The sequence below is a fragment of the Kitasatospora sp. NPDC085879 genome (assembly GCF_040686255.1).
Lineage (GTDB): Bacteria > Actinomycetota > Actinomycetes > Streptomycetales > Streptomycetaceae > Kitasatospora.
The window spans coordinates 1-115,343 of record NZ_JBFBJZ010000012.1; the positions used below are offsets into that span (position 1 = coordinate 1).

The following is a 115,343-nucleotide window of genomic DNA, read 5'->3' on the forward strand; positions in this document are numbered from 1 at the left end:
GCTCATCATGCACACGACACTGGAGTCAGCCTGAACGACTCCGTACCCACGAACGGGCGACACCAGATCATCCAGAAACGGACTTAACGTCCTCTGAAAGGTGGCAGTCCGGTGGCCTGTCGTGACCGTGATCAAGAAGTGCAGTGTGTCGCATCCGACCGGGGGCGGCGGCGCCGTGGTGGGAATCGACGCTCAGGAGGACGCGGTGTCGTGTTCCGCCGGGACGACAACGACCGGGATGCGGGCGTGGTGGACGACCTCGGTACTGGTTGACCCGAGGGTGAGGCGTCCCCAGGCACCCGATCCTCGAGAACCGACCACGAGCAGGCAGGCGTCCGTGCTCGCTTCGAGGAGGACCTGCGCCGGACGACCGCGTTCGCAGACGATCTCCACGTCCACGGATGGTCCGCCGAGCTGTTGCTGCAGCTCCTTGACGGAGTCGGCCACGGCCTGCGTGACGAGATCGCGCTGCTGCGGGATGGGGCCGGTGCCGGGGCCGGAGTCAGCCGTCCATTCGAATCCGGAGTGCTGGGTGGGGGTGTACTCGTACGCGCAGACGGCCCGCAGGCCGGTACCGCGAAGCTGGGCCTCGCGGAGCGCGAAGGTCACGGCCTGTCGGGCGGGGGCTGACCCGTCCGTGCCGACCACGATCGGGTGGGCCGGGCGAGAGGCAGGAGTATCGGTCATCGGAGACCTCCGGCGATTCGGCGGGGGCGCGATCTCTGCGGAGCGAGCGTTGAGGACGTCGCGGGCGTTCCGCTCGGTCGCCGCGTGCGCGGAGCACCGTGAACCGCTGCGGATCCCTGCCCGGCCGGCGCCGAGGGCGGTAGTTCCAGCCGGCCTGACCAGGGGTTGGTAGCCCGTGTGCTTCTCAGCCTGCGCCTGTCCGTGCACGGGCACCAGCGCACGCCCGCCCGGCGTCCGTGCGCCGGGCCGGCCGAGGCCCGGTCGCGGGCGGAGCCGTCCACGGGGCCGCTGGACAGGCGGTACCAGGACGAACATGGTGGCGTCACGTACGAGTACGACCTGCACCCGAACGGAGTGCTGCGGATCCTGCGCGCCTTCGAGGACGCTCCGCAGGTGGTCGAGGTGTGCTTCAGCCCCGCGGCGTGGCTCCAGGTCGCGGGCACCTGTGCGCGAAGCGGTTCCGGGTACTTCCGCTGACCATCGGTGCGTCCGCCGCGCACTCGCATGGCGGGTGCGCCGACGGACGGCTCAACGATTGGGGGGAGCGGCCGCCGTGCCGGAACCGGACGGCGGAGACGACCATGGCGATGATCAGCACGGCGATGCCGATGAACAGCAGGTAGAGCAGGCTCTCGGCAACGACGCCGACGATGCCGAGCACGATCGCCAGGATGATCAGGAACAGCACCAGGGCCATCCTCGGCCTCCTTCGAGGTCTGCCGGGTCCTGTCGGCGTGCCGGCCGGCGTTCACCGCCCGCGACCGGCGCGAAGCGCCGGTTCGCGGGCGATGCAGGATTCGAGCCTGGGAGGGGCGGCACTCCGCTCACCCGTCCGCCCGATCCGGGGTGCCGGCGGTTGTGGACGCCGACGGAAGGAGCCGGAGTCGGGGCAGACGGCGAGCCGCGTGGGTCGTCCGCTGCCGACCGCTCTCATCCGCCTGCGCGCGGGTCCGCCGGCGGCGCACCCGCAGCCGTCAGGAGGTCGGTGCCGGTGAGCGTGTTGGCCGGGTCGGACGCCGCTGTCATCAGCCACTCGGCGGCGGAGGCCTCGGCCTCGGGGGGAATCACCAGGAGCTGCAGGCGCAGAGGGACGAAGGAGCACACCATCACCTGGTCCGCGTCCTGCTCCTGTTCGAACCACCCGACGTGTATGACGTGGCCTGCGACCGGGACACGCCGGGGGATGACCGGCCAGTGCGTCGGATTCACGGTGACACGGGTGATCTTCCCCCATGTGGGGTCCAGTGCTGCCGCCAGCGGGGGGAGTTCGCGCAGGAGGTCGTGCGAGCGGGGCCACCAGGCACCGTCCAGCCGACCGGGAGTGGCACCCTCGGGTGTCAGTGAGAGCCGGACCGGCGGTTCTTGCCCCGGTGGCTGGGCAGACGCGGGGTCGAAGGTTGCGGTCATGTCGAACACCTGCCCTGGGCTCGTTGAGGACGGCCTGGTGCTGCCGCCGGGGGAGCGCAGGAATCCGCAGGCCGTGGACGGTGGGCTCTTCCACCGTACTCCCGCCACAGTCCGGCCTCGGGCGGACAGGGGGCGGCCGGCGGGTCGCCACCGGGTCGTACGCCGGCCCCCTTGAAGGCGGGCTGCGGCGGCGTCTCTTGAGCTCGGCCCGACGGCTGTCCCGGAAGCGTCTGCTGCGGTCCCCGGCCTCCTTCGCGGTGGCGAACCGCCCGAGAACGGGTGAGGTGTTCCGGCGGTCCTCGCGGGCGACCGGCGGCAATCCGCAACGCGGAGCAACGGATTCACCTCAGGAGCCGGTTCGTCTGGACGCCGTGGGGCTGTCGGCCGCACGGCCGGCGCCTTTCCCGGGCGGCTCGATCGGGCAGACAGTGCGGCGGTGGACCCACGCGACGATATTCGTGCAGCTGAAAGGCCCGATTGCGCGCTTTGCCGGAGTAGCCTGGAAGGTGCCGGAGAACTTACCGGTAGGACGATCGCGAGGAGGTGCATATGCAGAACAGTGGAGCAGGAGCCCTGATTCTGCGACTCGCAATCGCGAAATCCCAGGCCGGCCTTTCGGCCGGCAGATAGCGGGATCGCCGAGGTGGCGGGGGCCGCAGGTGCAAATCCTGTTGTTCAGTAGAGCGTTCATTCAGGGCGTGGGCCGTTTCCGCAGGGATGCGGAGGCGGCCTATTTGTTGTTTCCGCCAAGTGGTAGTCGCGGTGCGATCCCATCTCGTGGCCACAAGCGTTCCGGCCGTTTCTTTCCGCTGCGATCCGGCGGATGTCCGAGCGGCTCGGGAACACCGTGGAAGCATGTTCGTTTCCTCGCCCGGTGACCGTGCAGGCGTCGCGGTCGCCGGGGACCAGCCGATCGGATGCGGAGGTGGGTGGGAGACATGATGAGTCCCGACGGACAACGTCCCGTTGTGGTCGGCGTCGATCCCGAACGCCCCAGTCGCATGGTGCTCGGCTGGGCGGCCGATGAGGCGAACCGGCGCCACCTGCCGGTGCGTGTCGTGCAGGCGTGGAAACCCGCACCCCGGGAGAGCAGCTGGCCCCGGCTCTGGCCCGAACTCCACGAACGTGCCCGACTACTCCGTACCGCAGGTGAGCACGCGCTTCACGAGGCGACCCGGTTCATCAGCGAACGCCACCCCGCCCTGCAGGTGTCAGCCCGGCTCATCGAGGGGGACCCGGCCGAGGTACTCAACCGGCAGGCCGAGCGTGCCATGGTGCTGGTCCTCGGCTCACGACCGCTTTCCGGCGTCCGGGAGGTGTTCCACTCCGGGGCGGTGACTCTGCCCCTGATCGCGCACGCGAGCTGCCCGGTAGTGGTCGTCCGGGACCCGGAGCACATCACCCAGCAGCCGGCGTACGTCGTCGTCGGCGTGGACGGCAGTCGAACGTCACAGGACGCCGTGGACTACGCGTTCGAAGCTGCGGCGCTACGGGGTGCACGGCTGCGCGCTCTGTACGCCTGGAACCCTTCGCGTCTCTCGGCGGCCGATGACTACCGAGTGGAGCAGGAATCGCGCCGCGTGCTCGCAGAGGTAGCCGCCGGGCGGCGGGAGCCCTACCCGGAAGTGGACCTCAGGCACGAGGTGGTGCGCGGACATCCGGTGGCCGTCCTGGCCGAGGCCTCGAAGCATGCCCTGGCCCTGGTGGTCGGCACGCGGGGCGCCGGGGGTTTCACCGGCCAGCTCCTCGGGTCCGTCGGCCAGGGCGTCCTGCATCACGCTCGGTGTCCAGTCGTCACCGTGTCGGGGCCGCCCGGGCCTGACGGACTCGCGCAAGGGGCCTCAGACTGAAGGGCCGCAAAACTGCCCAGCACGCTGTTCGCAACCCGTTGCTGTCAGGCAGACCTCCAGCCAGGCACTCGTCGTGATCAGCGGCGGCGCCTCGGGTCTGGCGTGCGTGGGAGCCGACGGGCGGCAGATGGTCGCGTCTACGATGACAGCCTGTTCGACGGGCGCAGGGGTTCCATCAGCACTTCGGCCTGGTGCACGTCGACTTCGAGACGCTGCCCGGTTGTGGTGGCTGACGGCACGCGGGAGCCGGTGGGGGAGCCGGTACAGCTCGCGAGAGGTTCTTGCGCGTCAGGCAGACCATCGGCATCACCGACTGGTGCAGCCCGATCGCCGCGGGCTGTCCGCCCGGTCTCACGACCTCGCCGAGCAGCTCCGCACACCGCCTGTGCGGCAGAAACCCGTTGTCCGCTGTCGGGCCCCGTGAGAGCATCAAGGGTCAACGGTCCGCCTGCTTTCTTCTGCGCTTCGCAGCGCACATGAAAGCGTGCGGGCCGTTGCCATGTCCGCGGTTCTGAGCAATCCACCAAGATCTGCGAATGGCAGGTACCGTTTGATGCGCACACCAGAGCTGGCAGAAGCCTGCATCGAGGATGCGGGCAACATCTTGGTTGCGCCTTCGATGTTGCGCGACAATGACTTGATCAGGGACTTCTTCGGGTCCGTGATCACGCCGGAGGACCTTGCTTCCGGTTCGCCCGACCTCAAGCAGAAGACCGTGTACCTGTGCGGCAACATGTCCGGGATCAGCGGCCACCACCTGCATGCGGCCGCCCGGGTATTCGTCATCCGGGAGCTGTCGCACGGTTACCGCGAAGGTGTCGACGAACCTTGGACCTTCGTCGACCTCGGCCGAGTTCCCATCCGCGTACACGGCGTCGGCGTGTACTATCGCCGCTTTTTCGGACTCGGCGCCGATCACTTCGGGCGGATCCGTGCGGAGCACGTGTTCCAGTCCCTGACGGAGTCCACCAAGCCTGGGACAGCCCATCGCAGCGGAATCTATCTGACGCCCGTCATGCGAAGCGGTGACGAACTGCATTTCTGCCTGCTCCGGTGTTCCACGAATCTCTCGGGGCCGACTGAGAGTTTTCGCCCGACCGACACGCGCATCGTCGAGGCTCTGAACCGCGAGGCCGCTGCCGTCTTCCGGAACCAGGCACCGCTGAATCACGTTCTCGCTCAGATCTACCACAACACCCGCGCCACGGCCGAGCGCAAGCAGTCGAAGGCCAAGATCTCGGCCCATGCGGACAAGACCAAGGACATGCCCGTCAACGGCATCATGGCCTTCTGCACCTTCTACGACCGGCTCGACAACCTGCAGCCCCTGGCCGAAGACGCCTTCGACTACGGGGTGAAGGGCGCCAGTGGCCTGACCAGGCTCCACTTTCGCCTCAAGGAGCCGGCCGAAGAACGGGGCGGGGTCGCGCTCCCCCCGGAGTTCACCGTGACTCTCTACCCCGGATCCGTGTTCTTCATGCCGCTGTCCACCAACCGCCTGTATACGCATGAAATCCGGCCCTCAATGCTGGATGCCGAGTTGCTCCCGACCCGCCTGGGATACGTGGTGCGCTGTTCGAGCGCCGAAGCCGTTCACGTGGACGGCCGCACGTTCCTCAAAGTGGCCGGAGATCTGGTGGAGCTGGGGCCACCCACGCCGGCCGGCATGGACGAGCTGCGCAGGCTGTACGCCGAGGAGAACAGGACCTCGTCCTTCGTTGACTACGGCGACGGATTTCTCTTCAGCATGAATACGGGAGACTATGTTGCCCCGCGGGTCTAGGATCTCGGACGAGATTCTCTCGTGCGCTTTGCCGATCGAGGATAATCTCTTTGCGGAGCTGTCCGCGTCGGCTCGTTTGGAAGACGTAGGAAAAGGCCGACGAGGCGCCGTGCTTACCAAGATTGACCAGGAGGGCGGTGTGCCTCTCGTGCGTACTACCACTCGATACGGAAGTCCGGTGCAGCGTTTCCAGCCGGCGCATGAACGGCTGGCGCAACTGATTCAAGATTGTGCAGCGCTTCCGGTCGGCTTCAACAACGCGCTCATCGAGAGCTACACGAACGCCTACAGAACAATGGGCAGTCATTCCGACCAAGCCCTCGATCTGGCCGACGGGTCGTTTATCGCGGTCTTCTCCTGCTATCAACATCCCGAATCGAGCCCGCCGAGGAAGCTGATCTTCGAATCAAAGGGGTCCGGTAGTGAGAATTTCGAGATCCCCCTCACCCACAACAGTGTCGTCGCGTTTTCTGTCGAATCGAATCGGCGGCTCAGGCACAAAATAGTATTGGACGCGCCCGCCCGGATGCCGGACAATCAATGGTTGGGTGTAACGTTTCGAACGTCGAAGACCTTTGTTCGGTTTCGCGACGGAAATGCATACCTGCCGCAGGGTGCGCGCCTCATGTCGGCCGACGATGAGCAGAGGCGCGAGTTCTACCGACTACGGCGCCGTGAGAACAATGAAACGGACTTCGTCTACCCACTGCTGACGTACACCATCAGCGAGAGCGATCTGATGCCACCCGTGTGACCTTCAGGGCCGTCGAACAACCTTGCGTACCGCGTTCGGGGCGTGGCGGCAGGACGGTCGGCAAGTCCTGGAGCCCCGCTATGGCAGGACCCGCGAGTCCTGCAAGACCTCCTAGTGCTCCAGTGTGACTTCGCGATCTACGCGCTGGAGGGGGCGGAGAGCTGCTGCCGGTAGTGGTTGCGACGTGCCGAAGCTTGGTGGCTTCTGCGCCAGTTCGACCAGTGCAGGAGTGCGTTCAGGGCTGTGATCGGTGGGCTGAACAGTGCGCCGATCAGGTGGCGGATCTCCGGGACGGTCAGGTCGACCGGCTCGCCGCTTCGGGCCGGGCGGTTCGGATCCGCAGGTCTGGTGGGCCGCGTGTCGTCGACGGCGACGGCCAGGAACGCGAGGGCGAGCATGGCCAGGGTGACGTGCCGGTGCCAGGCGGTTCAGTTCCGGACCTGGTAGTGGTCCAAGTCGACCTGACCCTTGGCCGCCTGGAAGCACTCTTCGATGCACCAGCGAGTACCGGCGACGCGCACGAGCTCCGACAGCGGCACGATCCGGGGCGACCAGCACAGGTAGAAGGCGAGCTCGCCGGTGGTGGGATTGCGGCGAATCAGCACGTGGCGGTGCTCGTCAGCGCCGATGTGCACCCAGGCCCAGTCGTAGTAGCGGGGCCCCTTCGCCCCGGAGCCGGCGCTCTGCCGGTGCCAGGCCGAGGCGGGCAGGCGAAAGGCGGCCTCGTCCGCGCGGATCGCCGTGCGGCCCTGGTTGATCCGCACGCTGGTCGCGCAGGAGACCGCCAGCACGTAGCCGACCCCGCGGGCCTCCAGCCCGGCCCGCAGGCCGGGGTCCTGACCGTAGGCCTCGTCGCCGGTCACCCACGACGTGCTCACTCCGCGTCCAACGCCTGCTCGATCATCTGCAGGGGGCGAGACGGGGCTTGGTCGTGAAGACGACGTCCTCGGGTACTCCGGCCCTGCGGCGCCGCTCGGAGTCGCGGCTCCATGTGTGTTCGGGCAGGTAGAGACGGCGGTCGATCAACGCCCGCCCTCTACTGGAGGCGTAGGCGAGGAAGACGCCCACCTGGCTGTTCTCGATCCACCCGGCGGTGCCGGTGCACTGCCGCTGGACACCCGCCGAACCACGACCCTTCTTCAGGAAGCCCGTCTCATCCATGGTCAAAACACCGTCACCGGCGCCGAGATGGTCCGCGACGTAGCGGCGGACCTCGTCGCGCGCCGCACCCGCGTCCCAACAGGCGGACCGCAGCAGCCGCTGCATCGGACCGGGACGGCTATGGCCGGCGTGCTCCGCCAGCTGCCAGCAGTTCTTGCGCTCGGTCCCGGACAGCAACCCGAGCAGATAGGCGCGGGCCGCGGCCCTAGGTTCCACTCGCCCGAGCAGGCCCGCAATCCGAGCCATGGCCTGGTCGAACAACGCCTGCCATCGAACGGGGTCTACGCTACGGCCCACGGCCACCGCACGATCTTCAAGAGTCCACACAAACCCTTGATCATCTCGCGGTGGCCGCACGCATCAGGCGTCGTAGTACTCGCCGTCGTCACCCTGGACCTTGGCCTCCAGAACATCCGCCACTTCGAGCATCGTCGCGATCACCGCATCGCTCGGGTTCTTGGACACGATCCGCACGGCGCTCCACCACATCGGGGCCACCGCGAGGCCGGGATCGGCAGCGACCACCGCTTCCCCGCCCGCTGCGGTGATGTCCTGGCCCTCACCGTCAGTTGTATCCGCGTGGTTCGTCGCCTGCCGTCTTGACCTGCTTGCGGTAGGCCCCCGGCGGCGATCCGAAGTGTCGTTTGAAAGCTTTGGCGAAGGCGAACTCCGACGTGTACCCCGTGTGCTGCGCGATTGTGCTCAGCGGGGCCGGCGATTGGTGCAGCAGCCGCGCCGCGGTGGCCATCCGCCAGTTGGTCAGGTAGGTCAACGGCGGCTCGCCGACCACCGAGGCGAAGCGGCGGGCGAACACCGCACGGGACAGCCCGGCGCGGGTGCCCAGCGACTCCACGGTCCAGGGATGGCCGGGATCGTCGTGGATCGCCTTCAGGGCCGGGGCGACTGCCGGGTCGGTCAGCGCAGCCCGCCAACCCCGTGTCCGCTCCTTCGGCAGTTCGGCGTACCACGACCGGAGGATGTACAGCAGCAGCAGATCGATGAGCGCCGTGACGACCGCGTCCGAGCCCGGCTGCGGCGCGTGGAACTCGGCGCACAGCTGATCGACCGCCGAGCGCAGCACCGGGTGGCGGCCCGGAACCGCGGGGAGGTGGATGACCTCCGGTAGATCGCTGAACAGCGGATGCGGGCGATCAACGTCGATCGCGTACGCGCCGCACACCAGCACCGTGTGCGGCCCCGGTCCGTCCACGGTGACCTGGCCGATCGGCGAAGAACGGTCCACGCGCTCCGGTACGAAGTCCACCGGATCGCGGCCCGGCACGTCGCACAGGGTGTGTCCGCTGCCGCGCTGCAGGAACACGATGTCGCCGGGTCCGAGCGCGAGCGGTTGGCCGTGCAGTGGCAGCAGGTGGCAGTGCCCTTCCACGACCACGTGGAATCCGGCTCCTGAGATGGGTTGGAACCTCAGGGCCCACGGGGCGTGCGCGTCGGTGCGAGTCACCATCGGGCGTCCCGTGCGCAGGACTTCGAGGGTGTCGCTCAGGATGTCCATAGCGCCACTCTAGTGCCTGTATGGCGAGACGATATGACAGGGAATCGAGATCTTAAGTCATTCACCGTCTCGATGCGGAGGCGTACGTTCTTGCCATGGCAGTGCCGAACTCCGCACTGCATCGACGAAGGAATGGATCCCATGTCTCTGGCTGGAAAGAAGATCGTGATCATCGGCGGAACCTCCGGCATCGGTTTCGCGGTAGCCCAACAGGCCGCGGCGGCTGGCGCGGACGTCGTGGTCGCCTCCAGCAATCAGGACCGCGTGGACGCCGCGACGAAGCGGTTGGGCGAGCCGGCCGAAGGCCGCCGCCTGGACGTCGCCGACGGCAACGCCATCGCCGCGTTCTTCGAGCAGGTCGGGGAGTTCGACCACCTCGTCTACACCGCGGGCGAATCTCTGCTGATCAAGCCGTTGGTCGACACCACCCCGCGGGAGGCCAGGGCCGTCTTCGAGCGCCGGTTCTGGGGCGCGTTCCTCTCCGCCAAGTACGCTGCACCGCGACTGCGCGACGGCGGCTCGATCACTTTCAGCTCCGGCGTCCTCGCGATCCGCCCCCTTTCCGGAACCGCGCTCACGGCAGGTATCACCGGCGGCATCGAGGCGCTGTCCCGGGCGCTCGCCGTCGAACTCGCCCCTCTGCGCGTCAACGTGATCCAGCCCGGTGTGATCCGCACCGAGCTGTGGGACGGCAGTGTCCCGGACCCGGAGGCCTTCCTCCGGGGCGCCGGGTCCGAGCTGCTCACGCGGCGTGTCGGCACTGCCGAGGAAGCCGCGGCGGCCTATCTCTTCGTCTTGGCCAACGCCTACGTCACCGGCACCACGCTCGCGATAGACGGCGGCGCGGCACTGGTGTGACACAGGCGCCACGCATACCAGCCAACGGAACAGCGCCGCACCCGCGCGACGCGTTCCTTGCCGTGGCAGTCGACGACGCGAGGCCGACCAGACGTGCGGATGCGAGCCGCCCGGCCCGAAGCGGAGACCCGGTCGACCTGACCGGCCCGGAGATCCGCCGCCTGATCGGCGCACTGTTCAGCCCACCGATCACAGCCCTGAACGCACTCCTGCACTGGTCGAACTGGCGCAGAAGCCACCAAGCTTCGGCACGTCGCAACCACTACCGGCAGCAGCTCTCCGCCCCCTCCAGCGCGTAGATCGCGAAGTCACACTGGAGTACTAGGAGCGGAGCAGTCCGTCGAGGAATGCGTTGCCGAAGACGCGGTGCGGGTCGTGGCGGTCCAGGACGGCGATCGCCTCGTCCCAGCCCGGGCCGCCGCTCGTGCGGAGACTGTCGGGGATGATGCGGCCGAGCACGTCCGGGTCGGCCCAGGTGGCGTCCTCGGTGTAGGCCCAGCCCTTGGACCACTCGACCCGCAGGCCGGCCCGGGTGCCGTCGAAGGTGCGCAGCAGGAACTGTTCGAGGTCCCGGCAGAACCGGCGCAGGCCGGGGGTGCCGGGCAGGCTGAGGACGTCCACCCAGACGGCGGTGTCCCACTCGGGCTTGTCCGGGTGGGGCCGCAGGGCGGAGAGCAGTGGTGGTCGGGCGCCGGGTACGCCGGAGACGGCCGGGTCGTCCAGGCCGGTGACCCTGATCTCGACGGCGCCGTTCACGGGGTACTCGCCGCGCTGCTGGTACTCCGTCAGCAGCCGCTGGTAGTGGGTGGTGAACTCGCTGACCACCCACTGGAGATCGGCCCGCCGGGCGAGTACCGCGTACCCGCTGGCGGTGACCCGCAGGGTGGTCGGCCGGACGTACTGGAGCACCGCCCGCGACGGGCCCCACAGGTCGGAGTGCAGGCCGTCCGCGAGCAGGTGGGTGAGCAGCTCGCCGGTGAGCAGGCTGCGCAGCAGACCGGTGGAGAGCAGGACGTCGGTCAGGTCGCCGGTGAGGCCGATCTTTGTGATCAGAAACTGGAGTTGGCCGAAGGTTGGGGCCAACCACCAGGCTCCTTCGATCAGTTGGCCGGCGAGTTCGGCCACCGGCTTGGGGATGTTGTCGGAGAAGGGGTAGTTGTACGGCTCTGTGACAGTGCGGGCCGCGAACGGGCGGGTGGGGGTGACCTGCCAGGTCTTGAGCCAAGGGTGCGTCGTGAAGGCGTACCAGATCGCCTCGGCCCGGCCGTCCCGGGCGACGAAGTCGGCGAAGGTCCGGTTGCCGGACATGCCCGGTGCGGCGAAGAGCTCGACGGCCGGGATGTCGAGGCGGCTGACGCAGCGCAGGTTCCGGTCGGCGCCGACCCGGAGCACCACCTCGGTGAGGAAGGCCCGGCCCAGTTGGACCAGGAAGGCGGCACTGTCGGCCTGGCTCCGGTCGAACTCCCTCAGCACGTAACGGGCTTGCGAGTCGTCCCAGACCACGGCGGTGAGTGAGACGACGTGACTGCTGAGCGAGCCGAAGCCGTGACCGGTGGGCGAGGTCTCGCCGGTGGCCGGCACGGCGGTGCCGTGGCCGCCGATGGCGAGTACGCCGCCGACGGTGAGATCGCCGGGCGCGGGGCAGGCAGTGACACCGAGGCCGTGACCGGCCAGCCGGGCGAGCAGGTCCTCCATCGAGGCGCCGGTCTGCACCCGGACGGTCGGGGCTCCGGCCACCGAGCTTCCCGTCAGGGCGATGGAGGTGAGGTGCTGGGTGGTGTCGACCAGCAGCACCTGGGCCGAGGCAGGGGTGCCAGGGGTGACGGTGAGCGGTGCCCAGCCGTGCCGGTACCCCTGCGGACGCAACCGCCAGCCTGCGGCGCGGGCCCAGTCGGCGAGGTCGGCGACCTGGCGCGGATTGCTCGGCGCGCAGACCCAGAGCGGGTCGGTTCGGATTTCACCGGCCCAGTTCTCGTACACCCGTTGGTAGGGCGTCACCCCGGCCGGGAGCCCGGCGGGGGCGGCGCCGACCGCCCGCGCGCTGTCCGGCCCGACGGTGCCGCGCAGCAGCCAGGCGGCGGCTCCTCCGCCGAGCCCGGCGAGCGCCTTACGCCGGGTCAGGCCACTGCTTCGGTCAGGCCGTTGGTTTGCCACGCGCTGACGCTATCAAGGGAGATGGCCAGGTGCTGACGCTGTCGACGGAGATCAGCCGCGAGTCGCCTTCGGTCCGGATGGAATGTCACCCGGACATCGGCGTCCATCGGTGAGAACGACCGGTACGGTGCCGTTTCGCCAGGTCGCGTGTGGGGGACGACGATGATCCGGGTCGCATCGCGGGCCGGCAGTGCAGCCTCGACAGCGGATGCCGAACCCGGGGCCACTGCGGCTGGAGCCGCTCGGTGGTGTCCACGACCACGGCCGGACCGGGCCGCTGGATCGGCGCCGGCACTCGGTGGTCCGCCCGGAGCGTGGGGCTGCGGATGCGGCAACAGGGTGTTCGACGGGCGGAAGGGTTCCATCAGCGCTTCGGGCTCGTCCACGGCGACTTCGAAACGCAGCGGCGCACGCCGAAGGCGTCGTACGGGTGGTGCAGCCGAGGACACCGTGAATCTCCCGCTGGCCCGCCTGCCCGGCGGCACGCCCAGCGCGTAAGCGCGTAAGGCAGTCGTCCGTCACGCCCACTTGATGGAGCAGCCCATGCTCGGCCGGTGCGGTTCCGGGACGGTCCGGCCGGCCAGCACCAGGTCGATGGCGTGCCGCAGCAGGCCCCCGGTGACCGGCTTCCCGTTGCCGGGCGTCGAGTCGTCCATCGCGCCCCGGTAGGCCAGCTCGCGGTGCGCGTCGTAGAGGAAGAAGTCCGGTGTACAGGCGGCCTGGTACGCCCGGCCGACGGACTGGTCGAGGTCGACGAGGTACGGGAAGGCCCACCCCGTGCGTGTGACCTGGGCGCGTAGCCCGTCGGTGTCGTCGGCGGGTGCGACGGCCGGGCTGTTGCTGCAGATCCCGACGACCGCGAGGTCCGGGAACTCGCCGACCAACTCGGCGAAAGCCTGCTCGACGTGCCGTACGTACGGGCAGTGGTTGCACAGGAAGGCCACCAACAGGGCCGGTGCGGCGGCGAAGTCGTCCCGTGCCACGACCCGGCCGTCGATCGCGGGCAGCGAGAAGTCCGGCGCCGGTGTCCCGAGTGGGACGAGGGTGGAGATGGCGGCCATCTGATTCACTTCCTCTGGTCGACTGCGGCGGCCGTGCGTATACCATCATGGTCGTCCGGTGGGACCGGCGGCTGCCAATTCACCGATGCCGGTCACCGCGACGTCTGTGTCGGCCGCAGTGACAACCGCCCGCCGATCGGCGGCGCCACCGCCGGCGACCGGGCACCGGGCTACTGCGACAGCCACTGCGCCGACGACGAGTGACCGGCCGACGTCGGCCACACCTGGCGTGAACCAGTGCGGCGTCCTCGACGTCCTGCTTCGCCGCGCCTGTACCGACGGACCGGCCGGGGTCGGGGGAGTCGGAGTCGTCCCCGACCCGGCCGGTCGCCCGGGGTCGCGTGTCCGTGGTGTCACCATCTCGTCACCGGACGCATCGGCCGGCCGGCAGGTTCGCCCGCATCGAACCCGGAGGGCCGGCGCATGGGAAGATCGCTTCCCCGACACCATCCGCATCAGAGCGGTCGGCGAAGCCGTCCGAATCGTCATCGAGGAGCAGCTGTGACCGAGCAGCCCGGCCCGCAGCAGCGCATCGCCGACGCCATCCGACCAGCGATGCTCAACGGTCTGCAGGACGCCGACCTGATCGGCGCGCCGGGCGCCGAGCGCATCAACCAATGGGTCGACTGGATTGCGGCCGTCATCGCCGGCCACGTTGTGGAGCCGATCACCGCCGAACGCGACGCCTTCGCGGACCGGGTGGACACCCTCACGCACGTCGCGAGGCGCCACAAGGAGGGATACAAGGACGCGGCCCGGGACGTGCAGCTGCTCGAGGCCCGTGTCGCCGAGCTGGAAGCGGAGGTGACGCGGTTGCGTGCACCCGGTGTCCTGCCTGCCGGCCCGGGGGTGGAGCCCGACGTGACATCGGTGGGCGGCACGTCGGCCCAGTCGCTCCGGGACCGGCTCCGCGCCAGGTACCCCGTCACCGCGGAGGCTCTGGACCGCCGGGATACCGAGGCCGGTCCGAGCCGGAACGCCGAGGACTGACAGGCCGTCGGACCGTTCGGCGGCGGCGTCAGTCGTACGGCACCGAGCGCGCCAGAAGGGCGGCACCGCGGCGCCTCGCGTGCTCGTGGGTGACCCGGACGATCTCGTGCCAGAAGGGCGCCGCGGTGAGGTAGGTGCCGAGCGCGGCCATGATCCCCAGGGCCACGTCCACGCTGATCCGGCCCTCCTCGGTCCAGTACACGTCCTGCAGGTCCAGCAGCAGCGCGAACTCGTCCGCGATCAGTGCCGTACCGGCTCCGTAGCCCCCGGCGACCAGCGGATGCCGGACGGCCCGCTCGTCGCCGCGTACGGCGACCAGGCCGACGCCGGCCAGGACCGCGATGCCGATGTTGTAGTGGTGCAGGTGCCGCCCGCCCGCCGACATGTTGCCCCAGGGCAGCCAGCCGCCCCGGATGCCGTGGGTGATCAGCCGGACGGTGCCGAAGGTCGTACCGAAGGCGGTCCAGGTCACCAGGAGGGACCGCTTGGTCGGCGTCAGGTGGGTATCGGCAGCCTGGCTCCAGCGACGTACCAGGCCCTTGGCCGGGGAGCCGCGCTGCCCTGCGTGGGCGCTCATGAACCGGTCCCCTCTCGTTGTTCCTGCCGACGCTCGGTCCGATGCTTTCCCACCGCCCCCCGCGCGGTTGCCTTCCCCGCGATCCGCCACCCGGACGGCGCAAGGCCGCTGCCGCAGGCACAGGGGACCGGCGGTGTGCGGCCCGCAGCCGAGTCTCACGGCTCGCGCCGGGGCGCGTCGGGCGGGCCTGCCCGGGGCCCTCTCTACGGCGTGACCGGTCCCGGGGCCGCCCAGGGGAGCGAGTACCAGGAGAGGGCGGCGAGGACCGTCGCGCCGGGCAGCTCGGCGCTATAGGCGAGGACCTGGGCGAGCAGGTAGTCGGGACCGTGGTGCGCGGACCAGATGTCGAAGTAGGCGTCCATCGCCAGCAGCACGGCGGTGGCGGCGGCCAGGGGGCTGGTGGCCCGGTGGCGGCGGCGCACCAGTACGGCGAGCAGCAGCAGCGCCGCCACCTCCATGACGTCCAGCCAGACCCAGGAGTTGGCGAGGTTGCGCGCGCCGAAACGGCGGACCGACAGGCCCAGCACCACGATCCACGGCACCAGCAGGAACGCGGCCGCCCGCAGCCCGATCGGCAGCCATCGCCGGATCGCCGCCTCGCGAGCCGTCGGTACTTGTCCCGGTACGATCACACGCCGATCGTATCGGCGTACCGCGGATCCGTGGCAGCCGCGGTGCACCCGGCCACCGTGGGCGCGGGGAATCGCGCCGGTCCCGGCAGACACACGGGATGATGACAGGACCGGGGTGGTGTGCGGCTGGGGGCCAGGTCGTGCCGCGACAGCGGATGCAGGACGGCCTGCTGAGCGGCAGCTACTCAGAAGTAACGTATCCCGGTTCAAGCCGAGCGTAGCGATTCACGCACCCGATCCACAGTCGCACCAGGGGTGACGTGCGGCAGCAGCGCCCGCGCGCGGCGCAGGGGCAGATGTCTGCGCCAACAAGCTTTTCACCGGGCCATGTTGACGAAGTCTCACGGCATTCGGCCACCCCCGCGTGTGACCGCCTGGCTTACCGGTTCGGGAACGCGGCGACCATGAACGCTGCGTGGTGCGGCGGGCCGTCGCCGTCACCACGCAGGCTGACCCGCAGCACCGTGCTCTTGTCGTCCTGGCTACGGCAGCGGCAGCTCGGTCCACACGGTCTTGCCGTCCCGGGCGTAGCGCGTACCCCAGCGCTCCGTGAGCTGGGCGACCAGGAAGAGACCGCGCCCGCCCTCGTCGGTCATGCGGGAGCGCCGCAGGTGGGGTGAGGTGCTGCTGCCGTCGGAGACCTCGCAGATCAGGAATCGGTCGCGGATCAGCCGCAGGATCACCGGTGCCCCGCCGTAGCGGTAGGCGTTGGTGACCAGCTCGCTGACGGCCAGTACGGCGGTGAAGGCCAGCTCGTCGAGCCCCCACTCGGCCAGCGTGGCGGTGGTCAGCTTGCGGGCCCGGCCGGCGGCGGTGGGGTCTGCGGGAAGCTCCCAGGTGGCCACGGACTCCGCCGCGAGTACCCGGGTCCGGGCGATGAGCAGCGCGACGTCGTCGTGGGAGAGCTTCGGAAGCAGGGCGTCCTCCACCGCTTGGCAGGTCTCCTCCAGCAGCTCGGCGGGCCGGCACAGCGCCTCGCGCAGCCGCTGCAGCCCGATGTCGAGATCGCGGTCCCGCGTCTCGATGAGCCCGTCGGTGTACAGCGCCAGCAGGCTGCCTTCCGCGAGATGGAGTTCGGCGGCCTCGAAGGGCAGCCCGCCCAAGCCCAGCGGAGGCCCGGGGGGTAGGTCCACAAGGCTGAAGCGGCCGTCCGGAGTCACCACCGCGGGCGGCAGGTGGCCGGCCCGCGCCAGCGTGCACTGCCCGGTGACGGGGTCGTACACCGCGTAGAGGCAGGTCGCTCCGACGATCTGCTGGGTCTGTGAACCTCCGCCGGCCGCCTCCTGCTCGTCGGCCAGGCGGTTCACCAGATCGTCCAGATGGGAGAGCACCTCGTCCGGCGCGAGGTCCAGGTTGGCCAGGGTGTGGACGGCGGTGCGCAGTCGGCCCATGGTGGCTGCGGCGTGCAGGCCGTGACCGACCACGTCGCCCACCACCAGGGCGACGCGGGCCCCGGAGAGCGGGATCACGTCGAACCAGTCGCCGCCGATGCCCGCGGCCGGATCGGCCGGCAGATAGCGGTGGGCGACTTCGACGGCACGGTGCTCGGCCAGAGCGTGTGGCAGCAGACTGCGCTGCAGGGTCAGCGCCGCCTGGTGCTGCTGAGTGAAGCGGCGGGCGTTGTCGATGCAGACGGCGGCGCGGGCCGCGAACTCCTCCGCGAGCGTGAGGTCGTCCTGCTCGAACGGTTCGGGCCGCCCGGCCCGCCACAGGCTGACGATGCCCAGCAGCAGGCCGCGGGCGATCAGCGGTACCACGATCAGCGAGTGGGCCCCCAGAGCGACGGCGCGCCTGGAGCGCTCCGGGTCCTGGAAGTACCAGCCGGGGCTGGTCTCCAGCTCGATTTCGAGGACCGGCGCCTGCACGGTGAGGCACTTGGCCTGCGGTGTGCGGTGATCGAAGGAGAATACCTCGCCGACCGGGTACATCACATCGAGCGCGTCCTGCCCGACCGTCCGGATCGCCGTTCTGCGCATCGGCCCGGACGCCCTCTGGACGGGTTCCTCGCCCCGGATGACGGGCTCCAGAAGGTCCACCGCGACGGCGTCGGCCAGATCGGGGACCGCGACGTCGACCAGTTCCCGGGCGGTCTGCGCCACATCCAGGGTGGTGCCGATCCGGGCACTCGCTCGGTTGAGCAGCGCCAGCCGGCGCCGGGCCCGATGGCGATCGGTGACGTCCTCGACCATCTGGGTGACCCCGAGGATCCGGCCTGCAGGGTCGTGCATCCGGAAGGCCGAGATCGCCACCATGCGCTCGCGGTCGGGATCCCGCCGTACCCGGCAGGGCTGCTCGGTGAAGATCAGCGGCTCGCCCGTCTCCAGGACCTGCCGCAGCAGTGCCTCGATCGTCTCCACGTCGGGACCGATCATGAAGTCGCTCATCAGCCGGCCGCGGTGCTCATCGACCGGGACCTCGCTGAACCGGGCGATCGCCCTGTTGACCCGCAGGATGCTCAGGTCGGGGGCGTGCACCGACAGGCCGATCGGAGAGCGCCGGAACAGGCCGTCCAGGACCGACCGGTCCGTCTCCCACTGGACCACCTCCTCGGCCGGCGCCATGACCAGGAACCACTCGGACCGCAGGTCGACCCGGGTCACGGCACGGGCGCGGAAGCCCAGCTCCACTCGGCGGCCGTTACGGTGCAGCACCGGCAACACTCCGTACCAGCCGCGCTCGTGCTCACACTCCGCAACCGCGTTCAGCACCGCATCCCGATCGGCGGGGTGGACCAGGAACTCGGCGGCAGCGCGACCGAGCACCTCGCGCGGCCCGTAGCCGAGCAGGGCCTCGGCTCGCTCGCTCCAGCCGACGACCCTGCCACGGTCGTCCAGGACCGCCCAGGCCGAACGGGCCACCGCGAAGGGGTCCTCGGGAGCCTCGCCGAACGCGGGCACCGGTGCGTCCATACCGCCAGTATCACCGAGAGCGGATCACCCGACTTGCCGAGACGGGAGGGGCGATCGGACATGCCGGCGCCCGTCTCGGATGAAGCGTCGTCCGCTCGCGGTCGTGCGGCGGACGACATGCCGGCATGACGGTGGATCAGCCGAGCGCTCGGTCGAGGTTGAAGGCGGCACTGATCAGGGAGAGGTGGGTGAAGGCCTGCGGGAAGTTGCCGAGCTGCTCGCCGGTCCGGCCGATCTCCTCGGCGAACAGTCCGAGGTGGTTGGCGTAGGTCAGCATCTTCTCGAAGGCCAGCCGGGCCTCCTCCAGCCGCCCGGCGCGGGCCAGCGCCTCGACGTACCAGAAGGAGCAGATGGAGAAGGTGCCCTCGTCACCCCGCAGACCGTCCGGACTGGCGACCGGGTCGTAGCGGTAGACCAGCGAGTCGGAGACCAGGTCCGCGCCGAGTGCGTCCAGGGTGGAGAGCCACTTGGGGTCGGTCGGGGAGATGAACTTCGCCATCGGCATCATCAGCAGGGACGCGTCGAGCACATCGTCGTCCAGCCCCTGGACGAACGCACCCCGCTCGGCCGACCAGCCGCGGCTCATGATCTGCCGGTAGATCGCGTCGCGGGACCGCCGCCAGCGGAGCAGGTCAGCAGGGAGGCCGCGTCGGTTGGCCAGCCGGATCGCCCGTTCCAGGGCCACCCAGCACATCAGCCGCGAGTAGACGAAGTTCCGCCGGCCCGCCCTGGTCTCCCAGACGCCCTCGTCGGGCTGGTCCCAGTGGTCGCAGAGCCAGTCCACAACGGCACCCACCTCGTCCCAATGGCCGCTGCTGATCGGCTGTCCCCACTTGTCGTAGAGATAGACGGAGTCGATCAGCGCACCGTAGATGTCGAGCTGGAGCTGTCCCGTGGCGGCGTTTCCCACCCGCACCGGGGCGGATCCGAGGTACCCCTCGAGGTGGGGGAGTTCGTACTCGGGCAGGTCGCTGCGCCCGTCGATGCCGTACATGATCTGCAACGGCCCGGTCGGGCCGGCGCCCCGCAGGATTCCGCGCTCGGAGAGGAAGCCCATGAACGCCTCGGCCTCCGAGGTGAATCCGAGACGCAGCATGGCATAGAGGCAGAAGGCCGCGTCGCGGACCCAGACGTAGCGGTAGTCCCAGTTGCGCTCGCCGGCGATCTGCTCCGGCAGGCTGGTCGTCGGTGCGGCGACGATCGCGCCGGTGGGGGCGTAGGTGAGCAGCTTCAGCAGGAGTGCGGACCGGTGCACCATCTCGCGCCACCGTCCGTGGTAGCGCGAGTGGGCCAGCCACTGGCGCCAGAACCGAACCGTCGCCCCGAACTGCTCCTCCGCCTCGACGCGGGGGCACCCGCGCGGGCTGACGTCGGCACTCGCCACGTCGAGGGCGAAAACGGCGGACTCGCCCTCGAGGAGCTTGAAGTGCGCCTGCACGTCCACACCGTCGCCCTCGATCGGCACCGTCGCGGTCAGCGCCAGCGCCAGCGACGGAGCGCGGAACACCGCCCGGCCGGGCTCCAGCTGCACGGTGTGGCGCTCGGCGCCGTAGCCGAAGCGGGGCGCGATCCTCGCCCGGAACGGGAGAGTGCCCCGTGCGCAGATCACCCGCCGGATCAGCCGGTGCCGGTCCGCCTCGCGCGACTCGTCGACCACCGGCATGAAGTCCTGGATCTCCGCCACCCCGTCCGCGGCGAAGAACCGCGTGATGAGGACGTTCGTGTCGGGGAAGTAGAACTGCCGGGTACGCGTCGGCACGTCGGCGGCCAGTTCGAAGGACCCGCCCTTGTCGGCGTCGAGGATGGACGCGAAAACGCTGGGCGCGTCGAAGCGCGGGCAGCAGTACCAGTCGATGGTGCCGTCGGTGGCGACGAGCGCGGCGGTGCGGAGATCGCCGATCAGGCCGTGCTCGGAGATCGGCATGTACCGCGAGCCGTCCAGCCTCTCGAAGGTCGCGCTGTCGCGTGCCATATCGGCCTCCTCACACAGCCGCCGAGGACACCCGGCAGGACCTCGCTTTCATGCTAGACCGCCGTACCGGAACGCCGCCCGGCCGCAACCGTTGAGGAGGATCGGCTCCCGGCCATCGGGCTCTTCGACGACCGACGGGGACTCGCTCCACCGGCCTTGTGACCGCTGACCCTGTGACCGCCACCGCGCCGCCCTCCCGTCCGGCTCGGCTCGGCCGTCACTCACCGGAATGGTGCGGCCACTGTCCGCGCCGGCGCTGACCGGCGGTCTGCCGGGGCGCCCGGCCGAGCAGCGGGTCGCGTTCTCGGGTCGGTCACACCTCGTCGTGCCAGGCGAAGGCCGAGATTCGCCATCCGTCCGGGGTGCGGACGAACTGGATGGTCTTGGTGCCGCCGCCCTCGAACGGCTCGCCGTCCAGGATCCCGGACTTGCGGTACTCGCCGAACCGCGAGGCGATGTCGCCCACGACCTCGGTCCGCTCGGAGGTTTCCCATTCGGAGAACTCGACCAGGCGGCCGTCGGCCAGCAGCCGCACCCGTGGCTCGATGAACTCCTCGACGGTGTAGGCCGTGAAATTCGGGTTGGTGCTGACGATCACGCCACCAGGAAGCATCAGGCGGCGGATCCGCGCCACGTCGGCGGGCTTTCCGTCCCGGTTGTCGAAGGCGCCGAAGAACTCGGCGGTCAGCAGATCGATCTCACTCTTGGACACGGCGCGACAGTAACATTGCACAGGAGTGCGGCGGCAGTGGTTCGGTGAATCGGCGGCGCAGAGAGCAGTGCTCGGAACCTGTGGATCGGCGGGGCGTCGCTGAGAGGGGCGGGCCCTCCGCGGCGGGCGGGTGCGGGGCCGACGTGACGTCAGAAGCTGCTGCGCCGGCGGACGGTGGAGATGACGTGACCTGCGGGCCGCCGAGCCCGGCACCGCCCCGACCCTCAAAGGTCGATCGCGGGACGGCCCTCAGCTGCGCTCGGGAGTGGTGAGCAGGCGCAGGGTCATCTCGGCGAGGCCGGCTTCGACGCGTTCGGCCTCGGACGAGGCCGCGTGGCGGAAGCCCTGGGAGGCGAGCAGGGAGAGCAGCCACCAGGCCGCGGTGGCGGGGTCGAGGTCCGGGCGTACGCTGCCGTCCTGCTGTCCCCGGGCGAGGAGTTCGGTGAGCACCTCCGCCACGGCCTGGTTCGCGTTCCGGGCGGCCCGTGCGATCGTCGGGTCCGCTGCGAGGGCCATTGCGTCGGAGAACAGGACGCTGAGCGTGCCGCGGGCATGGACCTGTGTCAGGTGGTCGGGGGCCAGGAACTGGGTGAGCCAGGCGCCGGTGGACCCGCTTGCGGCGGCCCACTCGCGCATCATCTGCGTGGCGCGCAGGGCTGCGGTGTCGAGGACGGCCGCGAAGACTGCGGCCTTGGAGCCGAAGTTCTGGAAAACGACCGGTTCGCTGACCCCGACCCGCCCGGCGACATCGGACATCTTGGCGCGCTGGTAGCCGGCCTCCGCGAAGACCTCGGTGGCCGCGGCGAGGATCGAGGCTCTGCGGTCGGCGGCGTTCAGCCTGGTCCGGCGGGGGCTTGCGGCGGGGGTCGGCTCTGGCACATCTGCATCCTAGTGGGCCTCTTGCGGACAAACTTAGTAGTGACTAAGTTAAGAGTACTTAGTCACGACTAAGAAAGGGTGGGCCATGGAGCTCGCACGCTTTCTGCACGGCAGTCCCGACAGCCGGACCGCCGGTACGACCATCGCGCACGGGCGCGGATACGAGGCGCTCAGCACCGCCTTCTTCCTCGGCCGCCGACGCGCCGTCTTCACCCGGCTCGCCCGGCTGAGCGGCGCCCGGCCCGGCGACCGGGTCCTGGACGTCGGCTGCGGCACCGGCTACCTCACCCGAGCCGTGGCCGAGGCGGTCACCGGCTCCGGGTCCGTCCTGGGCATCGACCCCTCCGGTGACGCCGTGGCCCACGCCCGACGCCTGGCTGCGGGCCTGGCCAACTGCACGTTCGCCGACGGCATCGCGGAGGACCTCGACGCCGAGGACGGCACCTACGACGTGGTGGTGACGAGCCTGGTGATCCACCACCTGCCCGAGCAGGTCCACGAGCGCGCGGTCGCCGAGATGATGCGGGTCCTGCGCCCCGGCGGGCGCGTCCTGGTCGCCGACTTCCGCCCGCCGAGCGGCCGGATCGCACGTCACCTGGTGGGCGCCGTCACCGGCCCGGCGATGGAGCACAACCCCGTCCACCTGCTCGAACCGCTGGTCCGTCGTGCAGGCTTCGGGCAGGTCGTCGCCGGAGACCTCCCGTGGATCCGCTACGTGCAGGGCATGAAGCCGGAGCACGCCCGATGAGCGCCACACCACCGGGAGGCGTCCTGAGACTGTCGGCGATCGCCCTCGTACCGGCCGGACTCGCGCTCCACCTCTGGCTGGGCACGAAGGCGGGCCTGGCTCTCGCCGCCGTGGGCGCCCTCTGCCATGTGGCGGCGGGAACGCTCGGTCGGAGGTGGCTGCGTCGACGGGGAGAGCGCGGCGAGTAGCCGCCTGCGTCGGTCGGGTCCGCGTGGGTCGCCACCCGAGCTTCCCCGGTGAGTCGGATCCGTACCGCCGTCGCGGTCGGCCACGCGGATGTGGCGCCGCGGACCCGTTCGAATCCGGGTGCTGTCGTCGGCGGCCTCGGCGTGATGGATCATCATGTCGCGGCAGAAGCGGGCGGCGGCCGGGGCGTCGGCCACCACGGCGGAGGTCTGGGCCGCATGTCAGCGCGGGCGTGCCGCCGACCGGCGGTCAGAACCGCGGCCGGACGGCGCGCTGCGCCGCCACGGCAGTCTCGTCGCCGCACGTAGGCCCCGGACGCTCGGTGGGTTCACTCGTCATCGCGCGGTTCTCCTCCGATTCGTGGTCGTTCCGGCCGGTGTCGTCGCCCCGGAGCCCCGCGCGCGGTCGGCCTGCGGGGACCAGTGCGGCCGTTCACGGGCACGGTCGGCGGAGCCGGGCCAGTGTCCGTGCAGGGAGTCGATGACGAAGTCGTGGCCGTGCCGCCACCCGTCCTCGGTCCGCCGCGCGGCCGCGAGGTGCGGGTGGCCGGCGGGCAGGTCGTGGTGGACGTGGCCGAGTCGGGCCGGGTCGAGTCCGGGCCAGGCCGCAGTCGCGGCCGCGGTCGCGGCGAGCGCGATCACGCCGAGGACGGCGGCGGTGACGGGGAGGCCCGCCGCGGCGGCGAGCCAGCCGGCGAGCGGGTAGGTCAGCAGCCAGCAGCCGTGCGAGAGGGAGAACTGCGCGGCGAACGCGGCGGGTAGGTCGGCATCCGCGGCGGAGCGGCGGATCACCCGCCCGCCCGGGGTGAGGACGGCCGAGCAGGCGGCCCCGATCGCGGCCCACGCCACCAGGATCGCGGTCCACGACCAGGTCGACGGGGCGGTGGCGGTGATCACTGCGACCGCGGCCAGGATGACCGGGAGGGCGTACCCGGCCGGCAGCATGACTGCACGGTCGCTCAGCCGGCGCAGCAACCGGGGCAGGGTCACCGAGGTGAGCATCGACCCGGCGCCGTAGGCGCCCAGGGCGAGGGAGACCGCCCCGGCCGGCCGGTGGAAGTGTCCCTGCACCAGGACGACGGTGTTCACGAAGACGATCGCCCCGGCGGCGGCGACCGCCAGGTCCAGCGCGAGCAGGGCGCGCAGCCGGGGGGTGGCCCGGAACAGCCGGGTGCCGAAGGCGGCCTTGGCGTAGATGCCGCCGGTGCGCTCGACGGGCTTCGGCTTGGGCAGCACGGCGGAGACGACCAGGGCGGCGGACGCGAGGAAGCCGACCGCGGTGCCGGCGAACAGCCAGGTGTAGGAGACCAGAGCCAGCAGGCCGGCGGCCAGTGCGGGGCTGAACAGGCTCTCCAGGTCGTACGCGATCCGGGACAGCGACAGCGCCTGCGTGTAGTCGCGCTCGGCCGGGAGCACCTCGGGGATGGTCGCCTGGAAGGTCGGCGTGAACGCGGCAGAGGCGGCTTGGAGCAGGAAGATCAGGAGGTAGATCTGCCAGACCTGGGTGACGAACGGCAGTGTCAGCGCGACGCAGGCCCGGGTGAGGTCCATCGCCGCCATCAGGGCTCGGCGCGGTATTCGGTCGGCGACGGCGCCCGCCAGCGGGGCGATCGCCACGTACGCCACCATCTTGATCGCCAGCGCGGTGCCGAGCACGGCCGAGGCGTTGTCGCCGGCGATGTCGTACGCGAGCAGGCTCAGCGCGACGGTCGCCAGCCCGGTACCGACCAGTGCGACGACCTGCGCGGTGAACAGGTGGCGGTAGGTGCGGTTGCGCAGCACGGTCAGCATGGCCCCGTCCCGGTTCGGCGTGGTGAAGCCACCATCCTAGGCAATACGTGCGTACTTATGCACATGTCTGTTCCGAAGCGGTTCGGTGAGGGGCAGAGAGGAGCCGGTCAGTCGTGGGGTGGCAGGGCGCCGATCTGGTGGTCGGCGACGTTCAGGGCCTCGTCGACGAGGCGGCGCAGGTGGCCGTGGCGCAGGGAGTAGACGACGCGGCGGCCATCCTTGCGGGTGGTGACCAGGCCGGCGAGGCGGAGCTTGGCCAGATGCTGGCTGACGGAGGGGCGGGCGGCCCCGGTGGCCTCGACCAGGGTGGTGACGTCCGCCTCGCCGCGGCCGAGCCGCTCCAGCAGGGAGAGGCGGGTGCGGTCGGCGAGCAGTGCGAGGACGGAGGCGGCGACCTCGAGGCGCACGCCGCCGGGATGCTGCTGCGACTGGTTCGCATCTGCGAGCGGAGTGCGTGTGTCCATGCGGACATCGTAGATGTTCAGGATTGCTCACGTGCGCACACGTCGCGGTTCGGGGGAATGGGCGGGCCACGAGCCCCGAGCTTGCTCTCCTCCTCCCAGCCCGCGACCCGGCCGAGCCGTACCGAGCGCAGTGGACCGTGCTCCGAGATGAGGAAGACAGACAGTCGGTGGACGGCCGTCTCCTTGGTGGCGTCGATCTCGGCGATGTCCTGGCCGGCCCGCTTGGTCTCAGGGCAGTGGTAGAGCGCCCCTTCGTCGTCCACCTCGTCGGGGTAGTCGACGCCCGTGTGCTCGAGTTCCACGGTCAGGCCGACGGGGCTCAGCTTCTCGGTGCGGGCCTTGTCGACTCGGATGCCCTGTTGGCCGCCGTAGGCGTTCACTGCGCGCGGGTCGCCGGGGGAGAGCAGCCCGTCGGCGTTCTGCCGGGCGCAGAGGTTCTTCCAGATGGTGAAGCGCCAGACCCGTTCCTCCTCGTGGTGGAGGGTATGCCGGACAGGACGGTGAAGCCGAGAAGCCGCAGGACGGCGTTGGTGCTCGCCTCCCCACCGGGGAAGTCGTTGTAGGCCAGGGACTTCCCGTGTTGGTAGCCGTGGGCCACCCCCGCGATCGCCTTGGGGTCGTAGCGGCAGTCGGGGTGTTGGAGGTAGTAGCGGGTGGAGGACCTGAAGCCGTGGGTCTCGACGAGGAAGCTCTTCTGTCCCACGTCGTCGAACTCCCTGAGCGCGCTCAGGACCGCATCTGCATCCGTCAGGTATCGGATCCCCACGTCTCTCCTCATGCTGGTACCTGTCATGGGCGTAAGGTGCATGGGTGCCAACCAAGTTGGTGTGATCCCTGTGCTGCTCGGCGCGTGGCTCCCATGGCATCTGCAGTCCCAGCGCCTTGCCGTGGCTGACATCCGCAGCTGACATCAACAGGCCGGCACAGTGACGCATAGGCTGGGGCGAAGCGCCGCGGGCGACAGGCATGCGGACCGGTTCACCACGCCAAGTGGCCGAGCCGGTGCACCGCTGATGCGCCTGGGGGCAAGGGGTCGCAGGTTCAAATCCTGTCGTCCTGACTGTGAAGTCGGTTGTGAGAGCCGATACTTGGGAAGCCAGGTATCGGCTCTCTCTGCTGATTGGTCAGCTGGTGGTCGCGTTGTGGTCGCCGGGCCACATCGGCCAGTCCTCGGTGTGGTCGCAGGTGCGCGGGTCCTCGGTGGAGAGCAGCTGCTGCTGCGCGCACACCTGGTTCGCCGACACCTCGTCGACCTGGGTGCCCGGCATGACGATCCGCTGGGCCAGCAGCTGCGCCGCCAGGTGGTCGTCGAACCGGCTCGTCGGGGTCGTCCTCGGGCGCGGACGGTGGGGGGCGAGTGGACTCATCGGGAACTCCCTGTCAGACGGAGGCGGTCGGCCGCGAAGGCCCTCCCCTCCCCCCGGCCCCGGACGGTCCGACGGGCAGCCCGATCTGCCCGGGGCGGATTCGCCACCGGCAGAGCGGCCGTCCCCCTCGGCGGCGGGCCGGCCGGACGCCCGGGTGGTTCGCCACCGGATGAACGCCGGACGGGGCGCGGCCGTTCTCGTCGACAGGAACGGTGGTGATGGCCGGCGGCGGTGCTGGCATCCTGGGGGCATGAGGGGGAGCAGGCGATGCGCGCACTGATCGGGTCCTGGCTGGCGGCGGAGGAGGTCCCGGAGCCGTCCGGGGTCGGACCCTGCGCGGACGAGGACGGCGGCGGCGCGCTGCCGGTGCCGCCCGCCACCGGTGCCGAGGTCGCCGAGGCGGCCCGCCGGCTGGCCCTGCGCGGGTTCGACGGGTCGCCGTCGGCGGCGCCGCCCGCGCTCAGCGCGCTGGCCGAGGCACTGGTGGTCGACGAGCACCCGTCCGCCGTGCACTGGACGGCCCCGGAACGGGCTGACGCGGTGCGGTGGGTGGCGCTGCTGGTCCACCGCTTCGGCGAGGACGGCGTCCAGGAGCTGGTGGCCGAGCTGTCACGATGAGCCGGCGCGTGCCGGGCGGCCCGGCCCACGCCCCGGGCCGGGCTGAACCCCGGATGTCCGGCGGTCCGTCGAGCAGGTAGCGGGGCCGGACCGTCCGCCCCGCGCGGACTCGGGGAGGCAGCCTTGCTGCGGATGAGCGGAGCGTGGCGGATCACGGTGCTCGGCACCGACACCGGACAGGAGCGGCGCGCGGTCGCCCGCACCCCTCGCGGCACCTGGATCCTGCCCGGCCGGGTCGGTGCGGTCCTGGACGTCCCCGCCGCCGCCGAATGGCACCTGACGCCGGAACACCTCGCCCCCGGCACGGGCTGGCAGCCGTCCCCCTGGCAGGACACCAGGGCCGGAACCGTCCGCAGCCACGGCCTCACCCTGCACTTCCACCGCCTCGACACCCCGACCCGGGTCGCCCCGCCACCGGCGCCGGCCACCAGGCCCGTGGTGCGGACCTCCAGCGATTCGACGCCCGGTGGCGGCGGAGGCGGTGCTGCGCGGTGCTGGGGGTGGGAGCCGGAGTCGGGGACGCTCGGCGCCGGGCGCCGGGAGCCGTCGGCGGACGGTGGGCGGCGCGGGACGGAGCCGGTGGCCGGGCCGAGGGCCGGGGCGGGCGGGCGCCGGGAGGAACGGGAGTGGCGGGCGGAGCAGCAGGAGACCCCGACCGCGGGGGCGGTGCACCGGCGGCCCGAGCAGCCCCCGGTCCCCGAAGGCTGGGAGTTGGCCCCGGTGCCGGAGTCGATGCTCGGACCGGGGGAGGTCCGGGCGATCCGCCCGAAGCAGGGCCCGGCCCTCAGCCGGCCTCTCGGCCTGATGCGCGGCGTGGAGGCGCGGCAGGCCACCGAACAGGAGACCGTCCTCGACGCCTTGGCCGGGCACGACGCGGGCGCGGGGTCGGCACCGCGCCGCGCGGCCGCCGCCGGGGAGCCGTCGCGTGCGCCGCGCCGTGCGCCCGCGTCCCGGGAGGCGGAACGCGATGCCCCGGAGCCGGAGGAGCGCCGGACGCCCGCGCTCTGGGACGTCGAGGACGAGGAGTCCGAGACGGCCGGCGGCCGGCCGCAGCGGGAGGCCCCCGGTGCGCGGCGCACCGCGAGCAGCGGCCCCGCGGAGCGGGCCGTGGAGCCCGGTCGGCGCAGGGCGGCGCGCGGTGTTCTGCCGGCGGCCGGGCGCCTGTCGGCGGCGGAGGAGGCCACGGGGCCGACGGCGCGAACCGTCGAGCTCGGCCGCTCGGAGGTCTGGGTGTCGGGCCCGCCGGGCGGAGCGGTCGGCTGAGCGGCGGGCCGCCGGGGCGAGGCCGACCGCAGCGGGCGCGCCGTGGTTGTCGGGCTCCGTGACCCGGCGGCCCCACGGGCGATACTCCTGACCTGACGTCAGAACGGCTGCGTCCCGAAGGTTGTGACCCGGGCGTGGGGCCGAGCCTGTGAGTCCGATGGGGTCGGGGCGGTCGCCGGGTGCTGTCCGGGTCCGCCGTCGGCAGCCGGGACGGGACTACCCGGGAGCCGGTGCGGGGCAGAGCTCCACCCCCGGCGTGAGGTGGAAGCGGCCGGGGTGCTCGATCGTTCGGCGTTCGGCCGTGCTCAGCCGGTCGCGGCGGTCCAGCCAGGAGTGCAGACGGGTCAGGGTGGCGCGGTCGCGCCCGGCCGGATCGGCGTTCGTGCCGCCGGACTCGCGCAGCAGCACCCGTGCGGGCCCGTCCGCCGGGTCGGCGGTCGGCAGGACCTCGAGGACGGTGAACGCGGTGGCCGGGGGGAAGGTGACCCGGGTCTCCTCCGGGCCGACCGCGAACGCGGAGGTGCGCCGGCCGGTGACCGACCAGATCACGAACTCCACCGGGGAACCCGGAAGTTCGGCGGCGGCTGTGGTCAGGCCGGTGACCGGTCCGGGCTCGGTCAGCTGCTGCCCCACCCGGTACTGCGCCAGCAGGTCGTCCCGATCCGGCCCGGGCGGGGCCGTGAGCAGGACCGCGCCGTGGTGGCTCGGCAGCCGACGCAGCCCGGAGCCCAGGCAGCGCAGGAACGGCGCGAGCCGGGGGTCGCCGGAGCGGGCCGCCGCGACCAGTTCGTCCCGGTGGGCCGGAACGCCCGCGTCGGTGTGGTGTAGCAGGACGGCCGCCAGGTCCGGTGTGATGTCGTCCCCGGTGGTGAACCGCAGGCCGGGGAGCCGGGTCGAAAGCTGTTCCACCCTCCCCGAGCACCGGCGGTAGTGCTCGCCGAGCAGCGCCCGGACGGCGTCCCGGTCCTCGACGGTGCTGACCCCGGTGGGTGCGGGTGCGGAAAGGTCCTCGGGCCGGAGCAGGCGCGGCACGGACTTGCCTGACGCGGAAGCGCCCGGGGTGCCCCCGAGCGGGGGCGCGGACACCGGGTCGGGCCAGGGTCGTGCGCCGGGCTCGGGCTGCTCGTCGGGCGGAGGAACAGGGGCGGTGCCGGGCGAGGGGATTGACGGCGCGTCGGCCCACGGGGGCGCGGATGCCGGTGGCGCTCCGGTCCACGAGGACTCCGCCGGGGCGTTGGCCGGTCGGGCCGGTTCGGCGGCCGGCCGTGACGGGGAGCCGGCGGAGGCGGTCGCGGTGGGCTCCCCGGTCTCCGGCGAGGACGTGGCGCCGAGGGCGGGGAGGCCGGGGCCGCCGGAGGCCGTGGTGCGGGCGGGCGGGCCGATCGGTGCGACGGCCTCGGGTCCGGTCGCCGCGGAGGTGGAGGTCCGGACGGGCGGGGCCGTGGCCGGCGGGGGCACGGGCCGGTGCTGGTGCCGGACGGGCGGTGGCGGCGGCGCGACGGCGCCGTAGCGGACGGGCACGGGGTGGGGCGGGGCGCCGACGGGCTGTTCGGGGCCGAGCCAGTCGAGGTCGTGGGTGCGGGCGACGAAGCGGGCGACGGGGACGGCGGCCGGGTCGAGCAGGCCGTGGACGAGCAGGCCGAAGCCGTGCACCCCGACGGCGGGGAGCCGGTCGAGGAGGCAGCCGAGTTCCTCGAACACGTCCGGGGCGACCGGGCGGTCGCGTTCGCCGACGATCAGCAGCGGACGGGTCGCCTCGGGCCGGCGGAACCGCGGGGTCAGCACGTGCGGCGGTTCGGGGCGCAGCCAGAGGCCGGCCGGGACGGCCTCTAGCGCCCAGTGCGGGAAAGCGGCGAAGACGGCGGGCTGTTCGGTGCGCCAGTCGGCGCCGCCGTTGCGCCAGGCGACGGGGGCGACGGCGTCGCCGGGAACGGCGGCGAGCCGCAGCAGGAACGGCTCCCAGCGGGGGTGCCCCTGGGCGTCCAGGACGCGCGAGGTGGGACCGGCGGCCCCGGCCATGGGCACCCCGATCGAGGCGTGCACGGGCCGGTCCAGCCGGGTGGTGAGCGCGGCGGTGAGCGCGGTGAGTTCGTCGGGGGCCGCCCACGGGGCGCTGACCACCAGCCGGTCGGGGGCGACGGGCAGCGCGGTGACGGCGGCGACGAAGTCCTCGGGCAGCAGGACGGGCGCGGCGGGTGTACCGACCACCAGGACGGTGCTGCCCAGCGGACCGGCGGCCATCGCGAGTCCGGGCAGCGGGTCGGGGGCGGGGGCCGCGACGTGTGTGAGCCAGTACCCGGCGGGCAGCCTGCGCACCCGGACGGTCGGCGGGACGGAGGACCGGAGCGCGGGGACCGCGGTGGGCACGCGGGCCGCCCGGCGGGCGCGGCGGGGGGCGGCGTCGGGGGCGCAGTACCACCAGGAGGCGGGTCCGGACGCGCCGTCCGGGGCGAGCACATCGAGGTCGCCGTCGGGAGTGATCTCCACCAGGCCGTCGGGGGCGATCACCGGGATCCCGGCCCGGGCGGCGACCACCTCGGCGGGGCGGCGGCCGTTCGGGGCGAGCGCGGCCAGGCCGGACGCGGCCAGCACCAGGGCGTTCGCGCCGCGGGTCCGGGCGAGGTCGCCGAGCTCGCCCATCCGGTCGCGCAGCACGGGCGCGGCGTCGGCGGCGGCGGCCACCACCACCAGGCTGTCCGGGATCGGCCGCAGGACCCCGACCGCCGCCCACAGGTCGTCGTAGGTGGCCGAGGCCGGGGCGATCACGACGTGCGACCCCAGCTCCCGCAGCTCGGAGCGGTGCGCCGACCCGGTGGGTTCCGGCCGCGCGACCTCCGGCGCCGGGCCGGTCCCGCCGGGCAGCGCGGCGGCCGCCCCGCGTCGACGGCCGAACCGTCGGCGGGGCGGGTCGGGCTGCGGGGCGTCGCCGGTGGCGGAGCCGGAACGGAAGGCACTCATCGCCGGGTTCTACGGCCCCCGGCCGCCCCGGGGTTCACCGGGCCCGCCCGCACCGACCCGGGCGGGCCCGGTGAACCGTGCGGCGCCCACGGCCCGTGACTCGGGAGAGGACGTGCAGGACGCGCGTCCGGTGAAGCCGAGAACGCGCCCCGTGGGCCGGGAAGGAACCGGATGCAGTCCCGTCGTGACCAGGTGCAGGCGCACATGTTCGTGGTCAGCAGGATGGCCGCGGGCATGCTGCGCGCGGAACCCGACGCACCGGACACCCCCAACGGGCGGACCGTGCGGGGCACCATGACGGGCCTGGCGCTGGCGGTGCTGGTCGGACTGGGAGTCGCCGTGTTCGGCGTTATCAGCCCAGGGGGCAACGACGGTTGGGCGACGTCCGGCACCCTCGTGGTGGTCGAGGAGACGGGTGCCCGCTACCTCTACGTCGGCGGACAGCTGCACCCGGTGCTGAACGATGCCAGCGCCCGGCTGGTGGCCGGCGAACGGATGACGGTGCGTCAGGTCGGCCGGAGCTCGCTCGCGGACGCCCCGCGCGGCGCGCCGATCGGCATCGTCGGTGCCCCGGACGGCCTGCCGCAGCCGGCCGACCTGGCGGGGGGCGTCTGGCTGGTCTGCGGCACCGCCCGGCCGGGCCCGTCCGGCACGCCGGTGCCCCGGCTGGGCCTCGTGGTGGACCCGTCCACCGAGGGGCGGGTCCTGACCAGGGACCAGGGGCTGCTGGTGTCCGTGCCGGACGGCTCCGTGCACCTGCTCTGGCAGGGCCAGCACCTGCGGGTCGACACCGGGAACCAGGCGCTGCAGGCGCTCGGCTACGGCGGCTCGACCCCGCTGCCGGTCAAGCCCGGCCTGTTGGACGCGCTGCCCGCCGGGCCGGACCTCGCCGCGCCGCCCGTCCCGGGACGGGGCGAGGCGGGGCCCGCGCTGGGCGGGAGGCCGACCCGGGTCGGCCAGCTCTTCGACGGGCCCGGCGGCGCCCACTACCTGCTCACCCGCGGTGGTCTCGTGCCGCTCACCCCGACCCTGTACGGGCTGGTGCTCGGCGACCTGCGGACCCAGAAGGACGCCTACGGCGGCGTCGCGCCGACCGCCGCGCCGATCGGCGCGATGGACCTCGCCGGGCACACCGCGCCCGGCGCCCCGCCCGGCGCAGGGCTCCCGGACCGGCCGCCCGCTCTGGTGGTGCCGCAGCGGGGGGAGGGGGTCTGCGTCGATGTGCACGCCGGGAGCGGATCCCCGACGACCGGCGTCACCGTGCTCCCCGCCGAACGGGCCGAGGCGGGCCGCGCCCCGGCCGTTCCGGCGGGTACCCCGGCGGGCGCCTGCACGACCGCGGACCTGATCGCCGTCCGTCCGGGCCGCGGCGCCCTGGTCCGGGCGCTGTCCGGTGCGGGGACAGGCAGCACGGAGTACCTGGTCACCGAGACCGGGGTGCGCTACCCGCTGCCGTCCCCGGCGGTGGCGAAGCTGCTCGGCTACGGCGGTGCCACCCCGGTCGGCGTGCCCGCGACGGTGCTCGGGCTGCTGCCGTCCGGGCCCGTCCTCGACCCGGCCGCCCTCGGCGACGGGACGGGTGCCACGCCGGCCGCCACGGCCGCGCCGCGGGCCGTTCTTCCGTGCGGCTGAACCGGCGTGTGCCGCAGGGCCGTTGTGTCGAACAGGAATTCCCGCCGGGCCCTCCGTCCGGTGGGTGCAGGGAAGGGAGCACACCATGGTTGACCCGGGCATGTTGACCAAGGAGGACGAGGCGATCCGCCAGGTCCTCGCCGACCTGGAGCACCAGATCGAGAACATGGTGACCGCCGGTCGCACCGTCGAGCGGATCAAGGAGGAGGTCGCCGGGGGCTACATCTCCAGCGCCAGTACCGCGTACCAGGGGAAGCTGGATGACTGGATGACCCGATACCAGCAGGTCATCGGCGCCTTCGAGCACTTCATGCAGTCCACCCAGGGTGCCAACGCGATCCTCAACCAGGCCGAGGAGGACGCGCGCGCCCACGCTGCCGACGGCATCTACTACGGCCTGCAGGGCGACTGACGCCACCTCACGGACACACAAGGATCGGACAATTCCCATGGACTTCGGCACCATCCACCTGCACCACGAGACGGTCGAGCAGGCCGCGAGGGAACTGCGCGCGGCAGGCTCCCTGATGGAGACCAACCTCAAAGAGCTCATGCAGAGGTTGACGAGCGTGATCGACAACGGGCACTTCCAGGGTGTCGCGGCCGGCGCGTTCCACGAGTTCTCCGCAGCCGTGGCCGCGAACGACGTGCAGATGAAGGACGACATCGACTCCGCGGCGACCACGCTCGAGCGGATGCACGAGACCATGATCAACGGCGATCACGAGGCCGGTAAGAAGATCGCCCACTGAGGGGGCCGCGCATGAGTGGCGACAACATCAAGATCACGCTCTCCTACCTGAACGGCCGCGTCGCGGACCTGCAGAGACTCGAGGGTGAGGTGCAGGGCGAGAAGACGAACTGGACCAAGGCGCCGGAGGCGCTGAAGGCGGGCCAGGACCTGTTCACGGCCGCCAAGTCGCTGAAGGTGAACTACAGCACCTACGCGGGGAGTGTGAAGGACGGCATCGGAGCCGTCTTCACGACGGTCCAGACCATCGCAGACGACCTGCTGAGTGCCGGCCGGACGCTGCACGAGAGCAATGACGACGCCCTCTCGGAGACCCAGGTGCTGGACGTCTTCCACGACGTGCTCACCGGCATCGCCCCGACGAGCACGCCGCCCTCCTGACCCCAGGAGCCCCCCGCCGCCGCGTCGGAGGGCCGCACGGCCCGCCGACGCGGCGCCGCACCGCCGACCGAGAACCCGTTCCGCTCCTCCCGGAGGAAGACCATGGCCGACCAGACGAACTACATCTGGGACGATCTGCTGAAAGCGTTCGCCGGGTCGGACCAGGCCGACGGTGTTCCGAAGCGGGCGAACGTGACCGGAAGCCCCTGGATACAGGCCCACTACCTGATCACGGACGAGCAGTCCCAAAACGAGAAGCGCAAGAAGAACGACGGATACAAGAAGGGCGACGCCGGGTACGACATGTGGGCCGAGTGGGTCTACGTGACGAGTGGCGTCGCCTACAGCACGATCCTGGGTGTCACCTGCAACTGGCCGTTCTGGGACGGCAATCCGGGCGACACCGCGCCGACCCCCTGGGGACTGTTCAACTCCAGTCCGGACAAGATCCTCGGCCCGTCGATCTCGGGAAGCTGCTCCGGCAACGACTCCACGGCCCCCTCGACGCTGTGGGACGCCGCCGCGGCCATCTACACCGCCGACAATTTCTTCGCGGACGAGCGGGTGGTGGTGAACAAGTGGTACACCGACCTGGGTGAGCCGGACAGCGAGTTCCAGGGCTCTGCGGCCGGCCGGTTCAGGGAGGTCCTCTTCGGCCTGGAGAACGAGTTCATCCAAATGCACTACGGGCTCAGCCATGACAAGAGCGCGTACCAGAGCCCGCCCAAGCTCGCCACGAGGACGCAACCCGCGCCCGGCTCCAAGGACAAGTACCCGGACAATCCCGTCGCCAACACGCTGCACAAGGCCGGGGACGCCCTGCGGGACGAGTTGACGTACATGTACAACAGCGGCTTCAAGGTCTGGACGGGCGACAAGAACACACTGGTGACCCAGAGCGGGGACAACGCCAACGGTGAGCACTGGAAATACACCGGCGCCGACGGACTGACGAGCAGCTATTCCAATCCGTACGCGTGCGTGCACTACGCGTTCACCGAGCTGGTCAAGGACCTCAGTGCCGTCCTCACCAGCATGACCGGCTCGTACTCCGCCACGGTCTCGGGCGCGGGGATCTCGCTGGTGTCCAGCAAGAACGGCGCGGCCGACAGTGCGGGCCTGGACGCCTTCGTCACCAAGCTGGACGCCAAGGCGAAGGAGAAGTGGACCCAATGGGTCGTCACGGTCCTCGACTCGGCCGCGACCACCGCCGGGCGGAAACTGACCGACGCCTACGACGCGGCGGCCAACCTCCTGATGCCGATCCCGAAGGTCGACCTCAACCTGCCCAAGGACAAGGTCAAGACCCCGGACGGCAAGGACGACAAGGGCGACGGGTCGAAGACCGACGTCAAGGGGCCCCCGGGGATCGGCGGGACCGGCGGCACCGGCGGCGGGACCGGCGGCGGCACCGGCGGCGGGAAAGGTGGGATCGGCGGGATCGGAGGGATCGGCGGGGGCAACACCTCCGGCAAGGTCCCGCTCCTCGACAAGGACGGCAAGCCGCTCCTCGGCAAGGACGGCAAGCCGCAGATGGTCCCGGCCGGCACCCACGTCAACGACAAGGGCCAACTGGTCGACAAGGACGGCAAACCGCTCCTCGACAAGGACGGCAAGCCCTGGACCGTGCCGCCGGGCACCGTCGTGGGCCGGCCCGGCACGGGCGGTTCCACCGGCGGGACCGGCGGCACGGGCACGGACACGCCCTTCAAGGTGCCGCCGGGCTCGAAGCGGAACGACGACGGGACGGTCACCGCCCCCGACGGCACGCTGGTGAAGGACTCCAACGGCAACCCGGTGGTGCTCGGCAAGGACCGGACCATCGCCGGGGACGGCACCGTCCGGGACGCGAACGGGCGACCGGTCTCCCGGTTCGAGCAACTGCTCACCGACCAGGAGCACGCCCTCGCCCCGGGCATCGGCGGGGGTGGTTGGAACCCTGCGATCGGTGGGAGCGGCGTCTCCTTCGGCTCGGGAGGCTCGGGCGGAGCCGGGGCCGACCTGTTCGGCGGGTGGTCCGGCGGCGCGTCCTCCGGCCCGCGGACCGTCGGCGGCGTGGCCTCCGGCCCGGCGAGCCTCGGCATCGGCGGCCAGTTGGCCTCGACCCTGGGCGTCAAGCCGACGGCCGAGGCGGCGGCCGAGGCGGCCGCCGCTGCCGCGGCCCAGGAGGCCCAGCTGACGGGCCGGGGCATCAGCACCACCGGCGGCATGACCGGCCCGATGATGCCGCCGATGGGCGCCGGGGCCGGTGCCGGGATGGCCGGCCAGGGCGAGAAGGACCGGCAGCGCACCACCTGGCTCTCCGAGGACGAGGAGGTCTGGGGCACCGACTCGGGCGCGGTGACGGGCGTCATCGGTCGCTGACGGACCGGTTCCGTCCGCGGCCCCTCCGGTCCGCCCGGGCGGTGTCGAACCGCCGTCCGGGCTCCGGCCGTAGAGAGAACCGTACGGCCCCACGAGCCGGTGCGTCCCGGGCCCGGGAACCCGACCCGGGACGCACCGCGGGGACCACGGGAAGAGACAGGAGGCACGGACGGATGACGTTCTCGTACGCCGAGCAGATCGAGCAGGCCATGGCGACCATGGCCGAACAGCACAGCCGGATGGCTGCCGCGGCCAAGGAACTGGAAGCGGCCACTGCCTCGGCGACCTCCAAGGACCGGCTGGTCACCGCGACGGTCGGCGCGCAGGGCCAGGTGGTGTCCCTGGTGTTCCACACCGACGCGTACCGGACGATGGCCCCGACCGAGCTCGGGGCGGCGATCACCGAGGTGCTGAACACCGCCCGGGCCGACCTCGGCGAGCGGATCGCCACCAGGATGACGGCGTTCAGCGGCCTGGGCGAGGCCCTCCGGGCCTCGATGACCGAGGGCACCGAGCTCGACGAGCTGTTCGCGCCGCTGAAGGCGATGCGCCCCGGGTACGCCGAGGCGGCAGCCGCCGAGGAACGGCGCAAGCACGACCGGCAGGAGGAGTTCCGTGGGTGAGCACCTGAGCGTCAGCGGGGACCTGGAAGAGAAGTTCAAGAAGTTCGGGCCGCTCGCGGACATCCTCACCGACATCAGCAACCGGTGCGTCGAGATCAACGCGTTCAACCGGAACTCGGCCGGACACGACGACATCGGCAAGACGTACCACGAGAACGTCGACAGGCCGACCGTCGATCTGGTCAAGCTGTTCACGCTGGTGAGCAGCGAGGTGGAGCGCCTCGGTGTCACGGGCCGACTGGGCTCGCGGATCCTGCACAACGCGGGAGAGGACGCCACGCACCAGGTCTGACCGGACCGTTCGACCGGCCCGGCCTCCGCAGCCGTCCCAGCCCCGCCCCCACCCGCGGCCGAGCGCCGCTCGATCTACCGAACGCCAGGAGTGTGCCTCCGTGTCGATCATGCTGCCGCCGGGCTTGGCGAAGTTCTTCAGCATCGCGACCGGCATGAAGTGGCCGGAGGCGGACGAGGACCGGCTGCGCGCGGCCGGGGACGACTACCTGGCCATCGCGCAGGAGGTCCCCGAACTCCGGGAGTGGCTGCGGAGGTTGCTGGCCACCGTCCACCAGAACGACGTGTTCGCGGGCGAGGCGGCCGACCGGTTCTACCAGCGGGTGCTGCCGCTCATCGGCGGCACCGGCGGGACCGACTACGTGACCTCGGCGGGCCAGGTCGCCAAGCAGCTCGGCGACTTCGCCCACAAGGTGGCCAACCAGGTCGAGTACGCCAAGTGGATGATCATCGCCCAGCTCATCCAGCTCGTCGCGCAGATCGCCTGGGCCATCGCGATGCTGCCGATCACCTTCGGCGGGTCGGTCGCGGCGATCTTCGCCGCCTACGAGACCGCGGGCCAGCTGATCAAGCAGGTCTTCATCTGGCTGCTGAAGCAGCTCATGCTGCACGAATTCCTCTCCATCACCACCGCGATGGTGATGGACGGCATCATCCAGGGCATCCAGATCGGCAAGGGCCACAAGGACCACTGGGAGAGCGAGTCCTTCATCCAGTCCATCGAGATGGGTGCGATCAATGGCCTGCTGACCGGTCCGCTGGAGCTGCTCACCTTCGGCCTCGGCAAGCTGTTCGGGCGGGTGTTCGGGAGTGGCCTGAACAAGAGCCTGCTGAACGACATCAAGACCCTGGCGGGGGCCGATTTCAAGAACGCGGTCGGAGACAGGCTGAAGAGCCTCAGCGGGGCGGAGTTGAACGCCGTCCTCAAGAACGGGTCGAAGCTCGGCTACAAGGAAGCCCTGGCCATGGTCGAGAGCGACCTCAAGGCCCAGGCCGCGAAGGCCCTCGCCAAGGACACCGCGGGAGCGGTCTGGCGCGAACAGCTCAAGGAGGTCGCCCAGAAGGCCGCGAGCACCGCGGAGAACACCCTGGGCAAGGACGCCCTGTGGTCGGTGGAGCACCTCGGAGCCGGGTTCACCAAGGTGGGGCGGCTGGCGGACCAGATGGGCGAGGTGTTCGAGAAGGACCTCGTCAAGATGGGCGTCAACGCCGAAGTCGCCAACGCGGCCGGACGGTTGGTCGCGGCCCGGGCCCTCGCCGCCGGCGGACGCTACGCGGTGGACCTCGGAGCCTTCAACAAGCTGGCGCGAAGCCTGGTCGAGACCGCGGGCACGGTCGATCTCAAGGGCGCGGAAAGCCTCACCCGGCGGATCGGACAGCTGCAGAACGAGATCAAGGGCCTCACCGGCAACGCGCTGGAGAGCGACCTGAAGCGCCTGGAGCTGAAAAGCCTCCAGGACACCGTCAGGGCCACCCAGGACCTCGCCCAGCGCGCGGTGGGCATGATGGACGGACTCCACCCGCAGACCGCCGGACAGTTCCTGTACCGGTTCGGCGAGGGTGTCGGCGGCTGGATCAGGGGAGGCGTCCAGAACGTCCTCACCGAGGGGTCCTACAACCTCGCCTTCGGCGAGAACCACGAGTTCACCGTCAGCATCGAGAGCTTCTACGGCGGCGTCTCGATGGGTGCGCTGGGGCACCTGGGGCACATCGCGGGCGGCCCGCTGCGCCTCAAGCTGCAGGAACTGGACCTGCACCTGCCCAACTACGCCCGCTTCCCGCTCGCCGTGGTCTCCACCCTGATGGGCCACCCGACCTCGCTGTGGGTCTCCCACCCGACCGGCGGAGAGACCGCCGGCGGATCCGCCCCCCGGGCGGGGGACGTGAAGGTGAAGCTGGACTCCGAGGGACTCGGGGCGACGGCATCCGGCAACCGCAAGCCGGACACGTCGCTGGAGAGCCGGGAGGACGGGGCGAAGAAGGAGACGGAGTCCGAGAACATCGAACCCGCGAAGCCGGTCGTGACGGTCGGCGGAGGCGACGGAACGACGCCGAAGCCGGAGCCGCAGGCGGAAGCGCAGGCCTCCGCCCACGCCAACGTCCCCCCGCCCAGGAACGTCCCGACGGTCAGCAGCAGCCACCAGGAACTGCACGAGCAGCCCGCCCCCCACCACCAGGAGCAGCCCGCACCCCCGGAGCACGTCGCCCCCCACGGCCGGCCCGCTCCCGTGGAGCACGACAACGACTCCACGTCCGTGCTCCCGGACAAGCCCGTCGTGCAGCACCCGCCGCTCGACTACGGCCGGGCAACGGAGTTCGGCCGCCCGCTGAATCCCGAGGACAGGTCGGCCTGGGTGGTCGGCGACCCGCTCCCGGAGCCGCTCCTGAAGGCGCTGGCGCACCTGCCCGAGGACGGGGCGCGCTACGCCCTGGTGATGCACACCGACGAGCAGGGCTACCCGGTCCACGGGGGCACGCGGCTGACGCCGAAGGACATCGCCGGGATCATCCTCGATCTCGGCAGGCAGCTCGAAGGCAAGGAGGTCATCGACTTCGTCGCCTGTGACCTGAACGGTGGCGAGCGCTTCGACTTCGGCGCCAGTGTGATGGAACTCGTCTGGCAGCAGCCGGAGTTCTCCCATCTCAAGGGGCGGGCGGCCGACGGGCCGGTCTGGGTGGTGCCCGCCTTCCGCGAGCCGAGGAAGGGAGCGGAACTCCCCGGTCCCGGTCACCTGGTCGTCGCCAGGGCCGTCGGCTTCGACGCGGCGGGGCGCCCGGTGCTCGAGGGCCGCGGCAACTGGCAGGAGTACAGCAAGACCCCGAACACCCGGGAGGCCGTCGCGATCGTGGACTCGTCCACCTCCTCGTTCCCGGAGCACTACTCCAACAGCCGGTCCGACGCGTCGACGGGGCCCATCGCCGAGCAGATGGAGCTCGCCGGGCGCTTCGGCGAGGAGGCACCGCAGTTCCCCCCTGGGGCACCGGCCTCGGGAGACCAGCCGTCCCACCCGCCGCAGGACGGCGCGCGGCCGGACCACACCCCCGCCGGACCCGCCTACCACTACGCCGAGGCCCCCGAGCACATCCGCGCCGAGGCCGACGGCGCCCGGGCCGAGCAGTGGCGGGAGACCCAGCGGAACCTCCAGGACGCCTACGGCGCCAAGCTCTCCGAAGCCGCCGAACAGCACCGGACGGACCCCGACAGCAGCGGCCACCCGCTCGACGAAGCGGCCGCGGACCGGCTGGCCGAACAGTTCGCCAAGGGGTCCGTGCACTTCCCCGAGCACGCGTCGGTGGACCTGCCCGCGGCGGTGCGCCGCCGGGCCCAGGACATGCTGAACCAGGAACTGGCCGCCCGGCCGCAGGACCGCGAGCGGATCCTCGCCGAGCTGGACGGGCTGGTGCGCGTCGCGGCGGTGCGCGAGAGCTACGTCCGGATGGCCCGCGAGCGCTTCGAGCAGGCGCTGGAGGCCACGGGCTCCCCGAAGCTCATCGGCGACGGCACCGGCCCCACCCGCGCGCCCTCCCCGCTCTCGGAAGCCGCGCTGCGGGCGGTCCGCACGGGTACGGAGAGCGGGTTCCTGGCCCGCGCCGAGGCCGAGGCCGCCCGGCTCTACGCCCCGACCGAGGGAACCGGTCCCACCCACCGGGCCGAGGATGACGTCGACGCGGCCCGGGCGCGGGCGGAGAACTCCCTGGAGGGGCTCACCGTCCGGCTGCGCGAGGAACTCGGCCTGCACGCCGATCGCGAGCGCGCCCTCGCCGAGGCCGACCGCCTGGTCGAGCTCGCGACCCGGGACAGCGGCTGGTACGAACGGCTCTCGGCGGAGGACCGGGACCTGCTCACCGCGGCCGGGGTCACCGGGCAGCCGGGGCCCTCGGACGCCGGCGTGAAGGCGATCAAGGAGCAGCTGCGCGCACGGGTCGCCGAGGACTTCGCCGAGTTCACCGGCCCGCTCGACCCCGAGAGCGGGGAGCGCCGCGACCGTGCCGAGGCGGTGAAACTGTTCGAACTGGCCCTGGGCGGCCACGTCAGCGGCCTGCCCCACGAACTCGCCGTCCAGACGGCCCGCGAGAGCGCGATCCGGACGACCTTCGACGAGGTGGAGCAGGCGGCCGAGTCCTGGCACCTGGACCCCCGGCACCAGGCGCTTGCCGAACAGTTCGGCGTCACCGCGGGGGACATCCACCGGGCCAAGCAGGGAGTGACCCAGGACCTCGCCGAGGCCGTGGACCACCAGTTCCTCGAACACGCCGACCGCCCGGCCGTCCTCCGCCGCGCGATCGAGGGCCTCACCGAGGCCGGGAACGTCCGCGACCTGCTGGTGCACCGCGCCGCCCGGGCGGCGGCCCACCGCACCGCCGAGACCGCCGCGCAGGCGGCGGCCCACTCGCACGGCGTCCTGTCCGAGCACGCCCGAGACCGGCTGGCGGAGGGCCACGCCCAGCGGACCGAACGCGCCTTCGACGAACTGTTCCGCACGGCCGAGGACCTGACGACCCGTCAGGAACAGTGGGAGCAGCGCCGGAACGAGCTGGCGGACGAACTGGTCGAGCACGCCTCCTTCGAGCGGCAGGCCGCCCCCGCGCTCCGCGAAGCCGCCCGGGCCTTCGAAGACCTGGCCCGGTCGCACGTCGTCGGCCAGGACCGGGCCGCCGCGCTCAAGCGCGCGTACGGCGACGAGTTCTTCACCCACTACCGCGAACTGTGGACCCTCGGCCACTTCGACGAGGTCGCCTGGCAGATCCACGAACGCACCCACGAGGACGCCTTCGCCCACCGCGAGCAGCCGCGCCCCGAGGAGGGCGAGGACCGCTCCGGCGAGGAGGACGGGCACGAGACCCCCATCGACAGCATCGACGACCTTATCGCGGACGCGCTCTCCCCGAGCAGCGCTGTGAACCAGGTGCGGGTGGATCGGCGGCCGCGTTTTGTGGTGCGGTCGTCGTTCGATGCGCGGCGTTTCGTGCACGGTGGTGAGGAGCACACCGATCTGACGGTGCGGGTCGCGTTCCGGGAGGGTGCCGGGCAGGGTGCGGCCGGGGTGTGGGAGAAGTTGGTCGCGGGGGTGGAGGAGCATCTCAACGGGCCCGGTTACCGGTTGGCGAACGGTGACTTGATGCATGTCACGGTGGTGCGGGTCGAGCCGGGTGCGGATGCGCATCTGACGGTGGACCTGGTGGGCCGGGACCGGGAGATGGACCAGAACGCGTGGTGGGCGGACGGTGACTCCCTCGACTATGTGCACGAGTTGGGTCACCAGTTGGGTCTGCGGGACGAGTACCGGACGGCGGACCTTTCGCACCGTCCGGATGTCGGCGGCAGTCTGATCGGCGATCCGCATGCCCCGGCGCCGGCGGGTCTGCGGCAGGGCGGTCTGCGCGAGCGGCACCTGTCGCTGATCTCCAGGATCGTCGGCGATGTGGAGCGGCCCCCGACCTCCGGTCCGAAGGACCTGACCTGGCAGCAGGTTCGCGACGCGGTGGCGCCGCACGAGCGGAGCCACGTCTGGGTCGACCCGGTCTCCGAGCCGCTGCACACCGACGAGGGCGCCGTCCCCCCGCAGATGGCGGGGCAGGGATGGATCGACCCGCCGGCAACGGGCCCGTGGATCATCAAGCACCCCGGGTACGCGTCCGGCGACCAGTGGGGGATCGCCGCGGCCATGCTCCACAACGACCGGTTGAACGTCCTGATCGCACGCGGGCCGGATCCCCACGAGGCCGGCCACGACCCCGCCATGGACAAGTCCCGGGAGATCGAGCAGTTCTACCGCTCCGCCGGGATCCCCCGCGAGCGCATCCACGTGGTGAGGGCGGAGAGCGCGACGAAGGAAGCCTTCGGGGCCGCGTTGCAGCACCGTGCCATCCAGCTCCTGAAGACCGCCCGGGGGGTGTCACGCCTGTCCTCCGAGGACATCAAGCAGTCGGTCAGGGGTGTCACCGATGCCACCTACTACCTCGGCAGGCACTTCAGCGAGCCACTCCGTCACACCATCCGCGATGCCTGGGGCATGAACGACCGCACCTTCGACCCGCTGATCCGCCAGTGGCTGGAGGAGCGGCACGGCATCCCGATGCTGCCGCAGGATTCCAAGGTTCTCGTGCTCTGGTCCCGCTTCACCGGCAAAGCGGCGAAATGGGCCAACGTGTCCGGCCGGCTGGAGCACGACACGAGCTTCGAGGGTGTGCGGCAGATCCTGCGCGAATTCGCACACAGCTACGACGCGGTGATCATCACCGGTGACCCCCACCCGAGCCGGAGCGGCAAGTGGGACAACCTGGTCACGAGCATGCGCTCCGAACTCGGCAGTGACGGCATTCACCACATCACCGGATTCTGGCGGGCGCAGGACGAGCTGACATCCGCCTGGACGGGGGGCACCAGGATCGGGCAGTTGCGCCTGTACGAATACCTCAAGCAGCGCTACCACGTGGATCACCTGGGATTCCGATCGGGAAACCTGGAGTCGGTCGCCCTCATCGGTCACCGTGTCTCGTACCTGGAGGAGTTCGGCGCCACCGGATCGTCCCGGATGGAGAGATGGCACCGCCAGAACGACGGCAGGACCAAGGTCGGAGGCAAACCCGTGGGCTACGAGCGCGTGCTCGTCTCACAGCCGCCCACCGCCTCCGGCCGGTACGCCAAGCCCTATGACAGCAGGGTGGAGGGCGCCCCTCCGTATGTGCCGCAAGCGGGGGAGTGGCCCAAGGCGTCGGAGGTGTACAGCCATGAGCGCGGCTTCGCCTACGAGGACCTCGTCGAGATCAGGAAGAGGCTGCTGCCCAAGGAGCGCCACGTGCAGGTGACGCACACCAGGTTCATGGTGAACCGCGTCCACCACCTGCAGCGCCGGTACGAGAAACTCCGCCAGATCTACAGCACGTACACGTATGGATCCCCGGAGGGCCAGGCTTACCTGAGCGGGTCCTACGACACCGTCTTCCGGAAGACGGTGGATTTTTCGAGCGTCGAGAACGACTACGCCTCGATGGCGGCGTACCTGGAGTATCTGCCCACGCTCCAGCAGGTCGTCCGCACCGCGCACGCGGAGTACCTGCTCGGCATGGCGAACGTCCACGTCCAGGTGTTGCGGTCGGTGCCGCACGACGGGGACTCCCTCTACCACGCCGTCACCGCCGCCCTCCACATGTCCATCGGGGCGGGGGACGCGCGACAGGGACTCGCCTCCTGGATGGAAGGCAACCGGCAATCGGGGATCGAGGACCTCGCGACGAGGTCCGGGACGACCTTCGACGCGTTGGTCACCGCGGTCCGCACACCTGGCAGTTGGGCCGGGGCCGCCGGTGAGCTGGTTCCGGTGCTGTTGGCCTCCTCGCTGCGCCTGCGCATGCATATCCGCATCGGGGACATGTGGCACCAGGTCGGGCCGATGGACGGCCACTACGACCCGGAGGCCAGGGACATCTATCTCGACCTCTCGGGGAACCACTACACCCCGTTGGAGCTGGTTCCGAGCACGTCGGGCGAGCAGGTGGTGTCGCAGAGCTCCTCGAAGCGCCCGTTCGAGGGCGGGTCGGACCACGAGGGCCGGGACGCGCAGCGTTTCCGGCAGGACGAGACCCGGTCGGCGCCGCCGACCCCCGGGCAGGACGGGCGGGTCGTGCTCGGCCGGCCGCCGGTCGGGCTCGGCGGCGGCGACATGCCGGTGCCCGGGCCGCTGCATGAGCAGGTGCAGGCGCTGGAGCACCTGTCGCGCGAGGACCGGCGCAGGCTCGCCGAGGACGGCGACTTCGTCGAGAACCTGTCCACCGAGCTCGGGCCGGAGGACTTCGCGCAGGCGGTGGCCCGCCTGCTCCTCGACGTCGACCCCCGCACCCGGCAGCCGGTCGCCGCCCGCCGGACGGCGGAGGCGCTGATCGCGCGGATGCTGTCGGACAAGGCGCTCGCGGAGCGGCTGGTCGACGCGGGTGTCCGGGTCGAGGTGGTGCCGCGCGACGTCCCGATGACGGACGTGCCCGGTTTCTCGGGGCACCCGCAGGGGTCGGGCGACGGTCGTGACTGGTCGATGGTCCGCGGTTCCAGCGGGAAGCGCCTGGTCCTGATCACCGAGGAGAACCTGCTCGGTGCCCGCACGACGGTCGGGCCGAACCTGCAGCACCCCGAGGGCTATTCCACCTCCGTCCACGAACTGGCCCACACCATCCACGAGTTCGGCCTCACCCAGGAGCAGCGGGAGCTGGTCGCGCAGGCCTACCGGGACCGGAAGGCCATCGATGCCCTGGCCGAGCAGAACGCCGCGGCCTGGCCGGACGGCGGCGTGTTCGACGCGGCCGGCAACCGGGTGGGCAACTACTCGGCCCGCGACGAGCACGAGTTCTTCGCGCAGCTGGTCACGGCGTACTTCGGGCACAACCACGGCAACGACCCGGCCACCGGGCTGCCCCGCAACAACGGCGCCGACTGGGTGCATGAGAAGGTCCCGGACCTCGTACCGGTGCTGGAGTCCCTCTTCGGCCCCGGCCCGCGGGCGGAGCACACCGAACCGGCCAACCCGATCTCCCGCACCGAGGCGGAGGAGGAACTGTTCGACGGTTTCCGGGAGTTCATGGAGAACGCCACCGCCGTCCAGCAGGTGCGGGTGGATCGGCGGCCGCGTTTTGTGGTGCGGTCGTCGTTCGATGCGCGGCGTTTTGCGCACGGTGGTGAGGAGCACACCGATCTGACGGTGCGGGTCGCGTTCCGGGCGGGTGCCGGGCGGGGTGCGGCCGGGGTATGGGAGAAGTTGGTCGCGGGGGTGGAGGAGCATCTCAACGGGCCCGGTTACCGGTTGGCGAACGGTGACTTGATGCATGTCACGGTGGTGCGGGTCGAGCCGGGTGCGGATGCGCATCTGACGGTGGACCTGGTGGGCCGGGACCGGGAGATGGACCAGAACGCGTGGTGGGCGGACGGTGACTCCCTCGACTATGTGCACGAGTTGGGTCACCAGTTGGGTCTGCGGGACGAGTACCGGACGGCGGACCTTTCGCACCGTCCGGATGTCGGCGGCAGTCTGATCGGCGATCCGCATGCCCCGGCGCCGGCGGGTCTGCGGCAGGGCGGTCTGCGTGAGCGGCACCTGTCGCTGATCTCCTCGGTCGTCGGGCATCTCGACCAGCACCCGGGGAACGGGGCGGGCCACCGGAGTTGGGACGAGGTCCGCGACGCCACCGTCCCGCAGGCGCGCAGCCACGTCTGGGTCGACCCGGTCTCCGAGCCGAAGCTCCACGGCAGCGAGCCCGCCGTGACGGAGGTCGCCCCGCAGGTCAGGGATTCCGGAAATTCCTACGATCAGGTGAAGGCGGTGGACGAAAAAGCGATCATCATGCAGCCCGGTTATGCGTCGGGCGACCAGTTCGGCATTGCGGTGGCGCTGATCCTCAACGACAAGCTGCACATCGTGATCGGAAAGTCTCGGGTCAGGGACAAGGGGGACAAGTCCGAGGAGATCGCCGATTTCTACCGGCGCTCCGGGGTCGGCGAGGACCGCATCCATCTCGCCTCCGCCAAAAGCATGGTCACCAGGGATCAGTACGGCGCCCTGGAGGAGGTGGCAGGGGAAGTCCAGAAGAAACTGAAGAACCAGGGGTACGGAAGAGACTCGATCAAAACCGTCTACTACGGAACGGAGATGGTCGGCCGTTACTACGGCAGGGAGACCGCCGAAATCATTCGGAATGCCTGGGGGCTCACCGGGGAGAAGGACGGCGAGATCAGGGAGTGGCTGAAGAAGCGGGGCATCGGCCCGAAGCCCGGCAGCAAGGTCCTGGTGATCTGGTCCCGCTTCACCGGGAAGAAGACCGAGTGGTTCAGCCTGAAGGGCCGGATGGAGCACGACACGAGCTTCGAGGGCACACGGCAGCTCCTGCGGGCCCTGGGTGACAAGTACGACACGGTGCTCATCACGGGCGACTCCCACCCCGCTGCGGACAAGAGCGGCAAGTGGGACGGGCTGATCAAGGAAATGAACGCCGCTCGGCGGATGCGGACGAAGAGCAGTGACGACCGCTTCCATGACATCACCAACTTCTGGGGGAAGGACAGGCCGGACGCGGCCGACGTCGACCGATGGACGGGGGGTTCGAGGTCCGGACAGCTCCGGCTGTACGACTACCTCCGCAGGGAGTACGACGTGCAGCACCTCGGTGCCCGCTCCGGAAATCTGGAGGCCGTGGCGCTGATCGGCCAACCCGTCCATTACCTGGAGGAAAAGGGAGCCAGTGGTTCCTATCGGATGAGCCACTGGCACAGGAAGGCATCAGGTAAGACCGTTCTCGGGGGCTTCCCCCCGGGGTACGAGCGATTGAACATCACTACTCCTCCGACCGCTTCCGGACGGTTTGCCCAGCCGTTCGATTCGCGCAACCAGAACTCACTCACCTACTCCCCGACGGGAGGTGGGTTGTGGCGCAAGCCTTCCGGTGTCTACGGCAATGCGCGCGGGTTCGACCATGATTCGATGCAGCACATCATGGGTGCGCTCGGACATGCGCAGGGACTCCGGGGGGAACAGGTCAGAGATTTCTATCGGGATCGCATCGCCAGCCTCCGGGCCCAGTACGAGAAGGTGTACAAGGAGGTTCAGGCCACCCTCGTGTCAAAAGCGGATCCCGCGCTCGTCAAGACTTCCGAAAAGTATCGATTTGATTTTGGCGGGCTGGTCCGTCGAATCGAGAGAGAGATGCTTGCGAGCAGTGCTCTGATGGGGGACCCGAAGAAGCACTACGAAAGCCTGGCCGAGAGGATTCTGCCCGGGATCGCCCACATGTGGAGGATCAGGCGTGATTTCGAGGAGCACTCGAATGCGGCCGATCTGGGCTGCGCCATTGATTGGCTGCCGGCGGGTGAGGGGAGTCTTTACCAGGCGATCCACAAGGCCCTGAATTACCCTGGAGAGTCATGGGGGAATGTCAAGGGGGAGGTCGTTTCCGGGGCGAAGGTGCTGAAAACCCGCGCTCTGGACTCATACTTCAAGAGCAGCGGTGTGAAGGGAATGTCCGGGAGTAGGGAACTCGAGGCTGCGCTCAAGGGTGAGGGGAAGTGGGTCGATGAGTTCGGGGAGCAGGTCCTGAAAACCCTCGCCAAGTCCCTCCGGGTTCGATTCGATGTTTTCGACGGAATCGCCTGGACCTCGTACGGGCCGAGTGGGGAGACAAACAATGTGGTCCGCCTCCTGCGGGGGGAGGACCACTACTCGCTGCTTCGTGAAACAAGGATCAGCGGCTCCGTCGGGGACGCCGTGCGGGTCGATGGGCAGTCTCCCTCGCTCCCGCTTCCCGGCCACTCCTTGGTGGGAGACGGAGGCAAGACCTACGGGTGGGTGGTGGACGGTCCCGTGTCGCTGCCTGAATTCAGGAAAATGGTGGGTGGTCCGGGCGATTCGTTCAGGATCGTGGTCCACACCGACAAGGACGGCCGGCCGACGGTGGGCGGGCATCCCTATGCCGCGACGGACATGGCCGATCTGATTGCCTCCTTGAAGAACGAAGGTCACTGGAACGGCAAGGACCCCCTGGAGATCGCCGCCTGCCGTCTCGCCTCCGAGAAGAACACCTACCTGAAAGAACTGGAAACCGCCCTGTACCGCAAGGGGGTGACGGCTCTCATCCACGCTTTCACGGAGGACGTCTGGTTCGCTCCCGTCTTCGAGCAGAGCAATGGCAGTGACCCCCAGGAGACCGGGGACCGCGCCCTCGTGAGCGCGAAGGAGGTCGGTTTCGACAGTAAGGGTCTGCCCGTGGTCAAGGGACCCGGTAAGCGGGTGACCATCGACTTCGGGTGGTATCCGATGGAAAAGCGGGTGATCGAGTATCTACGGAGGGAGGTGACGGACCGGGCGGACTCCCTGGGCTACAAGTCGACCGTGCAGAAGGTCACCCTGCTGGACGAGGAGTTGAGGTTCGCCGGGCGCGGCCGGTCCTCGGAGACCGAGGACGGTTCGGAGCTGTCCCCCGGGGAGGAGACGGGGCAGCACCAGGAGCAACTGCAGCCGCAGCCGAATTCCGAGACCGAGGTGCAGTCCGGCCCCACGAGCCAGGTGCAGCGCGGACCCCGGAACCAGCGTGAGGACGAGTACAACCACAACCTCGAACTCGCGCTCCAGGCGAGCAACAGCAGGCTGGAGGAGCAGCGCCAGCGCCAGAGCGAACAGCGTGAGCACGAGTTCGAGCCGCGGCGTCAGCAGCAGAAGGCGAAGGAGGCTCAGGAGGAGCTGGAGCGTCTGGAGGCTCTGGAGCGGGAGACCGAGGCGGAGTGGGAGCGCCTGGAGACCCGGGAGCGGGAGGCGGAGAAGGAACTTGAGCGTCTGACGGCTCTGGAGTCGAAGGCGGAGGAGAAGCAGGAGCGTTTGGCGCGGGAGGCGAAGGCGGCTCAGGAGGAGCTGGAGCGGCTGGATGGTCTGGAGCGGGCGGCGCAGGTGAAGCTGGAGGCTCTGGAGCGTGAGGAGCGAGGGGCGCTGAAGGCCCTGGAGAAGCTGGAGCGTGAGGAGCAGGAGGCGCTGAAGGCCCTGGAGAAGCTGGAGCGTCAGGAGGAGGAGACACAGAAGGCCCTGGACGCCCTGAAGACCCGGGAGCGGGAGGCTCAGGAGGCGCTGGAGGTCCTGAAGGCCCGGCAACAGGAGGAGCTGGAGCGGGAGGAGCAGGAGCGTCGGCAGCAGCTCGAGGCCGAGCGGCAGCAGCCCGATCCGGAGCCGCCGGCGGCGTTGGACGGGCGGCACCGGCAGTACCTGGAGGGCATCAAGATCGTCGGTGAGCCGGGTCCGGCCGCGGTGCGGACGCGGGTGCAGGATCTGCTCGGTGCCGCGGGGAACGACCGGCAGGTGCGGTGGCAGTTGGATGCCGCGTTCGATCCGGCGAACTTCCGGGCGAAGCACGCCGAGATGGTGAACGGCGGCTGGCACACCGTGGTGTGGGTGAACGGCAGGCAGCACGAGCTGGTGGTTACGGCGGAGGCCGCTGTCTGGCAGTTGCGGACCGCCGGCGAGGCGGACGCGAGGAACACCGGGGAGGGCTTCGAGGTCGTCTCCGAGGCGGCGCACGACTCCGACCCCCGCAAGGTGCAGCTCGCGACCAACGAGGCCGGTCTGGATCTGGGGCCGACCCACATCAACCCGGTCAACCCCGTCCTCCAGTCGTTGCACACGGTGTCCGTCGGCCTGGGCGGTGCCAGCCACGGCACGGAGTCCTCGCTCAAGGTCACCGCGTCGGCGGCGAACAAGGTGGCCCTTGTCGGTCGGACCGACACCTACGCCTCGGAGTTCACCTACCGGGTGCGGGTGTACGACGAGCAGCGGCGGGAGCTGCTGCCCCTGGAGGACCGGGGGCCGATCACGGCCGAGGTGACCGCCGAGATCCCCCGCGGCTCGGTCACGGCCGGGCTCCTGCCCCAGTGGCAGGGCTGGAACCGCCCCGCCGGCGGGCAGTCCGCCGGCGGTCACCCGTGGGCGGTCCGTGGCCTGCACGCCGTGCGGGAGGCGGTCTTCGCGGCGCTGCCGCGCGAGCAGCGCCCCGACGGGACGGCGCACCGCGCGATCGTTGACTTCCTCGGCACGAAGAGCGTGATCGACGGCTTCGAGCACGCGTCGAGCTGGGGGCTGGACTCGCCCGACCTGACGTTCTCGGACGGGCGGACCGGCCGGCTGCGGCTGACGGTCGAGCCGCTGGAGAGCACCGTCCAGGACGTCCTGGACAGCAAGAGCGTCCTGGGCGCCAAGTGGTCGGCCGAGCAGGCGGCGAACCGCTCGGAGGGGAGCAGCCGGAGCCTGGGCACCAACCACGGCCTCTCCGGCCAGATCTGGCAGTCGCCGGTCTCCAAGGAGAGCAAGTGGCTGACGGGCAACCTCGGTTACGGCTACACGGCGTCGACCTCGCACGGCACGAAGGGCAAGAACACCCTCACACTGGAGCACGGCCACGAGGAGCAGGGCAGGAACGAGCTGGTGGCGACCGAGGTCCGCTTCCGGGTGCGGCTGATCGAGGACCACCTGTCGCCCGGGGCCGACGGCCTCGTCCACAGTCGTGCCACCGACATCCCGCTGCCGGTGGACGCCACCGGCGAGGTCGTCCGGATCAGCCCGCTGCGGGAGCGCACCGAGGCGCCCGCCGGGGACGTTCCCCAGCCGGACGCGCTGACCGCCCCGCGGGTGCGCAGCCGCACCGCCTACCTCGACGTCCCGGGGTCGACCGAGCTGGTCACCACCATCGTCGGACGCCTGCACACCCTCGCCCCCGGCCTCCTGCCGCCGGCCGGGAACCCCGGCACGCCGGTCACCCCGCAGGCGCACGCGAACCTGCGCAGCCTGCACGAGCAGCTCTCGCCCTCCGCGCTGCGCGCGGCCGCCCCGGACCTGCTGGAAGGCACCTTCCGGATCGTGCTGGAGGCCCCGCGGCTGCCGGGCCTCCCGGAGTCCGCGTACGAGATCCTGGTCCGCGCCGACCTCGCGGCCGGCCGGCTCCTGAGCAGTGGCCCGGCCACCGCGAAGGAGGTCGTCACCCGGTCGGTGGGGGCCGACAAGTCGGTGGGCCTCGGCGGCAAGCACGCCTTCACCGCCGGCAGCTCCCTCCGCACCGCGCTGAACCCGCCCAACACCCAGCGTGCCTTCGTGACGCTCGGCTTCGAGTACTCCCGGGGGAACTCGCACCAGCTGACCACCGGCTCCGAGACCGAGGTCAAGCAGGACTTCAGTCTGGAGAGCACCACCGACCGGATCTCCTACCCGGTGACCCTCGGCGTCCACATCGGCCCGCTGGACCCGCGGGCCCCCCGGAGGAACCTCGGACCCCAGGACCCCGTGGACCTGCTGCCGGTCGGCGAGCTCGTCGTCGGCGTGCACCGACTGCGGGACGTGCCGGAGGCCGAAGCGCCCCCCGAGCGGCTGGCACCGGCGGAGCTGCCGGCCCTGCACCTGGTACGCGACATCAGCACCGCGGACTTCCGGCTCCGTGCCGAGGACGCGATCAAGTCGGCCTACACCGCACGGAAGGACGGGACGCAGGCGCCGGAGGAACTGCACGAGGCCCTGGACGTCCTCACCGACCGCCGGCGGCTGCGTGGGATCGTCCAGGCCTCGCACCACGGCTGGGCCACCACCATGGACCTGCACGTCGGTTCGGGCCGGAACCGGGACACCGTGGGACTGTCCCTGCACACCGAACTGGGCCCGCTGCAGTACCGGGAGACGCTGACCGGCGAGGGCAAGCTCGCCCTGGAGCTGAAGTCCAGCACGTCCAGCGCCACGGCGGACAAGGACACCAGCAGCAGGAAGGGGAACCTGGCCGGCGACTTCGGGCGCTTCCCGGAGACCCCCGAGGGCCTGAACACCTCGACGTACCAGCTCCGGGGCGGCGGCAGGCTCAAGGGCTCCCTCGGGGACGAGTACAGCGACGCGGTCAAGGAGAAGACCTCGACCACCCGCGAGGCCGCGCAGAAGGGGACCTGGCACGTCTACGAGTCGACGGCGACGATCACCGTCAAGGGCCGGGTCACCGACGCGAACGGGAACGTCAGCCACGGCCCCGGACGGCAGAGCGAGAACCACACCGTGCTCGTCCTGCTCTCCGACGCGGACGCCAAGGCGATGGCGACGCGGCCCGGCGGGCCGGTGAACGACGCGACGCCCCTCCCGGAACCCCGGGAGGCCAACCTGCTGCAGTCGGGGGTGGGCGCCGGCACCGTCGTCGAGTTCCACGACACGGACGCGATCCTGCGGGAGATCGACAACCAGATCCGGGGCCGGCAGCCGGACGGCGCCCAGCCCAGGGACCCGGACGCGGCCCTGCCCTTCGCCGAGGCGTTCTCCCCGCACAGCCTGTCGGCGAACTTCGACGACCTCGTCAACAAGGGCATCCTGGAGTACCACGTACAGGAGACCCGGACCACCCGGGTCGTCACCAAGGTCCTGGTCCGCGGCATCGTCGAGGGCGGCTGGACCGACGCGCGGCAGCAGTCGACCATGGAGATCACCCGCAAGACGGGGATCGCCCGCACCGTCAAGGGCAACGACGGCAAGAGCTGGACCGGCGGCGGCGACCTCAATGTCCGTCCCTCGTACGGGGTGCCGCGGGCCGCCCAGCACTTCGGGACCCTCAGCTACGCCCCCACCCTGGGCGGCGAGCTCGGCGGCGGAACCGGCCACGAGGGCGGGATCACCACGAAGGTCGGGCACAAGACGTCGAAGTTCGGCGCCACCCGCCTGTTCACCGCTCGGATGCGATTCGAGGTGACCGTCACCCGGCAGGAGCACGGCCGGTACGTCGAGCTGGACGCCCCGCTGCCCGTCACCGCGGACCGGGACGTGAAGGCCTGGGTTCCCGAGTCGATGACCACGGTCCCCGGGGCGGTGGAGGCGCCCGAGCCGCCGCTCGTCCCGCAGGGGGACCAGGCGGGCCACGGGCCCGAGCACGGTGGCGCGATCGAACTGGGTGCGATCGTCGTCCAGGACGCCGCGGCGTGGGCCCGGTCGCTGGCCTCGGGGCACGACCTGGTCGGCTTCGACGGGACGAACCTGCTCCTGGACACCGCCGTCACCCTGCTGAACACCCCCCGCCCCTGGGGCGACGGCATGCTGGGCACGCTGGGACGCAACGCGGCGAAGGTCTACGAACCGGTGCACGGACTGGTCGGCAGCATGGCGGCCGGCGCCGTGTCGGCGGTCGTCCCGGAACACGTCCTGGCGACGGCGAGGAATACCGTCGCCTCCTTCACCACCGACACCAGGCTCGCCGAGGACCACCCGCTCCGGACCGAGAGCGGGCTGCCGCTGGCCACGCAGAGCGCGCTGCGCCAGGCGCTCTCGCCGCAGACCCTGCACGCGGTGTTCCACCGCCTCAAGGAACAGGGCGCGGGATACGAGACGGTGGCGCTCGGCCAGGACGGGCGGACCGCACTACGGGTCGGCCTGGAGGCCGTCGGGGACACCACCGAGATCGCGACCCGCCCCCAGGGCGAGGACGAACTCACCGGGACGACCGAGCTGGAGTCGACCGTGACCGGCATCCGCACGGTGGCCTGGAACGCCAACCCGCTCGACTTCGCCGCGACGACGGCGGCACCGATCGTGATCGTCCCGGTCAACACCCTGCGGCCCGGCGGGACCAGCACGTTCGACCACCCGGGCCCGGCGACGTACGCCCCCGGCGTGCCGCACGGGGACCTCCCGATCGGCGAGGTGCCGCACGGCAAGACGCCCACCGAGCCCGGCAAGGCCGCCCTGAAGGGCGAGCAGGTCCTGCTGCGCCAGCGCGTCCGGTTCGCCCTTCAGCGGGTCGACGGGGACGGTCCGTACGGCGACGCCGTCCCGGTGGAGGGGAACCTCTACTACTGGGCGGCCCGGCCGGAGGCGACCGTGCCGGAGAACACGGTCCACACCAACCAGGGGAACAACGAGGGCCAGGGCGAGGGGGCGGTGCAGCTCCAGCCGGGGGCGGCCCACCTCGCCGGCGTGACGCACGACCCCGACGCGCCGCAGCCGAACGCGCCGCGGCCGCACGGGGAGGAGCCGCCCCCGCACGACGGCGTGCCGCTGTCGGACCTCGGCAGCCGGGCGAACGGGCGCTACCTGCGCAGCTCCACCGAGGAGTCGGCGGGGGACACGGCGGTGCGCGAGGCCCTGGCACACACGCCGCACCGGGACGGCGAGTTCGTCGTCGCGGTGCGGACCGACCCGGACGGCGGGCTGCCCGTGGTCGACGGGAGGGCGATCGGGCCGGTGGAGTTCGCCCGGACGCTGCTGCGCTGGAAGGCCGAGGGGGTGTGGAACGGCACCGACCGGCTGGTGTTCCTCGCCTGCTCGCTGGGGTCCGCCGACGGCGGTCGCTACCTGCCGAGGCTGCTCGACGAACTGGCCGGGCACGGCGTCCACGCCACGGCCAGGGCCGCCAAGGGCCTGTTCTGGGTCGTCCCGCCGGAGGGCGCGGGCGTCGGGGGCCACCTCGTCCCGGCCCGGCAGGTGTTCCGCCTGGACGGCCGGCCGATGATCGTCCAGGACGGGCCGCTGCTGGAGTTCGACAGCGCGGCCACGCCGCCGCGCGAGGTCCCCGTGGACCTGCCGGCCGGCTACGAGGCCGCGGTGCCGCAGGACACCACCGCGCCGAGCGGGCCGTCCGCCCTCGACGGGGCGGTGCACTTCGCCCTGCCGACGGAGGTCGGTCCGTGGCACACCGACCACTCGGCCGACCACATCGCCAACGTGCTGAACGACCTGGTGGGGCCCGAGCCGCACCACGCCCTCCAGGTGCCGCCGGAGATCGGCCTGCACACGCCGCCGGCCGCGGGATGGCTCAACCCGGCCAACTGGCCGCCCGGCACCACCGGCCCGCAGGCCGCCGAGGCGTTCTTCGAGCAGAGCGGCCGCTGGCAACTGGCCCACGACCACTTCGAGGCCATGCCCCGCGACTTCCGACTGCGGTACGCGCAACTGGAGTTCCACACGGCGATCGCCCGGGACCAGCAGGCGGCGGAGGACCGGGCCGCCGCGCTGCAGCAGATGACGGAGTTCGTCGCCGAACTGGACGAGCACCACCGCTCGGCGCTGGAGTTCTACACCAACCCCAGCGAGGACGGCGACGGCGGCGCGGCCGGCGAGCTCTCGTACTTCCAGGTCAAGCAGGCCCAGTGGACGCTGGACCTGGGACCGGGCGCCGACATCGCCGCCCACCCCCAGGGCCCGGCCGTCCTGCACTACATCGAGACCATCGGCGACGCGATCACGCAGTGCCCGGTGACGACGCCGCTGCTGGTCAGCCGGGGCGCTCCGTTCGTGGGGAACTGGGGTCACCCGGTGGGCCTGCAGGTCGGCGTGGCGGTCCACGAACCCACCTTCGTCTCCGCGACGGTGGGCGAGCAGCTGCACGGGTCCTTCGCCGAACGGCTGATCCGCATGCACCTGTACGTGCCCGAGAACGTCCAGGGCGCGTACCTGCCGGCGATCTCGGTGAGCCCCGAGGAGCTGGAGATCCTCTTCGGGAGCGGAATGACCTGGATCCCCGTCCGGATCATCCCGCCGGAGCACCCGCTGAACGTCCCGCTGGACAGCGGCGAGGGGACCGTGCCGCCGGAGCACCAGTGGGTCGTCTACGGCCGGCTGGAGGACCCGCCCCCGCTCTCCGACGAGGAGTTCGAGGAGTTCGAGTAGGACGGCCCCCGGGGGGCCGTCCGGCTCAGCCGCCCAGGCCGCGCAGGGTCCGGTAGACGCCGCACGCCTGGAGCGCCAGCGGCAGCAGGGCGAGGGCGCACAGGGTGTGCAGGATGTCGGCGGCCCGCCCCCAGTACGGGAGCAGCCGTCGGCCGGGCACCGTCCAGCCGACCACCAGGAGCACGGCCCCCGCGGCCGGCAGCGCGCCCGCCAGGGCGAGGCGCCCGGTCGCCGACGCGGTGGCCACGGTGCCTGGGAGCAGGAGCAGAATGCCGAACACGCCCGGCAGCAGGACGACCAGCCGCTGGCGGATGCTGCCGACAGCCCGCGCGTGCAGCAGGAGCAGCAGGCTCAGGGCGGCGGTCTCGGCGGGCCCGGCCCAGCTGTCGATGAAGGGCAGGACCGCCAGGCAGGCCGTGCAGACCGCGCCGATCGCGGTGTGGAAGGCCATCAGGTAGTCGTCCGCCACCAGCGCGCGGGGAAGGACGGCGGAAGCCGGCACCGGATCGATGTTCTCCTGCAGTTCCTCCGCGTTGCGCGGCAGCATCGGCAGCCGCAGCCCGGACAGCCGGAAGGCCGTCGACGGCACGAACGCGCCCACCAGCACCGTCGCCACGGCCATGGCCGCCACCGCGGCGGACGGCGTCAGCCCGACCAGCAGCAGGCCGCCCGCCAGCATGCCGAGCAGGGCGGTGAGGACCACCCCGAGGAACAGCGGGGTCGCCGCACCGACCGCCGCCAGCGCCAGGACCGCGGCACCGGCCGCGGCCGAGGACGCCGCCAGCACCCGCGCCCCCAGCAGGTCGTCGCCGCTCGGCCCCTGCGGGACCAGGAAGGCGGCCAGCGCCAGGTACGGCACGGCCGCCGCGCCCAGCGCGGCGCCGGTGCCCGCGTCGGCCATCGCCCGGGAGGCGCCGGCCGCGCCGAACAGCAGCAGCAGCGCCACCAGGGCCGCCACCGCCGTGCGCGGGGCGCCCGGACCGGACACGGCCAGGGGCACCCAGCCCGCCGCGAACGCGGTCAGCGCCAGGGCCAGCGACACCACCCGGGTCGCGGCCGGGCGCCAGGTGTCGCCCCGCCCGCGCACACCGGTGGCCACACCGTCCACCAGGTCGTCGAAGTGCACCGGTGGCAGGGCCTCGTGGCGCTCCCTCAGGTAGAGGGACTCGCCGTCGTGCAGGCCCAGGGCCTCGGCGCTGCGCTCCTCGTCCAGCGGGTCCTCGCCGAGGCGCTGCAGGACCCAGCCGCCGTGCTCCAGCCCGTCCTCGGCGAGGTCGGGGCCGGCATGGCCCAGGACGGCGGGCAGCAGGTCGGCCAGCGGAACGTCGGCGGGCACCGCCAGTTCGAAGGCCGTACCCGGTGCGTGGAACCTCAATCGGCACAGTCCTGCGACGACACTGTTGCTCATGTCTGTCCTTCGGCTCGGTGGGCGCACCCTGCGCTCGGGCGCACTTCGCTCTCCGCCCCGGAGAACGGCCGGTCGGGCGCGGTGTGTTCACCCCGGTTGAACCCGGCGCACCCCGCCGTCCGTCAGTCCGGGAGACGGCGACGGCGGTGAGGAGGCCCGGGTGGGCGTGGTGCTGATCAAGCGGAAGCCCCGGCGGCCGGGGCCGGCGATGCCCGACGGCGAGGTCCAGCTGCAGGAGCCGCCGGGCCTGCCGGAGAAGCAGAGCGGCCTGTCGAGCATGATCAGCGTGGCCCCGATGGCGCTCGGCTCGCTGTCGATGGTCTTCATGTTCCTGCACCCCGCCGGCAGCCAGGGCAGCGGCGCGCTCAGCTACCTGGCGATGGGCATGATGGCGCTCTCCGCCGTCGGCATGCTCCTCACCCAGCTGATCCGGGGCTCCAGCGACCGCAAGCAGCAACTGCGCGCCGAGCGGCGCGACTACCTGCGCTACCTCTCCCAGATGCGCCGCCAGGTGCGCCGCTCGATCGACGCGCAGCGCCGGGCGCTGGCCTGGCGCCACCCGGCCCCCGAGGACCTGTGGACGCTGGTCGGCACCAGCCGACTGTGGGAGCGCCGCCCCACCCACCCGGACTTCAGCGACGTCCGGATCGGCCTCGGAGCCCAGCGCCTGGCCACCCCGCTGGCCCCGCTCGCCACCAAGCCGGTCGAGGACCTGGAGCCGCTGTGCGCCCACGCGCTGCGCCGCTTCATCCACGCCTACGGCACCGTCGACGACCAGCCGATGGCCATCCACCTGCGCGGCTTCGGCCACGTGCTGCTGCGCTCCGACGACCCCGCGGCGGCCCGGGCCCTGGTGCGCGCCGTGCTCGCCCAACTTGCCGTGGTGCACGGCCCGGACGAGCTGACCGTCGCCGTCGTCACCGCCGACGGGCAGCGGGCGGACTGGGAGTGGACCAAGTGGCTGCCGCACGCCCTGCACGCGACCGACACGGACGGCGCCGGCCCGGTCCGGCTGGTCGCCGGCAGCCTCGGCGAGGTCGAGCAGCTGCTCGGCGAGGAGTTCACCGGCCGCCCCGGGTTCGAACCGGACGCCACACCCGAACGCGACGAACCCTTCACCGTCGTGGTCCTCGACGGCCCCGGCGCGCACACCGGGAGCCGGGCGGCCCTCGCCGGATACCGCAACGCCGTCCTGATCGACCTCGCCGACACCCTGGAGTGGTCCCCGGCCCGCGCCACCCTGCGCCTGCGGATCGAGGACGGTCGGCTCGCCATGGTCGGGTCGGACAGCAACCGCAAGGACGTCGTCACCGACCTCGGCCGGCCCGACGCGCTCGCCCTGCCCGCCGCGACCAGGCTCGCGGCCCGGCTCGCCCGCTACCGGATCGCCGACGGCGTCGATGCCGCCGAACCGCTCGCCACCGACTTCGACCTCACCGCCCTGCTCGGCATCGCCGACCTCAACACCGTGGACGTCGAGGCGCTCTGGGCGCAGCGCGGCATCCCGCAGCGGCTGCGCGTCCCGCTGGGGCTCGGCCCCGACGGACGCCCCGTCGACCTCGACCTCAAGGAGTCCGCCCAGGGGGGCATGGGCCCGCACGGCATGCTGATCGGCGCCACCGGCTCCGGCAAGTCGGAGCTGCTGCGCACGCTGGTGCTCGCCCTGGCTGTCACCCACTCCTCCGAGGTGCTCAACTTCGTCCTGGTCGACTTCAAGGGCGGCGCCACCTTCCTCGGTCTCGACACCCTGCCGCACACCTCCGCGGTGATCACCAACCTGGCGGACGAATCCTCCCTCGTCGACCGCATGCGCGACGCCCTGCACGGTGAACTCGTCCGGCGCCAGGAGCTGTTGCGCGACTCCGGCTACGCCTCGCTGCTGGAGTACGAGACCGCGCGCGCCGCCGGCACCGTGCTGCGTCCGCTGCCCACGCTCTTCGTCGTCGTCGACGAGTTCAGCGAACTGCTGTCCGCGCACCGGGACTTCATGGAGCTCTTCATCATGATCGGCCGACTCGGCCGCTCGCTCGGCGTCCACCTGCTGCTCGCCTCGCAACGCCTCGACGAGGGCCGGATGAGCGCGCTGGAGTCCCACCTGTCCTACCGGATCGGCCTGCGGACCTTCTCCGCGATGGAGAGCCGCGGCGTCCTCGGCGTCCCCGACGCCTACCAGCTGCCCTCCCAGCCCGGCAACGGCTTCCTGCGCAGCGACATCTCCACCCTGACCCGGTTCAAGGCCGCCTACGTCTCCGGCCCGTACCGGCCCAAGCGCAGTGCGGCCCGACAGGCCGCGATCGCCGGCCAGGTCGTCGCCTACGGCACCGACTGGGTGATGCCCCGCCGACCGCAGACCGGCCCGGCCGAGCCGGAGGCGGAGCAGGGCCCCGTCGGCTCCCTCCTGGAGGTCGCCACCGGCCGGCTCCACGACGCCGGCCCGCCCGCCCACCGGGTCTGGCTGCCGCCGCTGGACGTCCCGCCCACCCTCGACGAACTGCTGCCCCCGCTCGTCCCGCACCCCCGGCGCGGTCTCACCACCGAACACCCGGGCAGCCACGGCACCCTCAGGCTGCCCCTCGGCGTGGTCGACCGCCCCTTCCAACAACTGCGCGACCTGCTCATCGCGGACCTGGCCGGCGCCGGCGGGCACGTCGGCGTCGCCGGCGCCCCGCAGAGCGGCAAGAGCACGCTGCTGCGCAGCCTGATCGCCGGCCTGGCCCTCACCCACACCCCGGCCGAAGTCCAGTTCTACTGCCTCGACTTCGGTGGCGGCACGCTCTCCACCCTGCGCAGCCTGCCGCACGTGGGCGGTGTCACCGGCCGGCACGACGGCGAGCGGGTGCTGCGCACCGTCGCCGAGGTCAACACCGTCATCACCCGCCGGGAGCGGTACTTCGCCGAACTCGGCATCGACTCGGTCGCCGACTTCCGCCGCCGCCGGGCGGCGGGCGACCTGCCCGAGGAGGAGCAGCACGGCGACGTCTTCCTGGTCGTCGACGGCTGGAACACCCTGCGCCAGGAGTTCAACGACCTCGTCCAGCCGCTCACCCTGATGTCCCAGCGCGGCCTCAACTACGGGGTCCACCTGGTCATCGGCACCACCCGTTGGGGCGAGATCGCCGGGGGCCTGCGCGACCAGCTGCAGACCCGGTTCGAGCTGCGCCTCGGTGACGCCGTCGACTCCATGATCAACATGCGGGCCGCCACCAAGGTCCCCAAACTCCCCGGCCGCGGCCTCACCGAGGAGCAGCTGCACTTCCTCGCCGCGCTGCCCAGGATCGACGGCTCCGGGCGGACCGACGACCTCGGCGAGGGCATCGCCGACCTGGTGGACGCCGTGGCCGCGCACTGGAGCGGGCCCCGCGCCCCCGAGGTGCGGATGCTCCCGCTGAGCCTGGAGGCCGAACGCCTCCCGGCCCCCCAGGGACGCCTGCGGGTCGCCATCGGCCTGGAGGACACCGATATCTCCCCGCTGTGGCACGACTTCGAGGAGAACCCGCACCTGCTGGTCGTCGGCGACACCGAATCCGGCAAGACCAACCTCCTGCGCCTGATGATCGACGCCATCACCACCGCCTACACGCCCTCCCAGGCGCGCATCATGCTGGTCGACTACCGGCGCGGCCTGTACGACGCGGTGCCCGAGGAGTACCGGCTCGGCTACGCGGTCGCCGTCGACAAGCTCCGCCAGATCGTCGACGGCGCGTCCCGGGCGATGAAGAACCGCGTCCCGCCAGCCGACATCACCCCCGCCAGGCTCAGGCTGCGCGACTGGTGGACCGGCCCGGAACTGTTCGTCCTGGTCGACGACTACGACCTGGTGGGCTCCGGAAGCGGCAGCGGCAACCACCCCTTCGCCGCCCTGCTGGAGTACCTCTCCCAGGGAACGGAGATCGGCCTGCACCTGGTCGTCGCCCGGGGGGCCAACGGCATCGGCCGGGCGCTCCAGGACCCCCTGCTGCGCAAGCTCCAGGAGGTCAACTCGCCCGCGCTGCTGATGTCCTGCCCGCCGTCGGAGGGCTACCTGTTCGGCAACTTCAAGCCCCGGCAGCTCGCCACCGGGCGCGGGCACTACATCACCCGGCGGCGGACCGTCCAGGTGCAGACCGGACACCTGGCGGCGGAGGAGGACGAGGAACGGTGAACCCGGAGGTCCCGTCCGCCCGTCGGACAGGGTGGACGACCAGGGATCGGCAGGAGGAGGACGGCATGAGCGGGGCAGTGCACGACGGGTTCCGGCTCGCGGCGGTGTTCGACGGCGTGGACCCGGTGACCGGTCCCGGTTTCGCGCCCGACCGGCCGCGGCTCCGGGAGGACGGCGAGCGCGAGGCGGTCGCCCGCTACCTTCGGGCAGGGGCGCCGGTGCTGCTGACCACGATGCTGATGGACGACGTGGTCGACCCGAGCCGCCGGGCCGTCGTGCCGATGGGCTTCCGCACCGACGGCCGGTGGATCTGGACCGACACGGTGACGTACTACCTCCAGGAGCACGGGCTGGCGCCGGACCCGGACCTGCTCGCGCACGTCCGCGCGCAGGGCGACGGCCCGTGGGCGGAGCCCTCCCCGGAGACCGTCGAGCAGGCGGTCGCGTTCGTCCTGGCCCCGCAGGAGGAGCCCCGGGAAGCGGTCTGGACCGTCGGGTCCTGAACCGGCGGGCCACTCGCACCTCCCGACCCCCGACGAAAGGGAACCCCGGCATGCCGCGCACGGTGCTGCTCCCGCTGCTGGCCGTCGGCCTGCTGGTGCCGACCGCGGCCGGTGCGGCCGCCGACACCCCGGACGCCCTGCCCGCCGTCACCCAGCAGCGGCGCGACGCCGAGGACCGGCAGAACGGCTGCCTGCCGCGGTCCACCACGGGCACTCCGCTCACCCCGTGGGCGCAGGCCTTCCTGCGGCCCGACCGGGTGTGGCCGCTCAGCCAGGGCGAGGGCGTCACCGTCGCCGTCCTCGGCTCCGGGGTCGAGGACGGGAACGGCCTGCTCACCGGCCGCCTCGACCGCGCCCCGCTGCCCGGCGGCGCCGATCCCGCGCAGGACTGCGTCGGCCACGGCACCTTCCTCGCCGACCTGATCGCCGCCGACCGGCGGGAGGGAACGGGATTCGCGGGCCTCGCGCCGCGGGCCAGGATCCTCGCGGTCTCGGTCACCGACGGGACGGGGGCCTCCTCGCCGGACCTCCTCGCCCGGGGGATCACCGCGGCCGCCGACCGGGGCGCGCGGGTCCTCGCGGTCGCCGTGGCGCTGCCCGCCGGTAGCGAGGCGCTGGCCGCCGCCGTCCGGGCCGCCCGGGTCAAGGGCGCGCTGATCGTCGCCCCGGCGGCCCCCGACGCCGCCCCGTCCGGCACCGCCGAGCCCGGACCGGCCTACCCGGCGGCCTATCCCGAGGTCCTCGCCGTCCGCGGTCTCGCGCCCGGCGGCGTCCTCCCCGGCGGTTCCTCGTCCGCCGCCGTCGGGGGCCGGGTCGACCTCGCCGCCCCCGGCGACGCCGTCACCGGGCCCGGGCCCGGCCCGGGCGGCTACTACATCGGCACCGGCTCCAGTTTCGCCACCGCCTTCGTCGCCGCCACGGCCGCCCTCGTCCTCGGCTACCGCCCCGACCTCACCGTCGACCGCCTGACCCAGCGACTGGAGGACACCGCCTACCGCGGCACCGACCCGAGGTACGGCCACGGCACCGTCGACCCGGTCTCCGCCGTCACCCGGTTCGCCGAGAGCGCGCCCGGCACCCCGCCCCCCGCCGCCGCCGTCGTCATGCCGCCGGCCCGCCCCGCCACCCACGCCCCGACCCAGGCCGTGCTCATCGCCCTCGCGGCCCTCGGCGGCTCGGCCGCGGTCGCGGCGGCGGCCGCCGGCGTCCCCCGCGCCCGCGGACGCGGCCGGCGCCCGGGACGGCCCGCCGGGGAGTGAGGAGCGTCCGGCGGGGCGATCGTCAGCCCTGTGCCGGCCGGTCCGCCGGGTCGATCCCCAGGGCCGCGGCCAGGCCCGCGGTGATCTCGCTCGGGCCGCCGCCGCGCCGGTCCTCGGCGCGGAAGTGGGCGAGCGCCGCGTGCAGCCGCCGCTCGGCCTCCCGGGCCCGGTTGCGGGTCGTCAGGTGAGCGGCGTACGACCGTTCGGCGGCCGCGTGGAGGTCCGGCAGCCCGGCTTCCCCGCAGGCGGCGAGCAGCCGGTGCCAGACGAGGTCGGCGGTGTCGTCGCGGAGCCCCGGCGCGAGCGTCCGGGCCTCGGTCAGCAGGCACCAGAGGTGGATCCGGGTGAGCGGGACGGCCGGCAGCAGTTCCCGGGCCTCCCACGAGCAGCGCCGCGCGCCCTCCAGGTCGCCGGCCGCCAGGCCGACCCGGCCCTGGTACACCTTGGCCTCGACCAGGTGGCGGGGCTCGCCCGTGGCGAGGGCGAGGGCGGACGCGGTGAGCCGCTCGGCCTCGGCGCGCCCGCCGACCAGCGCGGTGGCCAGGCCGAGGGTGCCGAGGGACCGGATGCGGGCGGCCACGGCCCCGGGACCTTCCGCCGCCTCGAGGACCGCGACGGCCCGGCGCGCCGCCTCGGCCGCCTCGTGCGGCCGCTCCAGCGCGACCAGAGCCTGGGCCCGGGAGGCGTGCAGCAGCGCGACCGGCACCGGGTCGCCACACCGTTCGGCGGCCCTGCGGCCGACGTCGGCGCACTCGAGCCAGGCGGTGAAGCGGCCGAGGCCGTGGTACAGCGCCCCGCTGAACAGGGCGAGTTGCCAGGCGCGCCCGGGATCGGTGCGGGCGGTCGTGTCCGCCAGTGCGCGGACGGTGGGCTCCTCGGCGCGGAACCAGTCGAGCGCGATGCGGATGTCGGCGATGTCCGGGAGGGCCTGCGGCGGGTGCGCCGGCGCCCCGGCCCCCTCCTGCCAGGGGTCGAGGAAGCGCCCGCAGCGCCGGAGGACGGCGAGGAAGTAGTCCGTCAGCCGCTCGCCCGGCAGCCGCCGCAGCGGCTCCGTCCGTTCGGCGAGCAGCCCGGCGCCGAACGCGCGCACCAGGGGAGCGCGGCCGTAACGCCCCGGCCCGGTGCCGGTGAGCAGGTGGTGGGCGGCCAGCTCGTCCAACGCCCGGCGGGCGGCCGGGGTGTCGGTGCCGAGCAGTGCGGCGCTCGTGAGGGCGTCGACCTGGTCGCGCGGGTGCGCGGCCAGGTCGACGAGCAGATCGGCGGCCGGTGCGGAGAGCCGACGGCGCGTCAGGTCCAGTCGGCTGCGGACACCGAACGCGCTGTCCGCGCTCAGGGCGGTCAACCGCCCTGATTCGTCGGCGAGTTCGTCCGCGAACGCCGACCGGGACCAGCCCGGCTGGGTGGCCAGCCGGCCCGCCGCGATCCGCAGCGCGATCGGCAGCCCGTCGCACAGCCGGACGAGGCGGGCGGCGGCCCGCGGATCATCGTGGACCCGTTCGGGAGTCAGGGCGCGTTCCAGGAGGAGCAGGGCGTCGTCCTGCGGCAGCTCGGCCAGCTGCAGCACGACGGCCCCGTCGAGGGCGAGCAGGTCCTGCAGGGGCCCCCGGCCGGTGACGACCGTCACGCAGCCGGGGTCCTGCGGCAGCAGATCGACCACCTGGTCGGCGCCGTCGGCGTCGTCCAGGACCACCAGCAGCCGCCGGCCCGTGGTGCGTTCGCGGAACAGCCGGGCCCGGTCGGCGCGGTCCGCGGGAACGGCCCCGGCGGGGACGTCGAGCGCGTGCAGGAAATCGGCGAGGACGTCCTCGGACCGGGCCGGGCCGGACGCGGTGAGGCCGCGCAGGTCGGCGTACAGCAGGCCGTCGGGGAAACGGGCGGCGGCCCGGTGCGCCCAGGCGACGGCCAGCGCGCTCTTGCCGACGCCGGGCGGCCCGGTCACCAGGATCGGGCCGCCGGCGGTGCGCCCGGGGAGACCGGCCCGGTCCAGCCGGTCGAGTTCCGCCCGCCGCCCGACGAACCCGGTCGGCCGGCGCGGCAGCCGGCCGGGGACGCGCACGGTGGGCCCGGTCGGGGCGGCCGCTCCGGCCGGCCGCTCCGGGCCGTCGTCGGCCAGCACCTCGGCGAGTGCGGCCTGCAGGGCGGGGCCGGGCCGGATGCCCAGTTCGCGGTCCAGCCGCCGACGGGTCCGGTGGTACGCGGTGAGCGCGTCCGCCGGCCGTCCGGCCCGGTGCAGGCAGCGCATCAGCAGCGCCACCAGCTCCTCCCGTAGCCCGTCCGTCCGCACGTGCTGCTCCAGCACGGCGACGGCGGCCGCCCCGGTGCCCCGGCGCAGTTGCAGCGCGGCCCAGCGGAGCAGCAAGTCGGTGCGGGTCCGGTTCAGGTGGTCCACCAGAGCGGTGCGCAGCGGGGTGTCGGGGAGGTCGGCCAGGGCTTCGCCGCGCCACAGCCGCAGAGCCTCCTCCAGCAGGGCCACGGCTTCGGCGTCGTCGAGCGGGCCGGCTGCGGCGGAGTGTCCCGCGGTGCGGGCCGCCAGCGCGTCCAGGCGCAGCGCGTCCACGTCGTCCGCCGGCCCGGTCAGCAGGTAGCCGCCGGCCCGGGTGTGCAGGTCGAACGGGGTGTCGACGAGGACTTTGCGCAGGGCGGCGACGTGCCCCTGCACCGCCGCCCGCGCACTGGTCGGCGGCCGGTCGCCCCACAGCACCTCGCAGAGCCGCTCCACGGGCACGACACGTCCGAGTTCCAGCGCCAGCAGCGCCAGCACCGCCCGGCGCTGGGCCCCCGACACCGTGGTGAAACCGAGCCGTCCGGTCCGCAGTTCCACCGGACCGAGCAGCCGGATCCGCACCCCGTACCCCCTGTCCACACCGTCCGGCGCCACAGGTCGGCGCCGGGGGGGTGCAGTGTAGTGTGCGTACTTGTCCGGGATGTGTCATCGTCCGGCCCTGCGGGTGGACGCGGCGGGCACGGGAGCGACCGGCGGGGGCCGCGGTGGGCGGACGTGCAGGGGGGAGGCCCGGATGGGCCCGGCACGGGGGAGAGACGCGTGCACATCGATCTGCTGGGACCGATGGTCGTGCGGCGGCCGGACGGCACCGTCGTGACGCCCTCGGCGCTGAAACGGCGGGCGCTGCTCAGCGCCCTGGCCGTGAAACTCAACCGGACGGTGGCCACCGGCGAACTGATCGAACTGGTCTGGGACGGCGCCGCGCCGCCCACCGCGCGGGCAGCCCTGCAGGGACACGTCGCCGCACTGCGCCGACTGCTGGACGGCCCGGGGTTAGCCCTGGAGACCCGGGGCTCCGGATACCTGCTGGCCGGTGACCCCGAGCGGGTCGACGTCCTGCGTTTCGCCCGCCTCTGCGAGGAGACGGCGGCACTGCCGGGCGAGCCGGTCGGCCCCGCCGCGGTGGCCCGGGGAGGCCCCGTTCCGCTGCTGCGGACCGCGTTGGACCTGTGGCGCGGGCCCGCGCTCGCCGACTGCGGCTCGGTCCGGCTGCGCGAACGGGAGCTCCCGCACCTCACCGGTCTGCGGCTCGACGCACTGGAACGGCTGGCCGAGACCCTGCTGCGGGCCGGCCGGGGCGGCGAGGCCGTCGCCCCGCTGACCGAGGCCGCCGACGCCCACCCGTCCCGGCGGACCCTGGCCGCCGTGCTGGTGCGCTGCCTGCAGCAGGACGGGCGGCACCTGGAGGCGCGGGAGCGGTTCGACCGCATGCCGGTCCGCCCCGCCGGGCCGCCCGGGGCGGGGCCGCACGGCGCGGGAACGCCGCCGGTCGCCCGGCCCCCCGTGCCCGACCGCCGCTTCTGCGGCCGAAGCCTCGAACTCGCCCGGCTGGACGAGGCGCTGCCCGTCGCCCGGACCGGCCGCCCGGTCCTGGTCACGGGCCCGGCGGGGGCGGGCAAGACCGCCCTGGTCCGGTACTGGGCCGCGCAGCGGGCCGGGAACTTCCCGGACGGCGTCCTGGACGCCGCCCTGGGCGGGTTCGACCCGGGCGGGCCACGGGAACCCGCCGACGTCCTGGGCGGTTTCCTCACCGCGCTCGGCGTCGCCCCGGACGACCTCCCCGCGTCGACGGCCGAACGCTCCCGCCGCTACCGCGAACTCGTCGCCGGCCGGCGGATGGTGGTCCTGCTGGACGACGCGGCCTCCCGGGAACAGATCCTCCCCCTCCTGCCCGACCCGCCGCCGCCCGGTGCCGAAGGCGCGGGGCCGACCCCGGTCGCCGTCGTCACCAGCCGCAGCCGACTGCACCGCCTGCTGGTCCACGAGGGCGGCGTCCCGGTGCCGTTGGGCTCCCTCACCCACGAGGACGCCGTCACGCTGCTCGCCCGCGCCTGGGGGTCGGACCGGGCCGAGGACGACCCGGGCGCCGTCGCCGAAGTCATCGAACGCTGCGAGCGCCTACCGCTCGCCCTGCGCCTGGCCGCCACCCGGCTGGCCGCCCGGCCGGGCTGGTCGGCGAGCGCTCTCGCCCATGAACTCGCCGACCCGGAGGCGGGGTTGATGATCCTCTCGGGGGCCGGAACCGGCCCGGCGGGTGCCCCGGCCGGCCTGGTCGCCGCCCTGGACCGGACACACCGGACGCTGGCTCCCCCCGCGGCCCGGCTGTTCGCGCTGCTGGGCCTGCACCCCGGAGAGGTGATCGACACCGGAGCCGCGGCCGCCCTCGCCGGCGCCCCGCGCACCGCCACCCGCACCCTGCTGGCCGAACTGGACGCGGTCCACCTGCTGGACGAGGCGGCCCCCGGCCGCTACGCCAGGCGCGAATCGGTGCGCCGCTACGCCGCCCGGTACGCCGCCGAGCTCGGCCGGGACGAACGGTCCGCCGCCCTCGACCGGCTGATGGACCACTACCTGGACGTCACCGCCGACTGGACGGCCGCGTGCACGGCGGACGGCGGGCCGGCGTCGATCAGGGGCGCGTTCGAGAAGGAGGAGAGCAGCCTGCGCGCCCTCGTGCTCCTCGGCGAGCGCAACGGCCCGGCCCCCGGCACCTGGCGGCTCGCCCACCGCACCGCCCTGCTCCACGAGGAGACCGACCACGACCGGTCCCACTGGCGGACCGTCGCCGAGGCCGGACTGCGCGCGGCCCGGGCCGGGAACGACGACGCGGCCGTCGCCCGGCTCGGCACGGACCTCGCCGTCCTCCACACCGTGCGGGCTGCACACCACGCGGCCGCCGTCCAACTGGACCTCGCAACCGCGGCGGCCGACCGGGCCGGGGACGAGGTCCTGCGCCACGAGTGCCGCAGCCGGGTGGCCGCCGCGCTGCTGCGCACCGGGCAGCACTGCCGGGCCCTGCCCATGCTCGTCGACCTGGTGGAGGCCGCCCGGACCTCGGCCACCGCCCACCTGCTGGTGCCCGCACTGACCAGCCTCGCCGACGCCCTGGTCCTGGCCGGGGAACCGGGTCCGGCCCTCGCCCGCGCCGACGAGGCCGTCCGGGCCGCCACCACCCGCTCCGAGGACGTCGCGGCCGTCCTGGCGCTCCACAGTCGCGCCCGGGCCCTGCACGTGCTCGGTCGGCGCGAGGCCGCGATCTCCTCCGCCCGGCTCGCGGTCGCCCTGGGCCGGACCGCCGGCGTTCCCGCGGTCGAGAAGCGCGCCAACGAACTGCTCACGGACCTGCTGGGCGCGATCGGCCGGGGCCTCGAGGGCCCCGTGCCGCCTCGGCGGGCCGCAGCGCCGACCGCCGCCCCCTGACCCGGTCCGCCCCACCCGCCCCGACGCGGCCCCGTGCGCCCCTCCGCACCCGGGCACCGGCAGTTTTGGGGAAAAGAAGAGGCGGAACCGAGTGAGGAACCACCGGCGGTTCTGCAAGCAGAACGTCCTCGCCGGCGGATCCGTCCGGGGCCCGGCCCCGGACGGCAGGTGGCGCCGGGTACGTTTCACGATCATGGATACTTCTGCCTGTTCAGGCAGAAGTGCCGAATGCGCGCACGCGTGCGGGCACGACGTGACCGGATGGGCGGGAGACGGGGCATGGCGGCTGGGGACGGCGGCAGGACGGACGCGGGCGAGTTCGGCCGGCTGTTGGCCGGGTTCCGCACGGCGGCGGGTCTGACCCAGGAGGAGCTCGCCGCAGCCGCTGGTGTCAGCCTGCGCGCCCTCGGCGACATGGAACGCGGCCGCACCCGCGGGCCGCAGCGCCGCACCGTCCGGGCGCTGGCCGCCGCCCTGCACCTGGCGGACGACCGGGCCCGGGCGCTGGACCGGGCCGCCCAGTCCGGGCGTCCGCGCAGCGTGCGGCCCGAACCCGCCCCGGTCGAGGACCGCGGCCCGGCGCTCCGGGCGCCCGCCGTCGGCGCGGGGCAGAGCTCCCTCGCCCTGCCCCGCGACATCGCCGACTTCACGGCCCGCGAGGACGTCCTCGCCGAACTCGTCGCCCTCGCCTCGGAGGACCTGCCCGCGCACCCCCGCGTGGTGCTCGTCAACGGCCAGCCCGGTCTCGGCAAGACGGCCTTCGCCCTGCACGCCGCCCACGTCCTGGCCGGGAGCTTCCCCGGCGGCCAGCTCTCGCTCAACCTGGGCGGCATGTCCGCGCAGCCCCTGTCCGCGCACGACGCCCTCGGCCAGGTGCTGCGCGCCCTGGGGGTCCGGGACGCGGCCGTGCCCGTCGGGGCGGAGGAACGGGCGGGGCTCTACCGGGCACTGGTGCGCGAGCGGCGGCTGCTCCTGGTCCTGGACGACGCCGCCGACGAAGGTCAGGTGCGCCCGCTGCTGCCGGGCTCCGGGCCGACGGTGACCATGGTGACCAGCCGCAACCTGCTGCCGGGGCTGGAGTCGGTGCACCGGCTGAGCCTGGACGTGCTCACCGCGGCAGAGGCGGCCGACCTGCTCGCCCGGATCGCGGGCCGCGAGCGGATCGAGGTCGCACCGGACGCGACCGCGGAGCTGGCCCGGCTGTGCGGCTACCTGCCGCTGGCCCTGCGGATCGCCGGGCAGCGACTGGTCGCCCGGCCGCAGCAGACCGTCGCCCACCTGGTGCGCCAACTGGCCGCGGAGGAGAACCGCCTGGACCTGCTGCAGACCGGCGACCTGGCGATCCGCCCCGCTTTCGAACTGTCCTACCGGCGGCTGCCCGCCGAGTCCCGGCTGGTGCTCCGGCGCTGCGCCCTGACGGCGGGACCGGACTTCACGGCAGCCGTCGCCGCGGCCCACACCGGCCTCTCGGAGGGCCGCACCGAACTGCTCCTGGAGCAACTGGCCGACGCGGGCCTGGTCCAGGCGCTCGGCGCGGACCGTTACCGGCTGCACGACCTGGTACGGCTCTGCGCCGGTGAGCGGCTGACCGTCGACGAGACGGCCGAGGAGGTGGCGCAGGCCCGTGTCCGGGCCGCCCGCCTGCTGCTCGGCCGCACCATAGCCTGCGGGCTGCGGTTCGACCCCGAGCACGCCGAGGACGACACCGGGACCGCCGAGGCGGGGCAGTGGCTGGAACGGGAGCACCCCGACTGGCTGGCCGCCCTGCACCTGGCGCAGCGGACCGGACACCACCGCGAGGTGATCGACACCGCCGAGGCCGTGCACTGGTTCTCCGACCGGCTCATGAGCTGGGGCATCTGGGAGGAGGTGTTCCAGCTCTCGGTGGACGCGGCCCGCGCGCTCGGCGACCGTCAGGCCGAGACCGTGCACGTCAACTACCTCGCCTGGACGTACGTCGCCTGCCTGCACAGCTACCGGCGGGGCGTCGAACTGGCCTCCGAGGGACTGCGGTTGGCACAGGAGCTGGGTGACCGCGAACAGCAGGGCTGGGCGCTGGTCTACCTCGCCACCGGTCTGCGCCACCTGCAACGCCACCACGAGGCCCTCGACGCCCTCCAGCGGGCGGCGGACGCGTTCGCCAGGATCGACAACCGCTCGGCGGCGATCGGCCGGCTGGTCGCGCTGCGCGGCACCGCCACCTGCCTGCGCGAGTCCGACCGGGCGGAGGAAGCGGTGGGCACCCGCCGACGCGTCCTCGCCAGCGCGCTGGAACTGGTGGAGCGCCGGCCCTCGCCGCCGATGCACCTGCTGGCCGCCATGACCGCGCACGAACTGGGCCTGGACTGCGCGGCATTGAAGCACTGGTCGGCCGCCGAGACGGCCTACCGGCAGGCCCTCGTGCACTACGAGGAGGCCGGCCGGCCCGACAGCATGACCAAGACCCTGACCGAACTGGGCACCGCGCTGATCGAGCAGGGCCGCGCCGCGGAGGCCCGGGAACTGCTCACCGAGGCGCTCAGCGGGCTCAGCGAGGACAGCCGCACCGACCCGGACACCCGGCGCCCCCTCGGCCGGGGCCCGGTCCCGCACAGGTAGGCCGCGCGCTGCTCCGCGGCGTCCCGGTCGGCCGGGACCGGCGGCGGCCGTCGGCCCGGGCCGGATTCCGGCGGGTCACCAGGACACCTCGGCCCCGACCCCGTCCGTCGCGGTCGTCCGGCGACCGGTGTCGGTGCCCCCGCTGCTGCTGGTGACCGCTCGGCCGCCGGCCACGGCGTCCGCGCCGGCGGCCCATCCGCCCCCGCTGGTGGCCACCCGCCCGCCGGACCCGGCCTCCGTCCGCCCGCCCCGCGGCACCGCGGACGTCGTTCGGGCCTCCCGCGCCGCGGACTCGGTGCCGACCGGAACCGCCCGGGTCGTTCGCCCGGCGGCCGGACGCCGGGCCTCGGCGCGGTCGATCCGGATCACCACGTTGCGTTCGCGGTTGGCGCGGTCCGGCCAGTCGTGGTCCTTGCTCCAGACCAGTTGGCTGCGGACGCCGTCCACGTCCGTCCATTTGCCCTGCGTGGCACGGACGTTCGGCCGCCAGACGCCGTTGTACTCGTGCTCCAGGGACAGGTCCCACCCGTGGCCGCAAGCGCTGTCGTCGATGAGTTCGCTCGCTCCGACCGTGCCGCGGATCACCACGGTCTCCCCCCGCCGGATGTCCACCACGATGCGTTGCGGCCAGTCCGCGTCCACCCCGACGACGGTGATCCTGCAAGGGCCTTCGTACCAAGTCATGGGCTACCTCCCGCGCTCGCGCCGACCGAGCCCGGGACCGGACTCTCCGACCAGGCGAACGGCTCCCCCCGTCCCAGGGGTTCGAACGGCCCGGTCCGCGACTCGGGAAATCCTCGAGCGCGGGTCCCGCGACCGGCCGCACGAACGGGTGAACCGCCGGGCGGGTCCGGGCCGTAACGAGGGAGGGAGCGTCCGCAGACCGATCGCCGGGCGCTCCCGTTGACAGGACCGCATGGGAAGCCGAGGAGTTCCGGTGGGTACGAACACGGGTGGAAACGGTTCTCAGGCCGGCACTGGGGGCATTCAACTGCCCACGGTCGCCTGGGAGATCGAGGACGGACCGGCAGCCGCCGCGGCGGGGGCGGAGGCCGACGCGCCCTCGTACGGGCAGGTCGAGCCGGCCGCGGCGCAGGCGCCGGCCGCGCCGAAGTACGGCCGGGTGCTGCCCGACCCCAACGCGGTGCACCGGCGGCCCACGCCCGCCGAGCCGGAACCCGCCGCCGTCGAGCCCGCCGCCTCCGAGCCCGCCGCCGTCGAGCCCGGCTCGGAGGCCGACGACCGGTCGGCCCCCCGTCCGCCCCGCACCCCGCCAGGGGTGTTCCCGTTCCTGTCGCCCGAGCCGGAGCCCCGCGCCGCCCCCATGCCCGACCCGACCGCCGTCGGCATCGACGGCCAGGTCCCGGACGGGGTCGACCAGGATGAGCCGGAGCACCGCCGGTCCAGGAAGCCGATGGTGTTCGCCGCCGTCGCCGTCGGCGCGCTGCTGCTGGGCCTGCCGTTCGTGCTGCCCGGCAGCGGCTCCAAGACCCCCGGCGCCGCGGCCGACCAGCCGCCCGCCGGGGTCAGCGGGCTCGGTGACCCGCTGCCCACCCCGGGCCCGGACGATCCGACCGCCGTCGCGGTGCCGGTCGACGCGGCGCTGCTCCCCAGCGGCTCGGCCTCGCCGACCGACGGTGCGAACGGTGCGGGCGGGGCCAGCGGTGCGAACGGCACGGCCGGCCCGACCACCGGTGCGACCGGCGCGCAGAACCACCAGAGCGCCACCGGTGGCACCTCCGGCGGTTCCACCTCCGGCGGCACCTCCGGCGGCGCGGCCACCGGCGGCAGCACGGGCGGCTCCACCTCCGGCGGCGCCCCGGTCGTCCCCTTGCCGAACAAGGGCGCCCCCGCCGCGCCGACCTTCACCGCCGTCGCCGGAACCGGCTGCACCAACGCGGGCATCGGCTACGACCAGAACGGCTGGTACACCGGGGGCAGCAGCGGCTGGACCACCAACACGACCGGCGGGTACGCCGGTTCGGGCTGCAGCGGCAAGTACGTGTCGGTACCAATGTCCGGCAGCGCGAGCAAGGACGCCGGCAAGTCGGTGCTGTGGGCGTTCACCACCAACCCTGTCCCCTCCGGCCACTGCAAGATCTCGGTGTACATCCCGAACAACGGCGACGTGAAGGCCGTCGGCGGCAAGCCCGCCTACTACACCGTGCAGCGGTACTTCAGTACCGGCGAGGGCACCATCAGCGCGTTCACCATCGACCAGACCGCCAACCGCGGCAAGTGGGTCAACGCCGGAACCTTCCCCGTCACCAACGGGAAGATCGCCGTGATGCTGCACGACCGCGGCATCGACTTCGGCTCCGGCGCCGAACAGGCCCACCACGCCGCCTCCGCCGTCCGGGCCGACTGCTCCTGACGGAGCGTCAGTACATGACGGCCCGTCGGCCTTCGCAGCGCCACCCAGCCCGCCCAGCCCACCCAGGAAGAGGAGAGCCCACGCCATGTCGCGCCACGTGCTGACGGTGTGCCCGGAACAGCGGGACGGCCGCTACCGCACGATCGGCGAGGCACTGGCGGAGGCCCGCAGCGGCGCGGTGATCTCGGTCCGGCCCGGCCGGTACGAGGAGCACCTGGTGATCAGCAAGCTGGTCACCATTACCGCCGCCGAGGGCCGCGGCACCGTCCGGATCACCGCCCGGCGCGGCTGCGTGGTCCAGGTCACCGCCGAGGCGGTGCAGTTGACCGGCCTGATCCTGCAGGGCCAGGACGAGGAACTGCCCGCTGTCGACGTGCCACGCGGCCAGGCCGCCTTCCAGGACTGCGAGGTCGTCGGCAATTCCTGGACCGCCCTGCTCACCCGCGGCGACGGCTCGCTGGCGATGCGCGGCTGCCGGGTCACCAACCCGGCCGGCGCCGGCCTGGTGGAGACCTCCACCGGCAACAGCGTCATCGAGGACTGCGTCGTCGAACACCTCGGCAGCTCCGCCGTGGTGATCGGCGAACGTGCCGACCCGCTGCTGCGCAACTGCGTGCTGCGCGACGCCCGCGGCAACGGCATCTGCGCCAACGGCAACGCCCGCGGAACCTTCGAGGGCTGCGAGATCTCCGTCACCGACAAGCCCGGCATCGCCCTGGAGGAGAACAGCGCCACCCGGCTGCTGCGCACCGACGTCCGCGACACCACCGTCGGCATCTACGTCAGCTCCACCGCCCGGGTCGTGCTGGAGGACTGCACCGTCACCGGCACCTCCGGCCACGGCATCGCGCTCGCCGCCGGCACCGACCCCGAACTGCGCCGCTGCCGCACCGCCCGCACCGCCGGCCACGGCATCCACGTCACCGGCCGCTCCCGCGGCACCTTCGAGGACTGCGAGGTCGCCGCCGCCCAGGGCACCGGCATCTGGATCGGGGAATCCTCCGGCCCCACCCTGTTCCGCACCGTGGTCCGGGACTGCGGCGGCGACGGCCTCGAGCTGACCGGCGACAGCGCCGCCGACCTGGACCGGCTGGAGGTCCGCGACGCCGCCGGCACCGGCGTGCTGATCACCGAGGGCGCCAACCCGCGGCTGCGCCGTGCCGCCGTGCACCGCGCCAAGGGCGACGGGGTGGCCGTCCTGCGGGACGGGCGCGGCCAGTTGGAGAAGTGCGAGGTGCTGGACGCCGGCCGCTCCGGCATCCGGATAGCCGATGGCGCCGACACCCGGATCGGCGACACCGCGGTGCGCGACGCGGCCGGCTCCGGCGTGTTGGTCGGCCGGGTCGGCACCGCCCACCTGCGGGACTGCGAGATCACCGGCTCCGGCGAGGACGGCATCACCGCCGAGGACGACTCCGACCTGAACTGCACCCGCGTTCGCGCCATCGGCAACCGCCGCCACGGCCTCCGGCTCGGCAGAGGCGCCCGCGCCGTCCTCGTCAGGGTCGCCGCCGCCGAGAACACCGGCGACGGCGTCCGCACGGACTCCGCCGAGGCCGTCCGGCTCACCGGCTGCACGTTCTCCCGCAACAAGGGCTCCGGCCTGCGGCAGACCGTCCCCAGCGAGCGGCTCGCCCTGGAGGAGCTGGTCAGCGAGGAGAACGGCCTGCCCGACGCGCACGGCACCGCCGCCGCCACCCAGTCGTGCGTCCCCGCCCCCCCCCCCCCCCCCCCCCACCCCCCCCCCCCCCCCCCCACCCCCCCCCCCCCCCACCCCCCCCCCCCCCCCCCCCCCCCCCCCCCCCCCCCCCCCCCCCCCACCCCCCCCCCCCCCCCCCCCCCCGCGGGGGCCCCCCCCCGGGGGGGGGGCCCCCGCGGCGGGCAGCGGCCGGACGGCCGCGGACACGCCGAAGACCGGCCCGGTGCTCGATGAGCACCGGGCCGGTCTGTGCGTGCTGTCAGGCGCGGCGGCGGGAGTGCCCGTTGTCGGCGGAGTCCTCGTCGTCCTCGTCCTCGTCGGCGTAGAGATCCGCATACGCCGCGTAGGGGTCGTCCTCGTCGTCGTCCTCGATCGGCTCAGGCTCGATCGCGGTGGACGGAGATACGCCCAGCTCATGAGACAGACGGTTCGCGTCGAACCCGCCGCTGTTGTACTTCAGCTCGCGGGCGACCTTCGTCTGCTTGGCCTTGGCCCGGCCGCGCCCCATGGGTCGACCCCCTCAACGATGGGGCTCACGGCCCCGAGTCTGACACGTGTTCATGATCAGGAGCGGCCTGCCCGGAGTGGGAGAGCCGTCCCTTGGAGCATTAACGGTACCTGTTTCCGCCGCCGGACGGTACGTCGCGCGTGTGACGTGGCGCGCACGGCCAACCCCCAAAACCGGGTCTTTCCAGGTCACAGGAGGTTTATCGGGCTTCTGCAGGCTGCCCGGAGCGTACCCGGGCCCGCCGTTCCGGTTCCGATTATCCCTCGCCAGAGGGTTCGGTATCGCCCGATCGGGCTACGAAGTGAGAATCCGGTTCCACATTGTGATCCGGAGGGGGGCGAAGCGCTTCGCCCCCCTCCGGACCGGTGCACGGGGCCGATCAGGACCGGCGGGCGCCCGGGAGCAGAATCGAGCGCAGCGCGCTCACCTCACGCATCCGCTTCTCCGCGAGCCGGTCGGCGGCGACCGCCGGCGGAACGCCGTCGGCGGCGGCCCGGGTGAAGATCTCCAGCGTGGTGTCGAAGATCTTGGTCGCCTTGTTCTTGGCGCGATCGAAGTTGAAGCCCTCGATCTCGTCGGCGACCTGGATCACGCCGCCGGAGTTCACCAGGTAGTCGGGCGCGTAGAGGATGCCGCGGTCGGCCAGGTCCTTCTCCACGCCGGCGTGCGCCAGCTGGTTGTTGGCCGCGCCGCAGACGATCGCGGTGCCGGCGGCGCCGAGCACGGCGACCGTCGGGTCGTCCAGCGCGCCGCCCAGGGCGCAGGGGGCGTAGACGTCCAGGCCGGACTGCAGCAGCGCGGCGGTGTCGCCGGCCACCTCGACCTCCGGGTGGGCCGCGCGCACCCGGTTCACGGCCGCCTCGGAGACGTCCGTGACGACCACGGTGGCGCCGTCGGCGACCAGGTGGCCGACGAGGTAGTGGCCGACCTTGCCGACGCCCGCGACACCCACGCGCTTGCCGCGCAGGGCGGGCTGGCCCCAGCGGGCCTTCGCGGAGGCGCGCATGCCCTGGAAGACACCGAACGCCGTCAGCACCGAGGAGTCGCCGGCGCCGCCGTACTCGGGGGAGCGGCCGGTGACGAAGCGGGTCTCGCGGGCCACCACGTCCATGTCCTGGACGTACGTGCCCACGTCGCACGCGGTGACGTAGCGGCCCTGCAGGGACTCGACGAAGCGGCCGTACGCGCGGAGCATCGCCTCGTTCTTGTCACCGCCCTCCGCGGAGGGCGCGGGGTTGCCGATGATCACGGCCTTGCCGCCGCCGAGGTCCAGGCCGGCCAGCGCGTTCTTGTAGCTCATGCCGCGGGACAGCCGCAGCGCGTCCTCCAGCGCCTCCTCCTCGGAGTCGTACTGGTGGAAGCGGGTGCCGCCGAGGGCCGGGCCCAGCGCGGTGGAGTGGATGGCGATGATCGCCTTGAGACCGGTCGAGCGGTCGTGACACAGGACGACCTGCTCGTGGCCGTCCCCGGGGGCAGCGTCCTGCCCGGTCGCGAAGATCCTGCTGAGCACACCTGATGCGGGGTGCGCGGCGGACTCGGTGTGTACGTCGGTCACTGTGGTGACTCCAGTATTTGTGGGCCCGCGGCTGTGGTGCGGGCGTCTGATCGAAGCCTAGCCCCGGGGCCGCCGCCCGATCTGCCCCCTGACGGTCCCATGGAGATAACGACCGCGGGGCCCGTACGGCACCCTCCCCCGGGGCCCCCGGGCCGTGCGACGATGCCGGGTGTGACCGCCGTGCGCACTTCGGTGCTCCCGCCCTACGCCGCCCAGCTGCGGGTCTACGAGCCGCTGGCCGCCTATCCGGAGCCGGAGCGGGCCCACTGGCAGGCGTACGCGGCGGAGCACGGCCCGGACGCCGACGGACCCGGCGAACCGGTCGCCGCGGCAGCCCTGGCCGAGCAGCGGCAGGCCCTGGCCGAGCTGGCCGGCCGGACCCCGGGGGCGCTGCCCGACAGGGAGAGCGAGCGGGCGCTGGTGCGGGTCGTCGACCGGGTCACCTACATCTGCCCGTGGACCACCCGGCTGCGGAGCTGGCAGGCGCTGGATGAGCTCCGGGCGGCCCTTCCGTCCTTCCTGCTGGACACCGTGCTGCCGCCCGCCGTACGGGCCGCCGCCGAGGCCGACCAGGCCCGCTGGCGGACCGCCCACCCGGACGCCCGGCCGTGGATCCTCACCAGCCGGTGGGAGGTGCCCGTCCGCTGGTGCCTGCCGTTCGGCGAGGAGGACCGGCACTTCGTCCCGGCCGGGCCCGGCCGGGACGCCGGGGCGCGGCCCGTGCCGGCCTCGCTCTTCTACCTGACGTCCATGGCGCAGGCCCGCCGGCGGGTGGCGCGCGGCTACCGGGCGCTGCGGACGGCCGCGCCGGGGGCGGAGAGCGGGCCCGGCGGGGACCTGGTGCTCGGCGTGGAGCAGGTCGGCCGGTGGCTCGAGGAGTTCCACCCGCGCTCGCTGGTGGAGCTCGACTACGGCGGCCTGGTGCACCTGCTGGGGCCGGAGGCGCTGGCGGCCGAGCGCTCGGTGGCGGACGTCGCGGCCGGGATCGGCGCGCTGCGGGCCGGGGACACCGCCGCTGCGGTGCGGGCCTACGAGTCGGTGACGGCCCGTTGGCGCCGGGTGCTGGCCCTGCGGCACGCCAGCTGACACGAGGTCACCGCGGCCGGGTGAGGCGCGGGCCGGACAGGGGTATGGGAGGTAGGGGCTTCCGGCCCCTCGCCCCGAGACCTCCGGCCCCAACCGGTCAATCCCCCAGGAACGTGACACTACTCACCGTTGACGCGAACTTACCCCTATATGCAAAAATGGGACAACCAGCCCAAGTTCAACCTGGTGTGTCCACTTCTGGGTCGTTCTGACGGTGGTGCGTACTTTGTGGGGAAGCGGAGGGTCTGGTCGTCTCGTCACCGGATGTCACGAAATCGTGACTGTCCGTTATGAGATGGTCCATGGCCATCCGTCGCGCTTGAACCCCTGAGGGGCCAATTTAGGCGGTTTGGCCGATGGGGCTGGACGGATGGTGTAGTTGTAGACATCAGGACAAGCCGTTCGTCCTATAACCGACTCGGTCCGTGTGTGCCATTTCGGGCATCGCGGGTCAAGGTGCAGAATTTGAAGGATAGAACCGCCCTGGTTCGGTTCTCCCGAGGAGGCCGCTCATGACCGCTCGTACCCCTGACGCTGAACCTCTGCTGACGCCGGCCGAGGTTGCCACCATGTTCCGCGTTGACCCCAAGACGGTCACTCGCTGGGCCAAGGCAGGCAAGCTCACGTCCATTCGCACGCTGGGCGGCCACCGCCGCTACCGCGAGGCCGAGGTGCGCGCCCTGCTGGCCGGGATTCCGGCTCAGCGAACCGAGGCCTGACAGGTCTCAGGGGTTTTTCCCGAAGGGCCGTGCCCCCGACTCCGCCGGGTCGGGGACACGGCCCTTCGGCATGCCGGAATCAGGCATTCCCGATGGGGCGCCTGGGGGTGGGGGGAATTACCGGGAATGCATGTGCAATTTTACATATTAAATTCCGGCCCACCTGCGAGGGGCGTCCGGTGTCCGATCTCAAGAACGGATAAGTGACGACTGTCACGCCGTCGTTATCTTGAGGTCTAGACCTAGTCCGGTGTAGGGACTGACCCACCGTCAGTCGACCTCCGGAAGGAACGCCAGAGGCCCGGAGCCTAACGGCTCCGGGCCTCTGCCTGCACTGCGATCCCGACGGGACTTGAACCCGCGACCTCCACCTTGACAGGGTGGCGAGCTAACCAACTGCTCCACGGGACCAGAGATTTCTGATCCGTTCGTCTGCTCTCGCTCGCGAACAAGACAGATCGTACTGCATGGCGGGGCCCCAGGTCGAACCGGCCGCGGCGGGCCCGGTCCGGAGCCTCCGGACCGGGCCCGCCGGTCACAGCGTCGCCGCCGCGGCGTCCATCGCCTTGAGGATGCGCTTCTCCGAGACCGGCGCCGGCGTACCCAGCCCCTGGGCGAAGAAGCTCACCCGCAGCTCCTCGATCATCCACCGGATCGCCCGGACCTCCGGCGAGGGCCGCCGGCCGGCCGGCACCCGGGCCAGCAGCTCCCCGTACGCCTGCTGGACGGCCTGCACTTTCAGCAGGTTCTGGGCGTCCCGCTGCGGGTGGTCCGGCAGGGCCTCCAGACGGCGGTCCACCGCCAGCAGATAGCGCTTCAGGTCCGGCAGCCGCTGCCAGCCGGTCTCGGTGACGAACCCCGGGTACACCAGCGAGGCCAGGTGCAGCCGGATGTCGTTCACCGCGTTCAGCAGCACCGGGCTGGAGACGGCCTTCAGCCGGGTCGACGCCCGGTGGAAGGCGATCAGCGCGGTCGCCGTCTTCAGCGTGGTGTCCGCAGACAGGTCGTACAGGTCCGTCCGGACCTTGTCGAACAGTGCGGTGAACGCCGCCTCGTCCCAGGCCGGGCCGCCGTTCAGCTCCATCAGCCGGTCGACCGACGCCCCCACCACGTCCTCGAACAGCGCCGGGATCGACCCGTGCGGGTTGTACGACAGGGCGAGCTTCGCCTGGTTGCCGAGCCGGCCCTGGATCGACTTCGCCGGGGAGTTCGCCCGGAGCATCAGCAGCCGGCGGGTGCCCTCCCACATCGCCTGCTCCTGGGCCTCCGGGGTGTCGAACAGCCGGATCGCCACCGTGTCGCCCTCGTCGACCAGCGCCGGGTGGGCCCGCAGCGAGTGGCCGCGGGAGCGCTGCTCGAAGGTCCGCTGCAGCACCGGCAGGCCGGCCGGCCAGGCGGTCAGCCCGGACTGCTCGATGCCCCGGCCCGAGGCCGCACTGGACAGCGTCGCCGACAGCTTCGGCTGCAGCATCCGGCGCAGCTCCTCCAGGTCCTTGGACTCGGCGAGCTTCTTCCGGCCGTCGACCACCCGGAAGGTGACCTTCAGGTGGTCCGGCACCCGCTCGTCGTCCCAGGCCTCCGGCGGGACCACCACACCGCCCATCCGGTGCAGGATCCGCTCCAGCGTCGGCAGCAGCGGCTCCTGGCGGTCCTTCACCTGCCGCAGTGCGGCCGCCGCGAAGTCCGGCGCCGGCACGAAGTTGCGCCGGATCGCCTTCGGCAGCGAACGGATCCAGGCGGTGACCAGCTCCGCCCGCAGGCCCGGGATCTGCCAGTCGAAGCCCTCGTCGGTGACCTGGTTGAGCACCGGCAGCGGGATGTGCACGGTGACGCCGTCCGCGTCGCTGCCCGGCTCGAACTGGTAGGTCAGCGTGAAGCGCAGCTTGCCCTGGTGCCAGTGGTCCGGGTAGTCGGCCTCGGTGACGCCGTCCGCGGACTCGTTGATGAGCATCGACTTCTCGAAGTTCAGCAGGTCCGGCTGCTCGTGCCGGGCCTTCTTCCACCAGGAGTCGAAGTGCCGGGTGGAGACGATCTGCTCCGGCAGCCGCGCCTCGTAGAAGTCGAACAGGGTCTGGTCGTCCACCAGGATGTCCCGGCGGCGGGCCCGGTTCTCCAGCTCCTCGACCTCGCCGAGCAGCTTCCGGTTCTCCGCGAAGAAGCGGTGGTGGGTCTCCCAGTCGCCCTCGACCAGCGCGTTGCGGATGAACAGCTCCCGGCACAGCTCCGGGTCGATCCGGCCGTAGTTCACCTTGCGCTGGGCGACGACCGGCATCCCGTACAGGGTCACCTTCTCGTACGCCAGCACCGCGCCGGCCTTCTTCTCCCAGTGCGGCTCGCTGTACGACCGCTTGATCAGGTGGCCCGCCAGCGGCTCCACCCACTCGGGCTCGATCTTCGCGTTGATCCGCGCCCACAGCCGCGAGGTCTCCACCAGCTCGGCGGACATCACCCAGCGCGGCGGCTTCTTGAACAGCCCCGACCCCGGGAAGATCGCGAACCGGGCACCCCGGGCGCCGCCGTACTCGCGCTTCTCCACGTCGAACAGGCCGAGGTGCGACAGCAGGCCGGACAGCAGCGCCTGGTGGATCCGGTCGGCATCCGGCTCGGCATCGTGATCGGGCTCGTCGATCGTCACACCGAGCTGCTTGGCCACCGTCCGCAGCTGGACGTAGACGTCCTGCCACTCGCGTATCCGCAGGTAGTTCAGGAACTCCGTCTTGCACATCCGGCGGAAGGCCGAGGAGGACAGCTCCTTCTGCTGCTCCCTGACGTAGCGCCACATCTCGAGGTAGGAGAGGAAGTCCGAGGTCTCCGAGGTGAACCGGCGGTGCCGGTCGTCGGCGGCCTGGCGCTTCTCGGCCGGGCGCTCCCGCGGGTCCTGGATGGACAGCGCGGCGGCGATCACCATGACGTCCCGGACGCAGCCGAGCCGGTCCGCCTCCAGCACCATCCGGGCCATCCGCGGGTCCACCGGCAGCTGGGCGAGCTTGCGGCCCAGCGGGGTGAGCCGCTTGCGGTGGTCCTTCTCCGCCGGGTCGAGCGCGCCCAGCTCGTGCAGCAGGTTGACGCCGTCCTTGATGTTCCGGGAGTCCGGCGGGTCCAGGAACGGGAAGGCCGCGATGTCGCCCAGGCCCGCCGCGGTCATCTGCAGGATGACCGAGGCCAGGTTGGTGCGCAGGATCTCCGCGTCGGTGAACTCCGGCCGGGAGAGGAAGTCCTCCTCCGAGTACAGCCGGATGCAGATGCCGTCCGAGGTGCGGCCGCAGCGGCCCTTGCGCTGGTTGGCGCTGGCCTGGCTGACCGCCTCGATCGGCAGCCGCTGCACCTTGGTGCGGTGGCTGTAGCGGGAGATCCGGGCGGTGCCCGGGTCGACCACGTACTTGATGCCCGGCACGGTCAGCGAGGTCTCGGCCACGTTGGTGGCGAGCACCACCCGGCGGCTGTTCGACCGCTGGAAGACCCGGTGCTGCTCCGCCGAGGAGAGCCGGGCGTACAGCGGCAGCACCTCGGTGAACTTCAGTTTCATCCGGTTCAGTGCGTCCGCGGTGTCGCGGATCTCACGCTCGCCGGAGAGGAAGACCAGGATGTCGCCCGGGCCCTCCGCCTGGAGCTCCTCCACCGCGTCGCAGATCGCCTGCACCTGGTCGCGGTCCCGGTCGATCTCCTCGTCCTCGGCGCCGTCCTCGACGATCGGGCGGTAGCGCACCTCCACCGGGTACGTCCGGCCGGAGACCTCGACGATCGGGGCGTCGCCGAAGTGCGCGGCGAACCGCTCCGGGTCGATCGTCGCCGAGGTGATCACGACCTTGAGGTCGGGACGGCGCGGCAGCAGCTGCTTGAGGTAGCCGAGCAGGAAGTCGATGTTGAGGCTGCGCTCGTGCGCCTCGTCGATGATCAGCGTGTCGTACTGGCGCAGCTCGCGGTCGGTCTGGATCTCCGCGAGCAGGATGCCGTCCGTCATCAGCTTGACCAGGGTGTCCTGGCCGACCTGGTCGGTGAAGCGGACCTTCCAGCCGACCGCCTCGCCGAGCGGCGTCGCCAGCTCCTCGGCCACCCGCTCGGCGACCGTGCGGGCCGCGATCCGGCGCGGCTGGGTGTGGCCGACCAGGCCCTTCACCCCGCGGCCCAGCTCCAGGCAGATCTTCGGGATCTGGGTGGTCTTCCCGGAGCCCGTCTCACCTGCGACGATCACCACCTGGTGGTCCCGGATCGCCGCCAGGATCTCGTCCTTCTTCTGGCTGACCGGCAGCTCCTGGGGGTACCGGATCTCCGGCACCGCCGCGCGGCGCTGTTCGACCCGGAGCTCGGCCTTGGCGACATCCGCGGCCAACTCCTCGGCGATCTTCTGCCGGGCCTCGGGGCTGCGCACCCGCCGGGTGCCGTCCAGCCGCCGGCCGATCCGCTGCTGGTCGCGGAGCATCAGCTCGGGCAGCCGAGCGGCCAGCTCCGCGATGGCGGGTGCGTCGGCGGACCGGGCTACGGGAGAACTCACTGCGGGCATCCCTCTAGATTCGCAAGGAGGCGCGGGGCGGCGCACCTCGGTTTTCGAGCCTCTCCAGTGTCACAGCCCCGGACCGCGATCTGCGAACGGCCCGGCGGACGGGCCCGGCCGTCCTCACTCCGGCGGCCCGGCGATCCCCCGGGGATCCTCGGCGGGCTCCTCGGGAGGGCTCGTCGGGCGGGTGCCCGGGACGGGGGAGGTCGAGCGGGTCCTTTCCGTGGGCATTCCCGGCCGGGACGGGGGGTCTGCCCGCTCCGTTGCGGGTCGGCTAGCCTTTTGACCGACTATCAGCCTGTAGTGCAAGAGAAGCATGGGGGAACGGCTGTGGGACTGTGGGACGACGTCAAGGACCTCGGAAGTGCGGCGGTCCACGTCGCCGAGGACGTGTTCTGGGCTCCGACCAAGATCGCCAAGTGGGTGCTCGGCGAGATGTTCGGCGACCCTGATGCCGAACTGGAGAAGTACGCCGCCGAGCTGCAGCAGATGAGCAAGGACGTGGAGGCCTTCGGCAAGGAGATCAGCACCGCGCTGAGCCACCTCACCTGGCACGGCCCGGCCTCCGACGCCTTCGTCGCGCACGCGCAGTGCCGCGTGAAGGAGCTCAACACCGTGGCCGACGAGCTCGACGACCTCGGCAAGGCGATCAAGGGTCTCGCCGACGCCTTCTGACCGGCCGTCGCACCATCCACTGTCCCAGGCACGTATCAGCAGGCACGAGGAGACACCGCGCCATGGCCGATCAGTTCGGCGTCCAGCTGCAGGAGCTGGCCAAGATCCAGAGCGACTTCCAGAAGATCAACTCCAAGATGACGGAGATGAGCCAGCGGGTCGGGGCCATCAAGAACGCCGTCGCCAAGGCCGCCGCGACCGACGTGACCGCCGGCGGACTGCTCGGCGTCGCCAACTTCTTCGCCGTCGCCGCCCAGGTGGCTTCCAAGGTCAAGGACATATCCGACCGGGCCGATGCCCTGGAGAAGACCAAGAAGCAGCTCACCGAGGAGCTCGGCCAGGACGCCCAGAAGATCAAGCAGGTCCTGACCGAGTACAAGGAGATCGAGCGCAAGATCGAGGAAGCGCTCAAGAAGCCCCACCAGGGCCAGGAGCAGCCCAAGGGCCCGCACACCGGCATCGACGGCACCGGCGGCGGCAAGGGTGGCGGCAACCACGGGGGCGGCGGCCACACCGGCGGCGGTGACGGCGGCGGGCACACCGGAGGCGGCGGCCACACCGGGGGCGGCGGGAACCACGGCGGCAGCGACGACTCGGGCAGCGACGGCAGCGGCATCAGCACCCGCCCCGGCGGCCGCCACGACGGTCCGAAGATCAAGGACCGCAGCCGCGGCGACTGGCAGACCCACATCATCAACGGCTCCGGCTGGGACTCCTGGAGCGACCACTGGCACCGCCACAACGGCCAGGGCGTCGGCCCGAAGGACCAGCCGATCCTCGACGGCGCCTCCGACGAGCGGAAGGCCATGGTCGACCGCGCGATGGAGCGGGTGAACCGCAAGCTCGGCTACAGCCAGGGCGCCGAGACCAACGGCTACCGCGTCGACTGCTCCGGCTTCGTCTCCGCCGCCTGGGGCCTGCCCGGCCCCGGCACCACCACCGGCCCGCTGATCAGCGAGAGCGGCGGCATCGCCCACCACATCTCCAAGAGCTCGATGCTGCCGGGCGACGCCATGGTCGTCCACCAGGCCCACGGCGAGCAGCACGTCGTCCTGTTCGGCGGCTGGGCCGACAAGGCGCACACCCGGATGGTCATCCTGGAGGACAACGGCAGCCTCGGCTGCGTCTCCCGGGAGGTGCCGCTCTCCAAGTACTCGGAGTACACCGCCGTCCGCAAGAACGGCATGTAAGCAGCGGCGGCGCGCGGCCCCCGGCGGTTCGTCCACCGGGGGCCGCGGCGTCGGCTCAGGAGCTCCAGGTCTCCTTCAGCGAGGTGATCGAACCCTTCGCGTCCACGGTGACCTCGTACAGGTCCTGGTAGCAGAAGAAGCCCTTCGGCAGGCTGTCCGGGTCGGCGGCGTGGTTGCTCTCCGCACAGGTCTTCACGTGCGCCAGGCCGTCGCCGGCGGTGCCGGACCGCACCGCGACCGTCTTCGTCTTCAGGCTCTCGTCGGTGTAGACGGTGACCTTCGCGTCGGGCGAGACGGTGTACGGCTTGGGCTTCTCGTCCGGGTTGAAGAAGAGCCCGTTGGGGCTGCAGTTCGCCCCGACGGAGTCCGCCGTCAGCCGGCCGAGGCCCTTGTCGACCGTTCGGACCCGGATCACCTTGTGGGTCTTGAAGTACTCCTTGCAGTTCGGGCCGCGGCCGCCGTTGTCGGCGTCCTGGGCGCCGCCGGCCTGGTTCTGGTCGCCGGACGACCCGGTGCCCGTTCCGGTGGCCCCGTCGGTCGGGTCCGCCGCCGCAGTGCCGGTGGCGGCGGTGGACGGCGCGGCGGCCGCGCTGCTCGGCGTCCGGAGTGCGCCGTCGCCTCCCGACGAGTCCGGGCCGCAGGCGGCCGCGCCGAACGAGGCCGCGAGCAGCAGCGCGGCCAGGGCCGCAGGACGGTTGCGCATGACGAATTCCCCCTCGATGACAGTCGTACGGCCCGCCCGCGGCGGACCGCCCCCTCGACGGCGGCGCGAGCTGCGCGACTGGCTCGAATCGGCAGTGCACGCCGGGCCGCGACGGCGGCGTGGAGCCTACTAGGTGGCACCGACCCGCCCTCCGGCCCGTCCGGGCGGGGTGGTTGGCGGACCGTCGGATGACGCCGGATCAGGCCCGGGCTGCCACATCGAGCCAGTTCCGAAGCTCGCGCAGCCGGTCGGCGGGGGCGCCGAGGCCGTTGATCCGCTGCCGGGCGTCCTCGCTGCGGGGCCGGTGGTGGCCCGCGAACGCCAGGTTCGCCGACTGGTGCAGCATCCACTGGTGGTACGCCACCAGCCGGATCGCCAGGTCGCGGATCCCGGCCAGATCGCCGTCCGCCGGCAGTGCCCGCAGCCAGCCCGTCAGCCGCCCGTACCGGACCGCCTGCCGGGACAGCAGCTCCGCCAGCCCCGGCGGCACCGTACCCGGCTCGCCGCACGCCGCCAGGGAACGGTCCGCTGCGGCCTGCTCCGCCACCGCCGCGTCGACCACCGCCAGCAGGGCGGCGGCCTGCGCCGCCCGCCCCAGCGGGCGGTCGGCGGGATCGGGCAGCGGACGGGAACGGCTCCGACCCAGCCCGCCCGTCAGCCGGCGCAGCACGGCCGAGGGGCCGCGCCGAGGGGCTGCCTGGGCTGAGGACACGGACACCTCCGGGCCGGGGCGCACGGCCGGCCGCCGGCCACGGATCTCGGCCGACCGGTCCCGCCGCGCCGGAACGCCCGGCGTGTACCTCCAGTGTGCGCCCGTGCCGCGGCGCGGGCGCTGTGCCGTGACTGCTGTGCTGTGACCGCCGTGCCTCGTGGTGCGTGCGGCCCGGCGCAGTGCTGCGGCTGCCGCCGTCGGACAGCGGGCCCGCGCGGTCAGGCGGTGCGGCGGCGGGCGGTGCGGGCCCGGAGCCGCAGGGCGGCGGTGACCGCGGCGCGGACGGCGGCGGGCGGGCGGCGTACGCCGAGGGCGCGGCGCAGCGGCTCGTCCAGCAGGGCGGCGGCCAGCACGGGGGTCAGCGGGGCCAGCGGGCCGGGGAGGCGGGAGGCGAGCAGGCCCCGGGCCGAGGCCCACAGCGCGCTGGCCTGCGGGGTGGGGGCGAAGCGGTCGCGCTCGACCTCGCGCATCCACGCCTCGGTGCCCGCGAGGTCGCCGCCCGGCGGTTCGGGCAGGCCGAGTGCCGTGGCGAGCTCCCGGTGGAAGGTGTACGCGGCGTCGCGTTCCGGGGGAGTGGGCCGCCGCCCGCCGTGCTCGTCCATGAACCGCAGCGGGCAGATCGTGAAGCAGGCCAGCACGTAGTGCATCAGCTCCGGCGTGATGCCCGGCCGGTCGTGGACCCGGCGCAGCCCGGCCACCACCTCCCGGCCCTCGGGGCTGTCCGGGCCGCACCCGATCAGGGTGAACATCGCCGTGCCGGTGGCCTTGGCCCGGGCCTTCGGCTGCGCGGTGACCTGCCCGGTGCCGTGCAGCACGGCGGCGATCTCCGGGACGGCGAAGGTCCGGACGAAGCCCAGGGTCAGCCCGACCCGGGACTCCTCCGGCATCACCGCCAGCACCAGGCGCGCGTACGGGTCCCGGGCGCCGCCGGGCAGGTCCGGCCCGCTCACGGCGCCCCGGCGGCGACGAGCGCCTCGGCGGTCAGCGGGCCGTCCAGACCCCGGGCGACCCGGACGAGGTGCGCGCGCTCCTCCGCGGGGGCGGCGTCGATGCCGGGCAGTACGGCCTGCTCCTCGCGGGGCCGCGGCGGCCGTCCGGCGTCCAGGGCGGCGACGGCGGAACGCAGCGCGGCCGCCACCACCAGGGCGGCCCGCTCGGAGGCGTCCAGGCCGGCCCGCTCCGCGATCCTGGTGCCGCGGGCGACGACCGCCGGATCCACCCAGGGGCGCAGGGTGAGCTGGCCGTCCCGGATCTCCAGGCCGCGCCGGGTGGTCCGCCACTCCAGGTCCCGCAGGGCCAGGCGCTCCCTCCAACGGGCGGGCGGCGCCTCCAGGGCGAGCCGGCGGTCGGCCCGGTAGACGAGGTCCCAGAGCGGCCGCAGTGCCCGGTAGTCGCGCCGCCGCCGGGCCCAGGCGGCGCCGGCCGGACCGGCGAACCCCGCGGTGATCAGCAGGGCGCCCGCGGCGGCGAAGGCCGGCCCGGCGGAGGTGCTCAGCCACTCCGCCCCGCCGACCCCGGCCCCGGCCGCCGCGATCGCGACGATCTTGCAGAGCACGTAGCCGCAGGCGATGACCGCGCCGTACGCGATCAACCGGATGCCGCGGCGCAGCCAGCCGGCCGGCAGCCGGGCGGCGTGGCCCAGGCAGACCCGGGCGATGTCGACCAGCGCGAAGGCGAACGCGCCCTGGTAGAGCGCCAGGAAGCAGGCGATCGCGGGCACCGCCGCGAAGGTGGTGTCGAAGGTCAGCGGGGTCTCGGGGCTGCCCGCCCGGCCCGCCGCGAACAGCACCGCCATCAGCGCGGCCAGCACCGCGAACAGCGTCAACCGCGCCCGGATCCGCCGCCGGGTGCCGGCCGAGGAGACGTCCCAGATCCGGTCGCCGTCCCGCTCGCCGGGCGGGGTCCAGATCAGGGCCAGCACCACGGTCGCCGCGGAGAAGCCCGTGATGCCCAGGTAGACCAGCAGGGTCGCCAGATTGCCGGTGTGCGCGACCCGGTCGATCGACCGGTAGAGCACGGGCGAGGCCATCAGGAAGGAACTCGCCGGCGAGGCGATCGCCAGCGCCACCACCAGCAGGCCGGGCGAGGGATCGCGCCGCCAGGCCCGCAGCTTCAGAGCGGCGACCACCCAGGCCGCCGCGCCGATCGCCAGGTAGACGGCGTTGAACGGTGCCTCGGCCACGGCCGGGGCGGCGTACGGCTCAGACATGCTGGCCCTTGCGGTGCTCCAGGGCGGGCGCGAGCTGAGAGGTCGTGCCGGCGCCCGGGGCGAGCACCAGGATGCGCAGCAGTTCGGCGCCCAGCACCTCGGCCTCCTCCTCCGCCGCGTCGTCGTAGTGCGAGCGGCCGAGGACCAGCCGCAGGATCGCCGGGTCGATGGTCGGCAGCTCCACCGCGGCGGTCTCCGCGTCCGGCGGCGCCGCCTCCGGCAGGTGCCCGCACAGCAGGTGGGCGAGCTCGTGGCAGACGATGTGGGCCTGGTGCAGGCCCGAGGTCTCCTGCTCGAAGTGGACGACGTCCGCCTCGGGCAGCCGCTCGACGAACCCGGACGGCTCCCCCACCCGCATCCGGCGCGGCTCCAGGCGGACCGGCCGACCGGTCCGCTCCGCGACCGCGGCGCACAGCTCCTCCACCGTGCTCAGCGGTGGCAGCCCCAACTGTCTGGCCACGGCCCGCATCCGGCGGCGGGTACGCCCCACACCTCGCACGTGCTCCCCTTCGGGAAGCCGCCAGTGGCCCAGCGGCGTCTCCTGATACCCGGTCACGCCGGTCACGTCACCGGGTCACCGTCGTCGGGCAGTCCGACCGCCCTGCGCAACTGTTCCACGACCGTGAGGGCGGCGTCCTGCATCTCCGGCGGAAGGCCGGCCGCCCGCATCGCGATCCGCTCCACCCGGGCGTCCCGCAGCGCCTCGATCCGCTGCAGGTCGCGCTCCACCGCCTGCGCCGTCGCGGAGTCGCTGAAGTAGTCCAGCGGGACGCCGAAGAACTTGGCGATCTTCACCGCGTTCTCCAGGCTCGGCTTCTGGGTGCCCTTGCGCAGGTTCCCGATGTACGTCCCGCTCAGCCCGGTGCCGAGGGCGATCTCGGTGTCCCGCCAGGGACGGCCCAGGTCCTTCGGGTAGATCACCTTGATCAGGCGCCGGAAGCGGGCCGCGAAGTCGGGGGAGCCCGGCGGCTCCGCACCCTCCCCGGCCGGCCCGTCGGAGCCCTCCGGTCGCGCAGATTCGGTGGACATGCGCGGATCATAGAACGATCTGACGCCTCGCCAGAATCCCCCATGCGTACTGACTTGCACGATCGTTGAGGAAGAAGTGCCCTTCCGGTGCGCGAGGGGTGCCGGAATCCGGGAGTCCCGTCTTGGTCGATCCACGATAGTTGACAGGTAGTCACGCATTGAGCAGGATCGACCACACATCGGCCTGCCGTCGCACGGCCGTCGGCCGCACTCCCCGGCCCCACACGCTCCGGCGCGCCGCTGCCCCACGGGGGTGGGCAACGGCGCCCGGTCCTGCCCCGGAGGCCCGCACCCGGTGGTCGCGGAACACCGCAACGGCTTTGCCGCGCCGGGCCTTCCTCCGCCTCGGACGCGTCCCGGAGATCGTCCCCGACCTTTCCCGTCCGTGTACTACTGTGCGTCGGACGCCCGCGTGGTGTGCGGGGTGGCCGGAACGGAGAAGGTGCGTGCGATGACCCTGCTGTCCCCTCCCGGACCCCTGGTGGCGGCCGACTGGCTGGCGGAGCGCCTGGGGCAGCCCGGGCTGGTGGTGCTCGACGCGAGTGTGGGCGTGTACCGCGGGATCCGTCGGCCGATCCCCGGGGCGCGGACATTCGACATCGACGGGGCGCTCTCCGACCAGGCCGATCCGCTGCCGCACACCATGCCCGGCCCGGAGCAGTTCGAACGCGAGCTGCGGGCCCTCGGGGTGGACGACGACAGCGTGGTCGTGGCGTACGACAACGCGGGCATCTACTCCAGCGCCCGCGCCTGGTGGATGCTGCGGGCCATGGGCTTCGACCGGGTGGCCGTGCTCGACGGCGGGCTGCCGGTCTGGGAGGCCGCCGGGCTGCCGCTGGCCGAGGCCGGCGCCGAGGAGGCGCCCGCGTCAACCGGGACGTTCACGGCGCGCCCCCGCGCGGGGCTCCTGGTCGACCGCGGCGCGGTGGACGCCGCGCTCGCGAACCCGGCCACCGCGGTCCTCGACGCCCGCAGCCGGGAGCGCTACACCGGTCGGGTCGAGGAGCCCCGCCCGGGGCTGCGCCGCGGCCACATCCCCGGCGCGGCGAACCTGCCCTACCTCGACCTCCAGGTGGACGGCCGGATGCGGCCCGTCGACGAGCTGAAGGACCGGTTCGCGGCCGTGGCCGGCGACCGCGAGCGCCTGGTGGTCAGCTGCGGCTCCGGGGTGACCGCCTGCGTCCTGGCCCTCGGCGCCGAACTGGCCGGCTACCGCGACCTCGCCGTCTACGACGGCTCCTGGAGCGAGTGGGGCCGCCCCTCCGACCTACCCGTCGAACAGGGCCCCGGCCCGGAGTAACCGCCGCCACGGTGCCGTGAGGCCCGTGGGGCTTACCGGTTGGCACACCGGACACGAAAAATCCCCTGTAGCGATCTTCGCTACAGGGGATGTGTCGGTGGCCAGGGCCGGGGTCGAACCGGCGACCTTCCGCTTGTCAGGCTGTGCGGTTGACGCTCCTCGTGCCCGGCTGAAGGCGCTTCCGGTCCCAGGGGGGTGCTCGGTTGGGTGCCGATGTGCGCCGCTGTTGGCATACGCGTTGGCTACACATCGGCCATGGCAGGAAGACATGTCGAGAGTGGGAGACCGCGGCCGGACCGCATCTGACAGCGTCGTGGTCCCCATCTCTGCTCACAGTGAGGACCGAATGCCGCGCCCCAGTCGCCATGGTGATGGTGGCGGCCTAGCGTGGAGGAGCCCAGGTCGCTCCCAGCCGATGGCTGGCCTGCTGTCCGGCCCCGGATGACGTGTCGGCGACAGGGCTCCGTGGAAACAGCCGCGTACCCAAACATCACCGGTTCTCGCGCCTGCTGGTGCGACGGAGGCCAGAATGTCGCAGTCATCCTGGGGTGAGTACAGGCCGGGCCAGAGGTTCCCCGGGGTCATCGGGCGGACCACTGATGAGTCGATCCCGGCGTGGCCGCAGCCGGTGCGAGCGGTGCCGGGCGCGCCGAACGTGCTGATGATCGTGTTGGACGACACCGGGTTCGGGCAGTTCGGCTGCTACGGGAGCCCGATCGAGACGCCGAATCTGGACGCGCTGGCGGCGGGTGGGCTGCTGTACAACAACATGCACACGACCGCGCTGTGTTCGCCGTCGCGTTCGTGCATTGTGACGGGCCGCAACCACCATGCCAACGGGATGGCGGCGATCACGGAGCTCGCCACCGGCTACCCGGGCTACAACGGGCAGATCCCGTTCGAGAACGGGTTCCTCTCCGAGATGTTGCTGCAGCACGGCTACAACACGTACATGGTCGGCAAGTGGCACCTGATGCCCTCGGAGCAGGAGTCGGCCGCGGGCCCGTACGACCGGTGGCCGCTGGGGCGGGGCTTCGAGCGGTTCTACGGGTTCCTGGGCGGGGATTCCAGCCAGTGGTACCCGGACCTGGTCTACGACAACCACCAGGTCGAGCCGCCGGCCACCCCGGAGGAGGGCTACCACCTGACCGCGGATCTGGTCGAGCGGGCGGTGTCGTTCATCGCCGACGCCAAGCAGGTCGCCCCGGACAAGCCGTTCTACCTGCACTTCTGCCCCGGTGCGACGCACGCCCCGCACCATGTGCCCAAGGAGTGGGCAGACCGCTACCGGGGGCGGTTCGACGCAGGCTGGGAGGCCTACCGCGAGCGGACCTTCGCCCGGCAGAAGGAGCTCGGCGTCGTACCGGCGGACGCGGAGCTGTCGCCGCACGATCCGGACGTGCCCACGTGGGAGTCGCTCACGCCCGAAGCGCGGCGCCTGGCCGCGCGGATGATGGAGGTCTACGCCGGGTTCCTCTCCCACACCGACCACCACATGGGGCGGCTGCTGGACTTCCTGAAGGAGACCGGCGAGTTCGACAACACGCTGATCATGGTGGTCTCCGACAACGGGGCGAGCGCCGAGGGCGGGGTGACCGGAACCACCAACGAGTTGCAGTTCTTCAACAACGCGCCCGAGACGTTGGAGGAGAGCCTGGCGCGGATCGAGGAGATCGGCGGCCCGGCCACGTTCAACCACTACCCATGGGGCTGGACCTGGGCGGGCAACACACCGTTCAGGCGGTGGAAGCGGGAGACCTACCGTGGCGGCGTCAGCGACCCGTTCCTCGTCCACTGGCCCGCCGGCATCCAGGCCCGCGGCGAGGTCCGCGGCCAGTTCGCGCACATCATCGACATGGTCCCCACCGTCCTGGACGTGCTCGGCATTGAGCCGCCCGCCACCATCCGGGGCGTCACCCAGTCGCCCCTGCACGGGGTCAGCTTCGCCCACACCTTCGACGATGCCACCGCGGCGAGCCTGCACCGCACCCAGTACTACGAGATGCTCGGGCACCGGGCGATCGACCACGACGGGTGGCGGGCGGTCTGCCCCTGGCCCGGGCCCTCCTTCGAGGAGGCCGAGCGGCCGTTCGGCACTCCGATCACGATGGCGGACCTCGACGACCTCGACGCTCACCACTGGGAGCTCTACCACGTCGACGAGGACATCGCCGAGACCAGGAACCTCGCCCAGGAACACCGCAGCAAACTGATCGAGATGATCGCCCTGTGGTACGTGGAGGCGGGCAGGTACAACGTGATGCCGATCGACGGCAGCGTCCTGCAGCGCATCATGACCGAGCGCCCGCAGATCACCGAGGCCCGCACCAGCTACACCTTCCGTCCCGGCACACAGGTCCTGCCGGCCGCGGTCGCGCCCCGGGTCCTCAACCGCCCTCACAGCGTCACTGCCGATGTCGAGATCCCGCCCGGCGGCGCACAGGGCGTCCTGCTCTGCCAGGGCACCAACGCCGGCGGCTGGTCCCTCTACCTCAAGGACGGCCACCTCCACTACGCCCACAACTACGTCCAACGGACCCTGCACCACGTGGTCTCCAGCGAGAGCGTGCCCGAGGGGCGGCACACCCTGCGCTTCGAGTTCGAGCCCACCGGCGCCCCGGACATCGCCCACGGCAAGGGCGCATCCGGCCGGGCCCAGCTGTACATCGACGGGCGCCTCGTCGGCGAGACCGATATGCCGGTCACCACCCCGATCGCGTTCAACCCCGGTGGCATGGCCTGCGGAGCCAACCCGGGATCGGCCGTCACCCCCGACTACCAGGCACCGTTCCGCTTCACCGGCACCCTTCACAGCGTCACCGTCGACCTGTCCGGCGACCTCATCGTCGACGCCCCCAGCGAGATGCGCATGCACATGGCCCGCCAGTAGGGCCTCCGCTCACCCGGGGCCTGCTGCCGGTCAGCCCACGCCGTCCAGCAGCAGGCCCAGCCGGATGTCGAACCAGGTCTGCTCCTGCCGCCACGCCAGCGCAGCCCCCACCAGGAGTCGACTCAGCCCGCCGACCGTGTACGACCGCCATGGCCGGCCGTTCAGGAACTCCACCACCGCGGCGACGCACTCCTCCTGCGGAAGGCCGTGCGGGCCGGGACGGTGAGACACCAGCTCGGCGTCCATCGCGGCCAGCGCACGGCGGCAGAGCGACACGGTGGTGAACGACTGCCATGCGAACGGCGCCAACGCCGCGTGCACGACCGCCACCCGAACATCGTCAGCGCGAACCGGCACAGCCATCGAAAGCACCTCCTACTGCCGCCTGGCCTGCGCCGTTGGCGCACCGGCTGCGTCGTGGTCGGCGCGCCCTGGCCATCCCAGTCAAGTTAGTGTGCGACTTCCGCCGGACCGGAGCGGCGTGACGTCGGTTACGTTGCCGCTGAGCGCCAAGCGCGCCAACGGAGACGGCAGCATCACCTTTCTGAAGAGCCGCGGTCTGTTCCAAGGCCGTGTCCACGTGATCACCACTTCCGGCGTTCCCAAGCGGGTCGCCGTCTACGGCAAGACGCGGGACGGCATCCGGGAGAAGATCACGGCCCTCGAGGTTCAGGACAACCAGGGCATCCCGACGCCGGACACCAACGTGAAGATGGCGGACTACTTGGCGTACTGGCTGGCCACCGTCGTCAAGTCAACCGCCGACCGAAGACGTATCAGGGGTACGAGAGTGTGGAACGCGTCCACCTGATCTCCGGGCTGGGAAACCGGAAGCTGAGGAGCCTCCGAGCCACCGACGTTCGGACCTGGCTCGCCCGGGTGGCTACCACCTGCCAGTGCTGCGCGAACGGATGGGACAAGGCCCGCAAGGAACCGACCTGCTGCGCGGCGGGAGAGTGCTGCAACACGCGGCTCTCCCGCCGGGCTGCACGCGCTTTACGTGCTGGCGCTGGCCATGGGGATGCGGCGTGGCGAGCTGCTCGGACTCCACTGGAAGGAAACGGGGCTGGTGTCACCAGCCGGGTCGGAACCGCGATCGAGCCGGACAACCTCCGGCGGAGCTGGTACCCCTCCGGGATCGGCTCGGGCTCACGCTCCGGTTCCGTGCGGCAGATCGCCGGCCACAGCGACATCGGGGTGACCATGAAGGTCTACGCCCACGCCTCGCTGGACGAGCAGCGGAAGGCCCTCGGAGCGCTCGGAGACCGGCTCGCCTGAGCCGTTGGCATACCGGTTGGCATACGTGGCACGAAAAAGCCCCCGCAGCGCGATGCGCTCGGGGGCTTTGTGCTGTTCAGCACTGGTGGCCAGGGCCGGGGTCGAACCGGCGACCTTCCGCTTTTCAGGCGGACGCTCGTACCAACTGAGCTACCTGGCCGTACTGCACCGTCTCTTGCGAGACGAGCGATCCCGACGGGACTTGAACCCGCGACCTCCACCTTGACAGGGTGGCGAGCTAACCAACTGCTCCACGGGACCTGGTGCGGATCAGATCCGCTCAGGCCTTGCGGCACTGCACTGTACTACGGTAACGCGTGCCCCCAACGGGATTCGAACCCGTGCTACCGCCTTGAAAGGGCGGCGTCCTGGGCCACTAGACGATGAGGGCTTGCGGCCCCCCGGGCTGTTATCCAGCGTTCGGGGACGTCGAGAAGCATATGGGATGCCGGGCGGGAACACCAAAACGGTTTCCGGTCGGGTTGTCGGGTGTCGCGCCCGGGGGGTCAGGACCAGCCCAGTTCGTGGAGCTCGTGGTCGTCGAAGCCGAAGTGGTGGGCGACCTCGTGGATCACCGTGGTCCGGACCTCGTCGGTGATCTGCTCGTACGTCTCGCAGTACCGCAGGGTCGGCCCCATGTAGATGATGATCCGGTCGGGCAGCACCCCGGCGTACCACTCGCCGCGCTCGGTCAGCGGGGTGCCCTCGTACAGGCCGAGGAGGTCGGGGGAGGCCGGATCGGGCTCGTCCTCGACGAAGATCGCGACGTTGTCCATCATGGCCGCGAGCTTCGGAGGGATCTGGTCGAGGGCATCGGCGACCAGCGTCTCGAACTCGTCCCGGGTCATCTCCACCGACTCATTGTCGGGTGTGCGGTGACGGTGTGCCAGGTGATCGGCGCGGGTGATTCACTTGGGTGGTGCGCTCGGACAGGACAGGCGGGGTCGTGGCGCCGCCGCGGGAGGCCGCCGGCGGCCGGCCGCCGGTGCTGCGCGGCCAGGGCCCCACGGTGGCGGTGGTGGCGCTCGGCGGTGCCCTGGGGGCGTGTGCCCGCTACGGCGCGGCGTTGGCCTGGCCGACCGGCCCGGACGCCTTCCCGTGGACGACGCTGCTGGTCAACATGCTGGGCTGCGGCGTGATCGGGGTCTTCCTGGTCCTGGTCACCGAGGTCTGGGCGCCGCATCCGCTGCTGCGGCCGTTCTTCGGCACCGGCGTGCTGGGCGGCTTCACGACCTTCTCCACGGCCACCGTGGAGGTCCAGCGCCTGGTGGACCACGGTGCGCCCGCCCGCGGCCTGGGCTACCTGGCCGCGACGGTGCTGGGCGCGCTCGGCTCGGTCTGGATCGCCGCCGGCCTGACCCGGCGGCTGTTCCGTCGGCGGGCTGCATGAGCACGGGCCGCATGAGCACGGGGCGCCGCCCAGCCGCGGCGCGCCACGGGGCCGCCGTCGGCCACCGCGGTGGGCGCCCGCCGCGCAGCGCGAACAGGAGGACGGGATGAGCCGGCTCAGGGGTACCGCGCTGCGGCTGACCGTGCTGGTCGGGGAGAGCCACCTGCACCGCTCCCGGCCGCTGTACACCGAGGTGGTGCACCGGGCGCACGCCGCCGGGCTTGCCGGGGCGAGCGTGTTCCGCGGCATCGAGGGCTTCGGCGCGTCGTCGGTGATCCACACGGCCCGGCTGCTGTCGCTCGGCGAGGACCTGCCGGTGGCGGTCGTGGTGGTCGACACCGCGGAGCGGATCCGGGCCTTCCTGCCCCGGCTGGAGGACCTGCCGGGGCTCGGCCCGGTGCTGCTCGAGGAGTGCGAGGTCGTCCGGTTCGGCCCCGCGAAGGGCCCGGACGGCGCGGGCGCCACGGACGGCGACGGGGAGGCGGCCCGGTGAGCTGGCTGCTGGTGATCCTCGGCGCGGTGGTCGGCGCCCCGCTGCGCTACCTGACCGACCGCGCGGTGCAGTCCCGGCACGACTCGGTGTTCCCGTGGGGCACCTTCGCCGTGAACGTCTCCGGCTGCCTGGTGCTCGGGCTGCTCACCGCCGCCGCGGCGGCCGGCGCTGCCTCCTCCGACCTCCAGCTGCTGATCGGCACCGGACTGTGCGGGGCGCTGACCACGTACTCCACATTCTCGTACGAGACGCTGCGGCTGGCGCAGAGCGGAGCCGGGTTCCTGGCGCTGGCGAACGTCGGGGGCAGCGTCCTGGCGGGTCTCGGCGCCGCGTACGCGGGGACGGCGCTGGCGCACGCGTTCTGGGGCTGAGGCCCCGGCCGCTCTCCGGCGCCCGTCCCCGCGGGCGGGCGGACCGGGCGGTGCCCCGAACGGGGGCGCGCCCGTGTCCGGCGGGCCCTGCCGCGCGTTGGGCACCGGAGGGCGGTGGGCCCGGGTGGGCGGCGCGAGAGGTGGCTCGGGAGATGGCTGGGGTGATGGCCGGTGTGCGGCCGGGCGGGGCGAGGCGTCGGCGCGCGGTGGCAAGCGTCGCGATGGCGGCGCTGGCGGGGCTGGGGCTCAGCGGCTGCATGGCCGTGGGGTCGGGCTCGGCCGAGCTGCAGGGCAGCGACCGGCAGGCCGGGCAGGGCGACCTGCCGGGCGACTCCGGGGCGCCCGGCGCGCGCTCCACGGGCGGCGGGCACGGCTCGCACGGCGGGGTGCTGCCGGCCGCTGCCGCGCGGTCCGGGGCGAAGCCGTCCGGTTCGGCGGCCCCGAGCGGCCCGGGCGGTGGGCCGTCGGTCTCCGCCGAGTCGAGCCCGGTGCCGTCCGCCTCGCTGCCGGCCAACCGGAGCGTGGAGACCCCGCCGCCGCATCCGCCGACCCCCGGTCCGACCGGCGTCACCCCCTCGGCCACACCCGCCCCGGAGCCCACCGGCAGCGCGACGGCCGGCCCCTCCGACCCCGATCCACTGCCGAGCCTCCCCGGTTCCTCGGGTTCGGGTAGTGGGTCGGCCGATCATTGAGGGTCTGGCCAGCAGGTTTGCCTCTGATCCCCAGGCTCCTCTATGGTGGTAGATCGTTCGTTTGATTCATTTGACTGGCGCCCTGATTCTCTGAAATGGCGCCCTTGGCGCGTTCCGGCGATCCGTGGCTGACCGCATAGAGGCGGTTGTGTAACAGAACCCCGGACTTTGGCGCGTGCCACTTCCGGAAGGTTTTGCATGTCTCTCGTTGACGACGCCCGCTTCGCCATGCCCGCGAACGGTCTCGACGCCGCCGACACCACCGACACCGCCGAGCTGCTCGACACCGTCGAGCCCGCCGAGGCGAACACCGACACCGACGCCGCGGACACCGACACCGCGGTCGACGAGCCCACCCTCACCTTCGGTGACCTGGGCCTGCCGGACGAGGTCGTCCGCGCCCTCGCCAAGCGCGACGTCACCACGCCGTTCCCGATCCAGGCCGCGACCATCCCGGACGCCCTGGCCGGCAAGGACGTGCTGGGCCGCGGCCGCACCGGCTCCGGCAAGACCCTCAGCTTCGGCCTGCCGCTGCTGACCCGCCTCGCCGACGGCGAGCGCACCCGCGCCAAGCACCCCCGCGGCCTGATCCTGGTGCCGACCCGCGAGCTCGCCATGCAGGTCGCCGACGCCCTGGAGCCCTTCGGCTCGGTGCTCGGCCTCAAGCTCAAGGTGGTCTGCGGCGGCACCTCGATGTCCAACCAGATCTACGCCCTGGAGCGCGGCGTCGACGTCCTCGTCGCCACCCCGGGCCGCCTGCGCGACCTGATCAACCGCGGCTCCGCCAAGATGGACGACGTCCGCATCGCCGTCCTCGACGAGGCCGACCAGATGGCCGACATGGGCTTCCTGCCCGAGGTCACCGAGATCCTCGACCTGGTGCCGGCCGGCGGCCAGCGCCTGCTGTTCTCCGCCACCCTGGAGAACGAGATCGACACCCTGGTCAAGCGGTACCTGAACAACCCGGTCACCCACGAGGTCGACCCGTCCGCCGGCGCCGTCACCACCATGACCCACCACATCCTCGTGGTGAAGCCCAAGGACAAGGCGCCGATCACCAACGCGATCGCCGCCCGCAAGGGCCGCACCATCATCTTCGTCCGCACCCAGATGGGCGCCGACCGCGTCGCCGAGCAGCTGGTCGAGGCCGGCGTGAAGGCGGACGCCCTGCACGGCGGCATGACCCAGGGCGCCCGTACCCGCGTCCTCGGCGACTTCAAGGACGGCTACGTCAACGTCGTCGTCGCCACCGACGTCGCCGCCCGCGGCATCCACGTCGACGGCATCGACCTGGTGCTGAACGTCGACCCGGCCGGCGACCACAAGGACTACCTGCACCGCTCGGGCCGCACCGCCCGCGCCGGCCGCTCCGGCACCGTCGTCACCCTGGTGCTGCCGCACCAGCGCCGCACCGTCTTCCGCCTGATGGAGGACGCCGGCGTCGACGCCTCCCGCCACATCCTCGACCACGCCTTCGACGCCGAGGTGGCCCGGATCACCGGCGCCCGCTCGCTCGTCGAGGTGCAGGCCGAGTCCGCCGCCGGCATCGCCGGTGCCGCCGAGCGCGAGGTCGCCGACATGACCCGCCAGCTGGAGCGCGCGCAGCGCCGCGCCACCGAGCTGCGCGAGGAGGCCGACCGCCTCACCGCCCGCGCGGCGCGCGAGCGGGCCGCCCTGGGCATCGAGGACGAGCCCGCCGAGGAGGCCGGCGAGACCGTCGTCGCCGCCGAGGCGCCCGCCGTCGAGATCCCGGCCCCCGCGGCCGAGGCCGACCGCGCCCCGTCCTACCGCGAGGCGCGCACCGAGCGCCCGGCGTTCAACCGCGACCGCGACCGCGAGCGGCCCTCCTTCGGCCGTGACCGCGAGCGTCCGTCCTTCGGCCGCGACCGTGACCGTGACGACCGTGGTGGCCGTTCCTTCGGTGACCGTGACCGTGGCGAGCGCGGCGGCTTCAACCGTGACGACCGCGGTGGCCGTCCCTTCAACCGTGACGACCGTGGTGGCCGTTCCTTCGGTGACCGTGACCGTGACCGTGGCGAGCGCGGTGGCTTCAACCGTGACGACCGTGGTGGCCGTTCCTTCGGTGACCGTGACCGTGGCGAGCGCGGTGGCTTCAACCGCGATGACCGTGGTGGCCGTTCCTTCGGTGACCGTGACCGTGGCGAGCGCGGTGGCTTCAACCGTGACGACCGTGGTGGCCGTTCCTTCGGTGACCGTCCGGCCCGCTCCTTCGGTGACCGCCCGGCCTTCGGTGACCGCGACCGGGGCAACAACCGTCCGTTCGCCCGCCGCGACGACCACCGCTCCGGTGGCCGCCCGCAGGGCTTCGGCCGTGACGACCGTGGTGGCCGTTCCTTCGGTGACCGTGACCGTGGCGAGCGTGGCGGCTTCAACCGCGACGACCGCAAGCCGCGCTGGAAGAACTGACGCCCCGACAGGCTCCGGTACGGGCCCGCTCCACTTCGGTGGGGCGGGCCCGTCCGCGTTTTCCGGAGGCCGCGCGGGGCGAAGCGGGGTGTGCGAAGAAAAGGTCGAACCGCCGTCGCGCCGGGGTGGTAGCCTCCGACGGCTTTTCATCGAATACTCATACGCACCACCCAGCCGCCGGAGGGTGAGCCGGCCGCAGGCGGTGCACGTCCGGGGGGTTCTGTGTACGACAGATCCATGCCCGGCCGGAGGAGACGGAGACCCCTGTCCCGCTTTTCCGGCCGGTGGTTCACCACGCTCGTGGCCGCGCCCGCGGTGGCCTTCTCGGTGCTCGCGCCGGCCACCGGCGCCTTCGCCGCGACGCCCGCGCCCAGCGCGCCGCCGACCGCCGCGGCGAGCCCGTCCGCCGCCGCGTCCGCTCCTGCCGCGACGCCCGGTGCGCCGGCGCCCGCCACCTCCGTGCCCGCCGCCCGCCCGTCCGGGTCGCCGTCGGCCGGCGCGCCGAAGAGCACCGGGCGCTCCACGCCGCGCACCGGTGCCGAGGCCCCGAAGGACACCGCGTCCTGCGGCGGCGGCCTGGTGTTCGGCACGCCGATGGCCTGTCCCGGTATCACCGGTGGCCAGACGCACACCTACACGCTGACCACCCAGAAGCCCGGCGACACGGTCCTGCTGACGCTGCGCAAGGACCCGAACGCCTCCGCCTCGGTCAACACCGCGCTGTCCACCGCGGACGGCGAGGCGGTGCAGTGCACCACCCAGACCACCGGTCCGCTCCTCTGCGCGGCCGACGCGGCCGGCACGTACACGCTGAAGGTGACGGCGGACTGGGGCACGTCGGCCTACACCGTCGCGGTCGACTCGCGGCTCTCCGGTGCCTGCACCGACCTGCCTGCGGTGGCCTTCTCCTTCGCCGACCCGGCCCGGTCCGGCCACCTCGCCGACGGCTCCACCGGTGACTGCTACCGGTTCGACCTCCCCTCCGGCACGGTGCTGCGGGTGACCGGGCCGAGCCAGGGCAACCACCCGGGCCAGGTCGGGGCGGTCATCGGCGACCGGGACGGCACCGCGGTCTGCCTTCCCGGCCCGAACTACGCCACCACCTGCACCCTGACCGGCACCGGCCCGTACACCGCGCGGTTCTCCGAGCTGTACGCCGGTGAGGCGCAGTACACCCTGCGGATGACCCGGTTGAGCGACCCGCAGGGCTGCCCCGAACTCAAGACCGCCGTCTTCGGCGACACCGACCCGGCGCGCGCCGACGGCTCCGTCCCCCAGTACGCCGCGACCTGTCACACCGTCACCGCTGCGGCCGGGCCGCTCGGTGTCCGGGTGGTCAACGACGACGGCTACGGCAACCCGCCGGACGTCCACTGGGCGCTGTACGACAACGCCGCCAACCAGGTCTGCAACGGCTACGAGAGCCTCACCCGCTGCAGCGTCCCGAAGGCCGGCAGCCACCACCTGGTGGTCGAGCCCAGCGGCTACGCCAACCCGACCCGTTACCAGGTCGCCGTCTTCGACCTGGCCGCCACCACTGGCTGCGCGGAGCAGGTCGACACCGGCTTCGACCGGCCGGCCGTCACCGGGAGCGTCCGCTCCCGGCTGCAGATCGACTGCACGCCGTTCCGGGCCGCGCCCGGCGAGCGGATCATCGGCGAGAACAGCTGGAACAGCATCACCGACGCCACCGGCAAGGCGATCTGCGTCCGCGACTACTCGCAGGACGGCTGCGTGCTGCCCGGCTCGGGGCCGTACCGCATGCTCACCACGGGCATGAACGGCGCCACCGGCGACTACGCCCTCCAGATCCGCCGGCTGAACGACCCGGTCGGCTGCCCCACCGAGGCCTCGCAGCCGTACGGGACGGCACCCGCCGGCTCGACCGTCCGCTGCCGCACCCTGGACGCGACCACGGCAGGCCCGCACCTCCTGCACGCGGCGGACAACGCCCAGGTGACCGTCTACAAGCGGGACGGCACCCGGGTCTGCACCGGGGGCCCGGTCTGCGACCTTCCGGCCGCCGGCTCCTACACCGCCCTGTTCGGCGCCCCGCACGACCCGTACACCGCGGAGTCGAAGCTGGTCCTCCACGCGCCCGGCGAGACCAGGGGCTGCGTGCCGGGCAACGACGCCGGCCTGACCGGTGCCCGGGCCGAGGGCGACCTGACCGGTGACGGCCAGTACAACTGCCACACCCTGCCCAGCCCCAAGGGGGCCGTGCTCGCCCTGCTAGCCCCGACAGGCGACAACCTGATCAACCCGCCCACCCAGACGATCGTCGACGCCGCCGGCGTCCAGCAGTGCCAGACGCAGTACCGGAGCAGCACCTGCTCGCTGACCGGCACCGCGCCGTTCCGCCAGCTGGTCTCCGCCGGGGCTGCCGGCCACTACGCGATCACCGTCGCCCGGACGGACTCCCCGGCCGGCTGCGCGGCCTTCCCCGCGGACCGGTACGACGGCAAGCCAGGCACCGCGGTCAAGCTGACCGCCACGGCGCCCGTCCGCTGCCTTGCCGTTCCGGCGAACGGCCACGCCGCCTCCGAGCAGCTGGACTACGACTACAACCCGAAGCCCGCCACGGCGCCCCAGGTGCTGCCCGGCGAGTTCCACGTGTACGACCCGGCGGGCACGCAGGTCTGCCAGAGCTACGCGTTCAGCTCCTCGACCACGACCTGCTCCTTCGCGACGGGCAAGGCGTACACGGTGCTGCTGATCGGCGACGGCACCGAGCACGACTTCGAGGTCGTCCGCCGCGACATCACCGGCACCGCGCCGTGCACCGGCGTGAGCTCGACGACGGTCGGCGGCGCCCCGCTGCAGGGCCGGCTCACCGCCGCCCTCGCCGCGAACTGCGCGAGGATCCCGGCGGCGGCCGGCGACCGGCTGTCGATCTCCACCGGCAACAGCCCCGGCAAGGTGCTGCTGGTGGTGACCGACGCAACCGGACGTACGGTCTGCTCGGTGGTCAACCGGGAGTGCCTGGTGAGCGGTTCGGCCGGCTACCAGGCCGTCCTCACCGCGTACGACTACACCGGGACGCCCGTCGAGTACCGGCTGGACACCTGGCGGCTCTCCACCGCCGACGGGTTCCCGTCCGAGTGCCTGCGCACCCCGACGGCCGCCACCGGCTTCGGCCCGCTGACCGGCACCCTGACCCGGGACCGGGCCGCGGTCTGCGCCTCCGTGCCGGTCAAGCCGTTCGACCGGTTCCGGATCACCGGCGCCTACGCCCCGCAGGGCACGGCCGTGCCCAAGGCGCACCTGTACGGCACGGACGGTGCCGACTACTGCATCGACTTCCAGGGCAGCGAGGGCTTCTACACCGACTGCAACGTCCCGTACGGGGCCGGGCCCGCCGCGCTGCTGGTGCTCTCGCTGCGCCCCGGCGACACCTCGGTCGACTACCGGGTCACCGCCACCTGCACCAACGGCACCTGCGGCCCGGCCGAGCCCGCCGGCGGGACGGGAGCGGTCTTCACCCCGCTGCAGCCGGCCCGGTTGCTCGACACCCGGTCCGCGCTGGGGCGTGCCGGCAACGGGCCGGTCCCGGGCGGCCAGACGGTCGACCTGCAGGTCGCCGGCCGTGGCGGCGTCCCGGCCGCCGGGGCCGAGTCGGTGGTGCTGAACGTCACCGTCACGGACCCGGCAGGGCCCGGGTTCCTGACGGCCTGGCCGGCCGGCCAGGCCCGGCCCACCGCGTCCTCGCTGAACTGGACGGCCGGACGGACCGTGCCGAACCTGGTCACCGTGCCGCTCGGCGCGGACGGCAGGGTCAGCCTGTACGTGGGCAGCTCCGGCTCGGCCCAACTGGTCGCCGACGTCCTCGGCTACCACACGAAGACCGTGCCGGGCTCCGCCTTCACGCCGGTCGGTCCCGAGCGGCTGCTGGACACCCGCACGGGCAACGGCCGCCCGGGGACGGCCGCGGTGGCGGGCGGCGAGACCGTGCGGCTCCAGGTCGCCGGCCGCGGCGGGGTCCCGGCCGCGGGCGCCTCGGCCGTCGCCCTCAACGTGACGGTCACCGGGACCGCCTCCCCGGGCTTCCTGACGGCCTGGCCGACCGGTACCGCCCGCCCGGTGGCGTCCAACCTCAACTGGGCGGCCCAGCAGACCACGGCCAACATGGTGGTCGTCCCGCTCGGCGCGGACGGCACGGTCAGCCTGTTCAACGGCGGGCCGGGCGGCACCCACCTGGTCGCCGATGTGGCCGGGTACTACAGCGGCGCGGCCTCCGGTTCGCTCTACCGCAGCGCGGGCCCCGTCCGTCTGACCGACACCCGACAGCGCTCCGGCGCGCCGGTCGCCCCGCAGGGCCTGCTCCAGATCGACCTCTCGGGAACCCCGGCGGCCGGGGCGAAGGCGGTCGTGCTCAACGTGACCGTGGCGAACCCCGCGTCGGACGGCTACCTGACGGCCTGGCCGTCGGGCGCCCCGCGGCCCACCGCGTCCAACCTGAACTGGGTCAAGGACCAGGTGGTGGCCAACCAGGTCGTGGTGCCGGTCGGCGCCGACGGCAAGGTCAGCCTGTTCAACGGAGGCGCGGGACCGGTGCACGTGATCGTCGACCGGGTCGGTGTGTTCGGCTGAGTCCGGTACGACGGCGGGCCCGCTCCACTCCGGTGGGGCGGGCCCGTCCGCGTTCTCGACCGGACACAATTCCGGCCGTTGTTCTCGGAGTGAGAATAATCGGTGGCGGGCGGGACGGTGCGGCGCGTAGCGTCGCCGTCATGAGTCGAATGCATCAGGTGGCGGTCGAGAACGAGGAGATCGCCGAGCGGGGGAGCTACCGGGCGCACGGGGGTGCGGCGGTGGAGATCGGGTCGATGCTGGCCGCGGCCCGGGCGGGGACGGTCTCGTACGGGCCGGACGAGGTGCCCGGCCCCGGGGCGGGGCCCTTCACGGGGGCGGTCGAGGTCACGGCGGAGGGCAGCATCCAGGCCGGTGCGCGGCTGGCGGCGGAGGGCGGCGAGCACGTCGCGGTGCTGAACTTCGCCTCGGCGCGCAACCCGGGCGGCGGCTACCTGCGCGGCGCCAAGGCCCAGGAGGAGGACCTCTGCCGCAGTGCGCTGCTCTACCGCTGCCTGCTGGAGGCCCCCGACTACTACGCGGCGCACCGGGCCTCCGACGACCTGCGGTACAGCCACCGGGTGATCTGGTCGCCCGCCGTCCCGGTGATCCGTGGGCCGGGCGGGCTGCTGGCGGAGCCCTACCCGCTGTCGTTCCTCACCTCGCCCGCGCCCAACGCGGGCCAGCTGGCGCTGCGTTCCGCCGGCCGGCCGGTGGACGTCGCCGGGGTGCTCGCCGAGCGGGCCGGACGGGTGCTCGCCGTGGCGGCCCGGCACGGCGTCCGCGAGCTGGTCCTGGGGGCCTGGGGCTGCGGCGTGTTCCGCAACGACCCGGCGGTGGTGGCGGACGCCTTCGCCTCCGCCCTGGACGCCCGCGGCGGTGCCTTCACCAAGGTGGTCTTCGCGGTCTGGGACCGCTCGCCGGTGTCGGCGAACCGGGCGGCCTTCGAGAAGCGCTTCCCGGCCGCCTGAGCCACCTGAGCCGCCTGAGCCGCCAAGGCCGCCCGAGCCGGCCGCGGTGCGGGATTCAGGCGCCGCGGCGGGTGGCCAGCGCGGAGGCGGCGGCGACCACGCCGGTCACGGCGAGGACGGACGGCCAGGCGCCGATCTTCTTCGCCAGCGGGTGCGAGCCGCCGAACGCCGCGACGTACAGGCCGGTCAGCGCCGCGGCGGTGGCCGGGCCCGCCTGGCGGTGCCACTGGACGGCCGCGGTGGCCCCGGCGGCGGCGAGCACCGCCCCGCCGAGCTCACGGCGCCCGGTCCACCGCGCCGTGCCGTAACCGCCGATCAGCCCGGCCGCCGCCACCGCCGTGCTCGGGACACCCGCCATTGCCGTACTCCTCCGTCCGGGGACCAGTCCCTCGACCATAACCCGCGCCCCCGGGCCGGCCCGGGGATGGGCCGCACCCCGCGATCCGGCGCCCGGTCGGCCCGAAAAGCCGCCCGGCGGCGGCCGAGTTGATCCATACTCGCGGCCGTGACCACTGCCACCGGGAGCACCGCCGCCCAGGGCGAGACCGAACTGCGGGTCGGCCCGCTGGAGCTCTTCTTCGACCTCGTCTTCGTCTTCACCATCACCCAGCTGACCGCCAGCCTGGTCCACCACCTCACCCCCGGCGGGCTGGTGCGGGTCCTCGTGATGCTCGCGGTGATCTGGTGGATGTACGACGCGTTCATCTGGCTGACCAACGCGCTGCCGCCGTCCACCCACCCCCGGCGGGGCTTCCTGCTGCTCGGCATGACCGGGTTCCTGGTGGTCTCGCTCGCGGTGCCGCACGCCTTCGAGGGCAGCGGGGCCGCCTTCGGCTGGGCGTACCTGTTGGTGATCGCCGTGCACACCGGGATGTTCGCCACCACCGGGGTGGCCCGCGGGTCGGTGCTGCGGATGGGGGGGCTGAACCTGGTCATCGCGGCCCTGGTGGTGGTCGGCGGATACCTGCAGGGCACGGTCCAACTCGCCCTGTGGACGGCCTCGCTGGCGTTGCAGATCGCCAACCCGTACCTGGTCGACCTGCCGCAGTTCCACCTGCGGGCGGACCACTTCGTGGAGCGGCACGGGCTGGTGGTGATCGTGGCCTTCGGCGAGTCGGTGGTCGCCCTGGGCGCCGGGGCCGCGGGCCATCCGGAGCTCACCCCGGGGCCGGTCGGTGCGGCGGTCTGCGCGCTCGCGGTCTGCGTCGGCCTGTGGTGGGCCTACTTCGGGCACGACGACGACGAGCGGGCGGTCGCCGTGATGACGGTGCTGGACGACGAGTGGCGCAACCGCATCGCGATCCGCGTCCACAACCTCGGCCACTACGCGCTGCTGCTCGGGGTGATCCTCTTCGCGGCCGGCGCCGAGTCGGCCGTCGCCCACCCGACCGCCGCCCTGCCCACCGGCCAGGCCGCCGTGCTGGCCGCCGGTCCGGCGCTCTTCCTGGTCGCCAACACGGGGATCCGGAACGTCTTCGGGCTGCGCCCGCTGCTGCCCCGCCTGGTGGCGGCGGCACTGGTGGCGGCGACCGTCCCGCTGGGCACCCGCACCGCCGCGCTGGTCCAACTCGGTGCGATCGCCGTCCTGATGGCGGGTGCCTTCGGCTGGGAGGAGCGGCACCGGCTCGGCCGCGGCTGAGCCGGCGCCGCCCGGGTCAGACCAACCTGGCGCGCAGCGCCGCGAGTTCCTCCTCGGTGACGCCGTGGGCGAGCAGGTAGCCCTCGATCGAGCCGTGCAGTTCGCGCATCCGGGCGAGGGCGGCGAGCAGGTTCTCCGCCTCCACCGGGTGGGAGAGCTGCTCCTCGCCGTTCTCGTCCAGGTAGGGCACGGGCCCGCGATCCAGGCCGAGGTGCACGTTGGAGCGGAGGAAGTCCGCGACGATCTCGTCCTCGGAGAGCCCCGCGAGGTGGTGCAGCACGGCGACGGTCAGCCCGGTGCGGTCCTTGCCGACGGCACAGTGGACGATCGCGGGCGTCCCGTCCGGCGCGGCGAGCCGGCGGACCGTCCCGGCGATCGCGTACCCGCCGGTCTCGGCCATGAACAGGTAGACCGGGAGCGCCCCGGAGGGCCACTCGACGCCGGTCTCCGCCCGGTCCGGCAGCAGCGGCAGGTGGTGGTCCAGGTAGTCCAGGCCGTGCCGCTCGTCCGGCCAGCGGCTGCGCTCGCTCGCGGTGCGCAGGTCGACCACGACCCGGATGCCGAGCGCCTTCAGCGCCTGGGCGCCCTGCGGGGTGAGCAGGGCGAGGGTGCCGGAGCGGAACAGCACACCGGGGCGGACGGCGCCCACCCCGGCGTCCCGGAAGTTGGGCACGTCCGGGACGGCCGGGTGCGGCCGGGACCGTTGGTAGTCGAGGCGGTCGGGGACACCGGCGGGGGCCCCGCCGGCGGCGGCCGTCCCCGAGGACACGGTGGTGGCGGTAACAGCGGCGTCGGTGTCGACGGCGGCGTCGAACTCGCTCTCGGTCATGGGGCCAACGGTAGGCCGCCCGGCCGCGCCGCTCGGCCCGGATCGCCCGACTCGCCCCGCCGTGCGGGTCAGCGCCCGCCGGCGAGGTCCAGGAAGGCCCCGGTGGTGTACGAGGAGGCGGGCGAGAGCAGGAAGAGGATGCCCTCGGCGACCTCCTCCGGCCGTCCCCCGCGGCCCATCGGCAGCCCGGGCGCGACCCGGTCGACCCGGCCCGGCTCGCCGCCCAGCGCATGGATGTCCGTGTGGATCAGACCCGGCCGGACGGCGTTGACCCGGATGCCCTCGCCGGCGACCTCCAGGGCCAGCCCGCGGGTCATCGAGTCCAGCGCGCCCTTGGACGCGGCGTAGTCCACGTACTCGTTGGGCGAGCCCAGCCGGGAGGCCGCCGAGGACACGTTGACGATCGCCCCGCCTCGCCCGCCGTAGCGGGTGGACATCCGGCGCACCGCCTCGCCCGCGCACAGGAACGGGCCGGTGATGTTCGCCGCCCAGATCCGGGCCAGCCGGTCCTCGTCCAACGCGTCGAGGCGGCACTGCTTCTCCAGCGTGCCGGCGTTGTTCACCAGGGCGGTGAGCGTGCCGAGCCGCTCGTCCACCGTCTCGAACAGCCGCCGCGCGCCCTCGGCCCGGCTGACGTCCGCCCGGACGGCGATCGCGGTGCCGCCCTGGGCACGGATGCCGTCCACCACGGCCTGGGCCGAGACGCTGTCGTTGAGGTAGTTGATGCAGACCCGGTGGCCGCGGGCCGCCGCCAGCCTGGCGGTGGCGGCCCCGATCCCGCGTCCGCCGCCGGTGACCACAAGGACGTCGTCGCTCATGGCCCGACCGTATCCGACCCTGCCGTGTCCACAGTGTGGAAATCCGGGACGGCCGGTGTGTGGGCCCGAGAGCATGGGTCCATGACCGCGCAGCCCGCCGCCGAGCCGGACACCGCCGCCCGCACCGACGACGCGGCCTTCCTGGCCGCGGACGCCCTGATCGACCACCGGCACCCCGCGATCCGGGCGCTCGCCCGCGAACTGCGCGGGGCGAGCGCGGAGGAGACGGCACGCGCCCTGTACGAGTACGTCCGCGACCAGGTGGCGCACTCCTACGACGTGGACCGGTGGAGCGCCGCCGTCCGCGCCTCCGACGTGCTCGCCGCGGGCGACGCCGTCTGCCACGGGAAGGCCCACCTGCTGGTGGCCCTGCTGCGTGCCGAGGGCATCCCGGCCGGCCTGTGCTACCAGCGGGTGGAGCGGCTGCACGGCCTGGCGGCCGTCCGCCTGCCCGGGCAGCCGGAGTGGGTGCGGATCGACCCGCGCGGCAACCGGCCGGGCATGGACGCCCGCTTCGCGACCACGCCGGCGCAGGAACGGCTCGTCTACCCCGACGTTCCGCTGGAGCCCGGGGTGTACGCCACGGTGCCGCCCGCGCTGGCCGCCGGCCTCGCCCGCGGCGTGCCCGGGGCCGCCACCTTCGAGTACATCCCGACCGAGCTGTAGCGGGCTTCAGCCCGCGGCCGCGCGCAGCGCCTCGATCCTGGGCGCCCGGCTCTTCGGCGAGTCCAGGCTGAACCCGCGGGCGTCGCCGAGCTCCTCGCGGACGAACGCCTCGGTGCGGTCGATCGCCTCGCGCAGCGCCGCGTCCATCGGCACGTACAGCTGGTGCACGATCTCGCGCTGCTCCGGGTCGTACTCCCAGAGCCCGACGATCCGGCCGCGGTCCACCACGACATGGCTCTGCGGGTCGGCCTCGGTGCCGAAGCTGCGCCCGGCCCGCCCGGCCGGCAGTGTCCGCCCGGCGTCGGCCGGGTCCAGCAGCCGCGGCAGGTCCCGGTGCAGCAGGTGGACGCCGTCGATCCCGGCGAGCAGCGCGTACGAGGGCTCAGCGGGCGGCTCGAAGGACTCGAACTCGTCCACCAGGGCCGCCGGCAGCAGCAGATCGGTGCCGGGCAGGGTCACCAGGTCGAGCGGCGCCAGTGCGGCCTTGGCGGTCGCCGCGGTGAAGCCGGTGAACCACCGCAGGTGCCGGACGGCCGCCGGCGCGGCCCAGGCGAGGTAGCGCTCGGCGAGCTCCGCGGCCGAGCCCCGCACCGGCTGGTCCCACCGCACGTAGCCGTAACGCTGTTGGTCCAGGCGGCCGTTGACCGGCACCCGGCGGGCCTGGCCGCGGGCCTGCAGCAGACCCAGCGCCAGCGGCAGCGTGGTCGACACCCCGCGCTTTCGGCCCGCTTCGCCGAGCGACCGGACGGCCCCGCCCGCCGCCTCGCGGATCGCCGCAGGCTCCAACGGAGCGTCCGGCGCGAGGAGATGGCCGATCGTGAGGCACAGCTTCTCGATCTCGTCCCGGGTGACGCCGAGGTGCTTCACCGCCGAGGCGATCTCGCTCTCCGGGACACCGGCCCCCGCGGCCAGGCCCAGCGCGAAGTCCTCCGCCGGCAGCACGTAGGTGCAGCCGCGGGCGGACGGCAGCTCGTGCACCTCCAGCCCGGCCACCGCGGCGTCCACCGCCTCCCGGTGCAGGCCGGCTCGGGCGAACAGGCCCAGGTACGGTGCCGCGCCGCCCACCGAACGGGCCCAGCCGGTCGCGGCCAGCACCTCGGCCGCGGAGGAGCCCGCGTGCGCCCCGCCGGGCCCGCCCTCCAGCCACTGCCGGTGCGCCCACCAGGCCCTGAGCCTCGCCGCCGGGACCTCGCTGTCGATCAGCCCGTTCGCCATGCGCCCAGTATCGGCGCGCCGCGCGGCGGGCGGGCGGAGCGACCTACCGACAATTCGGTCGCGCTCCACCGAGCCCGCACGGCAGACTGCCGGTCCGGCCCCCTTCCGGGTTCCCGGAACCTCCCGACCCTCCGACGGACGGAGACGCCCGTGCACGTCCTGCTCGCCGGCATCGTCGGCTCCACCGCCTACGGCCTGGCCCACGCCGGCTCGGACATCGACCGGCTCGGCCTGTTCGCCGCCCCCACCGTCGACTTCCACGGCCTGCACCGGCCCGCCGAGTCGCACGTCACCACCGCGCCCGACCGCACCCTGCACGAGGCCGCCAAATGGTGCCGGCTCGCGCTGAGCTGCAACCCCACCGCCTCCGAACTCGCCTGGCTGCCGGAGGACCTGTACGAGGTGCGCACCCCGCTGGGCGAGGAACTCGTCGGCATCCGGCGGTCCTTCCTCAGCGGGCACGCCGTCCGCCGCTCCTACCTCGGCTACGCCACCCAGCAGTTCAGGAAACTGACGACCCGGGACACCGCCGATCCCACCGCGCGGGCCCGGGCCGCCAAGCACGCCCGGCACCTCGTCCGGCTGGTCGAGCAGGGCCTCGCCCTGCACGAGACCGGCGAGATCGTCGTCCGGCTCGCCGACCCCGAGCGGGTCCGCGCCCTCGGCGAGCGCTACGCCGAACGACCCGACGAGGCAGCGGGGCTGCTGGCCGCGGCGGAGGCCCGGTTCGACCGTCCCGGCGTGCTGCCGGAGAGGCCCGACGAGGCCCCGGCCGAGGCCTGGCTGCGCCGCGTCCGGGCCGTCCACCTGGCCGCGGCGGCCTGACCGGCGCCCGTGCACCGGTTCGAGCCCCGGCGCGGCGCACAATCCCCTGGCGGCCCCCGGGGGATCACCGGGTAGGATCTGCCCCGGCGAGCGCTGTACCAGCATGGTCGCGCCCGCCGGCGGGCCGCTAGCTCAATTGGCAGAGCTGCGGACTTTTAATCCGTAGGTTCAGGGTTCGAGCCCCTGGCGGCCCACCTGTTCGGCGAAGTCCGGCACCGGCGAGACGCGGTGCCGGACTTCGGCGTTTCGTGGCTCAGGCGCCGCCGCGGGCCGCGGTGAGGACCGGGCGCAGCAGGTCGAGGACGGCCGTCCAGCGGTAGTCCGCGCGGCCGGCGTCGGTGCGCGCGGGGTGGGGGACGGCGTCACCGATCAGCACGCCCATGCCGCGCAGCCGGTCGAGGGCGGCGGCGTAGGCGGGGTGGGCGGCCTGGGCGGCGTTGACGTACGGCTGGACGGCGGTGGGGGTGCCGAGGCCGTGGGCCTCGCAGAGGATGCCGAGGGCGAGGGTGTCGGAGATGCCGGCGGCCCACTTGTTGACGGTGTTGAAGGTGGCGGGGGCCACCGCGATCGCGTCGGCCCAGGGCAGCGGCTGCGGACTGCCCGGGGTGCGCCAGGCCGACCGGACGGGGTGCCCGGTCCGCGCCTCCACCGCCTCCCGGTCGATGAAGCCGAGGGCGTTGGGGGTGGCGACGACGCCGACGCCCCAGCCCTCGTTCCGGGCGGCGGTGATCAGGGTGCCGACGTCGGCCGCGATGCCGGCGGCGCAGACGACGACGTAGAGGAACGGCCGGTGCTGCTCGGTCACCCTGGACTCCCCGGTGCGGTCGGCGGTGGTGCGTGCGGCACAGGGGCATCCTGCCCCGTCCGCGGCCCGCCGTCCCGACCCGTGGCGGCGGGCCGGAACGGACGCTGCGTCAGAGCTTGGCGAACGGCGTGAAGATCGGCCGGTAGATCTTGATCTGGTAGGCCATCGAGACGTCGTCGACCAGGAACGGCACCCGGTTCGCGCTGTCGTCGACCGAGAAGAAGGAGAGCACGGTGTGCTGCTCGGTGGACGAGTAGAACGCGCTCGGCAGGGTGACGGTCACCTTCTCGTACGCGCCGCTGCTGTCCTTGTTGGTGCGGGTGACGAGGGTGTAAGGCGTGCCGTCCGGCGCGGTGGCCTCCACGGTGAGCTCGTGGTAGCCGAAGGTGGCCGGGGTCGGCGCGTCGATGCGCAGCCAGAAGGTGAGCACCGGCACCCGGAAGGCCGGGACGGTCACCTGCTGGGAGATCCGGTCCATGCCCGCCCGGCCGTGGCCGCCGAGTTCGGCCTTCCAGGTGCCGGAGTGCGCGGGGTGCGCCGAGGAGTTGTTGATCAGATCGGTGCCGAACGGAACCGAGAACGTGTTCCATCCGCTCGCGCCGACCTCGAAGTCGGGGTTGGCGACACCGGCCGGCGCGGCCTGGGCGGCCGGGGCGGTCAGCAGGCCGACGGCGGCCGCGGCGGCGAGGACGGAAGTGGCGATACGCGCCTTCCGGAATATGGCCTTCATGGTTCTCCTGGTCGAGGTGGCCGCCCGCACCTGCTGTCGGTGCCCGGGGCGGCGGTGTTCCGGCGCGGCCCGGGGCCGCACGAGGAACGTACCGTTCACCACTGACTCCACCGAGGTGGAACCGGTTCCCGATCTGATGCCAGGTCAGTCATTCGTCCAGGTGCGGGGACGAACGGCCGGGACGGGTGGCCGGGGCACGGCTGCCCCGGCCCCCGGGCCCGGTCAGTAGCGCGGCTTGCGGGTCAGGGCGATGCCGCCGAGCAGGAAGGCCACCCCGAGCACGCCGGCGATGACGGCGCGGTGGTCCGCGTGGGCTTGTGGCTGGCGTGCATGACCGCGGTGACCCGGCCGGCCACGGCGCTGATGTAGCGGAAGATCGTGATGAAGATCTTCAGGTTGG

80 protein-coding genes, 5 tRNA genes and 3 pseudogenes (1 of these 88 running past the window's edge) are annotated in these 115,343 nt (G+C 72.7%); 42 read left to right on the plus strand and 46 right to left on the minus strand.

Features of this window, described 5'->3' with window-relative positions:
• Nucleotides 1–192: 192 nt before the first annotated feature.
• From AB0P35_RS11865 to AB0P35_RS11875, 3 genes are all read right to left on the minus strand, one after another.
• Entirely contained in the window at nt 193–687 is a 495-nt protein-coding gene (locus AB0P35_RS11865) for a universal stress protein (protein WP_363509623.1), read from the minus strand.
• A 409-nt stretch (nt 688–1,096) separates the two neighbouring features.
• Nucleotides 1,097–1,384, minus strand: a complete 288-nt coding sequence (locus AB0P35_RS11870; RefSeq protein WP_363509625.1) for a hypothetical protein — start codon at nt 1,382–1,384, stop codon at nt 1,097–1,099.
• A gap of 233 nt (nt 1,385–1,617) precedes the next feature.
• Entirely contained in the window at nt 1,618–2,094 is a 477-nt protein-coding gene (locus AB0P35_RS11875; protein WP_363509627.1) for a DUF5994 family protein, read from the minus strand.
• 938 nt (nt 2,095–3,032) lie between these two features.
• On the opposite strand from AB0P35_RS11875, the gene AB0P35_RS11880 reads away from it, so the two are divergent.
• The 3 genes from AB0P35_RS11880 (at nt 3,033) to AB0P35_RS11890 (ending at nt 6,481) form a co-directional block, all read left to right on the plus strand.
• Nucleotides 3,033–3,944 carry a universal stress protein gene (locus tag AB0P35_RS11880; protein ID WP_363509629.1) on the plus strand — a complete coding sequence of 304 codons (912 nt, stop codon included), beginning with the start codon at nt 3,033–3,035 and terminating at the stop codon, nt 3,942–3,944.
• Nucleotides 3,945–4,497: 553 nt separating this feature from the next.
• Entirely contained in the window at nt 4,498–5,727 is a 1,230-nt protein-coding gene (locus AB0P35_RS11885; RefSeq protein WP_363509631.1) for a hypothetical protein, read from the plus strand.
• Nucleotides 5,708–6,481: an alpha-ketoglutarate-dependent dioxygenase AlkB gene (locus AB0P35_RS11890; protein WP_363509633.1), complete on the plus strand. Its 774-nt coding sequence runs from the start codon at nt 5,708–5,710 to the stop codon at nt 6,479–6,481. Before AB0P35_RS11885 ends, AB0P35_RS11890 begins: the two co-directional genes overlap by 20 nt.
• Before the next feature lie 137 nt (nt 6,482–6,618).
• On the opposite strand, the gene AB0P35_RS11895 is transcribed toward AB0P35_RS11890, so the two are convergent.
• The 4 genes and pseudogenes from AB0P35_RS11895 to AB0P35_RS11910 all read right to left on the minus strand — a co-directional run bounded on the left by AB0P35_RS11895 (nt 6,619) and on the right by AB0P35_RS11910 (nt 9,155).
• Nucleotides 6,619–6,879, minus strand: coding sequence for a hypothetical protein (locus AB0P35_RS11895; RefSeq protein WP_363509634.1), 261 nt, complete (start codon nt 6,877–6,879; stop codon nt 6,619–6,621).
• A gap of 33 nt (nt 6,880–6,912) precedes the next feature.
• Nucleotides 6,913–7,888, minus strand: a pseudogene (locus AB0P35_RS11900) (IS701 family transposase); the annotation flags it as partial.
• 114 nt (nt 7,889–8,002) lie between these two features.
• Nucleotides 8,003–8,167 (minus strand): hypothetical protein, encoded by a 165-nt coding sequence (locus AB0P35_RS11905; protein WP_363509635.1) that lies wholly within the window; start codon nt 8,165–8,167, stop codon nt 8,003–8,005.
• 40 nt (nt 8,168–8,207) lie between these two features.
• Complete coding sequence (locus AB0P35_RS11910) at nt 8,208–9,155, minus strand: AraC family transcriptional regulator (RefSeq protein ID WP_363509636.1); 948 nt, start codon at nt 9,153–9,155, stop codon at nt 8,208–8,210.
• Between the two features lie 141 nt (nt 9,156–9,296).
• Here AB0P35_RS11910 and AB0P35_RS11915 point away from each other — a divergent pair, with 141 nt between their 5' ends.
• Nucleotides 9,297–10,013, plus strand: a complete 717-nt coding sequence (locus AB0P35_RS11915; RefSeq protein WP_363509638.1) for an SDR family oxidoreductase — start codon at nt 9,297–9,299, stop codon at nt 10,011–10,013.
• 321 nt (nt 10,014–10,334) lie between these two features.
• Here the strand turns inward: AB0P35_RS11915 and AB0P35_RS11920 are convergent, their stop codons facing one another.
• Nucleotides 10,335–12,167: a cholesterol oxidase substrate-binding domain-containing protein gene (locus AB0P35_RS11920; protein WP_363509640.1), complete on the minus strand. Its 1,833-nt coding sequence runs from the start codon at nt 12,165–12,167 to the stop codon at nt 10,335–10,337.
• Between the two features lie 350 nt (nt 12,168–12,517).
• On the opposite strand from AB0P35_RS11920, the pseudogene AB0P35_RS11925 reads away from it, so the two are divergent.
• Nucleotides 12,518–12,673 (plus strand): annotated as a pseudogene (locus AB0P35_RS11925) (beta-glucosidase); the annotation flags it as partial.
• Nucleotides 12,674–12,685: 12 nt separating this feature from the next.
• Here AB0P35_RS11925 and AB0P35_RS11930 read toward each other — a convergent pair.
• A complete protein-coding gene (locus AB0P35_RS11930) occupies nt 12,686–13,228 on the minus strand; it encodes a thioredoxin family protein (RefSeq protein ID WP_363509642.1) in 543 nt (180 codons plus the stop codon).
• A gap of 501 nt (nt 13,229–13,729) precedes the next feature.
• Between AB0P35_RS11930 and AB0P35_RS11935 the strand changes: the two genes are divergently transcribed.
• Entirely contained in the window at nt 13,730–14,218 is a 489-nt protein-coding gene (locus AB0P35_RS11935; protein WP_363509644.1) for a hypothetical protein, read from the plus strand.
• A 28-nt stretch (nt 14,219–14,246) separates the two neighbouring features.
• Here the strand turns inward: AB0P35_RS11935 and AB0P35_RS11940 are convergent, their stop codons facing one another.
• The 6 genes from AB0P35_RS11940 to AB0P35_RS11965 form a co-directional block, all read right to left on the minus strand.
• Nucleotides 14,247–14,795, minus strand: a complete 549-nt coding sequence (locus AB0P35_RS11940) for a hypothetical protein (protein ID WP_363509646.1) — start codon at nt 14,793–14,795, stop codon at nt 14,247–14,249.
• A gap of 203 nt (nt 14,796–14,998) precedes the next feature.
• On the minus strand, nt 14,999–15,427 hold the full coding sequence (locus AB0P35_RS11945; RefSeq protein ID WP_363509648.1) for a hypothetical protein: 429 nt from the start codon (nt 15,425–15,427) through the stop codon (nt 14,999–15,001).
• Nucleotides 15,428–15,909: 482 nt separating this feature from the next.
• The gene (locus AB0P35_RS11950; RefSeq protein WP_363509649.1) at nt 15,910–18,336 is read right to left on the minus strand and encodes a SpoIIE family protein phosphatase; all 2,427 of its coding nucleotides are present in this window, start codon (nt 18,334–18,336) and stop codon (nt 15,910–15,912) included.
• 136 nt (nt 18,337–18,472) lie between these two features.
• On the minus strand, nt 18,473–20,308 hold the full coding sequence (locus tag AB0P35_RS11955; protein ID WP_363509651.1) for a glycoside hydrolase family 15 protein: 1,836 nt from the start codon (nt 20,306–20,308) through the stop codon (nt 18,473–18,475).
• 313 nt (nt 20,309–20,621) lie between these two features.
• The gene (locus tag AB0P35_RS11960) at nt 20,622–21,020 is read right to left on the minus strand and encodes a nuclear transport factor 2 family protein (protein ID WP_095876198.1); all 399 of its coding nucleotides are present in this window, start codon (nt 21,018–21,020) and stop codon (nt 20,622–20,624) included.
• A gap of 249 nt (nt 21,021–21,269) precedes the next feature.
• A complete protein-coding gene (locus AB0P35_RS11965) occupies nt 21,270–21,899 on the minus strand; it encodes a TetR/AcrR family transcriptional regulator (RefSeq protein WP_363509653.1) in 630 nt (209 codons plus the stop codon).
• A gap of 85 nt (nt 21,900–21,984) precedes the next feature.
• Here AB0P35_RS11965 and AB0P35_RS11970 point away from each other — a divergent pair, with 85 nt between their 5' ends.
• Nucleotides 21,985–22,647, plus strand: coding sequence for a class I SAM-dependent methyltransferase (locus AB0P35_RS11970; protein ID WP_363509655.1), 663 nt, complete (start codon nt 21,985–21,987; stop codon nt 22,645–22,647).
• A 521-nt stretch (nt 22,648–23,168) separates the two neighbouring features.
• Here the strand turns inward: AB0P35_RS11970 and AB0P35_RS11975 are convergent.
• The 5 genes and pseudogenes from AB0P35_RS11975 to AB0P35_RS11995 all read right to left on the minus strand — a co-directional run.
• Nucleotides 23,169–24,623: an MFS transporter gene (locus AB0P35_RS11975; protein WP_363509657.1), complete on the minus strand. Its 1,455-nt coding sequence runs from the start codon at nt 24,621–24,623 to the stop codon at nt 23,169–23,171.
• A gap of 107 nt (nt 24,624–24,730) precedes the next feature.
• Nucleotides 24,731–25,087 carry a metalloregulator ArsR/SmtB family transcription factor gene (locus AB0P35_RS11980; protein WP_363509659.1) on the minus strand — a complete coding sequence of 119 codons (357 nt, stop codon included), beginning with the start codon at nt 25,085–25,087 and terminating at the stop codon, nt 24,731–24,733.
• A 17-nt stretch (nt 25,088–25,104) separates the two neighbouring features.
• Complete coding sequence (locus AB0P35_RS11985) at nt 25,105–25,467, minus strand: hypothetical protein (protein ID WP_363509661.1); 363 nt, start codon at nt 25,465–25,467, stop codon at nt 25,105–25,107.
• Nucleotides 25,464–25,880: a hypothetical protein gene (locus AB0P35_RS11990; protein WP_363509663.1), complete on the minus strand. Its 417-nt coding sequence runs from the start codon at nt 25,878–25,880 to the stop codon at nt 25,464–25,466. The genes AB0P35_RS11985 and AB0P35_RS11990 overlap by 4 nt, the downstream gene beginning before the upstream one ends.
• A gap of 391 nt (nt 25,881–26,271) precedes the next feature.
• A pseudogene (locus AB0P35_RS11995) lies at nt 26,272–26,454 on the minus strand (ATP-dependent Clp protease proteolytic subunit); the annotation flags it as partial.
• A gap of 267 nt (nt 26,455–26,721) precedes the next feature.
• Between AB0P35_RS11995 and AB0P35_RS12000 the strand changes: the two are divergent.
• On the plus strand, nt 26,722–27,072 hold the full coding sequence (locus AB0P35_RS12000) for a hypothetical protein (RefSeq protein WP_363509665.1): 351 nt from the start codon (nt 26,722–26,724) through the stop codon (nt 27,070–27,072).
• A gap of 132 nt (nt 27,073–27,204) precedes the next feature.
• Nucleotides 27,205–28,335: a hypothetical protein gene (locus AB0P35_RS12005; RefSeq protein WP_363509667.1), complete on the plus strand. Its 1,131-nt coding sequence runs from the start codon at nt 27,205–27,207 to the stop codon at nt 28,333–28,335.
• A 216-nt stretch (nt 28,336–28,551) separates the two neighbouring features.
• Here the strand turns inward: AB0P35_RS12005 and AB0P35_RS12010 are convergent, their stop codons facing one another.
• Nucleotides 28,552–31,293 (minus strand): hypothetical protein, encoded by a 2,742-nt coding sequence (locus AB0P35_RS12010; RefSeq protein WP_363509669.1) that lies wholly within the window; start codon nt 31,291–31,293, stop codon nt 28,552–28,554.
• A gap of 171 nt (nt 31,294–31,464) precedes the next feature.
• Between AB0P35_RS12010 and eccB the strand changes: the two genes are divergently transcribed.
• From eccB to AB0P35_RS12050, 8 genes are all read left to right on the plus strand, one after another.
• Nucleotides 31,465–32,925 (plus strand): type VII secretion protein EccB, encoded by a 1,461-nt coding sequence (eccB, locus tag AB0P35_RS12015; RefSeq protein ID WP_363509671.1) that lies wholly within the window; start codon nt 31,465–31,467, stop codon nt 32,923–32,925.
• Between the two features lie 85 nt (nt 32,926–33,010).
• A complete protein-coding gene (locus AB0P35_RS12020) occupies nt 33,011–33,337 on the plus strand; it encodes a hypothetical protein (protein WP_363509673.1) in 327 nt (108 codons plus the stop codon).
• 37 nt (nt 33,338–33,374) lie between these two features.
• Nucleotides 33,375–33,677, plus strand: a complete 303-nt coding sequence (locus AB0P35_RS12025; protein ID WP_363509675.1) for a hypothetical protein — start codon at nt 33,375–33,377, stop codon at nt 33,675–33,677.
• Between the two features lie 11 nt (nt 33,678–33,688).
• Complete coding sequence (locus AB0P35_RS12030; RefSeq protein ID WP_363509677.1) at nt 33,689–34,057, plus strand: hypothetical protein; 369 nt, start codon at nt 33,689–33,691, stop codon at nt 34,055–34,057.
• Between the two features lie 102 nt (nt 34,058–34,159).
• Nucleotides 34,160–36,421, plus strand: a complete 2,262-nt coding sequence (locus AB0P35_RS12035; RefSeq protein WP_363509679.1) for a hypothetical protein — start codon at nt 34,160–34,162, stop codon at nt 36,419–36,421.
• Nucleotides 36,422–36,594: 173 nt separating this feature from the next.
• Nucleotides 36,595–37,044: a YbaB/EbfC family nucleoid-associated protein gene (locus AB0P35_RS12040; protein ID WP_363509681.1), complete on the plus strand. Its 450-nt coding sequence runs from the start codon at nt 36,595–36,597 to the stop codon at nt 37,042–37,044.
• Nucleotides 37,037–37,336, plus strand: a complete 300-nt coding sequence (locus tag AB0P35_RS12045) for a hypothetical protein (protein WP_363509683.1) — start codon at nt 37,037–37,039, stop codon at nt 37,334–37,336. Before AB0P35_RS12040 ends, AB0P35_RS12045 begins: the two co-directional genes overlap by 8 nt.
• Before the next feature lie 109 nt (nt 37,337–37,445).
• Entirely contained in the window at nt 37,446–56,468 is a 19,023-nt protein-coding gene (locus AB0P35_RS12050; protein WP_363509828.1) for an ADP-ribosyltransferase, read from the plus strand.
• Nucleotides 56,469–56,493: 25 nt separating this feature from the next.
• On the opposite strand, the gene eccD is transcribed toward AB0P35_RS12050, so the two are convergent.
• On the minus strand, nt 56,494–57,876 hold the full coding sequence (gene eccD, locus AB0P35_RS12055; RefSeq protein ID WP_363509684.1) for a type VII secretion integral membrane protein EccD: 1,383 nt from the start codon (nt 57,874–57,876) through the stop codon (nt 56,494–56,496).
• Nucleotides 57,877–58,084: 208 nt separating this feature from the next.
• On the opposite strand from eccD, the gene eccCa reads away from it, so the two are divergent.
• The 3 genes from eccCa to AB0P35_RS12070 all read left to right on the plus strand — a co-directional run bounded on the left by eccCa (nt 58,085) and on the right by AB0P35_RS12070 (nt 63,779).
• On the plus strand, nt 58,085–62,017 hold the full coding sequence (eccCa, locus tag AB0P35_RS12060; RefSeq protein ID WP_363509830.1) for a type VII secretion protein EccCa: 3,933 nt from the start codon (nt 58,085–58,087) through the stop codon (nt 62,015–62,017).
• Nucleotides 62,018–62,082: 65 nt separating this feature from the next.
• On the plus strand, nt 62,083–62,520 hold the full coding sequence (locus tag AB0P35_RS12065) for a hypothetical protein (RefSeq protein ID WP_363509686.1): 438 nt from the start codon (nt 62,083–62,085) through the stop codon (nt 62,518–62,520).
• Nucleotides 62,521–62,570: 50 nt separating this feature from the next.
• The gene (locus AB0P35_RS12070) at nt 62,571–63,779 is read left to right on the plus strand and encodes a S8 family serine peptidase (RefSeq protein WP_363509688.1); all 1,209 of its coding nucleotides are present in this window, start codon (nt 62,571–62,573) and stop codon (nt 63,777–63,779) included.
• 22 nt (nt 63,780–63,801) lie between these two features.
• On the opposite strand, the gene AB0P35_RS12075 is transcribed toward AB0P35_RS12070, so the two are convergent.
• Nucleotides 63,802–66,642, minus strand: a complete 2,841-nt coding sequence (locus AB0P35_RS12075) for a BTAD domain-containing putative transcriptional regulator (RefSeq protein WP_363509690.1) — start codon at nt 66,640–66,642, stop codon at nt 63,802–63,804.
• Nucleotides 66,643–66,822: 180 nt separating this feature from the next.
• On the opposite strand from AB0P35_RS12075, the gene AB0P35_RS12080 reads away from it, so the two are divergent.
• Nucleotides 66,823–69,483, plus strand: coding sequence for a BTAD domain-containing putative transcriptional regulator (locus AB0P35_RS12080; protein ID WP_363509692.1), 2,661 nt, complete (start codon nt 66,823–66,825; stop codon nt 69,481–69,483).
• 279 nt (nt 69,484–69,762) lie between these two features.
• Nucleotides 69,763–72,081, plus strand: a complete 2,319-nt coding sequence (locus tag AB0P35_RS12085) for a helix-turn-helix domain-containing protein (protein WP_363509694.1) — start codon at nt 69,763–69,765, stop codon at nt 72,079–72,081.
• A 75-nt stretch (nt 72,082–72,156) separates the two neighbouring features.
• On the opposite strand, the gene AB0P35_RS12090 is transcribed toward AB0P35_RS12085, so the two are convergent.
• A complete protein-coding gene (locus AB0P35_RS12090) occupies nt 72,157–72,765 on the minus strand; it encodes a hypothetical protein (protein WP_363509696.1) in 609 nt (202 codons plus the stop codon).
• A gap of 253 nt (nt 72,766–73,018) precedes the next feature.
• Between AB0P35_RS12090 and AB0P35_RS12095 the strand changes: the two genes are divergently transcribed.
• Nucleotides 73,019–74,455: a hypothetical protein gene (locus AB0P35_RS12095; RefSeq protein ID WP_363509698.1), complete on the plus strand. Its 1,437-nt coding sequence runs from the start codon at nt 73,019–73,021 to the stop codon at nt 74,453–74,455.
• An 85-nt stretch (nt 74,456–74,540) separates the two neighbouring features.
• Entirely contained in the window at nt 74,541–76,388 is a 1,848-nt protein-coding gene (locus tag AB0P35_RS12100; protein ID WP_363509700.1) for a right-handed parallel beta-helix repeat-containing protein, read from the plus strand.
• Between the two features lie 25 nt (nt 76,389–76,413).
• Here the strand turns inward: AB0P35_RS12100 and AB0P35_RS12105 are convergent, their stop codons facing one another.
• A complete protein-coding gene (locus AB0P35_RS12105; RefSeq protein WP_095873714.1) occupies nt 76,414–76,662 on the minus strand; it encodes a DUF3073 domain-containing protein in 249 nt (82 codons plus the stop codon).
• Between the two features lie 379 nt (nt 76,663–77,041).
• Nucleotides 77,042–78,172 (minus strand): Glu/Leu/Phe/Val dehydrogenase dimerization domain-containing protein, encoded by a 1,131-nt coding sequence (locus AB0P35_RS12110; RefSeq protein WP_363509832.1) that lies wholly within the window; start codon nt 78,170–78,172, stop codon nt 77,042–77,044.
• A gap of 207 nt (nt 78,173–78,379) precedes the next feature.
• Here AB0P35_RS12110 and AB0P35_RS12115 point away from each other — a divergent pair, with 207 nt between their 5' ends.
• The gene (locus tag AB0P35_RS12115; protein ID WP_363509702.1) at nt 78,380–79,303 is read left to right on the plus strand and encodes a hypothetical protein; all 924 of its coding nucleotides are present in this window, start codon (nt 78,380–78,382) and stop codon (nt 79,301–79,303) included.
• Nucleotides 79,304–79,815: 512 nt separating this feature from the next.
• On the plus strand, nt 79,816–80,022 hold the full coding sequence (gene bldC / locus AB0P35_RS12120; protein WP_014137253.1) for a developmental transcriptional regulator BldC: 207 nt from the start codon (nt 79,816–79,818) through the stop codon (nt 80,020–80,022).
• Between the two features lie 337 nt (nt 80,023–80,359).
• Here the strand turns inward: bldC and AB0P35_RS12125 are convergent.
• A tRNA-Asp gene (locus AB0P35_RS12125) sits at nt 80,360–80,433 on the minus strand.
• A 124-nt stretch (nt 80,434–80,557) separates the two neighbouring features.
• Entirely contained in the window at nt 80,558–84,514 is a 3,957-nt protein-coding gene (gene hrpA, locus AB0P35_RS12130; protein WP_363509704.1) for an ATP-dependent RNA helicase HrpA, read from the minus strand.
• Between the two features lie 333 nt (nt 84,515–84,847).
• Between hrpA and AB0P35_RS12135 the strand changes: the two genes are divergently transcribed.
• Together AB0P35_RS12135 and AB0P35_RS12140 are read left to right on the plus strand one after the other, a co-directional pair.
• Complete coding sequence (locus AB0P35_RS12135) at nt 84,848–85,192, plus strand: WXG100 family type VII secretion target (RefSeq protein ID WP_095873711.1); 345 nt, start codon at nt 84,848–84,850, stop codon at nt 85,190–85,192.
• A gap of 62 nt (nt 85,193–85,254) precedes the next feature.
• Nucleotides 85,255–86,382, plus strand: coding sequence for a hypothetical protein (locus tag AB0P35_RS12140; protein WP_363509706.1), 1,128 nt, complete (start codon nt 85,255–85,257; stop codon nt 86,380–86,382).
• 55 nt (nt 86,383–86,437) lie between these two features.
• Here the strand turns inward: AB0P35_RS12140 and AB0P35_RS12145 are convergent, their stop codons facing one another.
• The 6 genes from AB0P35_RS12145 to AB0P35_RS12170 all read right to left on the minus strand — a co-directional run bounded on the left by AB0P35_RS12145 (nt 86,438) and on the right by AB0P35_RS12170 (nt 91,035).
• Entirely contained in the window at nt 86,438–87,085 is a 648-nt protein-coding gene (locus AB0P35_RS12145) for a hypothetical protein (protein WP_363509708.1), read from the minus strand.
• A 199-nt stretch (nt 87,086–87,284) separates the two neighbouring features.
• Complete coding sequence (locus AB0P35_RS12150) at nt 87,285–87,797, minus strand: hypothetical protein (protein WP_363509710.1); 513 nt, start codon at nt 87,795–87,797, stop codon at nt 87,285–87,287.
• Nucleotides 87,798–88,015: 218 nt separating this feature from the next.
• Nucleotides 88,016–88,747 (minus strand): oxygenase MpaB family protein, encoded by a 732-nt coding sequence (locus AB0P35_RS12155; RefSeq protein WP_363509712.1) that lies wholly within the window; start codon nt 88,745–88,747, stop codon nt 88,016–88,018.
• Nucleotides 88,744–90,006 carry an MAB_1171c family putative transporter gene (locus tag AB0P35_RS12160; RefSeq protein ID WP_363509714.1) on the minus strand — a complete coding sequence of 421 codons (1,263 nt, stop codon included), beginning with the start codon at nt 90,004–90,006 and terminating at the stop codon, nt 88,744–88,746. The genes AB0P35_RS12155 and AB0P35_RS12160 overlap by 4 nt, the downstream gene beginning before the upstream one ends.
• The gene (locus AB0P35_RS12165; protein ID WP_144298640.1) at nt 89,999–90,466 is read right to left on the minus strand and encodes a hypothetical protein; all 468 of its coding nucleotides are present in this window, start codon (nt 90,464–90,466) and stop codon (nt 89,999–90,001) included. Before AB0P35_RS12165 ends, AB0P35_RS12160 begins: the two co-directional genes overlap by 8 nt.
• A 101-nt stretch (nt 90,467–90,567) precedes the next feature.
• The gene (locus tag AB0P35_RS12170) at nt 90,568–91,035 is read right to left on the minus strand and encodes a helix-turn-helix transcriptional regulator (protein ID WP_095873706.1); all 468 of its coding nucleotides are present in this window, start codon (nt 91,033–91,035) and stop codon (nt 90,568–90,570) included.
• Between the two features lie 451 nt (nt 91,036–91,486).
• On the opposite strand from AB0P35_RS12170, the gene AB0P35_RS12175 reads away from it, so the two are divergent.
• Together AB0P35_RS12175 and AB0P35_RS12180 are read left to right on the plus strand one after the other, a co-directional pair.
• Complete coding sequence (locus AB0P35_RS12175) at nt 91,487–92,335, plus strand: sulfurtransferase (RefSeq protein ID WP_363509717.1); 849 nt, start codon at nt 91,487–91,489, stop codon at nt 92,333–92,335.
• A 661-nt stretch (nt 92,336–92,996) separates the two neighbouring features.
• A complete protein-coding gene (locus AB0P35_RS12180) occupies nt 92,997–95,225 on the plus strand; it encodes an arylsulfatase (protein WP_363509719.1) in 2,229 nt (742 codons plus the stop codon).
• Between the two features lie 30 nt (nt 95,226–95,255).
• On the opposite strand, the gene AB0P35_RS12185 is transcribed toward AB0P35_RS12180, so the two are convergent.
• Nucleotides 95,256–95,555 carry a hypothetical protein gene (locus AB0P35_RS12185; protein WP_363509721.1) on the minus strand — a complete coding sequence of 100 codons (300 nt, stop codon included), beginning with the start codon at nt 95,553–95,555 and terminating at the stop codon, nt 95,256–95,258.
• A gap of 250 nt (nt 95,556–95,805) precedes the next feature.
• Between AB0P35_RS12185 and AB0P35_RS12190 the strand changes: the two genes are divergently transcribed.
• On the plus strand, nt 95,806–96,036 hold the full coding sequence (locus AB0P35_RS12190) for a hypothetical protein (RefSeq protein ID WP_363509723.1): 231 nt from the start codon (nt 95,806–95,808) through the stop codon (nt 96,034–96,036).
• Between the two features lie 550 nt (nt 96,037–96,586).
• Here the strand turns inward: AB0P35_RS12190 and AB0P35_RS12195 are convergent.
• From AB0P35_RS12195 to AB0P35_RS12210, 4 genes are all read right to left on the minus strand, one after another.
• Nucleotides 96,587–96,663: transfer RNA gene (locus tag AB0P35_RS12195), tRNA-Phe, on the minus strand.
• Between the two features lie 27 nt (nt 96,664–96,690).
• Nucleotides 96,691–96,764 (minus strand) — tRNA-Asp (locus tag AB0P35_RS12200).
• Nucleotides 96,765–96,821: 57 nt separating this feature from the next.
• Nucleotides 96,822–96,894 (minus strand) — tRNA-Glu (locus tag AB0P35_RS12205).
• Between the two features lie 115 nt (nt 96,895–97,009).
• Nucleotides 97,010–97,351, minus strand: coding sequence for a metallopeptidase family protein (locus AB0P35_RS12210; RefSeq protein WP_095873704.1), 342 nt, complete (start codon nt 97,349–97,351; stop codon nt 97,010–97,012).
• A 98-nt stretch (nt 97,352–97,449) separates the two neighbouring features.
• Here AB0P35_RS12210 and AB0P35_RS12215 point away from each other — a divergent pair, with 98 nt between their 5' ends.
• From AB0P35_RS12215 to AB0P35_RS12245, 7 genes are all read left to right on the plus strand, one after another.
• Complete coding sequence (locus AB0P35_RS12215; RefSeq protein ID WP_095873703.1) at nt 97,450–97,893, plus strand: CrcB family protein; 444 nt, start codon at nt 97,450–97,452, stop codon at nt 97,891–97,893.
• Between the two features lie 106 nt (nt 97,894–97,999).
• Nucleotides 98,000–98,386: a DUF190 domain-containing protein gene (locus tag AB0P35_RS12220; RefSeq protein ID WP_095873702.1), complete on the plus strand. Its 387-nt coding sequence runs from the start codon at nt 98,000–98,002 to the stop codon at nt 98,384–98,386.
• The gene (gene crcB, locus AB0P35_RS12225; protein ID WP_363509725.1) at nt 98,383–98,757 is read left to right on the plus strand and encodes a fluoride efflux transporter CrcB; all 375 of its coding nucleotides are present in this window, start codon (nt 98,383–98,385) and stop codon (nt 98,755–98,757) included. The genes AB0P35_RS12220 and crcB overlap by 4 nt, the downstream gene beginning before the upstream one ends.
• Nucleotides 98,758–98,963: 206 nt before the next feature.
• Nucleotides 98,964–99,449, plus strand: a complete 486-nt coding sequence (locus tag AB0P35_RS12230) for a hypothetical protein (protein ID WP_363509727.1) — start codon at nt 98,964–98,966, stop codon at nt 99,447–99,449.
• Between the two features lie 198 nt (nt 99,450–99,647).
• The gene (locus AB0P35_RS12235) at nt 99,648–101,876 is read left to right on the plus strand and encodes a DEAD/DEAH box helicase (protein WP_363509729.1); all 2,229 of its coding nucleotides are present in this window, start codon (nt 99,648–99,650) and stop codon (nt 101,874–101,876) included.
• Between the two features lie 300 nt (nt 101,877–102,176).
• Entirely contained in the window at nt 102,177–106,466 is a 4,290-nt protein-coding gene (locus AB0P35_RS12240; protein WP_363509731.1) for a hypothetical protein, read from the plus strand.
• A 140-nt stretch (nt 106,467–106,606) separates the two neighbouring features.
• Nucleotides 106,607–107,416 carry a TIGR02452 family protein gene (locus AB0P35_RS12245; RefSeq protein ID WP_363509733.1) on the plus strand — a complete coding sequence of 270 codons (810 nt, stop codon included), beginning with the start codon at nt 106,607–106,609 and terminating at the stop codon, nt 107,414–107,416.
• 55 nt (nt 107,417–107,471) lie between these two features.
• Here the strand turns inward: AB0P35_RS12245 and AB0P35_RS12250 are convergent, their stop codons facing one another.
• Entirely contained in the window at nt 107,472–107,774 is a 303-nt protein-coding gene (locus tag AB0P35_RS12250; RefSeq protein WP_363509735.1) for a hypothetical protein, read from the minus strand.
• 147 nt (nt 107,775–107,921) lie between these two features.
• On the opposite strand from AB0P35_RS12250, the gene AB0P35_RS12255 reads away from it, so the two are divergent.
• Nucleotides 107,922–109,055 (plus strand): low temperature requirement protein A, encoded by a 1,134-nt coding sequence (locus AB0P35_RS12255; protein ID WP_363509737.1) that lies wholly within the window; start codon nt 107,922–107,924, stop codon nt 109,053–109,055.
• A gap of 16 nt (nt 109,056–109,071) precedes the next feature.
• On the opposite strand, the gene AB0P35_RS12260 is transcribed toward AB0P35_RS12255, so the two are convergent.
• Together AB0P35_RS12260 and AB0P35_RS12265 are read right to left on the minus strand one after the other, a co-directional pair.
• Nucleotides 109,072–109,884, minus strand: a complete 813-nt coding sequence (locus AB0P35_RS12260) for a tyrosine-protein phosphatase (RefSeq protein ID WP_363509739.1) — start codon at nt 109,882–109,884, stop codon at nt 109,072–109,074.
• Between the two features lie 68 nt (nt 109,885–109,952).
• The gene (locus tag AB0P35_RS12265) at nt 109,953–110,702 is read right to left on the minus strand and encodes an SDR family oxidoreductase (RefSeq protein ID WP_095873693.1); all 750 of its coding nucleotides are present in this window, start codon (nt 110,700–110,702) and stop codon (nt 109,953–109,955) included.
• 81 nt (nt 110,703–110,783) lie between these two features.
• Here AB0P35_RS12265 and AB0P35_RS12270 point away from each other — a divergent pair, with 81 nt between their 5' ends.
• Nucleotides 110,784–111,368 (plus strand): transglutaminase family protein, encoded by a 585-nt coding sequence (locus AB0P35_RS12270; RefSeq protein WP_363509741.1) that lies wholly within the window; start codon nt 110,784–110,786, stop codon nt 111,366–111,368.
• Between the two features lie 6 nt (nt 111,369–111,374).
• Here the strand turns inward: AB0P35_RS12270 and AB0P35_RS12275 are convergent, their stop codons facing one another.
• A complete protein-coding gene (locus AB0P35_RS12275; protein ID WP_363509743.1) occupies nt 111,375–112,583 on the minus strand; it encodes a crosslink repair DNA glycosylase YcaQ family protein in 1,209 nt (402 codons plus the stop codon).
• A 150-nt stretch (nt 112,584–112,733) separates the two neighbouring features.
• Between AB0P35_RS12275 and AB0P35_RS12280 the strand changes: the two genes are divergently transcribed.
• Nucleotides 112,734–113,408: a nucleotidyltransferase domain-containing protein gene (locus AB0P35_RS12280; protein ID WP_363509745.1), complete on the plus strand. Its 675-nt coding sequence runs from the start codon at nt 112,734–112,736 to the stop codon at nt 113,406–113,408.
• A 121-nt stretch (nt 113,409–113,529) separates the two neighbouring features.
• Nucleotides 113,530–113,602 (plus strand) — tRNA-Lys (locus AB0P35_RS12285).
• A 59-nt stretch (nt 113,603–113,661) separates the two neighbouring features.
• On the opposite strand, the gene AB0P35_RS12290 is transcribed toward AB0P35_RS12285, so the two are convergent.
• The 3 genes from AB0P35_RS12290 to AB0P35_RS12300 form a co-directional block, all read right to left on the minus strand.
• Nucleotides 113,662–114,213: a flavoprotein gene (locus tag AB0P35_RS12290; protein WP_363509747.1), complete on the minus strand. Its 552-nt coding sequence runs from the start codon at nt 114,211–114,213 to the stop codon at nt 113,662–113,664.
• A gap of 109 nt (nt 114,214–114,322) precedes the next feature.
• Nucleotides 114,323–114,943 (minus strand): hypothetical protein, encoded by a 621-nt coding sequence (locus tag AB0P35_RS12295; RefSeq protein WP_363509749.1) that lies wholly within the window; start codon nt 114,941–114,943, stop codon nt 114,323–114,325.
• A 242-nt stretch (nt 114,944–115,185) separates the two neighbouring features.
• Nucleotides 115,186–115,343, minus strand: the 3' portion of a protein-coding gene (locus AB0P35_RS12300; RefSeq protein ID WP_363509751.1) for a hypothetical protein. Its footprint extends 7 nt past the window's final position; 158 of the gene's 165 nt are visible here — the last part of the coding sequence; its start codon lies off the right edge, out of view; it ends in the stop codon at nt 115,186–115,188.

What these genes read in the sequence shown, in the direction of transcription:
- AB0P35_RS11865 (WP_363509623.1), bottom strand. Translation starts at nt 687, where the DNA reads ATGACCGATACTCCTGCCTCTCGCCCGGCCCACCCGATCGTGGTCGGC.
- AB0P35_RS11870 (WP_363509625.1), bottom strand. Translation starts at nt 1,384, where the DNA reads ATGGCCCTGGTGCTGTTCCTGATCATCCTGGCGATCGTGCTCGGCATC.
- AB0P35_RS11875 (WP_363509627.1), bottom strand. Translation starts at nt 2,094, where the DNA reads ATGACCGCAACCTTCGACCCCGCGTCTGCCCAGCCACCGGGGCAAGAA.
- AB0P35_RS11880 (WP_363509629.1), top strand. Translation starts at nt 3,033, where the DNA reads ATGATGAGTCCCGACGGACAACGTCCCGTTGTGGTCGGCGTCGATCCC.
- AB0P35_RS11885 (WP_363509631.1), top strand. Translation starts at nt 4,498, where the DNA reads ATGCGCACACCAGAGCTGGCAGAAGCCTGCATCGAGGATGCGGGCAAC.
- AB0P35_RS11890 (WP_363509633.1), top strand. Translation starts at nt 5,708, where the DNA reads ATGTTGCCCCGCGGGTCTAGGATCTCGGACGAGATTCTCTCGTGCGCT.
- AB0P35_RS11895 (WP_363509634.1), bottom strand. Translation starts at nt 6,879, where the DNA reads ATGCTCGCCCTCGCGTTCCTGGCCGTCGCCGTCGACGACACGCGGCCC.
- AB0P35_RS11910 (WP_363509636.1), bottom strand. Translation starts at nt 9,155, where the DNA reads ATGGACATCCTGAGCGACACCCTCGAAGTCCTGCGCACGGGACGCCCG.
- AB0P35_RS11915 (WP_363509638.1), top strand. Translation starts at nt 9,297, where the DNA reads ATGTCTCTGGCTGGAAAGAAGATCGTGATCATCGGCGGAACCTCCGGC.
- AB0P35_RS11930 (WP_363509642.1), bottom strand. Translation starts at nt 13,228, where the DNA reads ATGGCCGCCATCTCCACCCTCGTCCCACTCGGGACACCGGCGCCGGAC.
- AB0P35_RS11940 (WP_363509646.1), bottom strand. Translation starts at nt 14,795, where the DNA reads ATGAGCGCCCACGCAGGGCAGCGCGGCTCCCCGGCCAAGGGCCTGGTA.
- AB0P35_RS11950 (WP_363509649.1), bottom strand. Translation starts at nt 18,336, where the DNA reads ATGGACGCACCGGTGCCCGCGTTCGGCGAGGCTCCCGAGGACCCCTTC.
- AB0P35_RS11955 (WP_363509651.1), bottom strand. Translation starts at nt 20,308, where the DNA reads ATGGCACGCGACAGCGCGACCTTCGAGAGGCTGGACGGCTCGCGGTAC.
- AB0P35_RS11970 (WP_363509655.1), top strand. Translation starts at nt 21,985, where the DNA reads ATGGAGCTCGCACGCTTTCTGCACGGCAGTCCCGACAGCCGGACCGCC.
- AB0P35_RS11975 (WP_363509657.1), bottom strand. Translation starts at nt 24,623, where the DNA reads ATGCTGACCGTGCTGCGCAACCGCACCTACCGCCACCTGTTCACCGCG.
- AB0P35_RS11980 (WP_363509659.1), bottom strand. Translation starts at nt 25,087, where the DNA reads ATGGACACACGCACTCCGCTCGCAGATGCGAACCAGTCGCAGCAGCAT.
- AB0P35_RS11990 (WP_363509663.1), bottom strand. Translation starts at nt 25,880, where the DNA reads ATGACAGGTACCAGCATGAGGAGAGACGTGGGGATCCGATACCTGACG.
- AB0P35_RS12000 (WP_363509665.1), top strand. Translation starts at nt 26,722, where the DNA reads ATGCGCGCACTGATCGGGTCCTGGCTGGCGGCGGAGGAGGTCCCGGAG.
- AB0P35_RS12005 (WP_363509667.1), top strand. Translation starts at nt 27,205, where the DNA reads ATGAGCGGAGCGTGGCGGATCACGGTGCTCGGCACCGACACCGGACAG.
- AB0P35_RS12010 (WP_363509669.1), bottom strand. Translation starts at nt 31,293, where the DNA reads ATGAGTGCCTTCCGTTCCGGCTCCGCCACCGGCGACGCCCCGCAGCCC.
- eccB (WP_363509671.1), top strand. Translation starts at nt 31,465, where the DNA reads ATGCAGTCCCGTCGTGACCAGGTGCAGGCGCACATGTTCGTGGTCAGC.
- AB0P35_RS12020 (WP_363509673.1), top strand. Translation starts at nt 33,011, where the DNA reads ATGGTTGACCCGGGCATGTTGACCAAGGAGGACGAGGCGATCCGCCAG.
- AB0P35_RS12025 (WP_363509675.1), top strand. Translation starts at nt 33,375, where the DNA reads ATGGACTTCGGCACCATCCACCTGCACCACGAGACGGTCGAGCAGGCC.
- AB0P35_RS12030 (WP_363509677.1), top strand. Translation starts at nt 33,689, where the DNA reads ATGAGTGGCGACAACATCAAGATCACGCTCTCCTACCTGAACGGCCGC.
- AB0P35_RS12035 (WP_363509679.1), top strand. Translation starts at nt 34,160, where the DNA reads ATGGCCGACCAGACGAACTACATCTGGGACGATCTGCTGAAAGCGTTC.
- AB0P35_RS12040 (WP_363509681.1), top strand. Translation starts at nt 36,595, where the DNA reads ATGACGTTCTCGTACGCCGAGCAGATCGAGCAGGCCATGGCGACCATG.
- AB0P35_RS12050 (WP_363509828.1), top strand. Translation starts at nt 37,446, where the DNA reads ATGCTGCCGCCGGGCTTGGCGAAGTTCTTCAGCATCGCGACCGGCATG.
- eccD (WP_363509684.1), bottom strand. Translation starts at nt 57,876, where the DNA reads ATGAGCAACAGTGTCGTCGCAGGACTGTGCCGATTGAGGTTCCACGCA.
- eccCa (WP_363509830.1), top strand. Translation starts at nt 58,085, where the DNA reads ATGCCCGACGGCGAGGTCCAGCTGCAGGAGCCGCCGGGCCTGCCGGAG.
- AB0P35_RS12065 (WP_363509686.1), top strand. Translation starts at nt 62,083, where the DNA reads ATGAGCGGGGCAGTGCACGACGGGTTCCGGCTCGCGGCGGTGTTCGAC.
- AB0P35_RS12070 (WP_363509688.1), top strand. Translation starts at nt 62,571, where the DNA reads ATGCCGCGCACGGTGCTGCTCCCGCTGCTGGCCGTCGGCCTGCTGGTG.
- AB0P35_RS12085 (WP_363509694.1), top strand. Translation starts at nt 69,763, where the DNA reads ATGGCGGCTGGGGACGGCGGCAGGACGGACGCGGGCGAGTTCGGCCGG.
- AB0P35_RS12090 (WP_363509696.1), bottom strand. Translation starts at nt 72,765, where the DNA reads ATGACTTGGTACGAAGGCCCTTGCAGGATCACCGTCGTCGGGGTGGAC.
- AB0P35_RS12100 (WP_363509700.1), top strand. Translation starts at nt 74,541, where the DNA reads ATGTCGCGCCACGTGCTGACGGTGTGCCCGGAACAGCGGGACGGCCGC.
- AB0P35_RS12105 (WP_095873714.1), bottom strand. Translation starts at nt 76,662, where the DNA reads ATGGGGCGCGGCCGGGCCAAGGCCAAGCAGACGAAGGTCGCCCGCGAG.
- AB0P35_RS12115 (WP_363509702.1), top strand. Translation starts at nt 78,380, where the DNA reads ATGCCGGGTGTGACCGCCGTGCGCACTTCGGTGCTCCCGCCCTACGCC.
- bldC (WP_014137253.1), top strand. Translation starts at nt 79,816, where the DNA reads ATGACCGCTCGTACCCCTGACGCTGAACCTCTGCTGACGCCGGCCGAG.
- AB0P35_RS12140 (WP_363509706.1), top strand. Translation starts at nt 85,255, where the DNA reads ATGGCCGATCAGTTCGGCGTCCAGCTGCAGGAGCTGGCCAAGATCCAG.
- AB0P35_RS12145 (WP_363509708.1), bottom strand. Translation starts at nt 87,085, where the DNA reads ATGCGCAACCGTCCTGCGGCCCTGGCCGCGCTGCTGCTCGCGGCCTCG.
- AB0P35_RS12160 (WP_363509714.1), bottom strand. Translation starts at nt 90,006, where the DNA reads ATGTCTGAGCCGTACGCCGCCCCGGCCGTGGCCGAGGCACCGTTCAAC.
- AB0P35_RS12170 (WP_095873706.1), bottom strand. Translation starts at nt 91,035, where the DNA reads ATGTCCACCGAATCTGCGCGACCGGAGGGCTCCGACGGGCCGGCCGGG.
- AB0P35_RS12175 (WP_363509717.1), top strand. Translation starts at nt 91,487, where the DNA reads ATGACCCTGCTGTCCCCTCCCGGACCCCTGGTGGCGGCCGACTGGCTG.
- AB0P35_RS12180 (WP_363509719.1), top strand. Translation starts at nt 92,997, where the DNA reads ATGATCGTGTTGGACGACACCGGGTTCGGGCAGTTCGGCTGCTACGGG.
- AB0P35_RS12210 (WP_095873704.1), bottom strand. Translation starts at nt 97,351, where the DNA reads ATGACCCGGGACGAGTTCGAGACGCTGGTCGCCGATGCCCTCGACCAG.
- AB0P35_RS12220 (WP_095873702.1), top strand. Translation starts at nt 98,000, where the DNA reads ATGAGCCGGCTCAGGGGTACCGCGCTGCGGCTGACCGTGCTGGTCGGG.
- AB0P35_RS12235 (WP_363509729.1), top strand. Translation starts at nt 99,648, where the DNA reads ATGTCTCTCGTTGACGACGCCCGCTTCGCCATGCCCGCGAACGGTCTC.
- AB0P35_RS12245 (WP_363509733.1), top strand. Translation starts at nt 106,607, where the DNA reads ATGAGTCGAATGCATCAGGTGGCGGTCGAGAACGAGGAGATCGCCGAG.
- AB0P35_RS12250 (WP_363509735.1), bottom strand. Translation starts at nt 107,774, where the DNA reads ATGGCGGGTGTCCCGAGCACGGCGGTGGCGGCGGCCGGGCTGATCGGC.
- AB0P35_RS12260 (WP_363509739.1), bottom strand. Translation starts at nt 109,884, where the DNA reads ATGACCGAGAGCGAGTTCGACGCCGCCGTCGACACCGACGCCGCTGTT.
- AB0P35_RS12265 (WP_095873693.1), bottom strand. Translation starts at nt 110,702, where the DNA reads ATGAGCGACGACGTCCTTGTGGTCACCGGCGGCGGACGCGGGATCGGG.
- AB0P35_RS12270 (WP_363509741.1), top strand. Translation starts at nt 110,784, where the DNA reads ATGACCGCGCAGCCCGCCGCCGAGCCGGACACCGCCGCCCGCACCGAC.
- AB0P35_RS12275 (WP_363509743.1), bottom strand. Translation starts at nt 112,583, where the DNA reads ATGGCGAACGGGCTGATCGACAGCGAGGTCCCGGCGGCGAGGCTCAGG.
- AB0P35_RS12295 (WP_363509749.1), bottom strand. Translation starts at nt 114,943, where the DNA reads ATGAAGGCCATATTCCGGAAGGCGCGTATCGCCACTTCCGTCCTCGCC.